We start from the raw sequence: 114,403 nt of genomic DNA, 5'->3' as shown, positions 1-114,403 counted from the left end.
ATGTCGTAGACGACGACGATTCGGTACGCGAAGCGCTAACGGGTCTGCTGCGCTCGATCGACCTGGAAGTCGACGCGTTCCGCTCCGCTGAAGAGTTCCTCGCGGCGCCCAAGGGCCCGGGACCAGCGTGCCTCGTGCTGGACGTGCGCTTGCGTGGCCAAAGCGGACTGGCGTTGCAGAAGTCGCTATTGACGCAGCAGCGCGCTCCGATGCCCGTTGTCTTCATGACGGGATATGGCGATATCGCCATGACGGTCGAGGCGATGAAAGCAGGGGCCCTGGACTTTCTCACCAAGCCGTTCCGCGATCAGGACATGATCGACGCGGTGGTCGCGGCATTGCAGCGCGACGCACGACGCCTCGAAGCGGATAGCTCGCTGTTCGAGGCTCGCGAACGGTGGGGCGCGCTGACGCCTCGCGAGCGGGAGGTGCTGGTCAACGTCGCGTCCGGTCTGATGAACAAGCAGATCGCTTCCAGAATGCGCATCGCGGAGGTGACGGTCAAGATTCATCGGGGCCAGGCAATGCGCAAAATGAATGTGCGCTCCGTTGCCGATCTCGTGCGTAAAACGGTTGCGCTCGGCGTAGGTCCATCCGGGCAGTAAAGGCGGGTGCGAACGAAGCCCGCAACGTGGCGATCAGCCAACTTCACCGTCTTCAATTCGACCTCAATGCGGCTTTAATCAGCCCGCCTTTCGCGCACCCATTGCATTGCGATGACTTTCGTCGCATGGGATAATCGCGCCACTTTCTGGTCGGCACCAAACTACGCACCTGAACGCAGGTTTCGGCGAACGTTTGAGAATCTCGCGCCTGCTCGCAAAATCAAAACAATGATGGGACTGGCAATTGATTCCGGCATCGTCCTCGATGCGCTGTCCGCGATGGCCTGGACCGCGCTGCCCGACGGTCGGGTCGACTTCGTGAACCGAAAGTGGTCCGAATACACAGGACGGGTGCTCGACACATCATCCGACTTGCAGTGGCGCGACGTGATTTGCGTCGACGACTTGCCGATGCTGCTCGACCGGCAAACCGCCATTCTGGCGTCCGGAGAGCCGGGTGAAATAGCGGCGCGTCTACGGCGCTTCGACGGCCAGTACCGTCGGTTCGTGCTTCAGATCAGTCCGCTGCGTGATGGCGAAGGGCGCATCGTTCGGTGGTGCGGAGTCTGCAATGATGTCGAGGACTTGCGGCGAGCGGAGGAGGCACTGAAGCGAAAGGAGCTCGACCTGCAGTTGATCGTCGAGAGCATTCCCGTGCCCGTCACGGTGATGTCGCCGACAGGCGAAGTCGAAGCTCAGAATCGGCTCACGCTGGAATACTTCGGAAAGTCGTTCGAGGAACTCAAAGCCTGGCGGAGCGGCGGATTCATTCATCCGGAAGACCTCGAGGCGGTGATCGCCGCGCAGGAAGCATCGCTCTCGAACGGCACCGCGCACAATGTAGAGAGCCGTTACCGGCGTGCCGACGGAACCTACCGCTGGTTCAACGTGCGCGGATTTCCGTTGCTCGGCCGGGACGGCAGCATTTTGCGCTGGTTCTTCCTGTCGATCGATATCGAGGACAGCAAGCGTGCGGAAATCACGCTCGCCGCGAGCGAGCGCCACCTCAACGAGACGATCAACGCACTGCCCGCGCTGATCTGGTCAGCGCGCCTGAACGGCACCGGCGAGTTTTACAACCAGCACTACCTCGATTATCTCGGCAGAACGCTGTCGCAGGTGCGAGATTACGGATGGATGGACTCGGTGCATCCGGACGACCGGGCTGGGCTGATGTCGGTGTGGAGCTCCGTGATGGCCAGTCAGTTGCCCGGCGCGGCGGAGGCGCGAATGCAGCGCTACGACGGCCAGTACCGATGGTTTCTGTTTCGCACCAGCCCATTGCGGGACCAGCACGGCAAGGTCGTCAAATGGTACGGCGTCAACATCGACATCGACGATCGCAAGCGCGCGGAGGAGGAGCTGCGGCGCAGCGAAGCATTTCTCGCCGAAGGTCAGGCGCTGGCGCGAATGGGCAACTTCTCGTGGCACGTCGATACGGGCGAGATTGCCTGGTCGGATCAGCTTTATCACATCTTCGAGTTCGAGCCGGGCACTACGGTGACGCTCGATCGTATCGTCGCGCGTTATCACCCGGATGACGTCGGTCTCGCGTTTCAATTGATCGAACAGGTGCAACGCGGCGATAGCGATGTCGAGAGCCAGTATCGCCTGCTGATGCCGGATCAGTCGGTCAAGCATGTGCATTTGCTGGGGCATCGCGCGACTGACCGTCCGGGTGGTCGCGAATACATCGGCACGGCCCTCGATATCAGCCAGCGCCGCCGCTCGGAAGAGGCGCTCGACAAGGCGCGCTCGGAGCTTTTGAATGTCGCGAGGATCACGAGCCTCGGCGCGTTGACGGCTTCGATCGCCCACGAAGTCAACCAGCCGCTGTCGGGAATCGTGACCAACGCCAGCACCTGTCTTCGCATGCTGGCGGCAGTGCCCGCCAACATCGAAGGGGCGCAGGAGACCGCGCGGCGCACGATCCGCGACGGCAACCGCGCGGCCGATGTCATTGCGCGCTTGCGTGCGCTCTTCAGCAAGCGCAGCGTGACGCTGGAGGCGGTCGATCTCAACCATACGGCGCGCGAGGTCGTTGCCCTGATGCAGACCGATCTGGACCGGGCCCGGGTCATCGTGCGCGCGGAGTTCGCGGACGGGCTGCCGTTGGTCGGCTGTGATCGGGTGCAGGTCCAACAGGTGATCATGAATTTGCTGCGCAATGCCGCCGATGCGATGAGCAGCGTCGACGATCGGCCGCGGCGCATATCGGTCAAGACCGAGGCCGACTCCGACGGGATGGTTCGTTTGACCGTGCTTGACTCGGGGGTCGGCTTCGATCCGCAACACGCGGAACGGCTTTTCGATGCCTTTTATACGACCAAGAATGACGGCATGGGCATTGGTCTCGCGATCAGCCGGTCGATCATCGAAAGCCAGAACGGGCGTCTGTGGGCGGCTTTGCCGGATGACGGGCCCGGCGCGAGCTTCGCATTCTGTCTACCCATTTACGGCGGGTAAAGGCGGATAACGGGCATATACATACCTCTGTATGATGGAAGCGCATCGGGGAATCCGGCATTGTCCGGTGTTCGGACCAGGATTCATTCGGAGCCTTTATACGAATCGGCGACCGATATTAGCGAGGTATGCGATGAAGAGACCTGGTGAAACCCAGGGCCGCGTGTCCACGAGCACCCCGCAGGCGGTCCCTGTCGTGTTCGTCGTGGATGACGACGTCTCCGTGCGCGAATCTCTGGAATTGCTGATTCGCAGCGCGGGATGGCAGCCGCAGGTATTCGGATCAGCCCGGCAATTTCTCGCGCACCCGCGTGTTTGCGGACCAAGCTGCCTGCTGCTCGACGTTTCTCTGCCGGATCTGCATGGTCTGGATCTGCAGCGGCAAATCGTGGCCGACCGCGCCGACATGCCGATTATTTTCATCACCGGCTACCCCGATGTGCCCGTTACCGTGCGGGCCATGAAAGCCGGCGCGATCGAATTCTTCACCAAGCCGTTCAACGGTGAAGCCTTGCTCGAGGCCGTTCGCGACGGCATTGAACATAGCCGTCACGCGATCCAAGCGGAGAGCGAACATGCCTCGCTGCGGGCCCGCTATGCCGCGCTGACTCGCCGCGAGCGGGAAGTGATGGCGTTGGTGGTTGCCGGGTTGCTCAACAAGCAGGTGGCGGCCGAACTCGGTATCAGCGAGATCACGGTCAAGGGTCACCGTGGCCGCCTGATGGAGAAAATGGCGGCGAACTCGCTGCCGGAACTCGTGATCATGGCCGCCCAGGTGGGCGGGCAGTTCAGCTCGCGTGTCGGCTCGCCGAAGAGTTTTTCAATCGATTGATACCAAGGTATCGTGGATCGGCCGCCCGGCTTCATGCATGCTTCGAGCCGAGTAGCGGATTCAACGGGACTTGATTGCGGGTAATCATGCTGGTAACGGTGGTCGATGATGACGAAGCGGTGCGGGAATCGCTTCCAGATCTGGTGAGAATGTTCGGTTATGCGGTCAGCGAGTTCCCGTCCGCGGAAGCTTTCCTCGCATCCGAGGTGGTCGATCAGACCGACTGTCTGGTCCTCGACGTCAACATGGCGGGGAAAGGCGGGCTCGGGCTTTTCTGCGAGTTGAAAAGTCTCGGCAAGAAGATTCCCGTCGTCTTCATCACTGCCCACAAGGACGAAGCCATTCGCGAGCGTCTGCTCATGCAGGGCGCGTCTGATTGTCTGTTCAAGCCCTTTAGCGATACCGCACTTCTCGCGGCACTCCAGCTTGCGCTAGGTGAAAACTGAAAGTAGCCCGGTACTTCGGCGCAATACCGAGGCCGTAGCTCCGCGTGCGGATATACCTGCGTATAGGGCGCTAAACCGATCGCCGTATAGTCCGATCCGTTGATCGGATGGTGCCATGTCACGTGTGCCCATAAGCTTGATCGAGTCGACTTTAAACTACTCGAGAGGAGATGGAGCGTGGCAAAACTGATTGACGAACGTCGCCGGCAAATCCTGCGAACCGGCCTTGCAGGCGTTGCGATAGCGGGATCGGGAGTTGCCGGATTGGCTCGCGCGCAGCCGGTGTCCGCGAGCACGAACGCCGCCTCCTTCGGTGAGATTCGCCGGGTTCACGCAAATGGCTTAAGCATCGGCTACGCCGATGTGGGCCCGAAAGAAGGTCCGGTCGTCATCCTGCTGCACGGCTGGCCCTACGATATCTACAGCTTCGCCGAGGTCACGCCGATACTCGTGGCGGCCGGACATCGGGTGCTCGTGCCGTATTTGCGCGGCTATGGTCCGACGCAATTTCTATCGGCGGACACCCCGCGCAATGGCCAGCAAGCCGTTGTCGCCGTCGATATCGTCGCGTTCATGGACGCGCTGAACGTCAGGCAGGCGGTGATCGGCGGATTCGATTGGGGCGCGCGCACCGCCAACATCGTCGCCGCGCTGTGGCCCGAGCGCTGCAAGGCGCTCGTCTCCGTCAGCGGTTATCTGATCGGCAGCCAGGCGGCCAACGAGAAGCCATTGCCGCCGCAGGCCGAGCTGGCCTGGTGGTATCAGTTCTATTTCTCCACGGCGCGCGGCCAGGCGGGCTATGCGCAGAACAGTCACGATTTCAACAAGCTGATCTGGCGTCTCGCGTCGCCGCAGTGGCGCTTCGATGACGCAACCTACGAACGCACGGCGGCCTCGTTCGACAACCCCGATCATGTGGCGGTGGTGATCGACAACTATCGCTGGCGTCTGGGGCTCGCGCATGGCGAGGCCAAGTACGACGACATCGAGAAAAAGCTTGCGCAATCGCCGGCGATCGCGGTGCCGACCATCACACTCGAAGGCGACGCCAACGGCGCGCCGCATCCGCAGCCGGCCGCGTACGCCGCGAAGTTCACCGGCAAGTACCAGCACCGCGACATCAGCGGCGGCATTGGCCACAATCTGCCGCAAGAGGCGCCCAAGGCGTTCGCGGACGCGCTGCTGCGAGTCCAGCGTCTTTAACGGAAGAGTGCGCGAAATGATGCTCGCTCGCTTCGGGGCGCCGCTTGCCGCAGCGGTGCTCGTGCTTGCGGCAGCGGCGAATCAGGGCGCCGCTGCCGCGGATGCAACGAGCGCCGAGTCGCCCATCTACGGCGTGACGATTCCCAAGGGCTACCGGCAATGGCAGATGGTCGCTCCGGCGGAGGAAGCCGCGCCGCTAGACGAACTGCGCGTGGTGCTGGGCAATCCGCTTGCGATCAAGGCAATCGAGAGCGCCACGCAGCCGTTTCCGGACGGAACCGTTCTGGTCAAGCTGGCGTACAGAAAGAAGCAGTCGGACGACTTTGCGCCGGCGACCGTGCCGGGCGAACCGACCACGCTGCAGGTCATGGTGAAAGACTCGCGCCGCTATGCATCGACGGGCGGTTGGGGCTTTGGACGTTTCATCAACGGTGTGCCCGCGGATGCCGCGCAGCATCAGACGTGCTTTGCGTGCCATGCCGCGCTCGTCAAGGATCGCGACTACGTTTTCACGCGATACGCGCGTTGACCTGAACGCCTTTGCGGCAGCTCGCTCGTGATCGTTCGGCTTCGCATGGAGTCATGGGCGCGCCGTCGAGTCCGCCGTTCCCGCTCGGTGAGCCCATAGAAATGCGCCGGCATAGCCGGCGCGATCTCCCACGATGAAACCGGCAGGATCAGGGCGCTGCGTAGAGCGTCAGCTTGCTCGACACCGACTGCACGCCCGGCACTTTCGACGCGACATCCTGAGCGAGCTGGTCCTGCGATTCGTCGAGAATGGTGCCCGCCAGCGTGACCTTGCCCGTGCGCGTATTCGCGAATACGGCGATGTCCGTGTCGTTCAGTTGTTTGGAGCTGAACAGAGCCTCGCGGACCTTCTTCGCCAGTGCGTGATTGGCGGCGCGATCGGCGCGCATCTCCGCGCGAAGCTGCTCTTTGGTCGGAGCGGCGTTGTCGGCGGGGGGCGTCGCGGCTTGTACGAGTGCGGCCGATGACAGCAAAACGGCTAGAGCACCCGTGAGTGCCTTGTGGCGTAACGTCATGGAATCACCTGTTGACGAGGGATTGAGGAGGAGTCTTGAATGTGGGTCTTGCCCGCTCGAAAGCATAGTCTGCTGTCCGTCTCTTCTCTATCAGACATTCGGTGCCGAACCCTATACGGATGTCAACACAGCGTTATACCTTTGGATATGGCTGCGAGCCTGCGCACATGCAATTGCGCGTCAATCACCAATGCGTATTTGTCGACCTGGAGAAACTCATAATGTCCCGTTACAAATAACGAAGTACCAGACAACATGCGGATACAAAGTGCGCGCTAAATGATGCCTGCGTGCATGACCGATCAATCCGACAAAGCGGCATAACCATCGTTCGGATTGGCGAAGACCAACGACGACTCCCGGGAGAATCCATGAAAGAACTTTGGCGCCTGAGTGCAAGCGAACTTGCGACGCGGATCAGGAACGGTGACGTATCGGCAAAAGAGGCCGCGCAATCCGCATTGGAGCGTCTCGAATCGGTGAATCCGGTGCTGAATGCGATCGTTGCGTACCGGCCAGAAGCGGTGATTCAGCAGGCCGAGGCGGTGGACCGCGCGCGCGCTCGTGGCGACAAGCTGGGGCCGCTCGCCGGCGTTCCGGTGACGGTGAAGATCAACATCGACCAGCGCGGCTTTGCGACGACGAACGGAGCGCGCAGTCACGAGAACCTCGTCGCGCAAGTGAACAGCCCGCTCGTCGACAACCTGGAAAAGGCGGGCGCAGTGTTGCTGGGCCGCAGTAACTCGCCGACCTTTGCGTTGCGCTGGTTCACATCGAACCAGGTGCACGGCAAAACCTTCAATCCTCGAGACCGCTCGCGCACACCGGGTGGGTCGTCGGGCGGCGGCGCTGCCGCCGTTGCGGCGGGCATTGGACAACTCGCGATCGGCACCGATATCGGCGGTTCGATCCGCTATCCCGCGTATGCCTGCGGTGTTCATGGAATTCGCCCGAGCCTGGGACGCGTGCCAGCGTATAACGCGACGTGGCCGGAACGCCCGATCGGTCCTCAACTGATGTCGGCGGCGGGCCCGATGGGTCGAACGATCGCGGACCTGCAACTGGGTCTGCTGGCGCTGTCGGCACCGGACGTTCGCGACCCCTGGTATGTGCCGATGCCGCTGGTCGGCGCCGACGCGCCGAAGCGCGCGGCGTTGTGCCTGCGTCCCGGCGGTTTGCGGATCGCTCCGGAAGTCGAAACGGCGCTGCGCGAAGCCGCGCGCAAGCTCGTCGATGCCGGTTGGACGGTCGATGAAATCGATGACACGCCGCCGATTCGCGACGCGGCGCAGGTTCAGGAGCGGCTGTGGCTTGGAGATGGATTCGATGCGCTGGCAAATTCGGTCGAGAGCGATGGCGACCCGGGCGCGGCCGCGGTGGTCGCGGCGGCGCGGCTGAAGGTAGTCGACCTGCCGGTCGATGTCATCAAGGATTCGCTCGTCAAACGTACCACCTTGATGCGGCAGTGGCGGACGTTCTTCGATCGCTATCCGGTTCTGATCCTGCCCGTATCGGCGGAGCTGCCGTTTCCTGACGATCTGGATCGCGAGGGGATCGAAGGGTTCGAGCGCGTGTGGGAGTCGCAACTCACGATGCGAGCGCTACCCGCGATGGGCTTGCCGGGTCTCACGGTCACGACTGATCTGGTGAATGGAGTTCCGGTAGGCGTTCAGATCGTTGCCGCGCATTTCAGGGAGGACCTGTGCCTGCAGGCCGGTCTTGCAATCGAAGAGCGCAGTGCGCCGGTGTCGGTAGTCGATCCGGTAGCGGACTGACCATCCATACACGAAGCCGCGAAACAGAATCGAGCAATGAATGGAAGAAAGGACCATGCGTGAAATCAATGGAGGCTATATCAATGGCGAGTTCGCGCGCTTGCATGGCGCCGAGACCATCGAGTCTCTAAACCCCGCCACTGAGCAACCGATTGCGACGGCCCGGCTCGCCGATCGCGACGACGCCCGAAATGCAATCGCCGCGGCATGTGCCGTTCAGCCATTCTTGCGCGATACGTCGAAAGCCGAGCGCATCGGCATGCTGCACAGCCTGCAGTCAGCGATCCTCGCTCGTACCGACGACATTCGTGAGGCCACCATCGAGGAATACGGCGGCCCATTGGCGCGGGCGCAGTGGGTCAGTCAATACGCGTCCGATTGCCTGTCGAGAACGGCCGACCTGTTGAAGGATTTTCCGTTCGAACGACAGATAGGCGACGCAAGCGTACGTCTCGAACCAGTGGGCGTCTCCGCGCTGATCGTTCCATGGAACAGCATCGCGGGGACGATTTGCAGCAAGCTGGCGTCCGCGCTCGCGGCGGGCTGCGCAACCGTGATCAAGCCGAGCGAGCTGGCTCCTCTGCAGACGCAGGTGGTGACGGAAGCCTTGCACGCAGCGAAGCTCCCTGCCGGCGTCGTGAACGTTGTGCTGGGACGCGGCAGTGACGTCGGCGACGAACTGAGCATCAACCCAGGCGTCAGGAAAATCTCGTTCACGGGTTCGACTTCAACGGGCAAGCACATCGCCCGCGCCGCTGTCGATACGATGAAGCGGGTGAGCCTGTCATTGTCGGGAAAATCGGCGTCGATCGTGTTACCCGATGCCGATCTCGACAGTGCAATTCCTCTCGCGCTGAACGCGGCCTTCATGAACAACGGCCAGGCTTGCGTGAACGGTACGCGTCTGCTGGTTCCGCGGATCAGGTTGAAAGAGGTGCTGTCTCTGGTCGAACGTACGGTTTCGGCCATGCGGGTTGGCGATCCACGCGACCCGGCGACGGCAATTGGGCCGCTGTCGACGCGCAGTCAGTACGAGCGCATCCAGCGGTACATTCATGTCGGCCTTGCGCAAGGGGCTACGCTGGTAGCCGGCGGCGAAGGCCGCCCAGACGGTTTGACCCAAGGCTTCTTCGTCAAGCCGACGGTTTTCGCTGACGTGCATCCGGAGATGGATATCGCGAAAGAGGAAATCTTCGGCCCGGTACTTTGCGTTCTCGCGTACGACTCAGAAGAAGAAGCCATCAGCATAGCCAACGACTCGAGCTACGGCCTGCAGGCCTATGTCTTTTCCGGACGGCAAGAACATGGCGTCGCGATTGCGTCGGCGCTGGAGGCGGGCAGTGTGCTGGTCAATCGCATCGTCCCGGAAACGATGGCGCCTTTTGGCGGCGTAAAGCAGTCCGGGATCGGCCGCGAATTCGGCGTGTATGGCCTCGAGGCATTCCTCGAGCCGAAGTCGATCGTGTCTCCGAAGCACTGATCACGCGCACGCAACAGCTATATCACCACAGAACCTGATCCATTGAGGAGGTCTTGATGAGTCGTATCGATATCTATGAAAAACTGAGCCAGCTCGGCATCAGTCTGCCGACTGCCGGCGCGCCGGCGGCCGCTTACGTGATGTGTCGTCAGACGGGAAGCAGCGTCTATCTATCCGGTCACATTGCGAAGCGCGATGGCAACGTCTGGGTGGGGAAACTCGGCGAAACATTGGCGACGGAGGAAGGCAAACAGGCCGCCCGATTGACCGCGATCGATGTACTGGCCTCGCTGCACACCTTTCTGGGCGATCTGAATCGGGTACAGGGGATCATCAAGCTCATGTGCCTCGTCAATTCGGCGCCCGACTACACCGAGCAGCATCTGGTGACCAACGGCGCGTCCGAACTGCTGGCTGAAATCTTTGGAGAGGACGGCAAGCATGCGCGTTCCGCTTTCGGCGTCGCTCAGATTCCGCTGGGTGCGTGCCTTGAACTGGAAATGACGGTACAAGTGGCCTAGGTTCGCGCGGCAGGCGCGCGCCTCAGCGCGCCAGCAGCGAAACCGTCGCGATGCCGAGAATCGTCATGATCAGCGACGTGCTCACGTGAATCGCCACTTCGCCAGCCGCCCAGCCGAGCCGGCCGTCCTGCAGGCGCTGCACGACTTCCGCGGAGAACGTCGAGAACGTCGACAGCCCGCCCATCAGACCGGTGATGACGAACAGCCGCCATTCCGGCGAGAGCTGGGGCACCCGCGCGAAGCCCGCGACCGCCACGCCGATGATGTAGCCGGCGATCACGTTGGCGGCGAGCGTGCCAAGCGGCAGGTCAGTAAAGAGTGGGTTCAGTCGAAAGCCGAGGAACCAGCGAAACAGCGAGCCGAGTGCGCCGCCAATCGCGACAGCGAGAAAAGACCAATACATGGAAGAGGATCGAACCGGGAATGTCGACAAACCGGTTGATGCGAGCGAGATGATGCCGCGTCCGCATAGCCGGGCGTAGCAGGCATCATCAGCCCCATGGGCGGTTAATGGAGAATGCCATCTCCAGCCGCGAAGTCTAACATCGGCGCGCGGATTTTGGGGACAGGCGTGTGGTCCGTGCCTTTCCCCGCGAGCGCCGCCTTTTCACTCCGGCGTCGCCGAAATCTTGTGAATCGACAGATCGGCGCCGTTGTATTCCTCTTCCTGATCGAGCCGCAGACCGACCGTCATGCGGATCACGCCATACACGACCGTGCCGCCGATCCCCGACACGACGATCCCGCCGAGCGTGCCGATGATCTGCGAGGCGAACGACACACCGCCCAGCCCGCCGAGCGCGTGGGTGCCGAAGATGCCGGCCGCGATGCCGCCCCATGCGCCGCACAGGCCGTGCAGCGGCCACACGCCAAGCACGTCGTCGATGCGCCAGCGGTTCTGCACGCAGGTGAACATATAGACGAACAGCACGCCGGCGATGCCGCCCGTGATCAGCGCGCCGAGCGGATGCATGATGTCCGAGCCCGCGCACACCGCGACGAGCCCCGCGAGCGGGCCGTTGTACGTGAAGCCCGGGTCGTTGCGGCCCGCGAACCACGCGCTCAGCGTGCCGCCGACCATCGCCATCAGCGAGTTGACCGCGACGAGGCCGCTGATCTTGTCGAGCGTCTGCGAGCTCATCACGTTAAAGCCGAACCAGCCGACCGTCAGCACCCATGCGCCGAGCGCGAGAAACGGAATGTTCGACGGCGGATGCGCGGCGATGCCGCCGTCGCGGTGATAGCGGCCGTGGCGCGCGCCGAGCAGCAGCACGGCCGGCAGCGCGACCCAGCCGCCGAACGCGTGCACCACCACCGAACCCGCGAAGTCATGGAACGGCGCGCCGAACGCCTGCGTGAGCCAGTCCTGAATGCCGAAACGGTCGTTCCACGCGATGCCTTCGAAGAACGGATAGACGAAGCCGACCAGTACGAACGTCGCGAACAGCTGCGGATTGAACTTGGAGCGCTCGGCGATGCCGCCGGACACGATCGCGGGGATCGCGGCGGCGAACGTCAGCAGGAAGAAAAAGCGCACGAGCGCATAGCCGTTGTGCTGGGCGAGCGTCGCGGCGCCGTCGAAAAACTGCACGCCGTATGCGATCGTGTAGCCGATGAAGAAGTACGCGATCGTCGACACCGCGAAGTCCACCAGAATCTTGACCAGTGCATTGACCTGGTTCTTCTTGCGCACGGTGCCGAGCTCCAGGAAGGCGAATCCTGCGTGCATCGCCAGCACCATGGCGGCGCCGATCAGAAGAAACTCGGTATCGGCGCCGTATTTCAGACTTTCCATCGATATGTCCCGCTTGTGCCAAAAAAGTGCGCTATGTGAGCAAGAAGCGGGCCAAAGTTGTGCCGGCCGCGTCGACCCGGTGCAATCGGACACCGGGCTGGGAATCCGATGGTTTCGAACGATGCGCCGTCTGAACTCGTCATGCACCTCAAAAGAGAGGCGAAGCACAACAAAAGTGCATAAATCGCCGAGGCTGCGAAGGATGACCCACACAAGGGCGAAATATTCGATTTAAATTACATCTTTATTCGGAATCCTGACGCAATAAGATGCTGACGGGGCGCGCCGATGCCCAATCCTGGCGCGCAGTGGACCAACGGGAACCGCGCCTATCGACGGGTTCGTGCCCCTCTTTCTTTTCCCGCGCAAACGCCCACATAATGTGCCGACTCCATAAAAGATCCGTCGGCCAACCCTCCCATGGGCACGCATGAGACTGACCACTAAAGGCCTGCTGCTGATCGCGATCCCGGCCGTCTTCGAACTCGCGCTGCTCACTGGCGTGGTGAAGGCGCAGGCCGATGCGACGATGGCCGAGCCGCGGGCGATGCATAGCGAGGAGGTGCTGCGCCAGAGCACGGCGATTCTCGATCCGGTGCTGTCCGAATCGGTCGCGCTGCGCGGCGCGGTACTTGCCAACGACGCGCGCTTCACGACCCCGATCGCGGTATGGATGGACGTCGACCGGCGCATCGACGAGCTCGTCGATCTCGTCGGCGACAATCCCGCGCAGGTCGAGCGCGTGGTCGAGGTGCGCCAGGCGGTGCAGGCGTACCGCCAGTGGTCCGATCGCATCTAGGACATGCTGCACGCCGGGCGGCGCGCCGAGATTCTCGCGCGCTTCGACGATCTCGCCCAGGCCGACGTGCTCGATCATTTCCGTTTGCAGGTGAGCGCGTTCCAGGCCGAGGAGCGCCGTCTCGACATGTCGCGCTCGAATGCCGTCGCCGCCGTGCGCGAGCGGGAGCAGACGCTGATCGTCGCGGCCGCGTTGGGCTCGCTGCTGTTCGTCGCGCTCGCCATCTGGATGTTCACGCGCGGCGTGCGCGGCCGGCTCGCGCTGCTGTCCGACAACGCGGGGCGGCTTGCCGGCAACGAGCCGCTCGCGCCGCTCGGCGCGGGTCGCGATGAGATCGCGCGACTCGATCTGACCTTGCACGAGACGAGCCGCCGTCTGCTCGAAGCCGAGCGCATCGAGGCGCGTTTTCACGCGGACCTCGAGCGCCGCGCCGCCGAGCTCGCGCGCATCAACGAGACGCTGCGCCAGCAGACTCAGGAAAACGAAATGTTCATCTACAGCGTGTCGCACGATCTGCGTGCGCCGCTCGTGAACCTGCAGGGATTTTCGAAGGAGCTGATTCGCGCCTGCGACGAATTGCGCGACACGGTGCGCGGCTCGTCCCTCGCGCTCAGCACGCGCGAGCGGATCGAGCGGATCGTCGACGAGGACATCGGCGAGGCGCTGCACTATCTGCAGACCGCGGTGCTGCGCGCGTCGCACATCATCGACGCGCTGCTGCGGCTGTCGCGTGTCGGACGTGTCGAGTACCGCCGCCAGAAGGTCGATGTGGGCGACATCGTGCAACGCGTCGTCGATGCGATGCAGGGCTCGATCCGCGCGCGGCGCGCGCGTGTGACGGTCGGCGAATTGCCCGCGGTATGGGGCGATCCGACCGCGCTCGAACAGATCTTCGCGAACCTGATCGGCAACGCGGTCAATTATCTGGACCCGGCGCGCGAGGGCCGCGTCGAAATCGGCACGACGCCCGCACCGCCGGGCGTGCATTCGCTGCGAATCTTCTATGTGCGTGACAACGGCCTCGGCATTCCGTCGATCGCGCTGCCGCGGCTGTTCACCGCGTTCCAGCGCCTGCACGGCAACCCGACGGCCGGCGACGGCGAGGGCATCGGCCTCGCGCTCGTGCGGCGGATGGTCGAGCGGCATGGCGGGCGAGTGTGGGCGGAATCGAAGGAGGGGGCGGGCACGACCTTCTATCTGTCGCTGCCAGAGGCGGCGGGTGCCGCGCGCGCGGAACCGGCCGCGGCTGGCGCGCCAGCGCTCGCCGCGGCAAGTCTGGCGGCGGCTCCGGCTCCGGCTCCGGCGGCGCGCGGTGTGCGCGAGAGCATGCTGGGCGCCACGGGGTCGGGCTTCAGCGCCGGAAGCGGGTTGCCCGCGCCTTCGATAGACGCGGTGCGAGGCATCACTACGCGGTAGGGGCGCTCGATCGCGCGATGCGGATGGCGTCCTGCCGTCGCTTAACCGGCGAAAATCCGCCGCGGCTTCAGCAGTCTTCGGCCGCGCACCGACCAGTAGCAACTGCATGCCAGCAGCACGGCGATGCCGGCGGACGACTCGGCCGGCGTTGTCCGAACGCCGGCAATCCCCTCGACGGCAAACAGGCCGTTCGTCACAGCCAGCAGCGCCGCCCACAGCGCGCACGCGGCCTGCATCAGCAAACGCGTTCCCTTCATATGCCGGGCGCGGGTGTCGTGCGACCAGGTGGGCGGTCGGCGCCCGCAGAAGAAGACGATCATCATCAGCATGACGACGAGGGTGACGATCCAGTCGATCAGTTTCATCGAAACAGCACTCCCTAAAAGCAGCCGCGACTATAGGGAGGTGTTTCGTCTACAACCGTCGGAAGTTTCTGAAATGTGGGAGGCCGCTGAACGATATCGAGGCGAGCGCCGCTGCATGTCGACGCCCTTTGCGGGATGCATCAATCCTCGCGGGGTTCAGGATCGAATCCAGCCTTTGCCAAGCCTTCAGTGAAGACGGCAAGGTTTTCGTCGCGCTGGATCGGCATCCAGTCGGACAAGTTGCCGAGGCGCAAGTCGGGAATCAGTTCGCGTAAGCGAATCGCGGCTTGTCGAGCTTCCGCTGCTTTCCCGAGCCAGGCCTCGCTCGCGGCGAGCGTTGCGTAGGCCATGCCGAAACCCGGCAAATCCCGGATGGCTTTCTCGGCCCACGCGGCGGCTTCGACGAAGTTGCCCATGAACAAATGCGCGGCCGACAAGCCGAACTGCATTCGGTAGCGTTCTGGATCCAGCGGGCTCAACTGCATCGCATGGGCAAATTGCCCGATCGCCTGTTCAGTCTCGCCATGCCACAAGCGGAGAAATGCGCTGAGAAACCACGCGGCGGCAAGATTGGGATTCAACTCGAGCGCCCGATCCAGCAAGGCGATACCTTCGGGCAGGTTGCCGGCCAGATGCGATAGCGCATGACCGCTGCGCGCGAGAGCTACGGCGTCGTACTTGCCCAACTCCACGGCACGACGCGCCCACCGGGCGCCTTCGGCCATTTCCGTTGGGCGATCGTGCATCCAGCCATTGATCTTGCGCCAGCAGTGACACCAGGCCGCCATCGCATACGCCGATGCAAGCTCAGGGTCGCACGCAAACGCGCGCTGAAATAACGGCAACGCTTCATCGATCGCTTCGCGGCTGCCTTGATGAAGCTGCGCCATGCCGCGCAGGTAGTAGTCGTAGGCACGCAGACTTTCGGTCGGTTTGAACCGCGCGCGAGCGATCTCCGCCTGTTCGACCTGCGGCGCAATCGCACCGACCACGCTGTCGGCGATCTGGTCCTGGAACTCGAAAATATTGTCGAGCACGCCCTCGAAGCGGCCAGCCCAATGGGTCGCGCCGGTGCCCGCGTCGACGAGCTGGCCGGTGATGCGAACGCGCCCCTGTGCCTGCCGCCAACTGCCTTCGAGCACGTAGCGCACGCCGAGCTCACGGCCGATCTGCTTCACGTCCACGTTGCGATGCTTGTAAGTGAAGCTCGAATTGCGCGCGACGACGAACAACCAGCGGTATCGCGACAGCGCGGTGATGACGTCCTCGATCACGCCGTCGGCCAGATAGTCCTGCTCCGGGTCGCCGCTGAGATTGACGAAAGGAAGGATGGCGATGGAAGGCTTGCTGGCCTGCGCCGCATCCGGCGATGACGTCTCGGTCGCCGTCGCTGTCTTCTCGCTGGCCTGATCAGATGCCGGATGTTCGGTGACGTCGGCGACAAACCGGAATCCCTTGCGCGCCACGGTTTTGATCACGCGCTGCTGCTGACCGTCATCGCCGACCGCGCTGCGTGCGGCGTTGACGTGACTGGCCATGGTGGATTCGGAAATCACGCGGCCGTCCCACACCGCATTGATCAACTCATCACGACCCACGACCCGGTTGCGATGGCTCGCCAGATAAACCAGCAGATCGAACACTTTCGGCGTCGTGGCGACCGCTTGTGAAGCGCGGCGCAAGTCGCGACGCTCCAGGTCCAGCGTGCAGTCAGCGAAAACCCATTGCATTGGGGACTCCAGAGCGAGAAAGCCGCCAGCTACGCGCTACCCGGCGCGCTGATGAAGCGGATCAAGGAATTTTGGACGGAAATACAAGGCGCAGGCAAAGCGGCGCCGGCGGCTGGAAATGATACTGCACCCATCGGATCAACCAGCAAGCGCTTCGTCAACCGAACCGGAGGAGTGGAACATGAAAGTGGTCGTCATGGGTGGCAGCGGACTGATCGGCTCCAACGTGGTGCGGCGGCTTCGCCGCGATGGTCACGACGTGGTGGCCGCATCCCCGTCGACCGGAGTGGACTTGATGACCGGCGAGGGCTTGGCGAAAGCGCTCGAAGGCGCGCAGGTCGTCGTCGATGTCGCCAACGCACCGTCCTTCGAGGACGAGGCCGTGATGACTTTCTTCCAGACGGCGGGCCGCAACCTGTTGGCCGCCGAACACGCGGCGGGCGTCGAGCACCATCTCGCTCTGTCGGTCGTAGGCACGGAACGCCTGCAGCAAAGCGGGTATTTTCGCGCCAAGGCCGCGCAGGAGACGCTGATCCAGGCGTCGACCGTTCCGTACACGCTGCTGCGTGCGACGCAGTTCTTCGAATTCGTCGGCGGCATCATCGAGGCCAGCTCCCAGCGAGGCGAGGTGCGTCTTTCGCCCGCGCTGATCCAGCCGGTCGCCGCCGACGACGTCTCCGCAGTCCTCGCCGATCTCGCAGCGGGGGTGCCGCTGAACGACACGACTGAAGTCGCCGGTCCGGACCGCTTCCCACTCGACGAGCTCGCCCGCAAGTTCCTCGCCGCGCACAAGGATCCACGCACGGTGATCGCCGATATCCACGCCCGCTATTTCGGCAGCGGACTGGACGACCGCACGTTGGTCGCCGGCAGCGGTCATCGCGTCGGCCCGACACGCTTCCACACCTGGCTCAGCCGCTCCGTCGCGAAAGACTGAACCGCATTCCCGCAACGATTTTTCCTTTCTTCAACCGCCCAAAGGACATGCCATGACCCAGCGCATCGACTACCAGCAGCAATCCCCGGAACTGTTCAAGAAGTTCGTCGAGTTCAGCCTCGTGCTCAAGAAGTCGGCCATCGAGGAAACCATCCGCCATCTCGTCGACATCCGCGCGTCGCAGCTCAACGGCTGCTCGTTCTGCGTCGACATGCACGTGAAGGAAGCCACGATCCATGACGAGCGTCCGTTGCGCCTTCATCACGTGGCCGTGTGGCGCGAGTCCAACCTGTTCACGCCGCGCGAGCGTGCGGCGCTCGCCTGGACCGAGGCGCTGACCCATATTTCGCCGCTCGGTGTGAGCGATGAAATCTACGATCGCGTGCGGACCCAGTTCTCGGAGAAGGAGTTGTCCGACCTGACCTTCCAGGTGATGTCGATCAACGCGTGGAATCGGGTCAACATCGGCTTCCGCATCCCGCCGGGCATCTACGACAAGGCTTTTGGCGTGGACAAGTCCGGTCTGGCCTGATCGATCAGCATAGGAGCACCGTCATGCATATTTCCAGATGGGTGATCGCATCGCTGCTGCTGGCAGCGGGCGCCGCACACGCGCACGAGCCGCCGCAGGCGCAAGTTTCGCCGCTGACGACCAAGGCGCTGGCAGACTATCCGGGCAAGGAAGTCACGGTGCTCTCGGTCGAGTATCCGCCCGGCAGTGCGGACCCGGTGCATCGGCATGATGCGCACGGCTTCATCTACGTGCTGGAAGGCTCGATCGTGATGGGTGTGCGCGGCGGCAAGACCGTCACGCTGAAGCCGGGCCAGACCTTTTACGAAGGTCCGAACGACGTGCACACGGTCGGGCGCAATGCCAGCAAGACCAGGCCGGCTAAATTCCTGGTTTTTCTGCTGAAGGATGCCGGTGCGCCGATTCTGACGCCGGCGAATTGACTGGCCCGTTGATATTCGCGCAACCGCGATTCAGGCGAGCAGCGGCTCGGCGAATACCGAACCGCTGCTTTTCTTCGCCTACGCAGCGAAGTCGGTGGATGACGACAGGTCCTTCCAGGCTTCCGTTTCCTGCGTCACATAAGCGTTTTTCGCGGCGATCGCGGCCAGCGTGTCCGTCCCGAGCGGCAGGCGCAACGGCGGGGACGCCGCGTCGACCAGCGCGATCATCGCGGCGGCAAGCCTGGCCGGGTCGCCGGGCTGGTTGTGATTCAGTTGCATGGCCTTGCGGCGAACCGCACCCGAGGTTTCGTCGTAATCGTCGATCACGTCCGGCGCAACGACCAGCGACGAAGCATCGAGAAAGTCCGTGCGGAAATACCCCGGCTCGACGACTGTCGCGTGAATGCCGAGCGGTTTCAACTCGGCATGCAGCGCTTCGGTGATGCCTTCGACGGCAAACTTCGTCGACGAATAGACGCCAAAGCCCGCCGCGGCACGATAGCCGCCGATCGACGAAATATTGATCACGTGGCCCGAGCGGTTCGCGCGCATCGCCGGCAATACGGCGCGGGTGACGTTGAGCAAGCCGAAGACGTTGGTGTCGTACATGCGACGCACGTCCTTGTCGGCGGATTCTTCCACCGCGCCGAGCAGACCGAACCCGGCGTTGTTGACCAGCACGTCGATGCGGCCGAATTTTTCGACTGCGGCCTGCACCGCCGCCTTTGCCTGCGCTTCGTTGGTCACGTCCAGCTCCACCGGCAGCAACGCAGCCGACTCGCCAAGCCGCTCGGTGATCGCCGCGACTTTGCGTCCGGCGGCCACCACCGCGTTGCCGTCTGCAAGCGCGGCTTCGGCAATCAATGCGCCGATGCCTCGCGACGCGCCGGTGATGAACCATACCCGCTTGAAACCGCCCTGTTGAATGTTTGCCATGATGTGTCTCCTACGTGTGAGTGATGAAGTGATGCCATCGTAGGCTCAGCGATTGACACAAACTAGCCGTACTTCGCTGGAGACATAATCAACTTATATTTGCGAATCGACGGCTCCGGCAGGATTGGCAGGCGGAACCACGGTCTGCCTCGCCGCGGTGACTCGAAGCGGCCGCGCGGCGCAACGGCGGTATCATGAGCACGTCTTAGCATCTGCGAGCCGCTCGGCGCGGCTTCTTTCTGATCATGATTTCATTTGTTTCCTCATCCTTATTGCGCCGCGCGGCGGTCGTCATCTTCGTGTTCGGCGCGCTGGCCGCGTGCCAGAAAAACGATGCTTCGGCCGGCCAGGTCGCGGGCAAGCTCAACGACGCCGCGCAGCTTGCCGGTCAGAAGCTCGATCAGGCAGCGAGCTACGTCGGCCAACAGGTCACGGCGACCAAGGACGCCGCACAGCAGAACCTCGACTCGGCCTCTGCGCCGTCGATCAGGATCGACCCGGCCGCGCTCGCGTCGAGCGCGCAGGCCAACCTGCAGAACGCGGCGAGCGCGGCCAACGCTCAGCTCGGCAGGGCCGCGTCGATCACGGGCCAAGGCCTCGAAACGGCGGGGCGCAAGCTGCAGGCGTGGTCGGCGCAGAATGCGACCTCGTCGGCTTCGGCGAGCGCATCGACCGAGTCTGCCGACGCGCAGAAGCAGATGGACAAATGACCCGCGCTCGGTTCGATCCGGCTTTCGCCGTTTGACTTTAGAGGTATATGTAATTACGATGGTTACACATTGTCGTTGCGGGACGGATCTGCTGTGAACACGAGTAGCCGGTTTGCCTTTGCCGTGCATGTGCTCGCACTGCTGTCGTTACAGGGCGGCGTGCCGTTGTCGTCGGAGATAATTGCGGGCAGCGTGAACACGAATCCCGCGCTGATCCGCCGGCTGCTGGCGATGCTCTCGGAGGCCGGCCTCACCACGTCGCAGATGGGCGCCGGTGGCGGCGCGTTGCTCGCGCGGCGGCCGGAACAGATCACGCTGCTCGACGTCTATCGCGCCGTAGAGGACGCGCAGTTGTTCGCGTTGCATCGCGAGGAGCCGAATCCCGAGTGCATGGTGGGGCGCAATATCCAGAGCGTGCTGAGCGGAATCATCGACGAAGCGCAGCAGGCGATGGAAGCGGCGCTCGCCGCACGCACGCTCGCCGATGCGACCGCCGACGTGGTCCGCTCGGAGAAGCATCGCGAGCGCAAGCGCCGGGCTTGACGGTGCCTAAGCAATGAACGGGGTGAGAGCCCCGCTTTTTTTCTCGCTATATGTAACTGTGACAGTTACATATAAAACAACCTGAGGAGTACGCTGATATGAGCAAGCAATTGAAGATCGCCTTGTTTGGCGCGACCGGCACGATCGGATCGCGGATTGCCGCGGAAGCCGCGCGTCGCGGGCATCAGGTGACGGCGCTGGTGCGCGATCCGGCGCGCGTGCCGGCCGGCGTCGCGAATCTGCATGCGGCGCAGGCCGATCTGCTCGACGCCGCGAGCGTCGGCGCGGCGGTGCGCGGTCAGGACGTCGTGGCAAGCGCGTATGCGCCGCCGCAAGGCGATCTCGCCACGCTGACGCAAGCCACGCGCGCGCTGGTCGAAGGGGTGCGCGCGGCGGGGCTGAAACGCGTCGTCGTGGTAGGCGGCGCGGGCTCGCTCGAAGTCGCGCCGGGCAAGCAGCTGGTCGATACCGACAGTTTTCCGCCCGCGTACAAGGGCATCGCGCTCGCGCACCGCGACGCGTTCGACTACTACCGCGGCGTGACCGATCTCGACTGGACGTTCTTCGCGCCGGCCGCGCTGATCGCGCCGGGCGAGCGCACCGGCAAGTTCCGCACGGGCGCGAACACGCTGATCGCGGACGCGGACGGCAACAGCCGCATTTCGGCCGAAGACTACGCGATCGCGTTCGTCGACGAACTGGAGCAGGGCCGCTTCGTCCGCCAGATCGCGACGGTCGCGTACTGACGACCGGCGCATCGAATCCGCCGGCCGCGCAAGCGTACTAACATTCGGTTACGCATGTTCGGGCGCGCCGGGCGTAACTGCGGCTACACTGGCGTCTGCCGTTTTCTCACGGATTGCCATGCAGTCATGCCCGTCGCGGCGTGAGTCCGAGGCTGCGCCGTCTGGCGGCGGGCAGCAGCCGGCGATTCTCACCGCCACTCATCTCTCCTCCGATCACACCGCTCGCGACACTGCCAGCGGCGACGTCCGTCCGCGCGTGAGCGCATATGCGCTGCTGGGTTGGTTTACCGCGCTGCTGTGCGCCACGCTGATTCTGTGCCTCGGCGCGCTGCCGCGCATCGCGCAGGCCGCCGGCCCCGCGGTCGGCGGCGGCACGCCGGTGATCCCGGCACTACAGAGCCTGATCAACAGCGCGACGGTGAACGCGACGCCCGCGTCCGAGGCCTCGGGTGCGTCGGCGCCCGAGGCGGCGTCGGCGTCGGCCCCGTCGCCCGCGAGCCAGGCGGAGCTCGCACGCTCGCTCGACAGTGTGATCGCCACGCTCGACAACGACCGCCAGCGCAGCGCGCTCGTCGCCCAGCTGAAAAAGTTGCGCGACGTATCGGAAAGCGCCGCTCACACCGTCGGCCCGCCCGCGCCGGCGGCCGTGCAACCAAGTCCGGGCCTGCTCGGCGCGATCGCATCGGGTATCGCGTCGTTCGAATCCGACGTGCACCAGGGCCGCACGCCGGTGCGCTACTGGAGCGGGCGCGTGACCGCGGCCGGCAACGAGCTGTACACGATCGTCTCCGGCCAGGGCCGCGAGGGTGTCGGCACGATCCTGCTGGCGATGCTGGGGATGCTGGCCGGCTGGGGTGCCTGTGCCGGCGCGCTGATCTATCTGCAGCATCGGGTGCACAGACGCTTCGGCATCGAACTGGTGCTGCGGCCCAATCCCACCACGCGCGAGTTGCTGATCTTCGCGTTGCGCCGCGTCGGTCCGTGGATCATCGCGTTCATCGCGGCGCTGCTGTTCATGCGCGCGATGCCCGATGCGCTCGGCCGCACGCTCGGCATGGTGGTCGCGTATGCGATCGTCGCGGGCGCGGTGTTTTCCGCGATCTGCCTGATCATGTTTTCGCTGTTCGGCTCGGGCCACCGGCGCGTCGCGGTGCGATTGCTGATCGATCACGCGCGCCGCGTGCTGTTCGTGATCGGCGTGTGCGGCGCGCTCGGCGACGCAGCCGTCAATTACGACGTCGAGCATCAGATCGGCACCAATCTCGCCGCGCTGATTTCGACCGCGGCCAACATGACGGCTGCCGTGCTGACCGGCTATTTCGCGCTCGCGTTTCGCCGGCCGATCGCGCATCTGATCCGCAACCGGCCGTACGAACAGCGCAGCGACCACCGGGCCGCGACCGATGCGTTCGAGGTGCTTGCCGCGATGTGGCACGTGCCGGTGCTGGTGCTGGCGGCCGCGTCGGTGGTCGCGACGCTGGGCGGCTCCGGCTCCAGCGAAAATGTGCTGCAGATTTCGATCGTCACCGCGCTGCTGCTGGTGCTGGCGTTTTTCCTGTCGGCGATCGTGCTGCGCATGACGCGCCCGCGCAGCGCCCGCGCGCGGCGCCGCTCGCCGTATCTGACGCGGCTGCTGCGCTTTTGCGGCACCTTGCTGACCTTGTTCATCTGGCTGTTTTTCTTCGAATTGGCGGCGCGGCTGTGGGACGTGTCGCTGGCCGAGGTGATCGAGAGGAACGTGGCGGCGCGCGGCATCGCGCATGCGATGACGGCGATCGTCGCCACCGTGTTCATCGCGTGGCTGCTGTGGATTCTGGTCGACACCGCGATCACCGAAACGCTCAATCCGGGCAGCCCGCGCAACAAGGCGCGCAGCCCGAGCACGCGCGCCCGCACGATGCTGCCGCTGGTGCGCAACGTGTTGCTCGTGTCGATCATGACGATCGGCGGCATCGTCACCGCGGCGAACCTCGGCATCAACGTGACGCCGCTGCTCGCCGGCGCGGGCGTGATCGGTCTGGCGATCGGCTTCGGCGCGCAGTCGCTGGTGACCGACCTGATCACCGGGCTTTTCATCATCATCGAGGACACGATCTCGGTCGGCGACTGGATCGACGTCGATGGCGGCCATGCGGGCACGGTCGAGCATCTGTCGATCCGCACCGTGCGGCTGCGCGACGGGCAGGGCGCGATTCACGCGATTCCGTTCTCGCAGATCAAGATCGTGAAGAACCTGTCGCGCGATTTCGCGTACGCGGTGTTCGAGGTGCGCATGTCGTTCTCGACCGATGTCGACGAGATCACGCAGCTGATCCGCGAAGTCGGCGCGGAGCTGATGGCCGACTTCCGCTACCGGCGCGAGATGCTCGGGCCGATCGAGGTGTGGGGTCTCGACCGCTTCGATCCGAACTGGATGGTCGTCAAAGGGCAGATCAAGACGCGGCCGCTGCAGCAATGGAGCGTCGCGCGGGCGTTCAATTTGCGGCTCAAGCGCAAGATGGACGAGGCGGGCATCGAGATTCCGGTCGCGCAGATGCGGGTGTACACGTCGTCGAAGGATAGCGAGGGCGAGCCGTTGCGCGACGATGAGATGACCGGGTTCGTCGCGCCTGTGGATGCCGGTGCCGACGCGCACCAGCGGGCGCGCGACGGCGCGCACGGCAAAGCGCATCAAAGGACCCATGAACCCGCGCGCGAGCGAACCCGCGAAGCGGCGCACGAGTATCCGCGCGAAGCGGAGTATGAAGTGGGCGCTGTGGGCCCGTCGGCGCGCGCATCGACACATGTGCCGCTTGCGCCCGCGCGTGACGTGTCGCACGATCCGCGTCCGGCGCCGCCACCGACCGGACAGACCGCGCCGATTCCGCCGCAGATTCCGACGGCGGGCGATGTCGGAGGAAAGAGTTGAGGCGGGGGTTTGTTGGGCAACGCGCGAAGACGGTCGCGTGCTTGTGTGCTCGCATGACTGCGTAGTCGCGCGAACGCGTTACGTCACATCCCGTCACACGTCAGGTCACGTCACGTCCCGTCGTGACGTGCACCGTCGTCACACCATCTCCGCGGCATCGGCCGTGCGCACGATGTCGTTCACGTGCGTCCCGATCCGCGCGCCTTCGACGCCATAGATATGCAGCGACACCGCCGGCGCGTCACTGCTGTTGCCGAGCCGATGAATCGCTGCGCGGCCGCCGCGCACGTACGACACCGCGCCGCGGTTGCGCGTCAGGGCGCGCAGCGCGCTCGCGCATTGCTGCGCGTCGTTCCATTCGAAGACCGTTTCGCTCAGCTGGCCTTCGACCACCGTGTAACCGCACCACGTGTGATGTGCATGCACGGGGCTCGCCTGGCCGGGCTGCCAGACCAGCGCGGCGATCGCATAGCGGCCTTGCGGATCGGCGACGAGCAGATGGCGCCGATAAGTTTCGGCGGAACCTTCGCGTTGCACCGGTGCGAGCAGCGCCGGGTCGGCGGCCGCCTCGGCGAGCGCGAGCCGCATGGTGCGCGCGAAGAACGTCGAATGCGACGGTTCCGGAAATTTCGCGCAGGCTTCGAACATCGCGTCGAGCGTGTCGCACAGGCGCTCGAGCGGTGTGCGCTTCATATCGCGCAGCGTGTGCATAGGTAACGCGGTCGCTTCGAGGCGGGCCGGGTCCGGCAGCGACTTCAGGTAGTCGGGAAGGTGCTTGAAAGCGGTGGCGCGAAGGTCGTCGCTCATGATGGTGATGCAGCGCGGGCGCTGCTGGTCGGCAATTTTCGGTATGGATATTTATACCGGTTTGCCCGGAGAAAGAGTTTCCATATAATTCCCTCCGCTGTCAGAAAAGTAGAATAATTTCCTATGAGGGGTGGGGGTATGGGTATGGATATCATCGATCGGAAGCTGCTCGAATTGCTGCAGGCGGACGCGACGATGCCGATCGCCGAACTCGCGCAGCGCGTGAACCTGTCACAGACGCCATGCTGGAAGCGGCTGCAGCGCCTGAAGGACGCGGGCGTGATTCGCGCGCAGGTGGCGCTGTGCGACGCGCGCAAGCTGGGTGTCGGAACCACGGTGTTCGTGGCGGTGCGCACGAACCAGCACACGGACACATGGGCCGCCGCGTTCGCGCAGGCGGTGCGCGATATCCCCGAAGTGGTCGAGGTCTACCGGATGAGCGGCGAGACGGACTATCTGCTGCGCGTGGTGGTCTCCGATATCGATGACTACGACCGGATCTACAAGCAGTTGATCACGGCCGTGCCGCTGTACGACGTGAGTTCGAGCTTCGCGATGGAGCAGATCAAGTATTCGACGGCGTTGCCGGTGCGTTCGTCGGCGGTAACGTGATGCTCGTGGAGCATCCGTGAGCGCCAGGAGCGCCGCTTGCTGTTTCGATAGCAAATGCGCTCCGGCGCATCCATGCCGACCCCATCGGCTGCAAGCCGCGTGCAAGCTCGCTGGGCGTAGAATGCCGCCTTCTCCGACCCATCCGCGACTGCTACGCGAACCGAGCCCGCTTCATGACCAGACCGCCGCGCAAGAAGAACCCGACCTTTGGCATCGCCGTCTTTATCGTGGTGGCGATTCTGCTCGTGACCGCAACGCTGATCTACAACGCGATCCGTCAAAAGCACGAGTTCGAGAGCCAGCCCACGCAGGTGCCGCCGGTGGCCTCGGAGGCAGCGGCGGCGGTCAACGCGCTGAGACCGGCGAGCGGCGCCGCGCAATAACGCCCGCGCGCGTCGCAGCTCACTCCTCCGGCAACCGGATGATGCTCGCGTCCTTGCGAATCTGCGCGGACGCCGCGAGCATCTGCTTGCATTGATGCGCAAGCAGTTTCGTGTCGTGCACCGCATCGGCCGAATAGTCGGGTGATTTCTCCGTTTTGACGACCATCGCATCGAGCTCGCGACTCATCAGTTTGATCTGCTCGCTCTGCTCTGCGGGCAACGCGGTGCCGGCTTCGGCAGCGCTCAGGTTGTCGCGCACGAGGCTCAATGCGCGCTGCAGCGGCTGTAGCGAGACGTCCTCGACCTGTTGCTGCTGTTGCGCGGAGGTGCGCAGCAGCGGCGCGGCAGCCGTGATCTGCGACGCGAGCACGTGGCTGCGCACCAGCAGACCGTTCAACTCCGGCACGAACTTCTGCGCGGACTTCGGTTCGAGCATCATGCGCTGGAATGCCTGACCGAGATTCGCGAACGCAACGTGAACGTTCTTGCGCGCGAGCCGATAGCGGTAATCGCGGTCGAGCGCGGTCGCAGCCGCGGCGGCGGCAGCCGATGCGCCGCTTGCCGGGCGCGCGGTCGGATTGCGGATCGTGGTGGTGCCATGGGCGGCGTCGCCAGCGTTCGCCTCGGCACCAGCGTCGCCGAGCGGCTGTGCACGGCTTGCGCGCTCCGCGCGGCGCGCACCGGCGCCACTCTTTACGTCGGCTTCGGCTCCAGCGACAGCGAGCGCCGGCCCGCCAAAGCCGAGCGCCGGGTCCGCCATCGCGGCCGCCGGCGCACGCGCGCCCGCTTCGGTCACGGCCGCGACCACCGCAGCGGCCGGCTTGCCGCTCCACCACCAGCTCGCTTCGAGATACTGCCGCGTCGCGCTGATCATGTTGTTGACGAGCTTGCCCATCAAGCGGTACTCCCAGTACGGGAACAGGTGGCTCGCCGCGATCGCGATCGCGCAGCCGACCACGGTGTCGATCGCGCGCTCGCCGATGATGCGCAGGCTGCCCGGCGCAAGCAGATGGAACAGCAGCAGCACATACGACGACGTGAACACGACGCTCGCCGTGTAGTTGAACAGCAGCAGGCTGTAGCTCATCACCATCGACGCGAACATCACGACCATCAGGATGTGCGGCTCCTTCACGAAGATGATCAGCGCGATGCTCGCCGCGCAGCCGATCAGCGTGCCGATGATCCGCTGCCCGTTGCGCTGCTTGGTCAGCGAGTAGCCGGGCTTCAGAATGATGACGGTGGTCATCACGATCCAGTACGCGTTGGTCAGCGGCAGCAGGCGGCCGAGCCAGAAGCCCACGGCGACCGCGATCGTCACGCGCAACGCATGGCGAAAGCTCGGCGAGGCCATCGTCAGATTCGAGAAGATCTGCCCGAACGGCACGCGCCGGCTCGTCACGAAGCGGCTCAGCGCCTGGTCGATGCGCAGTTCGGTTTCGGTCGGGCTCGGCTCGGTGGTGAGGCTGCGGCGCATCTTGTCGATCAGCCGCGTGGCGCTCCAGATGCGGCGGAAATTCGACGACACCGCCGAATACGCCTCCGGGTTCTGCGTCGGCAGTTCCTGCTTGCGCATCAGCTCGATTTCATACTCGATCGCGCGCAACTCTGCCTTCACATTCACGCGCTTGCGCGGCGCCTGATTCTGCAGCACCGCGAGGCCGATCTCCTCGAGATCTTCGGCCGCCTTGCGGATCAGATCGCGATAGAACACCAGCAGGTCGGAGCCGCCGAACGTGCTGCGCACGAGCGTGTAATCGGTTTGCGCGCCGACGAACAGCTCGTGCAGATCGACGGTATTGATGAACAGGTTGTACAGCATCGCGCGGCGTGGTTCGAGCTTGCCGCGTTTGAGCCTGGGCAGATTGCGCAGCACGATGTCGCGCGCGGCCTCCTGGCGATCGACCGCGGAGATCTGCTTGTCGACGAGGTTGCGATAGCACTCGTCGAGATCGTTGTCGAGATCGTAGAACGCGGCGCGCGCGAGCAGATAGTCCGCGCACGCGAACACGCTTTCGGCGAGCGCCTGCTGCTCGATCCGATGCACCATCCATTGGCTCACGAAGGTCGACCAGTATGTGTACCAGAGGCCGCCGAGCAGGATCCACGACGCGTTGACGAGCGCCTGCTGTGGCGTGAAGTGCTCCTCCAGCGTCAGGATCATCATGAACAGCGTCGCGAAGCTGATTTGCGGCCAGCGGTTGCCGTACACGACGATCAGCGACAGCACGAACGTGAGCGGCACGACCGTGCACCACAGCGCGATCGGATTGACGGTGGCGAGGCCGGTGGCGAGCGCGGACAGAAAGCCGATCACCGAGCAGGCCAGCATCTCGTTGTGCTTGTACTTGAGCGGGCCCGGCATGTCGACGACGCAGGCGCCGAGCGCGCCGGTCGCGATCGTGAAGCCGAGTTCACGATTGTCAAACACGAGCAGGCACAGGATGGCCGGTAACGACACGCCGACCGCGATGCGCAGGCCGCCATAAAAGTACTGGCTATAGAGGAATTTTCTTATTTCGACCGAATAGCGCATCGACTAACTGAATCCATTCACCGAGAAAACCGCAGTTGGAAAGACAGCGCGAAACTGCCGTCGAGTCTAACTGATTTTGCGCGCGATCTGACCTCGTCCATTCGGCCAGGTTATGCCGTGGGGATCGGTTTGTTATGCTGTCGCTTCAATGTCCGCCGCGGTTCGCGAGCATCACTCGCGGGCCGTCGGCGTGCCAAATGTGATCTGGAATCCATGCTTCAGCTCTTCTACTCGAACCGCTACGAAACGCTGGTGGGCGCGCTGCTCGACGACCTCGCGCAGGCGCCGTCCGACCCATGGACCGCGCGTCCCGTGATCGTGCCGAGCGCGGCCGTGCGCCGGCGGCTCGAACTCGATATCGCCGCGCGCCAGGGCATCTGCGCGAACGTGAACTTTGGTTATCTCGCGCAATGGTTGTGGGCGCAGATCGGCGGCGTGATCGAGGTGCCGAAGCATTCGCCGTTCGCGCCGGACCGGCTCGTGTGGCGCTGCTACCGGCTGCTCGACGACACCGACGAAGCGCTGCCGTGGAATGCGTCGCCGCGTTTGCGCGCCTATCTCGATGCGGCCGACGCGTCGATGCGCTACGAACTCGCGCGGCGCGTCGCGACCGTGCTCGATCACTATCTGACCTATCGCCCCGAATGGCTGCTGCAGTGGCAGAAGGGCGGCTCGATCTTCGCGAGTGGCGCGGCAGACGACACCGGTCCGCGTCTGACCGGCGCGAGCGATGCGGCGCGCGAAGACGAGCGCTGGCAGGCGGCGCTGTGGCGCGCGGTGCTCGCCGAACTCGCGCAAGCCGGCGGCCATGCGCAAACATCCGCGGCCGCGTTGCCACCCGCGTATCGGTTCCTCGATGAAATCGCCGGGCTCGATCTCGAGGCGATCTCGAACGCGCAATGGCCCGAGGCGGTCAGCGTGTTCGCGCTGCCGACCATGCCGCCGCTGCACATTGCGTTGCTGCGCGCGCTGTCGCGCTGGATCGACGTGCGTCTCTATGTGATGAACCCATGCCGCGAGTTCTGGTTCGACGTGGTCAGCGAAGGGCGCGTGCAGGCGCTCGACGCGGCGGGGCAGCTCGACTATCAGGAAGTCGGTCATCCGCTGCTCGCCGAATGGGGACGGCAGACTCAGGCGCAGCTGCATATGCTGCACGAGCTGACCGAAAGCGCGGCATCGGCCGAGACCGGCGACTTCACCGAGAACCCCGAACCGAGCTGGCTTGCCGCCGTGCAGAACGGCATCCTCGATCTGCGCAACGAAGCCGATGCCGACGAGTTGCCTGTCGAGCGCGGTATCGAGGTCCACGTTTGCCATAGCCTGTCCCGGCAGCTCGAAGTGCTGCACGATCGCCTGCTTGGCTGGTTCGACGAGTTCGACGATTTGCAGCCGTCCGACGTGCTGGTCGCGGTGTCCGATCTGGCGGCGGCCGGTCCGCTGATCGATGCGGTGTTCGGCACCACGCCCGCCGGCGACACGCGCCGCATTCCGTACCGGATCACCGGCTTGCCGCCGTCGCAGGCCAATCCGGTCGCGCGTCTGTTGCTCGACTGGCTCGCGCTGCCCGAGCGCAGTGTGGGTGCGCCAGATCTGATCGAATGGCTGCGCGTCGACGCGGTCGCGGTGCGTTACGGCATCGATGCGAATTCGCTCGAAGCCGCGCAGGAATGGCTCGCGGCCGCCGGCGCGCGGCGCGGGCTCGCGCCGCTCGAACCGGTCGGCGAGCACGTGCCGGTCGCGCGTCATACGTTCGCCGATGCGCTCACGCGCCTGTACCTCGGCTATGCGATGCCGGCCGGCGGCGAGCCGGTCGATGCATGGCTGCCGGTCGAAGGCGCGGGCGGTTCGGATGCCGAATTGCTCGGCCGTCTGTCGCGCTTCGTCGACGATATCGACAGCTTCGCGGCGAGCTGTGCGATCGAGCGCACGCCCGCCGACTGGTCGCAGCTGCTGCTCGAAACGCTCGGGCAGTGCTTCGACGGCGGCGTCGAGTTCGCCGATTCGCTCGCGGCCGTGCGCGACGCGCTCGATGCGATGACTGCCGCGATGCAGGCCGGCGCGCACGACGTGTTGCTGCCGGCGTCGGTGGTGCGCACCGCGCTCACCGAAGCGCTCGACGACCCCGCGCGCGGCGGCGTGCCGTGGGGCAGCGTGACATTTTCTTCGCTGACGAGCTTGCGCGGTTTGCCGTTCCGGGTGGTCTGCCTGCTCGGCATGGACGACGGCGTGCTGCCGTCGCTCGCGCGTGCCGACGAGTTCGATCTGATGGCCGCGTTCGGCAAGGCCGGCGACCGTCAGCGCCGCGACGACGAGCGCAATCTGTTCCTCGATCTGCTGCTCGCCGCGCGCGAGCGGCTCTTCATCGCGTACACGGGCCGCAGCATTCGCGATAACGCGCCACTGCCGCCGGCCGCGCTCGTCGACGAATTGCTCGATCATCTCGCGCAGGTGTCGGCGGGCGAGGACGCGAGTCCGGCCGACGTCGACCGCGCCCGGCGCGAGTTCATCGTCGAGCATCTGCTGCAGGCGTTCGCGTCGGACTATTTTGCGGCGAAGGCGGACCTGTTCACCTACGACGCCGATCGCGCCGAGCTGGCCACGCTGCTCGCCGAACCGCAGCATGCGGACGCCGCGCCGTTCTTCGATCAACCGCTGCCGCCGGAAGATTTGCGCGAGGTGCAGTTCGACGATTTCGTGCGCTTCTGGCGTCATCCGGCGCGCGCGTTGTTGCGCGACCGGCTCGGCATCGCGTTGTCGGACGCGCAAGGCGAACTGCTCGATACGGAGCCGTTCGATCTCGACTATGCGGGCCGCGACGCGCTCGCCGAGCGCCTGCTGCCGGTGCTGCTCGACGCCGACACCGCAGACGACGTGGTGTATAGCCGCGTGCAGCGCGTCGCCGAGGCGAGCCCCGAGTTGCCGGGCGGCGCGACCGGCGCGGTGTGGCGCGCTCGCGAACTGTCCGCGCTGCGGCAGTTGGCGCAAAGCGTGCGGCGCGAAGTCGCCGCCGGTGTCGAGCGCTTGCCGTTCGTGCTCGACATCAGGCCGCGCTGGCCGCAGGGCGGCGATGGCATCGATAGCGCCGATTCCCTGTTCGGCGACTACGACGCGCTGCTGCGCGAGGCCGCCGAAACGCCGCTGCAATTGCGCGGCACGTTGAACCTGCTGACCGGAACGGGACAAGTGATCTTTCGTTATGCCAAAGCCAGCGCGCGCGATTATCTATCCGCGTGGCTCGCGCATCTGGTCTATTGCGCGGCGCAGCCGGACGGTCCGCGCCGCACCGTGTGGCACGGCAGCGGCGAGAGCTTCGAGCTCGCGCCCGTCGCGGCGCCGCTCGACGAACTCGCGCCGTTGGCGGCGCTCTTCAATGCCGGCCGTCGGCTGCCGCTGCGCTTCTTCCCTAAGAGCGCATGGGCGAGAGTCAGCGAAAGCGAATCGGCGGCACAGGGCGTATGGATCAACGACCGCGTGCGCGGCGAGTCCGACGACCCCGCGTTGCGCATCGCGCTGCGCGGCACGCCGCTCACGCTCGCGGAGCCGTTCGGCAGCCTCGCCGCGATCGTCTTCAAGCCACTGATCCAGCATGTGCGGAGCGCCTCATGAGCGAAGCGCTGCGCCATCAAAACCTCGTCGCCGACGAACTCGACGTGTTCGCGTGCCCGCTCGACGGCGTGAACCAGATCGAAGCGTCGGCGGGCACCGGCAAGACGTGGAACATCTGCGCGCTGTACGTGCGGCTGCTGCTCGAAAAGAACCTGAACGCGGATCAGATTCTCGTCGTCACGTTCACGAAGGCGGCGACCGCGGAGCTGCACGAGCGCATTCGCGGCCGTCTCGCGGAACTGCATCGCGCGATCGAGATGGACGACGACGGCGACGATCCGTTCATCCGCCGGCTGTTCGAAACGACGCTCGCGCCGGAGAACGGTATCGAGCGCGAGGCGGCGTTGAAGGTCGTGCGCCGCGCGCTGCGCACCTTCGATCAGGCCGCGATCCACACGATCCACGCGTTCTGTCAGCGTGCGTTGCAGGAAGCGCCGTTCGCCGCCGCGATGCCGTTCGCATTCGAGATGGAAGCCGACGACGCGGCGCTGCGCTTCGAACTCGCCGCCGATTTCTGGCGCGAGCAGGTCGAGCCGGTCGCGCATGCGCATCCGGCGTTCGCTGCGTGGCTGGTGGCGAGGCGCGCCGGTCCGGCGTCGCTCGACGAGCAGTTGGCGCGCCGGCTGAAAAAGCCGCTCGCGCAATTGCGCTGGGGCAGCGTCGACGCGCACGGCGCTAGCGCCGATCCGCAGGCCGGCTTCGATGTCGCGTGCGCGATCTGGCAGGCCGAGCGCGACACGATCGTCTCGCTGCTCGCCGAGGCCCAGGAGCGCCTGAGCAAGACCACGCACAAGCCCGATCACGTCAGCGCCGCGATCGCCGCGTGGACCGACTACTTCGCGCGGGGCGACTGCCATGCGCCGCCGCCGCGCGCGGCGTTGAAGCTGACGGCGTCGGCGTTGAAGAAGGCGACCAAGGCCAGCTTCGAGCCGCCCGCGCATCCTTTCTTTGAGCATGCCGACGCGCTGGCCGCGGCCGTGGTCGCCGCCGAGGCCGCGCAGCGCGCGCGCTGGCTCGGGCTCGTGCAGACCTGGCTCGACTTCGCGCCGGCCGAGCTGGTGACGCGCAAGCGCACGCGCCGCGTCGTGTCGTTCGACGATCTGCTCGCGAATCTGTATCGCGCGCTGGCCGCGCATCCGTGGCTCGCCGATGCGTTGCGCAGCCGCTATCCGGCCGCGCTGATCGACGAGTTCCAGGACACCGATCCGCTGCAATTCACGATCTTCAGCCGCATCTTCGCGCCGGCCGGGCCGCTGTTCCTCGTCGGCGATCCGAAGCAGGCGATCTACAGTTTCCGTGCGGCGGATCTGCATACGTATCTCGCGGCGCGCGAGTCGGCGTCCGCGTGCTACACGCTCGCGGTCAACCAGCGCTCGACCGCACCGATCGTCGACGCGTGCAACCGGATCTTCGAAGCGAACCCTCGAGCTTTCGTGCTCGACGGGCTCGACTATCAGCCGGTGCGTGCGGGCGAGCGGCGGCGTGCACCGTTCGCCGATCCCGACGCGAGCGGCGGCGATTTCCGCATCTGGACGTTGCCGCGAGGCGAGAGCGCGCTGAGCAAACGCGACGCGCAGCGCGCGGCGAGCGAAGCGTGCGCGGCCGAGATCGTGCGGCTGCTGCGAGGGGCGCGTGAAGGCGTCGTGACGATCGGCGACAAGCCGCTCGCGCCCGGCGATATCGCCGTGCTCGTGCAGACGCACAAGCAGGGCAGCCTCGTCAAACGCGTGCTCGCGTCATGGGGCGTCGGCAGCGTGGAGCTTGCGCAGGCGTCGGTGTTCGCGACGCTGGATGCCGAGCAGATCGAGCGCGTGCTGGCCGCCATCGACACGCCCGGCGATTTGCGGCGTCTGCGCGCCGCGCTCGCGACCGACTGGCTTGGGCTCGACGCCGCCGCGCTGTGGCGTCTTACGCAGGTCGCCGATGCACCCGCGGCCGAGGCCTTTGACGAACCCACGCCAGCACTCGATCCCGCCGACGCAATGGGCTGGGTCGAGCGTTTTTCGCGCTACCGGATGCTGTGGCACGAACGCGGCTTCGCCGTGATGTGGCGCACGCTGATGCGCGAGCTGCGGGTTGCGCAGCGGCTCGTCGCGGGTGTCGACGGCGAGCGCCGGCTGACCAACGTGAACCATCTCGCCGAGCTCGTACAGGCGCGCGCGGCCACCCAGCCCGGCATCGCGCCGACCTTGCGCTGGCTCGCCGCGCAGCGCCAGCAGGGCGGCGGGGAAGAGGCGCAACTGCGGCTCGAGTCGGATCGCAATCTCGTGCAGATCGTCACGGTCCATAAATCGAAGGGACTCGAATACGCGGTCGTGTTCTGTCCGTTCCTGAACGATGGTGGCTTGCGCGAGCCGCCGTCGTCGGGCTTGCCCGATGCGCGCGAGTACCACGACGACAGCGGCGACGCGGTGCTGCACTATGGTTGCGACGAACAGGAAGCCGAGCGCGCGTCGCGTTATGCGGTGCGCGAGCAGGCGGCGGAACGCGCGCGGCTCGTCTATGTGGCGCTCACGCGCGCGGTGTATCGCTGCTACCTGGTCGCGGGCACCTATCTGTCGTCGCGCTCGACCAAAGAGTCGCGCCGCAGCGTGCTGAACTGGCTCGTCGGCGGCAGCGGCCACACTTTCGACGCATGGCTCGCCGAGCCGCCCGACGAAGCCGCGCTCGCGGCGAGCTGGCATGCGCTGGCGGGCGGACCGGTCACCTTGCGGGCGCTGCCCGAAGTGACGCGCCGCGTGCCGCTCGAAAGTCTGCAGGATCTGGGCGCGCATTTGCACGCGCGCGCGAATCGGCGGCCGTTGCGGGATCAGTGGCGCATGGCGAGTTTCAGCGGCCTGATCGCGGCCGGCACGAGGAACGGGGATGCCCACGCGCACGCGCCGCAGGAAGACGTGCGGCCCGATCACGATGAGATCGCCGATGCGCTACAGTCCGCGCCGTTGCTCGCGCCGGTTGCCGCGACCAACGCCCCGGCGCATGCCGACGACGACATCCTCGCGTTCCCGCGCGGTGCGGCGGCTGGCGATTGCCTGCATCGGATGTTCGAGCTCGCCGATTTCAGCGACGCGCGCAGCTGGCCCGACGCGATCCGCGGCGCGCTGCGCGAGCGACCGGCGCCGGCCGCGCCCGAGCTCGCCGCGCGTTTGCCCGCGATGATGCATCGGCTGATCGCCGACGTCGTCTCGACCGAACTCGTGCCCGGCATGACGCTCGCGCGGCTAGATCCGCGTCGGCGCCTGAACGAACTCGAGTTTCTGTTCGCGGCGCCGTCGCTCGATTTTCCGGCGCTGCGCGAGCTGCTGATCGAATACGGCTTTCCCGACGTCGCGCTGGAGCCCGGGGTGCTGCGTGGGTACATCAAAGGATTTATCGACATGATCGTCGAGCACGACGGCCGCTTCTGGATCGTCGACTGGAAATCGAACCATCTCGGCGACAGCGCGGCCGATTACGCGGCCGCGCCGCTCGAAGCGGCGATGGCGAGTCATGCGTATCACCTGCAGGCGCTGCTTTATACGGTCGCGTTGCATCGCTATCTGAAGACGCGCGTGCGCGATTACGCGTACGACACGCATATCGGCGGCTATCTGTATCTGTTCGTGCGCGGCGTGCGGCCGGACTGGCGCGATGTCGACGGCGCCGCCGGCGTGCACAGGCGGCGCGCGCCGTTCGAACTGGTGGCGCTGCTCGACGCGGCGATGATCGGAGGTGGCGCATGAGCACGTCCGGCACGCTTGACGAGCGCGCGGCCGCGCCGCTCGGTCTGGAAGACATCGGCGTCAACCTGCCCGCGCCCGCCGATTTCAGCATCGCGCTGGCCGAAGGGTTCGCGCGTCGGATCGGCATGCTGGCGCGGCGCGGTGGTGCATCGACCGAGGTGGTGAAATGGGCCGCGCGCGGCGCGTTCGCGGCGAGCCGCGCGACCGCCGAAGGGCACGTGTGCGTGCCGCTCGCGGCGCTCGCGCGCCGCTTCGACGCATCGAGCGCCGAAGTGCGCGCGGCGCTGCTCGCGAGCGGCATGGCAAGCGATGGCGCCGCGGACGCAGCGAGTGCGGCGGCGTTGCGGCCGCTCGTGATCGACGCGCAGGGGCGTCTCTATCTCGCGCGCTACTACGACTACGAGCGGCGCCTGGCCCACGCGCTGGTCGCACAGGCGACGGGCGACGCGAGCACTGCGAATGTCGACGCCGGCTCCGCGCCCGCCGCTTTGCGCGAACGCCTGCTGCGCTACTTCGGCCCCCCGAAAGACGACGAAATCGACTGGCAGCGCGTCGCGGCCGTGATGGCGCTGTCGGGGCGGCTGACGATCGTCAGCGGCGGTCCGGGCACCGGCAAGACCACGACCGTGGTCGGGGTGCTCGCGTGTCTGCTCGATGCGCGCGCCGATTTGCGTATTGCGCTCGCGGCGCCGACCGGCAAGGCGGCGCAACGGATGCAGGAAGCGTTGCTCGCACGCGCGGGCGACCTGCCGCCGGAGCTCGCCGAGCGTTTGCCGCAGACGTCGTACACGCTGCATCGATTGCTGGGCTCGGGACCGGGCGGACGCTTCCGGCATCATCGCGATAATCCGTTGCCGTATGACGTGGTCGTGATCGACGAGGCGTCGATGATCGACGTCGCGATGGCCACGCATCTGCTCGACGCGATCGGACCGCAAACGCGGCTCGTGATGCTCGGTGACAAGGACCAGCTCGCCGCGGTCGAAGCCGGCGCGGTGTTCGCCGAACTCAGCGCGCGGCCGGCGTTGAGCGCAAGCGGATTGCGACGGGTCGCGCAGGCGCTCGATATCGACGAGGCGCGGCTTGCGCGGGCTTTGCCGCGTGCGTCGCGTCAGGACGATGCAGCGCCGTTGGATGATTTTTTTGTGCCGCCCGAGGCGCTGCGCACGTTCGCGCCGGACGCATCGGGCGATCTGTTCGCCGATGTCGCGACAGCGGCGACTGACGAGCAGTCCGGTCGCGATATGCAATTGGCGAACGAACGCAATCCGCTCGCGGACTGCGTCGTCTGGCTCGAGCGCAACTACCGGTTCGGCCTCGAGTCGCCGATCGGCCGTTTGTCGGTTGCGATTCGCAACGGCTCGGCGAGCGCGGCGCTCGACGTATTACGGACCGATCCGACCGAGGACTGCGCCGCGGCGCTGCACGAGGACGCGCACACGACGCTGGCCGAGCGCACCGTCACGCGACTTGCCGCCGGCTTCGGGCCGTACGCCGACGCACTTGCCGCGGCGCTCGCCAGCGATACGCCCGATCCATTGCCGCTGTTCGACGCGCTCAACCGCTTCCGCATCCTCTGTGCGACGCGGCTCGGACCTCGTGGCGTCGATCAGGTCAATGCGGCGATGGCGGCCCAGGTGCGCCGCGCCGCGGGCGTCACACTCGCGGTCGGCGCGCAATGGTTTGCGGGACGTCCGGTGATGGTGACGCGCAACGACTACGCGCTGGGGCTGTTCAATGGCGACATCGGCATTGCGCTGCCGGGCGCGGGCGGCGCGCTGCGCGTGTACTTCCGCACCGGCGACGGCGGCGTGCGCGCCGTGTCGCCGGCCGCGCTGCCGCCGCACGACACCGCGTTCGCGCTGACGGTCCACAAGTCGCAAGGTTCGGAGTTCGAGCACGCGGTGCTGGTGCTGCCGTCGGCGTTCAGCCGGGTGTTGTCGCGCGAGCTCGTGTACACGGCGATTACTCGCGCACGCGAACGCGTCGAGGTGATCGGCGCGCGGGCCGTGCTCGCGCAGGCGATCGCGACGCCGACGCAGCGTGATTCGGGGCTGGCCGCGCGGATTGCGGAGGCGTCGCGTTGATTGCGCAAGCGCAGGCGGAACACGCGGAGTGGAGGGCGTAGAGTGCGAGCGGCGCTCAACCGGCCATGCCGCTCGCCCGCTCGATAGACTCGACGCGGCTGCGCATCGTCTTGCGATACCACAGGGTCCACAGCGCCAGTCCCGCGTAGATGCCGTAGCCAATAAAGGGCGACACGACGAGGAAGCGTTCGATCGGCCACGTCAGCGCCATCCACGCGCGTAGCGCGGTCTCGGCGGTCAGGCCGACGCCCCACACGAGCGTCATGGTTCGCAACGCGGGAGCGAGACCGGGGCGTTCGCGCCACAGCGCCTCGAAATGCGCGGCGCCGCCTTCCATTTCGCGCGCGAGAGTCGCGCGCGCGAGGTAGAAGATCAGCGGACGACGCATCGGCAGCGACAGCAGGAACACCACGCCGACCGCGCCGGACACCAGCGACTCGCGCAACAGCAGCATGCGCGGACTGCCGCCGAGCGCCATGGCCGCGACCGACAACACGATGCCCGCGACCACCATCACGCTGAGCGCATCGACGCGTCTGAAGCGTGCGAGCTCGATCGCGCTCCAGATGAGCGGCGGCACGGCGGACGCGATCAGCGCGCCGGTCTCGCCGACTCGCGGTATCGCGAGCCGGTAGGCAAGCCACGGCAGCAGAAAGTTGACCGCCAGTTCGAGCACGAAACCGGGACGGATTTTCATTTGAATTTACGCCGTAAGCGAAAGAGCCAGTATCGATGAACCGGTCGTGCCGACGCAAATGGTTTTTTTCGTAAGCGATCGCGTGCCGGTGCCGCCCAGCACTGCACCCGGCGCTGCGGCGCGCTGCGGCGACCTCGGGCATCTCGCGCCGAGCGCTTGTACACTGATGCATCTTTCTTCCCGACCGCCCATGACATCCCGCTACCCGATCCCGCCCAACGAAATCGAACTGACCGCCGTGCGCGCGCAAGGGGCGGGTGGGCAGAACGTCAACAAGGTATCGAGCGCGATCCATCTGCGTTTCGACGTGCGCGCCTCATCGCTGCCGGAAGTGCTGAAAATGCGTCTGCTCGCGCTGTCCGACCACCGGCTCACGCGCGACGGAGTCGTGGTCATCAAGGCGCAGGAACATCGGACCCAGGAGATGAACCGCGCGGCGGCGCTCGCGCGGCTCGATGAACTGATCGAAAGTGTCAGCGTCACCCGCAAGCATCGGGTCGCGACGCGGCCGACTCGCGCGTCGAACCTGCGACGGCTCGACAGCAAGGCAAAGCGCAGCGAGGTGAAGTCGGGGCGCGGCCGCGTGCACGAGTAGCGGCGCGGGTCGCTAACGCTTCGTGCCGCGTCGGCCGGTGCGCACATCCGGCGGCGATGCCTCCGGCACGAAGTCGACGCACAGCACGTTCGTGCCGTCGCGCTCGAACGCGATCGCCGCGGTGTAGCAGTCTTGACCATCGGCGAGCGAATAGTGCGGCCCCATCACCGCGACGCGGCCCGGCGCCGCGAGCGCGTGCCGGAAATACGCGCGACGCGACCAGTTGCTGCGCGTCTCCGTATAGAGCGGCGCGAGCCGCTTCGGAGGCGGCGGGACCGATGCCGCCGTCACCGAAGGCTGGGTCTGCTCGCCCTGGTCGTCGGTGAGGAATACGCGGCGTGCTTCGGGCAGATGCCAGACCCTTTGCGCAGCCTGTTCGAGGTCGCCGGTCGCCTTGTAAGTGTCGGCGGCGGCCAGCACCGCTTCCGCGAAGCCCTCGAAGCCGAGCCGCTGGTGGCCGGCGTGCGCGCGCTCGTAGTCGGCGAACTTGCTCCAGATCGATTCGACGAGCGCGGGCACCTTCGTGCAGGCGGCCCGCACGCTGCTCTTCGGCTGGCCGAACCAGAAGCCTTGCACGAAATCGACGTCGGCCTGCATCAGGATCATCAGCTCTTCATCGGTTTCGACGCCTTCGGCGAGCACCAGCGTGCCCGACTGATGCAACATTGCGATCAGATGGCTGATCATCGATTCGTCGCCCTCGCGCTTGCCTGCGCGCGCGACGAGCGAACGGTCGAGCTTGACGATGTCGGGGCGGAAGCGCCATACGCGGTCGAAGTTCGAGAAGCCGGTGCCGAAGTCGTCGATCGCGATCAGGAAATCGCGCGGCTGGGAGGCGGCGAGCATGCTGGCGACGGCGGATTCATCGTCGGCGGGCTGCTCGAGCACTTCGATCACGATGCGCTCCTGCGGCAGCCCGAAATGCGCGGACAACTCGTCGATGAACGCGCGCTGCGGCCAGCCGGTTTCGAACACCTGCGGGCGTGTGTTCAGAAACAGCCATCCGGTGCTGATGCCTTGCTCCATGAAGTTCGCCACGTGCAGGCAGCGCGCGATGCGGTCGAGTTCGCGCGCTTCGGCGGCCGAGCGCGTGCCGGAGAACAGCACTTCGGGCGAAACGGGCAGGCCGACCGGATCGAACGCGCGCAACAGCCCCTCGTAGCCAACCACGCACTGATGCGTGACCGACAGCACCGGCTGGAACACGCTGTGCAATGTCAACGCGCGCCACGTCGCGGTCCAGCCCGACTCGCCGCGGACCAGGTGCGGGAGCACGCCGCTCACGGTCAATTCGCTGACAGATGGCATAGAAGCGGGCATCAGAGCTGACATGGGATTGTTGCGGCAAGGGGTAAAGGGGCTCGCAAACCCATTCGGCGCGCAGCGCCCGCACACCCGAAGCGTCGCCGGGACGACACGAACGCGTCCCGCGAACACGGAGGGCAGTACCAGCTACGCTGGACTCCGGCGAATTGGTCAAAATGAGTCTAGCAGTTTGCAGCGTGCATCAATGTGCGGGTTATCACAAAGGCATAAGCGCGAGAATTGTCCGCAAAACGGCTGCCAACGGCCATGCGGCAACCCGTTGCGGTCATGCGCCGGAGCGTTTCGCGCGCTTGCCACGCGTGAAACCGATTCTCAATCGCAATGAGTTACCGTACCACGCCGAGGGTAGCAGGGCGCCCAGTGGTCGCCCGCCAAACTCCAGGCGCCGACGGTGCACACATCTTAGTGCCGGTGCGGAGGCTGATGTTGCGGTTCGGGCGGCGGGCTTGGCACTGCCTTGCCGGGCGGATTCCGTGTTGACGCGACGGTGGTCTGGCATGGCGGGCGGAGGCGAGATTCATGCGTCGCCAGGCTGGTGAGCGCCGTCGTCGGCAGGTTCAGCGACTGGCGGGTATGCTGCTGATTTTCGTAAAGAGGAGATCAGGCATGGCGGAAATCGCGGTGGTCGCAATTTCGGTGGCGAAACCGGGGCAAGAGGAGCTGTTGCGCGAGGCGCTCGAAGGCATCGTCGGGCCGACGCGCAAGGAAGCTGGTGTGCTGCAGTACGACTTGCACCGCGACGTGCAGGAGCCGCGCCGGTTCGTGTTCATCGAGCGATGGGAAAGCCAGGATGCGCTCGCGGCGCATGCGAAATCCGCGCATATCCAGGCTTATAAGAAAGCGGCCGCGGATTGGATCGAGCACGCGGAGATTCGCGTGGTGTCGAAGATCGCCTGAGCTCGGCGGGCGGGCGTCAGCGGCGCGCGGACGACACGCCGGCCAGGTGCGGCGGCACCGAGGCCGCCGGCGCGCCGTCAGCGATCAGTGAGTCGCTTGCGGGACATCGAGAATCAGGATGATGGTCCAGTCGGCGTCGCCGTCATGGTGATACTGACGCTCCGCGACGATGAACGGCTGCTGCTTGCCAGCCGGTCCGAGAAACAGCACGTCGCCTTCCATCGGCAGGCATTCGACGGGCGGCAGCGCGAGGTACGCTTCCTGACCGCCACGCGGCATCAGTTTTTCGATCTTGCGAGATGCTGCTTCGGTCCATTCGATATCAAGCTGGATGTTGCTCATGCTGTCCTCCGCACCAGGGTGCGCACGGGTTAGGGGATGCCGGCGGCTCGCCGGTCGGTGCGCGACTTTAGCATACAGAATGCTGTGCGCCGGAGGCTTTGCCAGACCGGTGCGCGTTCGAAGTGTGTCGTCGGCGGGGAGCGGATCGCGCAAATAAAAAAGCCGAATCCGGCGCTGCCGGCTTCGGCTTTTTCACCTTCACGACGAGGCCGCGAGGCGAGATCCGCGAAGTCGCTCAGGTACCCGACGCGTCCGCACCCTTCTTCGGATGATGCGGAGCCATCTTGTGATGTTTGGCCGGGGCGGCGGGTGCGGTTCCCATCGACTGCTCGCGGTTTTGCAAATCTTGCGCACGCTGCTCGACGTCGGCGGCTTTGGCCGGATCGGTGCTCGTCGTGATGCCCTGGTCCTGCGCGTAAGCTGCGCCGGCCGCGGCACACAGGGAAACCAGGATCGCCATGGACACTTTCTTCATCGTTACCTCCATAGAGTGGTGGTGGACCCGAGTATTGCTGTCCAGGGGAAAGACAATTCATTCTATCGAGCAAACTCTGCTCCAACGGATGGCTTTGTAACTGCGCTCGACATTTGTTACGTTTTGTAATGACTCCGTCGGCCCACATCGTTCGTCAGAACCAGCCGATCGCGCGATACAGGTGAAACTGCGCGAGGCCGATGAGCTCATGCAACGCTATCTCCGCGGCCACGAGATTACCGAAGCGCGGCAGCACGCCGAGCCGCACGCGCCGCGCGCTCGAAATCTGCGGCTGCGGCTCGACGCCGAAGCGGTGAAAGTCGAGCAGCGCACGCGGCATGTGATACGCGGAAGTGACGAGTATCAACGTGTCGTATTGTGATTGACCGACAATGGCCGAGACGTTGCGCGCGTTCTCGTAGGTCGTGCGGCTGCTTTTCTCGAGCACGATGTCCGAGCGCGGCACCTGCTGACGCAGTAGATAGGGCAGGTAGGTGTCGGCTTCCGTCGCGCTGTGCCGCTGAGGATTGCCACCACTCACGATCACCCGGCAGACGATCGCCGTGCGCTTGCAGGCCGCATAGTTCTGCGCGCTGACTTTGATGCGCGAAAGCACGTCGCGCGGTGGCACCAGCACGTGGTCGTGGTCGTAGATCGTGCCGCCGCCGAGCAGGATGATCCCGGTGCGTGGCGCGAAGGTGGCGGCCTCGGCGCTCTGTCGTTGCGGCTGCGCCAGATCGAGCAGTGGCGCGGTCAGCCAGCCGGCCGCCAGCAGCCAGAACAGCGCGATCAAGCAGACGATGAGCGGCCGTCGCGCACGTTTCCATAGCACGATTGCTGCAAAAAAAAGCGCTAATAAAGTGAATAGAATCAATTTAAATGGGGTAACGTATGTCTTTCGGGATAAATCCACGGGCCGGCCATCGCGCCGCGGCGGTTGCATCGTCGGTTCGGGGAGGGAACGCTAACATGCCGTTCTGACGGGGGTTCCGAAAACGAGACCAGGCAGCACCTGGCGGAAATCCGCCGTCAAACAGGCGGCGAGCTTCCGACCAGGAGCGGGTGCTACGCGCGTCGCCGGTGGCGCAGCGACGCGTGGGCATGAATGTGTCATAGCTGCACTTTAAGAAAGAAGTGAGATGACCACGTATTCCAACGAAGCGGTACTTGAAGCGCTGCGGCGAGCGCAATATCGCCAGGTGCCTTGGGCCAGAAGGCCGGGTGTCTTCCAATATCTTCGCGCGCTGGGACTGATGGACACCGTTCGTCAGCGAACCGTAGCCCCGGCGCCGGGCTTTCATGCCCCCGTCGACATCGCCGTGCTCACCGAACGCGGCAAAGCGGAGTTTGCGCGGCTCGAGCACGACGAGCGTCTGCTCACATGGACAGCGCAACGCATGAACGATTACGTTCTCGGCGCGGCTGAAACGCAGTCCGCAGCGACAGCCGAAGTCAGGCCTTAGTTCAAGGTTCATCGCTTATCTGAATCACTGTCCGCCCGGGCCTGTCACCCCCACGGCGGGCGGTCTCTACTGTCGGCCGGTCGCTATGCGCGTCCGCGGGCGACTCTCGGCTTCCCCATCGACCATGCGGCGACGCGTTCAGCGCCGGCCGTTGCCGTTGCGCGCCTTGCATGCCATCAACGCCACGGTGGCGAAAAAAAGCCCGTATCACGAAGATACGGGCATACCGGAATTACTACTGCCACGCTGTGCTAATGGCGTTGAGTCAGACCGGTGCCGCGTCCGGTGGTTCCCCGATCGTGCATACGCAATGCGAAAGACTCGTACCGCGTCGCACGACGCGCCACCCACGCGGCGACACATGACATCAACGCCGTCGCTGCTCCTCGCGCGGCGCATCAGGCCGTGCCCGGACATTGCTGGCGATATCGCCACGCAGATCGCCTCGCGGCGTCGGCGGCGTGAAGTCGCGATTGTGGGCCTCGCTTTGCTGCCACGCTTCCAGCGTAGCCTGACGGTCCGGGCGCCAGTTCCACCCTTGCGGGCGTTGTTGCGCAAATGCTGGCGCGGCCATCGATGAAATCACAATGCCGCACAACAGCAGTGACATTGGTTTCATTCCGAAATCCCCCTCAACCTCGAGCCCATCGTCTCAAGGCCTGTTTGCATAGGTATTAAGTTATGCCGGGGGAAGAAAGGGTGCTGTAATTAATAGTAAATGGATGTTTCACCCGGAGCTATCGGACAGTTTGCAAGTCTGAGGCCGCGCGCACGGAGCACTGTGGCGGCCGTGCGGATGGCGCTCCGAAAGCGGGCGCGAAACCGAGGGGCAGCGTCCCGCGGCGACCGTCAAATGCTCGCGGGTCGCGGCGTGCACACAATCGTGAATAAGGCGGCTGGATAAAAACCGGGCGCCCGCAGGCGCCCGGTGACAATGTAGTTTCGCGTCAGGCCATCTTGACCGGCGCGCGCCACGATTCCGGATTGGTCCAGAACGCGCCGCGCATACGGTCGCGGCTCGGCGGTGCCGGCGGTTTCGCGGCCGTTGCGCCGATCCTGCCGCGCAACGAGATTTCGCGGCCGCTGGTGCCAAGCCGCTTCACAATTTCAGCGAGCGTGCCATCGGCCTGCCACTCGTCGAAACGCCGGCGGCAAGTCGGCGGGGACGGATAGCGGCCCGGCAGCTTGGACCAGCCTTCGCCCGTCGACAACACCCAAAGTACGGCGTTGACCACCGCCCGAGCTTCCACGCGCGGTCGACCGCGCCGTTCGCTGCGCGTCGGCTCGGCACAGAACAAAGCCTCGACCAGCGCCCACTCGTTATCTCTCAAATCGTCGAACAGCATCATGTATCACCTCAGCGAAGCTAACTCCGGTGCGCTGCCCCGCGCCGCGCACTCTTCATACACTCGATAGGCGAGTGCCAAAGGGGACGGGCTTGCCACGGATTGCCGTTTCAGTCGGAAATCATGGCGCCGACCCTGCGCGTCTCACAACGCACGAAGTGTGCCAATTTGATATCGATTGCCTGAAAACCCCGTGGCGGCGGGCCAACGCGGGCGCCAACCAGGGCCGTATATGAATCCAAAAAACCCACCTCGCAAATCGGGACAATCACCAATCTTGTGCAGATGAGCCCGGCCAGCGGGCGTTCGCGCCTTTTTGCTGCATTGCGGCGGCCGGTGTGACGGGCGCTGTGCCGCATGGATTTAACCTACAATGCGCATTAAATTGCGTTATTGATGAGGTCAGCAAATGAATGTGACGCTGCGACAGCTCAGGGTTTTCATTGAGGTGGCGCGCTTGCAAAGCTTCAGCCGGGCCGGCGATGAAATCGGCCTCACACAGTCGGCGGTCAGTCGGTGCGTGCGCGAGCTCGAAGGCGAAATCGGCCTGAAGCTCATCGATCGGACGACGCGCGAAGTGCAACTAACCGACGTTGGCGGCAACCTTGTGTCGAGCGTGTCGCGGCTGCTGTCGGATCTCGACGACGCGTTGCGCGAGATCCGCGAAATCGGCGAGCAGCGCCGCGGACGCGTGGTGGTCGCGGCGAGCCCGACCGTCGCGTGCCGGCTGATGCCGCGCGTGGTCGCATCGTGCGGGCAGCAGTTTCCCTATGTGACGCTTGGTCTGCGCGACGACGTGCAAAGCGACGTGGTGCGCAAGGTGAAGTCGGGTGAAGTGGACTTCGGCGTGATCATCGGTCCGTTCTCCGACGACGATCTGCTCAGCGAGACGCTGATGACCGACTCGTTCTGCATCGTGTCGCGTGACGATCACCGGCTCGCCGCGCGCAAACAGGTGACGTGGAAGGACCTCGACGGCGAGCAACTCGTGATGCTCGACTATGCGTCCGGCAGCCGCCCGCTGATCGACGCCGTGATGCAGGCGCAGGGCGTGAACGCCACCGTGGTGCAGGAACTCGGCCATTCGGCGACAGTGTTCGGGCTCGTCGAGGCGGGCGTCGGGATCAGCGTGCTGCCGTGGCTCGCGCTGCCGCTGCCGGCGGGGGCGTCTCTGGTCGCGCGTCCGCTGGTGCCGCGCGCGGAGCGCCGCGTCGAGCTGGTGCGGCGGCGCGACCGGTCGCTGTCGCCCGCGGCCGAGGCGGTGTGGAATCTGATCAGGCAGCTGCCGGGGCGGGCCGAGGAGTTGAATTAACGGGCGGGATGGTGTGCGGTCTGTCCCACCAGGCGTGGCCCGCCGCCCACCCGGCACCTGCTTCGCCGCTGTCCGATTACCCGGCGCGCTAAACTACCGCCGTCATCGCGCACGCCTTCGCGTTGCGCCCAGAGCCTCTTATCTTTCACCCTCCCGGAACCCTCGATGAGCGAATTGGACCTGCCCGTGCCCTCCATCCCGAATGCGCGCGACGCCGTGCGCGCGCTGCGTCCATCACAAATCCGAGAGGTCGCGAACGCCGGTTTCGGCGTGGACGACGTGCTGCCGTTCTGGTTCGGCGAGTCCGACCGCGTCACTCCCGCATTCATCCGCGACGCCGCGAGTGCAGCGCTCGCCGCCGGCGCGACGTTTTACACGCACAACCTCGGCATCGCGCCGTTGCGCGCGGCGCTCGCGGGCTACGTCAGCGAGCTGCACGGCGCAACGTCGCCCGAGCACATCGCGATCACGAGCGCGGGCGTCAACGCGCTGATGCTCGCCGCGCAACTGGTGGTCGGCGCTGGTGACCGGGTCGTCGCGGTGACACCGCTATGGCCGAATCTGGTCGAGATTCCGAAGATTCTCGGCGCGCATGTCGAAACCGTCGCGCTTGGCTACGGCGGACACGGCTGGGAGCTCGACGTCGGGCAATTGCTTGCCGCGCTGACGCCTGCCACGAAGATGCTGATGATCAACTCGCCGAACAATCCGACCGGCTGGGTGATGAATCGCGACGACCAGCGTACCGTGCTCGAACACTGCCGGCGGCACGGTATCTGGATCGTCGCGGACGAGGTCTACGAGCGGCTCTACTATCCCGGCGACGACGCCGCGCAGGCGGCCGGCGCGCGCACCGCGCCTTCGTTTCTCGATCTCACGACGCGCGACGAACGCGTGATCTGCGTGAATTCGTTCTCGAAAGCCTGGCTGATGACCGGGTGGCGGCTCGGCTGGATCGTCGCGCCGACCGCGTTGATGGACGATCTCGCGAAGCTGGTCGAGTACAACACGTCGTGCGCGCCGTCGTTCGTGCAACAGGCGGGCATCGCGGCGCTCGAGCAGGGCGAGCGCTTTACGCAGGAACTGGTGCGCGACCTGAGGACGTCGCGTGATCATCTGGTGCGCACGCTGTCGGCAGTCCCGGGCGTCGATGTGAAGGCTCCGCTGGGCGCGATGTATCTGTTCTTCGCGATGCCGGGCTCGACGCGCAGTCTCGATTTGTGCAAGGCGATGGTGCGTGAGGTCGGGCTCGGCGTGGCGCCTGGCAGCGCGTTCGGGCCGCAAGGCGAGGGGTTCGTGCGCTGGTGCTATGCGTGCGATACGGCGCGGCTAGATGCGGGCGTAGAACGCTTGACGCGCTTTCTGGCGCGCCACGCCGGCGCGTGAGCGCATGGTGTCGCGTGTCCGCCGCGCAGCGTCCTGGCGCGCCGCAAGCGGCGAAAGGCCGCGAATCGTGGATATCTTCTCAGTGGCGACTCGGTCCCCGCGAGCACGGGTACACCGGTCGGCGCCGAAGCAGAAGATGCACGGCAGATCGCGGCTTTACGCCCCGGTCGTTTTTGCGTAATATGGCGCTCAGTTCACGCGAATCCTTTCAGGAATATCGCCGCTCCGTCCGGCTGGGTCTGGCTCGATAAGTCTGTTCGCCACCCCCCGGTGCGTGCTCCCATCAATATGACCGATCAGAATCGGGCGAGCGCGTCTTCAGTTCCACATCGTCTGTTTGATCCGGTTCTTTGACCACAGGGTCTGACCTAGCTGCATGAATACCCAAGAGGCGAAGATCGTCCTCGAGACTGCCTTGATCTGCGCGCAGGAGCCGTTAAAGCTCGGCGAATTGCGCAAGCTCTTTGCCGACGGCGTGTCGGCAGACACTGTTCGGACTTTGCTCGAAGACCTGAAGCGGGACTGGTCTGGGCGCGGTGTGGAGTTGGTCGGGCTGGCGTCGGGCTGGCGGTTTCAAAGCAAGCCCGCGATGCGTTCGTATCTGGATCGACTGCATCCGGAAAAACCGCCGAAATATTCGCGCGCGGTGCTCGAAACGCTCGCGATCATTGCCTACCGGCAACCGGTGACGCGGGGCGACATCGAAGAAATTCGCGGTGTGACGGTGAATACGCAGGTCGTCAAGCAACTTGAGGATCGCGGCTGGATCGAGGTGATCGGTCATCGCGACGTGCCGGGGCGTCCGGCGCTGTATGCGACCACGCGTCAGTTCCTCGACGACCTTGGCCTAACGGCGCTCGACGAATTGCCGCCGCTGGCCGATCCGTCCGCGCAACTGAACGCGGATCTGCTAGGTCAGCACGCAATCGAATTTGCCGAGGGCGATGCGCAAAGCGTGCAGCAGCCAGATCAGGATGCGGAGCGCGACACGGAGAGTGACGCGGACGAACCGGAAGCGGCGGAGCAGTCGGCGTCCGGATTTGCAGCAGCACCGCCCGAGACCATAGCCGAGTCGACGTCCAAGCCGGAGCCCCATGCGGAAGCGACCGGGCAGTCCGGCACGACGAATGCGTCAAGTGCATCAGACGCGTCGAGCGCGCCGCACGACACGCAACAACAGCCGGAACCGGCACCTACGGCAACGCAGACCAGCGTCGCCGGTTCGGCACAGAATCACGATCCGGTCACCCCGACCGATCCGGCAACACCCGCGCACGACTCGGGCGTAGCTCGCAATACGGAGCACGCCGCCGAGCCGAACCCGATCGAGGCGGCGCGCGACGATCCAGAGGATCGCCGCGATGCCGCGCAGGACGCAGGTTTTCTGACCGACGACGAAACCGAGTCGCGCAGCGCCTGACGTAACCGAACTTTTTTTGCCGCGCCCGCAACGGGCGCGCGCGACCTGACATTTTGAGGTTGTTTTGACACATACCCACGACACCGATTCGTCCGAATCCGAGCGCCCCGTGCCGTCGGCGCGGAGCGACGAACGCACTACGCAAGCGTCGGCAGGCGAGGGCGAGCGCCCGGCTCACGGCGCGGAAGCAGAGGGCGAAGAACGCCCCCGCCGCGGTCTGCGTCGCGGGCCGCGCAGCCTGATCGCGCGACGCCGCGCCGGCGCAAAGACTAAGGCGGCCGAGGGCGCGCCCGCGCAAGGCGCGCCGGTCGTCGCCGAAACGCCACCGGACGGCGAGGTCGTCGCCCAGGCGCGCGCACCGCGCAAGGACGCGGGCGCGAAACAGGGCGGGCGTCGCAATGCCGGCGGCGCGGCGAAGCGCGAGGGCGCGCCACGCGAAGGCCAGCGCGAACGTCAGCCGCGCGAAGGTCAACGTGAGGGCCAGCGCCAGAATCGACGCGGCGCCGATGCGGCCGTGGCCTCCGAATCGGCTCAGGACGATCTGTTCTCGTATGTGACATCGCCCGCATTCGACGCCGATAACACCACGACTGGCGGCGTACGCGCGCCGATGCTGCGCCGTGGCAAGGCAACGGGCCCGAAGCGCGTGCTGTCGCCCGATGACGACGCGCCGAAGCTGCATAAGGTGCTAGCCGAGGCGGGCATGGGCTCGCGCCGCGACATGGAAGAGCTGATCATCGCAGGCCGGGTGTCGGTGAACGGCGAGCCGGCGCACATCGGCCAGCGCATCATGCCGACCGACCAGGTTCGCATCAACGGCAAGCCGGTCAAGCGCAAGCTCGCCAGCAAGCCGCCGCGCGTGCTGCTGTACCACAAACCGACCGGCGAAATCGTCAGCCACGCGGACCCGGAAGGCCGCCCGTCGGTGTTCGACAAGCTGCCGCCGATGAAAACCGCCAAGTGGGTCGCGGTCGGCCGTCTCGACTTCAACACCGAAGGTCTGCTGATGCTGACCACCTCGGGCGATCTCGCGAACCGCTTCATGCATCCGCGTTACAGCGTCGAGCGCGAATATGCGGTGCGTGTCGTCGGCGAACTGGCCGAGGGTATGCGCCAGAAACTGCTGCATGGCGTCGAACTCGAGGACGGCCCGGCGAACTTCCTGCGCATCCGCGATGGCGGCGGCGAAGGCACTAATCACTGGTACCACGTCGCGCTCGCCGAAGGGCGGAATCGCGAAGTGCGCCGCATGTTCGAAGCGGCCGGCCTGATGGTCAGCCGGCTGATCCGCACTCGCCATGGCCCGATCTCGCTGCCGCGTGGTCTGAAGCGCGGCCGCTGGGAGGAGCTCGAGGATAATCAGGTGCGCGCGCTGATGGCCTCGGTCGGCCTGAAGGCGCCGGCCGAGGAACGCGGTAGCCGCAATGCGGCGCCGGAGCGTCGTCAGCCGGATCCGATGCAGACGTCGATGGGCTTCATCAACCGCGAGCCCGTGCTGATGTCGCATAGCCGCTTCGAGCAGCAGCCGCGCGGCCAGGGACGCCGCGGCGCGGCGGGCGGCGGCTTCGGCGCAGGCACGGGGAGCGGCGCTGGCTTTGGTGCCGGCGTAGGCAATCGTGGCCCCGGCGGGCAGCGCGGCCGCGATGTCGACGGCAATCGCGCGCCGTCGCCGAACGGCAATCGTGCACGCACGGGCGGCAAGCGTGCCGGCCCGGCCGGCAACAGCGCCGGCAATCGCGGGCCGGGTGGCAATCGTGGCGGCAACACCAACCGCGCCGGTGGGAACGCGGGTCCGGGCGGCGCAAATCGTGGTGGTGGCACGTCGCGCGGTCGCTCGCGGGGTCGTTAGGCGGCGCGCTGTACCGTTGAGCGGCCATAGCCTTCGGTGCGGTTCGTACGACCTGCAGGGCTAGGACCGCTTCAGACGGCTCGCTCAGCAAACGCGACGCACATCAATGCTGAACGCTTACCGGACGCGCCGTTTTTTGTTTTTGCCGATTCTATGCCGCCTCTCGTTTGCCTCGTTCGAGCGGCTTCCCGATGCGTCAAACCCCGCGCGAGACGGCATCGAATACCCAAAGGACGATTCACCGCAACGTGTTGGCGTGGCCCGTCCTGGCTCCCTTTCCGCACGGCTCGTGCGACCTTGCAAAAGCCCGGATTTGCCGCCACATGGTCGAAAGATTCCTATCAAATCAAGCGGAAATGCGGATCGCCCGTCGTTCTGCGGATTGCCTTTGGGCCGAAAAATGGCTACAATCGCGAAGTCGCTGGGCGTACGGTTTCATGTGCGGCTCAGGTGCGACCACCGGCAATAAGATGATGGGCGTTCAGCCCATTTTTTTTTGCCGCTCAGTTCATCGTGGTTCGGCATCTCGGGTTCGCACCAACGTGCGCCGGCTTGGCGCGCGGCCCGCATTGGTTGTTTGCAGAAGAGGCGAGGCTCGCTGCGCGAACATCTAAGAGGGCACTGTGCAACTGACGGAACTGATTGAAACCACGGTCGTGGGACTCGGCTACGAGCTCGTCGATCTCGAGCGCACCGGGCGCGGCATGTTGTGTATCTATATCGACCAGCCGGCCGGCATCGCAATCGAAGACTGCGAGAAAGTCACGCGTCAGCTCCAGCACGTTCTGACGGTCGAAAATATCGATTACGAGCGGCTCGAAGTTTCGTCGCCCGGTCTCGACCGCCCGCTGAAAAAACTGGCGGATTTTGAACGTTTCGCGGGCAGCGAAGCGGTTATCACACTGAAAAAGCCATTAGACGGTCGGAAATCGTACCGGGGTATTTTGCATGCCCCGCAGGGCGAGACGATCGGTCTCGAATTTGAAGGAAAAGAAGGCGCCGCGATGCTCGATTTCACGCTCGCGGACATGGACAAGGCGCGCCTTGTTCCGAAAGTTGACTTTAGGAGCCGCAAACAATGAGTCGCGAAGTGTTGATGCTGGTGGATGCGCTGGCACGCGAGAAGAATGTCGATAAGGACGTGGTATTTGCCGCGCTCGAAGCGGCTCTCGCTTCGGCCTCCAAGAAACTCTTCGAAGAAGATGCGGATATCCGCGTCCACATCGACCGTGAAAGCGGCGAGCACGAAACGTTTCGCCGCTGGAAAGTGGTGCCGGACGAAGCCGGTCTGCAGGAGCCGGATCAGGAAATCCTGCTGTTCGAGGCGCGCGAGCAGCAGCCCAACATCCAGCTCGACGAGTTCATCGAGGAGCCGGTGCCGTCGATCGAATTCGGCCGTATCGGCGCGCAGGCGGCCAAGCAGGTGATCCTGCAGAAGGTGCGCGATGCCGAGCGCGAGCAGATCCTGAACGACTTCCTCGAGCGCGGCGAACACATCATGACCGGCTCGGTGAAGCGCCTCGACAAGGGCAACTTCATCGTAGAGTCGGGCCGCGTCGAAGCGCTGCTGCGGCGTGACCAGCTGATCCCGAAGGAAAACCTCCGCGTGGGCGACCGCGTGCGCGCGTATATCGCAAAGGTCGACCGCACCGCGCGTGGTCCGCAGATCGAGCTGTCGCGTACGGCGCCGGAATTCCTGATGAAGCTGTTCGAGATGGAAGTGCCGGAAATCGAGCAGGGCTTGCTCGAGATCAAGGCGGCCGCACGCGATCCGGGCGTGCGCGCGAAGATCGGTGTAGTCGCTTATGACAAGCGCATCGATCCGATCGGCACCTGTGTCGGTATTCGCGGCTCGCGCGTGCAGGCCGTACGCAACGAGCTCGGTGGCGAAAACGTCGACATCGTGCTATGGTCGGAAGACCCCGCCCAGTTCGTGATCGGCGCGCTCGCGCCGGCAGCCGTGCAGTCGATCGTCGTCGATGAAGAAAAGCATTCGATGGACGTCGTCGTCGACGAGAACGAACTCGCGGTCGCGATCGGCCGCAGCGGCCAGAACGTGCGACTTGCCAGCGAGCTCACCGGCTGGCAGATCAACATCATGACGCCGGACGAATCTGCGCAGAAGCAGAATCAGGAGCGCGGCGTCCTGCGTGACCTGTTCATGGCGCGTCTCGATGTCGACGAGGAAGTCGCCGACATCCTGATCGACGAAGGCTTCACGAGCCTCGAAGAGATCGCCTACGTGCCGCTCAACGAAATGCTCGAAATCGAGGCATTCGACGAAGACACCGTTCACGAACTGCGCAACCGCTCGCGCGACGCGCTGTTGACGATGGCGATCGCGAACGAAGAAAAGGTCGAGAATGTAGCGCTCGACCTGAAGAGCCTGGACGGCATGGACGCCGACCTGCTCGCGAAACTGGCCGAACATCAGATCCAGACTCGCGACGAACTCGCCGAGCTGGCCGTGGATGAACTGGTCGAGATGACTGGGATGGGAGAGGATGCCGCTAAGGCGTTGATCATGAAAGCACGTGAACACTGGTTCCAGTGAGAAATGACCATGGCGCACTGAATTGAACGCGGCCGCGAGGCCGCATGACCCGATGCTAACCGCAAGGAATCGGTCCTTGCATTAAGAGGAATGAATGGCGAGTAACAACGTAGCCCAATTTGCCGCGGAACTGAAAATGCCTGCTGGCGTGCTGCTCGAGCAGCTGCAGGCAGCGGGCGTCCAGAAAGCGAGCGAAGACGACAACCTGTCCGAGGCGGACAAGGCGCGTCTGCTCGATCACTTGCGCAAGTCGCATGGCTCGAACGATGCCGACAAGCGCAAGATCACGCTGACGCGCCGGCATACGTCGGAGATCAAGCAGTCCGATGCGACGGGCAAAGCTCGCACCATTCAGGTCGAGGTGCGCAAGAAGCGCACGTTCGTCCGCCGCGACGAGACCGTCGCGGAAGGCGGGGATGCATCGAATCATGTGGCCGAAAACGCGGACGTCGAGGATCTCGAACTGCAGCGTCGTGAGGAAGAAGCACGTCACGAAGCGGAGCTGCTCGAAAAGCAGGCACAGGAGCTGAAGGCGCGTCAGGAACAGCTCGAGCGCGAAGAGGCCGAGCGTCAGGCGCGCGAGCAGGCTGCCGAAGCCGAACGTCAGCGCGCGGAAGAAGAAGCGAAGAAGCGGGCAGCGGCTGCGGCCGATGCGGCGGCTCGCGAGAAGGCTCAGCAGGCGGCAGCGCAAGCCGCTGCGCCGGTTGCCGCGAAGGCAAGCGAGCAGGACGACGAACGCGCGGCAGCGGAACGCGCCGCGCAACGTGAAGCTGCGAAGAAAGCGGAAGACGCTGCGCGCGTGGCTGCCGAAAAGGCGCGCGCCGAACAGGAAGAAATCGCCAAGCGCCGTGCGGCGGCCGAAGCCGAAGCGCGCGCGATTCGCGAAATGATGAACACACCGCGCAAGGCGCAGGTGAAGGCGCCGGAACCGGCACCGAAGCCCGTCGAGCCGGCCAAGGCTGCCGAAGCCAAAGGTACGCTGCACAAGCCGGCGCGTCCGGCTGGCGAAGCACCGGCTCGCCCCGCAGCCAGGAAGCCGGCGGCCGCGGCTCCGGCACCCGCAAGCGCACCGTCCGCGGGCGACAAGAAGAAGCCCGGCGCCGGCGGCAAGGGCGGCGGCAACTGGCAGGACGACGCAGCGAAGCGCCGCGGCATCAAGACGCGCGGCGATTCAAGCGGCGGCGTCGATCGCGGCTGGCGCGGCGGTCCGAAGGGTCGTGGCAAGCATCAGGAGCAGACCACCACGTTCCAGGCGCCGACCGAACCGATCGTGCGTGAAGTGCACGTGCCGGAGACCATCACGGTGGCGGATCTCGCACACAAGATGGCGGTGAAGGCTTCGGAAGTCATCAAGGTGATGATGAAGCTCGGCCAGATGGTCACGATTAACCAGATGCTGGACCAGGAAACGGCGATGATCATCGTCGAGGAACTGGGCCATCGTGCGCTCGCGGCGAAGCTGGACGATCCGGAAGCCATGCTGGTCGAAGGCGAAGCGAGCGATGCTGAAGCGCTGCCGCGTCCGCCGGTCGTTACCGTCATGGGTCACGTCGACCACGGCAAGACCTCGCTGCTCGACTACATCCGCCGCGCGAAGGTTGCGGCAGGCGAAGCGGGCGGCATTACGCAGCACATCGGCGCTTACCACGTCGAAACGCCGCGTGGCGTGATCACGTTCCTCGACACGCCGGGTCACGAAGCCTTTACGGCAATGCGTGCCCGCGGTGCGAAAGCAACGGACATCGTGATCCTGGTGGTGGCGGCCGACGACGGCGTGATGCCGCAGACGAAGGAAGCGATCTCCCACGCGAAGGCTGGCGGCGTGCCGCTCGTCGTCGCGATCAACAAGATCGACAAGCCGGAAGCGAATCCGGAGCGCGTGAAGCAGGAACTCGTCACGGAAGGCGTCGTGCCGGAAGAGTACGGCGGCGACTCGCCGTTCGTGCCGGTGTCGGCGAAGACTGGCGCGGGCATCGACGATCTGCTCGAAAACGTGCTGCTGCAGGCCGAAGTGCTGGAGTTGAAGGCACCGGTCGAATCGCCGGCCAAGGGGCTCGTGATCGAAGCGAAGCTCGATAAGGGTAAGGGTCCGGTCGCAACGATCCTCGTCCAGTCGGGTACGCTGAACCGCGGCGACGTCGTGCTGGCAGGCAGCGCCTACGGTCGCGTGCGCGCCATGCTCGACGAAACCGGCAAACCGACCAAGTCGGCTGGTCCGTCGATCCCGGTCGAAATTCAGGGTCTGTCGGAAGTGCCGCAGGCTGGCGAAGAAGTGATCGTGATGCCGGACGAGCGCAAGGCGCGTGAAGTTGCGCTGTTTCGTCAGGGCAAGTTCCGCGACGTCAAGCTCGCGAAGCAGCAGGCCGCGAAGCTCGAGACCATGCTCGAGCAGATGGGCGAAGGCGAAGTGCAGTACATGCCGCTCATCGTCAAGGCCGATGTGCAGGGTTCGCAGGAAGCACTGGTGCAGTCGCTGCAGAAGCTCTCCACCGACGAAGTGCGCGTGCAGATCGTGCATGGCGCGGTCGGCGGCATCAGCGAGTCGGACGTCAACCTCGCGACGGCGTCGAAGGCGGTCATCATCGGCTTCAACACCCGCGCGGATGCGCAAGCTCGCAAGCTCGCGGAAGCCAATGGCGTCGATATCCGCTACTACAACATCATCTACGACGCCGTGGATGACGTGAAGGCGGCGATGTCGGGCATGCTGGCGCCGGAGAAGCGCGAAGTCGTGACGGGCACGGTCGAAGTGCGCCAGGTCTTCAAGGTACCGAAGGTCGGCACGGTGGCCGGCTGTATGGTCACGGACGGTTTCGTCAAGCGCTCGTCGTCGGTGCGCGTGCTGCGCAACAACGTTGTCATCTTCACGGGCGAGCTCGATTCGCTCAAGCGCTTCAAGGACGATGTGAAGGAAGTCCGTCAGGGCTTCGAGTGCGGTATGTCGATCAGGAACTTCAACGATATCGTCGAAGGCGATCAGTTCGAAGTCTTCGAGGTCACCGAAGTCGCGCGTACGCTGTAATCCACGCGGCACGGCACAGCGGGCGGAACGGGCTTGACGCCCGCTCCGCCCGTTGTTTTTGAGCCCGCTGCGTCGGGTTTGTCGCTGGCTTCGTTGCCGCGTTCGTCGCAAACGGACTCTCACCGGTCGCGGCGATCGCGACGCCGTCGTATCGAATGGATAACGAACACGGCTCGCGCGAACCAATTTTTGCATCCGTTATAGCGGAGCACACAACACCATGCCTAAGAAACGTACTACTCCCAATCGCAACGTGCAGATCGCCGATCAGATCCAGCGCGACCTGGCCGAGCTGCTGCGCGAGGTCAAGGATCCGCGCATCGGTATCGTCACGTTTCAGAGCGTCGAGCTGACACCCGACTACGCGCACGCGAAGGTGTACTTCACGACGCTGACGGGCGACCCGCAGCAGACGCTGGAAGCGCTGACGCACGCGGCCGGCCATCTGCGCAACCTGCTGTTCAAGCGCCTGCATATCCATACGGTGCCGACTCTGCATTTCCACTACGACAAGACGATCGAGCGCGCCGTGGAGATGTCGCGGTTGATCGACGAGGCAAATTCCACGCGCGCGAAAGACGACTGAGCGTCTGCGATGCGTCGCGTTCCGCGCGGCGCCGTTTTTCGTGTTTCCCGAACGTTCTGCCTTCCTCGACATGACCGCACCTCAACGCCCCCGCGTGCCGCGTCGCGCGCTCGACGGCGTGCTGCTGCTCGACAAGCCGCTCGGCCTGTCGAGCAACGACGCGCTGATTCGTGCGAAACGTCTCTATCTGGCGAAAAAGGCGGGCCACACCGGCACGCTCGATCCGCTCGCCACCGGCTTGCTGCCGCTTTGTTTCGGCGAGGCCACCAAGTTTTCGCAAGACCTGCTCGAAGCCGACAAGACCTACGAGGCCACGATGCGCCTCGGCATCCGCACGACCACCGGCGACGCCGAGGGCGAGGCGCTCGACATCCGCGCCGTCGACTGCGACGAAGCGGCGGTGCGGGCGGCTTTGCGGGGATTCATCGGCGAGATCGTTCAGGTTCCGCCGATGTACTCGGCGCTCAAGCGCGACGGCAAGCCGCTGTATGAGTACGCGCGCGCCGGTCAAACGGTCGAGCGGGAAGGGCGGCCGGTGACGATTCACGCGCTAGAGCTGATTGCGTGCGCGCTGCCGGATGTCACGTTTCGCGTGACGTGCAGCAAGGGCACGTACGTGCGCACGCTTGCCGAGGATATCGGCGAGGCGCTCGGCTGCGGCGCGCATCTGGTTGCGCTGCGCCGCACCGGCGTCGGCGCGCTGACGCTGGATCATTCGGTCACGCTCGACGCGTTGTCCGCCGCGACCGAGCTCGAACGCGACGCATGGCTGCAGCCGGTCGACGCATTGCTGTCGACGTTCCCGCAGGTCACGCTGAACGACGACGACACGCGTCGCTTCTTGCACGGCCAGCGCCTGAAGCTGTCGTCGTTGACGATCGCCGCTGATGCCGCGAATGCCCCGCGTGTGAGGGTGTACTCGGCGCAGGGGCGGCTTCTGGGGGTCGCAAAACCGGGCGAAGGGGTGCTCGCGCCCGAACGTCTGGTCGTGACGACGGAGAGCTAGAGGCCGCCGTTTTGCCAGCACCGCGCCGACAATAAAAAAGCGGGATCGCCATCGTGCGATCCCGCTTTTTTCACGCCCTACAGTGGAGCGGTGTCGAACTCAAGCAACGCCCCGAATACGACTCAATGCGCCGCAGCCGCCGCCGCTCCCGAGTCGCCGCCCGCCCGTTCCGGCCGCGTGATCCAGATCAGCGCAATCAGCGCGACAAAAATACCGGCCGAAATGAAGAACAGATCGTTCACGCCGAGCTGCGCGGCCTGCTGCGTGACCATGGTGTTGAAGAGACCATAGGTCTGCTGCTGGTCCAGGCCCGCCGCGCCCATCTGATGAATCGACTGACCAAACACCGGGTTGTAGGCGTTCGCCTGCTCCGTCAGTTGCGCGTGGTGCATGATCGTGCGGTGATCCCACGCGGTCTGGAAAATCGACGTGCCGATACCGCCGCACATGATCCGCACGAAGTTCGACAGCCCCGAGGCCGCCGGAATCCGATGGCCCGGCAAGCCCGACAGCGTGATCGACACGAGCGGTATGAAGAAGCCAGCCATGCCGATTCCCTGAATCAGCGTGGGCAGCATCAGCGAGTACGTATCGACGCCCGTCGTATAGCGCGAGCGCATCCAGAAACACAGCGCGAAAATCAGGAACGACAGCGTCGCGATATAGCGCGGATCGGTGCGCGGCAGCACCTTGCCGGTGATCGGCGACAACAGGATCGCGAACACGCCGACGGGCGCCATCACGAGTCCCGCTTCGGTCGCGGTGTAGCCGATATCGGTCTGCAGCCACAGCGGCAACAGCACGAGATTGCCGAAGTAAAGCCCATAGCCGATCGACAACGCGATCGTGCCGCCAGTGAAATTACGTCGGCTGAACAGCGACAGGTCGACCACCGGATGCTCGGCCGTCAGCTCCCACACGATGAAAAACGCGAGCGCGATCACCGCGACGAGCGCGAGCACGACGATCGTCGTCGACGAGAACCAGTCGAGGTCCTTGCCCTTGTCGAGCATGACCTGCAGCGAGCCGACCCAGACGATCAGAAGACCGAGACCGACGCCGTCGATTGGCGCCTTCTTGATCACCGAGTCGCGGTTGCGGAAGATCATCCACGTGGCGGCGGCCGCGACCGCGCCGACCGGAATGTTGACGTAGAAGATCCACGGCCACGAGATGTTGTCGGAAATCCAGCCGCCGAGAATCGGACCGGCAACCGGCGCGATCAGCGTGGTCATCGCCCACATCGATAGCGCCATTGGCGCCTTCGCGCGCGGATAGCTCGCGAGCAGCAGCGTCTGCGACAGTGGGATCATCGGGCCGGCCACCGCGCCTTGCAGCACGCGCGACGCGAGCAGGAACGGCAGGTTCGGCGACAGCCCGCACATCCATGACGACAGCACGAATAGCACGATCGACGCCATGAACAGCCGCACCTGACCGATGCGGTCGGTGAGCCAGCCGGTCAGCGGCACCGAGATCGCGTTGGCCACCGCGAACGATGTGATCACCCACGTGCCCTGGTCGGACGACACGCCGAGGTCGCCGGAAATCGACGGGATCGACACGTTGGCGATCGACGTGTCCAGGACGTTCATGAACACGGCGAGCGACACCGCGATGGTGCCGATCACCAGTTGCGCGCCCTCGAGCGGCGGGTGAGGGACTTGCGCCTGAGCCTGAGCCATTAAAAGAGCCTTCTAGGAATCGTCGGGCGGAGCCTTAGCTCTTGTGGGCAGCCGGTTTCGTGGCGGCCGCGGCGCTCGCCGCGGTCGACTTCTGCGCGCCGCCGTTCGCGTTCTGGCCAGCGTTTTCCGCGATGATGCGCGCGATTTCCGCGTCGGCTTCGGCGCCGTACTTGTCGAAGACGTTGGTCTGGTAGGCCGTGGACGGCGCCTGACCGAGCTGGCCGCCGGTGTCGTCCTTGATGTTCACGTCAGCCTGCATCGACAGACCGATACGCAGCGGATGCTTCTCGAGTTCCTGCGGATCGAGCGAAATACGCACCGGCAGACGCTGCACGACCTTGATCCAGTTGCCGGTCGCGTTCTGCGCGGGTAGCAGCGAAAACGCCGAGCCAGTGCCGGCGGAGAAGCCGATCACCTTGCCGTGATACGGCACCGAAGAGCCGTAGACGTCGGCCGTCAGTTCGACCGGCTGGCCGATGCGCATGTGCTTCAGTTGCACTTCCTTGAAGTTCGCATCGACCCACACGTCATGCAGCGGCACGATCGCCATCAGCGGCGTGCCCGGCGACACGCGTTGGCCGACCTGCACCGAACGTTTCGCGACATAGCCGGTGACCGGCGCGGGCAGCGTATTGCGAGCGTGGTTCAGGTACGCGTCGCGCAGCTTCGCGGCGGCGGCCTGCACGTTCGGGTGATTCGCGATCGTGGTGTTCGCGGTCAGCGCGCGATTTGCCGCGAGTTGCTGTTTGGCGGCGTCGAGCGCGGCTTGCGCGCTCTTCACGGCGTCGCGTGCGTGCGAGATTTCTTCCTGCGATACCGCGCCGGTCTGCGCGACCGTCATACGGCGCTTCAGGTCGTCCTGGGCTCGCGACAGGTCCGCCTGGCTCGCCGCGACCCGCGCTTCGTACTGGCTGTCGTCGGCGAACAGACCCCGCACTTGACGCACCACCTGCGCAAGATTGGCCTCGGCCTGTTCGAGCGCGACGCGCGCGTCGGCGGGGTCGAGCACGACGAGCGGGTCGCCGGCCTTGACGACCTGGGTGTCGTCCGCATTGACTGCGATCACGGTGCCCGTGACCTGCGGCGTGATCTGCACGACGTTGCCGCTCACGTAGGCGTCGTCGGTGTCTTCATGGAAGCGTGCGTCGAGGAAGTAGTACAGGCCGTACGCGACCGCGGCAATCAGGATCACGATGACGAGCAGCGTCATCATGCGCTTGCGTTTGCCGTTGTTCGCCGCTTGCGGTGGAGTGGCGGGCTGCTGGGGAGTGCTCATTGATGTGCTCCGGGTTCTTTTGAACGTCGTCGTTTGTTCGGTGTTCGTGTGTATGCGTGTGTGTTGGCGCGGGCGGTCTCGCTCAGTTCGCGGCGGTGCTCGTGGCGTGGTTCGCGGAGTTGGCCGATGCGGGAGCATCGGTCGGCACGATGAGACCGGTCTGGGTCGCGTCGAAGCCGCCACCCAGTGCCTTGATCAGGCCGATCTGCAGACTGCGGCGGCGCATCTGCAGACCCGTGACCGTCTGCTCGGCGGCAAGGCGGTTGTCGTCGGCGGTTAGCACCTGCAACTGCGGCGACAGGCCGGCCTTGTAGCGGATCACGGCCAGCTGGTATGCCTTGCTCGACGCCTCGAGCGCGCGCTGGGCGTCGCCTTCCTGGCGGTCGATCGAGCGGATCGACGACACCTGCGTGGATACGTCCTGCAGAGCGTTGATCAACGTCTGGTTGTAGTTCGCAACGTCGCCCTCGAAGTCGGCGTAGCGGCCCTTCAGCTGCGCGCGCAACGCGCCGGCGTCGAAGAGCGGCAGATGGATCGCCGGGCCGAACTGGATCTGACGGCTCGACGAGGTCAGGAAACGGCCCCAGCCGAACGCGTCGAAGCCGAAGCCGGCCGCGAGATTCACGTCCGGGTAGAACTCGGCTTTCGCTTCCTTCACGTCGTGCATCGCGGCTTCGACCTGCCAGCGCGCGGCGACGATGTCCGCGCGACGCGCCACGAGGTCGGCCGGGATGTTGTCCGGCAGCGCGACCACGTTGCCGCCGGAGAGCACCGGCTTGTCGATCTGCAGGCCGCGGTCCGGGCCTTTGCCGAGCAGCGCGCCCAACTGGTAGCGCACGACGGTGATCTGGCCGTCGAGATCGGTGAGGTTCGACTGGCTCGTCGCGATGTTGCCGGCGGCGGTCTGCTTCTCGACGTTGGTGTCGAGACCGGCCTTCACGCGGTTGTCCGTGATACGGCCGACGTCCTGGCGGTTCGCGATTTCACGCGCGGCGATGTCGCGGAACGCGTACAGCTGCGCGAGCTGGTTGTAGGTGCTCGCAACCGACGCGGCGAGCGTCACGCGCGCCTGCTGCAAGTCGGCTTCGGCGGCTTTCTGCTGCGATACGGCCTGGCCGAGGCGCTGACGATTCTTGCCCCACAGGTCGAGATCCCACGATGCGCTCGCGAGCACGTTGTTCTCGCTAAACCAGGTGCCGCCGAACGGAGGTGGGAAGAGGGCGTTCGCCGAGTACAGTTCGCGGGTCCACGAATAGTTCAGTTCGGCCTTCGGGAATAGCGCCGAGCGCGAGCTTTCGATATACGACGAAGCCTTCGCGAGCCGCGCCTGCGCCTGGGCGATCGACGGGCTGCCCTCGAGCGCTTCCGCGATCAGCTTCGGCAGTTGCGGGTCTCCGAACTGGTTGGCCCAGTCGAGCGATGGCCACTGGCCGCCCTCGTTGGGCAGACTCTGCGTCGACTCGTACTGCGTCGGCGAGGCGATCTGCTTGTCGCTCTTGACGCCGAAGTAGTTCGCGCACCCCGTGAGGGCGAGCGCCGTCACCGCGGCGGCGACAGCGGCCCGGCTCGACAGCGCGGGCGCGGACAGGGAAAGGGATTTCATCGCTCGACTCTTCTTTGAGTGGAATGTAGTGATGGACGCAGCAAGCAAGCTATTACGATTTGCTATCGGGATGGCTCGAGGCATCGCGGGAAAGTCCCGTGTATTCGCCGGAATTGGCGAGCACGCGGCGCAGCATGCTCTTCAGGAAGCCCACTTCCTCCGGGGTGAACCCGTTCAGCAGGGTGTCGAGCACGCCGTTGAAAATTGCCGGCATGCGGGCCGCGATCGCATTGCCTTCCGGCGTCAACGCGAGGCGCACGACGCGCCGGTCTTCGTTACTGCGCACCCGCGTGAGCAGGCCGCGCTTTTCGAGTCGGTCGATCAGGCGCGTGACGGCGCTTGCGTCGATACCATATTCACGGGCCAACTCGGCCGCGAGCAGGCATTTGCCGCTCGCCACCATGAACAGGATGCTGCCTTGCTGGCTAGTGATGCCGAGCTCGGCCATGCTGCGCTGCGTAACCAGATTGTGCAGAGTCGATTTCACCCGCGAGATGAGATAACCGACGCTTTCGCCGAGTTGATACTCGCTGAGGTCCGGCGTGGGGTCGTGGGACGGCTCCGTCATGATTCTCGTGCGATTGCAATGGTTGACTAGGCATTAGTATAGCTGGCTGTTGATTGACACGACAAGCGTAAATACAGCTTAGGCAAGGATTATTTCCTGCTCTAGCGAGATGCCGTACGGATTGGCGTAGGGCGCGGATGACGCGGTATTCGCAAAGCTCAACGGGGACCCGCAGAGCTACGGTCTATCGGGGAATACCAGAAAGGATCATCAGCGCGTGCTATACTTTTGGGTTCCCAAAAGTGCGCTTTGGGCTTGTTGTCGTGGTTTGGCTCCTCAACCAGCAGCATAAGCAAGCGGCGCACTCAACCGTCTTCAGGTTTCCTATGACCCGCGCCCTACGCAACATTGCCATCATTGCTCACGTCGACCACGGCAAGACTACGCTCGTCGACCAGCTCCTCCGTCAGACCGCCACGTTCCGCGAGAACCAGCAGATCGCCGAGCGCGTGATGGACTCGAACGACATCGAAAAAGAGCGCGGCATCACGATCCTGTCGAAGAATTGCGCGGTGGAGTACGAAGGCACGCACATCAATATCGTCGACACGCCGGGGCACGCCGACTTCGGCGGCGAAGTTGAGCGCGTGCTGTCGATGGTCGACTCGGTGCTGCTGCTCGTCGACGCGGTGGAAGGCCCGATGCCGCAAACCCGCTTCGTCACGAAGAAGGCGCTCGCGCTCGGCCTGAAGCCGATCGTCGTGATCAATAAGGTCGACCGTCCGGGCGCGCGGGTCGACTGGGTGATCAACCAGACCTTCGACCTGTTCGACAAGCTCGGCGCAAGCGAAGAGCAGCTCGACTTCCCGATCGTCTACGCATCGGGGCTGAACGGCTATGCGGGTCTCACGCCTGACGTGCGCGACGGCGATATGCGTCCGCTGTTCGAGGCAATCCTTCAGCACGTGCCGGTGCGCCCGGCCGATCCGGAAGGTCCGCTGCAACTGCAGATCACGTCGCTCGACTACTCGTCGTACGTCGGCCGTATCGGCATTGGCCGTATCACCCGCGGGCGTATCAAGCCGGGCATGGCCGTCGCGGTGCGCTCGGGCCCGGAAGGCGAAATCCTCAATCGCAAGATCAACCAGGTGCTGTCGTTCAAGGGCCTCGATCGCGTGCAGGTCGACTCTGCCGAGGCGGGCGACATCGTGCTGATCAACGGCATCGAGGAAGTCGGCATCGGCGTGACGATCTGCTCGCCGGAACAGCCGGAAGCGCTGCCGATGATCACCGTCGACGAACCCACGCTGACGATGAACTTCCTCGTCAACTCGTCGCCGCTCGCGGGCCGCGAAGGCAAGTTCGTCACGAGCCGTCAGATCCGCGACCGCCTGATGAAGGAACTGAATCACAACGTCGCGCTGCGCGTGCGCGATACCGGGGACGAAACCACGTTCGAAGTGGCGGGCCGCGGTGAGCTGCACCTGACCATTCTGGTCGAAAACATGCGCCGCGAAGGCTACGAGCTGGCCGTGTCGCGTCCGCGTGTCGTGATGCAGGAAATCAACGGCGAGAAGCACGAGCCGTACGAAAACCTGACCGTCGACATGGAAGACACCCACCAGGGCGGCGTAATGGAAGAACTCGGCCGCCGCAAGGGCGAAATGCTCGACATGGCGTCGGACGGCCGTGGCCGCACGCGTCTCGAGTACCGTATTTCGGCACGTGGTCTGATCGGCTTCCAGTCGGAATTCCTCACGCTGACGCGCGGCACGGGTCTGATGAGCCACACCTTCGATTCGTACCAGCCGGTCAAGGAAGGCGCGGTCGGCGAGCGTCGCAACGGCGTGCTGATCTCGCAGGACGACGGCGCGGCAGTCGCGTACGCATTGTGGAAGCTGCAGGACCGCGGCCGCATGTTCGTGTCGCCGGGTGAAGCGCTGTATGAAGGCATGATCATTGGCATTCACAGCCGCGACAACGATCTCGTCGTGAACCCGATCAAGGGCAAGCAGCTCACCAACGTGCGCGCGTCGGGCACCGATGAAGCGGTGCGTCTCGTGCCGCCGGTTCAGCTGTCGCTCGAATACGCTGTCGAGTTCATCGACGACGACGAGCTGGTCGAAGTCACGCCGAAGTCGATCCGTCTGCGCAAGCGCTACCTGAAGGAACACGAGCGCCGCAGCGCCAGCCGCAACAAGGTTGCCGGCGAATAAGCGGGACTCGAATCCGTCTGGACAGCAGGCAACGGAAGCCACCTTCGGGTGGCTTTTTTGTTTTCGGCGCGTCGGCACTTGTGGCGTTGCATCATGCCTAGGCACTTTCCGGACGACACAGGTGTAGACACCTATTGCGCAATTCGCCTTCTCATTTTCTACAGAAGACTATTGCGCGCTTTGAAGAAGCACCCCGTCACCCGCGAAACGCCCGCCATCACAGGCTTTCCCGCGTGTGCTGTCCGCTATCTGGGCTATTCGTTCTGTGCTATGCTCCCGGGTGCAAAGTTTTAGGTCCTTCCAAGCAAGACTTGATTCGCGCAATCCGCTAAACGGTCAGGCCGTGTCGCGGAAGGTTCTGTAACCCGCTATTTCTCGAGAAGCTCGAAGAAAGGTGAGCGTAAAAATGATGAAGCAATTCCAGTCGAACTCTTATCTGTTCGGCGGCAATGCTCCGTACGTTGAAGAAATGTACGAAGCGTATCTCGATAATCCGGCGTCAGTGCCCGAGACCTGGCGCAGCTATTTCGATGCGTTGCAGAACGTGCCCGCATCGGACGGCAGCAACGCCAACGACGTGGCCCACGGCCCGATCGTCGAATCGTTTGCACAGCGCGCCAAGGCCAATGCCTTCCTGCCGCGCGCAACTACCGGCGGCGAAGATCTCGCAACTGCCCGCAAACAGGTTTACGTCCAGTCCCTCATCGGCGCATATCGCTTCCTCGGCTCGCAATGGGCCAATCTCGATCCTCTGAAGCGCCGCGAACGTCCCGCGATCCCCGAACTTGAACCCGCGTTCTACGACTTCACCGAAGCCGACATGGACCAGGAGTTCAGCGCAACGAATCTGTACTTCGGGTTCGAGCGCGCGACGCTGCGCGAGATCGTCAAAGCCCTGCGCGACACGTATTGCGGCACGATCGGCGCCGAGTACATGTACATCAGCGATCCGGAACAGAAGCGCTGGTGGAAGGAACGCCTCGAATCGATCCGTTCGACGCCGAACTTCAGCAACGACAAGAAGAAGCACATCCTGAACCGCCTGACGGCCGCCGAAGGCCTCGAGCGTTTCCTGCACACCAAGTACGTCGGTCAGAAGCGCTTCTCGCTCGAAGGCGGCGAGAGCTTCATCGCGGCGATGGACGAAGTCGTGCGTCACGGCGGTCTGCGCGGCGTTCAGGAAATCGTCATCGCGATGGCTCACCGTGGCCGTCTGAATGTGCTGGTCAACACGCTCGGCAAGATGCCGGCCGACCTGTTCGCTGAATTCGAAGGCAAGCACGTCGATGATCTGCCGGCTGGCGACGTGAAGTACCACAAGGGCTTCTCGTCGGACGTCGCGACCGAAGGCGGTCCGGTTCACCTGTCGCTCGCGTTCAACCCGTCGCACCTCGAAATCGTCAACCCGGTGGTCGAGGGCTCGGCGAAGGCGCGTATGGACCGCCGCGGCGACGAAAACGGCATCCAGGTGCTGCCGGTGCAGATCCACGGCGACGCGGCCTTCGCAGGCCAGGGCGTCGTGATGGAAACGCTGAACCTCGCGCAAACGCGCGGTTACGGCACGCACGGCACGCTGCACATCGTCATCAACAACCAGATCGGCTTCACGACGTCGGACCCGCGCGATTCGCGCTCCACGTTGTACTGCTCGGACGTCGTCAAGATGATCGAAGCGCCGGTGCTGCACGTGAACGGTGACGATCCCGAAGCTGTCGTGCTGGCCATCCAGATGGCGATCGACTTCCGCATGCAGTTCCACAAGGATGTCGTCGTCGACATCGTCTGCTTCCGCAAGCTGGGTCACAACGAGCAGGACACGCCGGCGGTCACGCAGCCGCTGATGTACAAGACGATCTCGAAGCACCCGGGCACGCGCGCACTGTACGCTGAAAAGCTCGTGCAGCAGGGCGTCATCAAGGCCGACGAAGGCGAAGAATTCGTCAAGGCCTACCGCAAGGCGATGGACGAAGGCCACCACACGGTCGACCCGGTGCTCTCGAACTACAAGAGCAAGTACGCGGTGGACTGGGTGCCGTTCCTGAACCGCAAGTGGACCGACGCGGCCGACACGGCCGTCCCGCTCGCGGAACTGAAGCGCCTCGCCGAGCGCATCACCACCATTCCGGAAAACTTCAAGGTTCACCCGCTCGTCGAGCGCGTGATCAACGACCGTCGCGCGATGGGCCGCGGCGAAGCGAAGCTCGACTGGGGCATGGGCGAGCACCTCGCGTTCGCATCGCTGGTCGCATCGGGCTACGCCGTTCGTCTGACCGGCCAGGATTCGGGCCGCGGCACGTTCACGCACCGTCACGCGGTGCTGCACGACCAGAACCGCGAGCGCTGGAACGACGGCACCTACGTGCCGCTGCAGAACATCGCCGAAGGTCAGGCGAAGTTCACGGTGATCGACTCGGTGCTGTCCGAAGAAGCGGTGCTCGGCTTCGAATACGGCTACTCGACCGCTGAACCGAACACGTTCGTCGCGTGGGAAGCGCAGTTCGGCGACTTCGTGAACGGCGCACAGGTCGTGATCGACCAGTTCATCTCGTCGGGCGAAGTGAAGTGGGGCCGCGTGTCGGGCCTGACGATGCTGCTGCCGCATGGCTACGAAGGCCAGGGTCCGGAGCACTCGTCGGCGCGTATCGAGCGTTTCCTGCAACTGTGCGCAGACCACAACATGCAGGTCGTTCAGCCGACCACGCCGGCGCAGATCTTCCACCTGCTGCGTCGCCAGATGATCCGTCTGTTCCGCAAGCCGCTGATCGTCGCAACGCCGAAGTCGTTGCTGCGTCACAAGGAAGCCGTGTCGGATCTGTCGGAACTCGCGAAGGGTTCGTTCCAGCCGGTGATCGGCGAAGTGGACGAAACCATCGACGCGAAGAAGGTCAAGCGCGTGCTGGTCTGCTCGGGCCGCGTGTACTACGACCTGGTCGCGCATCGCCGCGAAGCGAAGGTGAACGACGTCGCGATCGTCCGTATCGAGCAGCTGTATCCGTTCGCTCACAAGCAGTTCGAAGCGGAATTGAAGAAGTACGACAACGCAACCGAAGTGGTGTGGGTGCAGGACGAGCCACAGAATCAGGGCCCGTGGTTCTACATCGAGCACCATCTGAAGGAAGGCATGAAGGAAGGGCAGAAGCTGGCGTACAGCGGCCGTCCGGCTTCGGCTTCGCCTGCAGTCGGCTACTACGCGAAGCACTACGAGCAGCAGAAGGCGCTGGTCGAAGGCGCTTTCGGCCGCCTCAAGAGCGCGTCGATCGCCAAGTAAAGAAACAGACGAGCCGGGAGAGCGCAGTGCGCTTTCCCGCGCCGCGCCGAACGTTCCCATGTGGTTCAGGCGCAGTGCGCGCGGTTCGCAGGCGGTCGTGAAAATGCGCCGTCACCCGATACGTATTCAGGATACTCATAATGGCTATTGTTGAAGTCAAGGTTCCCCAGCTCTCCGAGTCGGTCTCGGAAGCGACCATGCTGCAGTGGAAGAAGAAGCCCGGCGAGGCTGTCGCTCAGGACGAAATCCTCATCGAAATCGAGACCGACAAGGTCGTGCTCGAAGTGCCGGCTCCGGCAGCAGGCGTGCTCGCGCAAGTCATCTCGAACGACGGCGACACGGTCACGGCGGACCAGGTGATCGCGAAGATCGACACGGAAGGCACCGCAGGCGCCGCCGCTGTCGAAGCGGAAGTGAAGCCGGCTCCGGTCGCCGCAGCGGCTCCCGCGCCTGCGGCTCAGGCTGCTGCCGCAACGGGCTCGAACACCGCTGCTTCGCCGGCTGCCGGCAAGCTGATGGCCGAGAAGGGTCTGGCTGCTGGCGACGTCGCCGGCACGGGCCGCGACGGCCGCATCACCAAGGGCGACGTGCTGACCGCAGGCGCTCCGGCTGCCAAGGCTGCACCGGCGCCGGCTGCCGCACCGAAGGCTGCCAAGCCGTCGCTGCCGGACGTCAAGGCTCCGGCATCGGCCGACCAGTGGCTGAAGGACCGTCCGGAACAGCGCGTGCCGATGTCGCGTCTGCGTGCGCGTATCGCCGAGCGTCTGCTCGAGTCGCAGCAAACCAACGCCATCCTCACGACGTTCAACGAAGTGAACATGGCGCCGGTCATGGATCTGCGCAACAAGTACAAGGACAAGTTCGAGAAGGAACACGGCGTGAAGCTCGGCTTCATGTCGTTCTTCGTGAAGGCGGCTGTTCATGCGCTGAAGAAGTTCCCGCTCGTGAACGCGTCGATCGACGGTAACGACATCGTCTATCACGGCTACTTCGACATCGGTATCGCGGTCGGTTCGCCGCGCGGTCTGGTGGTGCCGATCCTGCGCAACGCAGATCAGCTGAGCCTCGCCGACATCGAGAAGAAGATCGCCGAATTCGGCCAGAAGGCGAAGGACGGCAAGCTGTCGATCGAAGAAATGACCGGCGGTACCTTCTCGATCTCGAACGGCGGCGTGTTCGGCTCGATGCTGTCGACCCCGATCATCAACCCGCCGCAGTCCGCGATTCTCGGCGTGCACGCCACCAAGGAACGCGCTGTGGTCGAAAACGGCCAGATCGTGATCCGCCCGATGAACTACCTCGCGCTGTCGTACGATCACCGCATCATCGACGGCCGCGAAGCCGTGCTGTCGCTGGTCGCGATGAAGGACGCGCTGGAAGATCCGGCACGCCTGCTGCTCGACCTGTAAGCGCCCGCCCGGAGCGCGCCGGCTTGTGAAACCGCAAGCCGGCGTCATCTAGTCAGTACGTATCTAGCATTTCGCAGTACAGGAACGGCGCGCGCCACCTTGGGTGGTCCGGCGCCGTTCCGCTATCAAAGGGATTGTCATGTCCAAAGAATTTGACGTCGTCGTGATCGGCGCAGGCCCTGGCGGTTATATCGCCGCCATCCGCGCAGCGCAGCTCGGCAAGACCGTCGCATGTATCGAAAAATGGAAGAACCCGGCCGGCGCGCTGAAGCTTGGCGGCACCTGCCTGAACGTCGGCTGCATTCCGTCGAAGGCGCTGCTCGCGTCGTCGGAAGAGTTTGAAAACGCGTCGCATCACCTCGCCGACCACGGCATCTCGGTGGGCGACGTGTCGGTCGATATCTCGAAGATGATGGCCCGCAAGGACGGCATCGTCGAGAAGATGACCAAGGGCATCGAATTCCTGTTCCGCAAGAACAAGATCACGTGGCTCAAGGGCCACGGCAAGTTCACCGGCAAGACCAACGCCGGCGTGCAGATCGAAGTGAGCGGCGAAGGCGAAACCGAAGTCGTCACGGCGAAGAACGTGATCATCGCGACGGGTTCGAAGGCGCGTCATCTGCCGGGCATCCCGGTCGACAACAAGCTGATCGCCGACAACGAAGGCGCATTGAGCTTCGACACGGCACCGAAGAAGCTCGCCGTGATCGGCGCGGGCGTGATCGGTCTGGAGCTTGGCTCGGTGTGGCGCCGCCTCGGCGCTGACGTGACGGTGCTCGAAGCGCTGCCGGAGTTCCTCGGCGCGGCTGACCAGGCGCTGTCGAAGGAAGCGGCCAAGCAGTTCAAGAAGCAGGGTCTCGACATTCACGTCGGCGTGAAGGTCGGCGAAGTGAAGACGGGCGCGAACGGCGTGACGATCGCCTACACGGACAAGGACGGCAACGCGCAGACGCTCGAAGCCGACCGCCTTATCGTGTCGGTCGGCCGCGTGCCGAACACCGACAACCTCGGCCTCGAATCGATCGGCCTGAAGGCCAACGAGCGCGGCTTCATCGACGTCGACGACCACTGCGCGACGGCTGTGCCGAACGTGTACGCGATCGGCGACGTGGTGCGTGGCCCGATGCTCGCGCACAAGGCCGAAGACGAAGGCGTGATGGTCGCGGAAGTGATCGACGGCCAGAAGCCGCACATCGACTACAACTGCGTTCCGTGGGTGATCTACACCGAGCCGGAAATCGCATGGGTCGGCAAGACCGAGCAGCAGCTGAAGGCCGAAGGCCGCGAGATCAAGACGGGCCAGTTCCCGTTCATGGCGAACGGCCGCGCGCTCGGCATCAACAAGGCGGACGGTTTCGTCAAGATGATCGCCGACGCGAAGACCGACGAACTGCTCGGCGTGCACATCATCTCGGCGAACGCATCGGACCTGATCGCGGAAGCCGTGGTGGCGATGGAGTTCAAGGCGGCGTCGGAAGACATCGGCCGGATTTGCCATCCGCACCCGTCGCTCTCGGAAGTCATGCGCGAAGCGGCACTCGCCGTCGACAAGCGCGCGCTGAACATGTAAGCGCGCACGCCTGAGCTGAAACGCAACCTTGGCATCACCAAAGGCGGGCGGGGTTCACTCCCTCCCGCCTTTCTTTTTGCAGCAACACGATGAACGTCACCGAATACTACGAAAAAGAACTGCAGACGCGGGGTTATCAATCCGATCCGGCGCAGCGCGCGGCGGTCGACCGCCTGCAGCGGTGCTATGAAGAGTGGACCGCATACAAGTCGCGCCGCTCGAACGCGTTCAAGAAGCTGATCATTCACCCGGATCTGCCGCGCGGCGTGTACATGTGGGGCGGCGTGGGCCGCGGCAAGAGCTTCCTGATGGACAGCTTCTACATGATCGTGCCGTTGCATCGCAAAACCCGTCTGCACTTCCATGAGTTCATGCGCGAAGTGCATCGCGAGCTCGAAGAACTCAAGGGCCGGGCAGATCCGCTCGACGAACTCGCGCGCCGCATCGCGAAGCGCTATCGGCTGATCTGCTTCGACGAATTCCACGTGTCGGATATCGCCGACGCGATGATCCTGTATCGTCTGCTCGACAAGCTGTTCGAGAACGGCGTGCAGTTCGTGATGACGTCCAACTACGCGCCCGACACGCTGTATCCGGACGGCCTGCATCGCGACCGCATGCTGCCCGCGATCGAGCTGATCAAGCAGAAGCTCGACGTGATCAACGTCGACGCGGGGATCGACTACCGGCAGCGCACGCTCGCCCAGGTGGAGGTCTATCACACGCCGCTGGACGCCGCCGCCGGCAAGGCGCTGCGCGACGCCTTCGCGCGCCTCGCCGCGGTGCCTGACGAAAGTCCGCTGCTCCATATCGAGAAGCGCGAGCTGAAGGCGCTGCGCCGCGCGGATGGCGTCGTCTGGTTCGACTTCGCGACGCTGTGCGGCGGCCCGCGCTCGCAGAACGACTACCTTGAACTCGCGACCCGCTTTCACGCGGTGATCCTGTCGGACGTGCCGCAGATGTCGGCGCGCATGGCGTCGGAAGCGCGCCGCTTCACCTGGCTCATCGACGTGTTCTATGACCACAAGGTCAAGCTGCTGATGTCGGCCGCGGTGCCGCCGGAGGAGTTGTACGTCGACGGTCCGATGGCCAACGAATTCACGCGGACGGTATCGCGCATCGTCGAGATGCAGTCGAAGGAGTATCTCGATACACCTCGCCGGATCGTCGATACGTCTCTAACCTGAGCCTCGGCGTAGGACAGTCCTTAGGAATCGGAGTGGTCTTATATTCCGCGCGCGGGTGACTAGCTATCTTTTGTCGTTGTTCTGACAAAGGAGGAAGCATGAACTCGTACCGCGAAATCACCGATGAAGAATGGCAGCGCGTTGCGCCACTGCTGCCTGAACTCCGGCCGCGTGCCGAAATGCGTGGCCGTCCCCTGGCCAATACCCGCTCAGTGCTCAACGGCGTGCTTTGGGTCATGTATAGCGGCGCCACCTGGTCGACCATGCCGCGCCGCTACCCGTCGTATCAAACCTGTCATCGCCGCTTCAAGTCCTGGTACCAATCGGGCGTGCTCAAACACGTCACGGAGCAACTGCTCGGCACCGCAAGCGAAGATCTCTGCAGATTGATGGAAGCGCGTATGCGCATGCACGCGAGCGCGCCGCACAAGCGCGCCGGGGCCCGCCGCACAGCCGCGGCGTTCCGTGTTCCGCCCGCCGTGTACGACCAGGTATCCGCCACGGCAGTGTCGGCGACGCCGTCCGGTTACGCTGCACCGTTCAAGCAGGCAGCATGACCCACGCAAACAACTTGCCCCAATGAGAACGGCCGCGCGATTCTGGATCGCCGGCCGTTTTTTTATGCTGTACGTGCTGGTGCTGAGCGCGCCATCGTTGCAGCATGATGCGCTCATTCAGGCAACGTGCGAGGCCACACAAAGGCTCCACGTCGAACCTCACTGCTGCCGGATCCACGTCTGCGAGCGGCCGAGCAGCGCAACGCCAATATAGCCTCGCACCACGAGCTTGTTGCCGCCGTCTTCGAGATGCATCTTGCACTTGTAGACCTTGCCGTTTTCAGGATCGAGAATCTGGCCATGATCCCACGCGTCGCCATCCTTCTTCATGCTGTTGATGATGGTCATGCCGAGGATCGGTTGGTCCTTGCGCGCGTCGGTGCATGCGCTGCAGCGGCGATCCGGCTGGTCGTTCGCCCCGAGACCCTTGACGACTTTGCCGTTCAATTCGCCATTGCCGTCTTGCGTGATCTGCACGAGCGCTTTCGGTTGGCCCGTATGATCGTCGATGGTTTGCCACATGCCGATCGGTGTCTCGGTCTGCGCCATCGCGGTCACGGCGCTGGCGAGCAGGGCGCCGGCGAGCGCGGCATGACGGGCGGTGCGCAGCGCGAGCGCGCGCGCACGATGAGTGAATTGAGTCATTGCCTTCCTCCTTGATATGAGACGGCGCGATCGTGGTCGCGCGGCTTTATGGGCATAGTGGTGGGATGCGCGGCACCGGTCTTCGCGATGCGGGCCCATGCTAGCGGCGTGCCGTTTGCATCGCCAGCGCAGAATACGCGAAAGCGCATGCGCCGTTTGATAGAGAAGCTTCTAATCAGCACGCGTCGTTCGGAGGCGTGTCAATTCAGCTATGGGAAGAGCCTCGCGTTGAAGCGCTGTCCACCAGCGCATCAACGACCGCTTTCCAGACGAAAAGATCGAGGCTGTAATAGCGCGCCGCCAACGGAGCAAACGCGCAGGTGCCAAATTTTCGACGAAGAGCCCGGAACTCGCAAAATTGAGTAATAATTCCCCGTTTTCTACTAAAACAAGATCTGTTCAACAGGTGTCACATGGACCGAAAGTCAAAGCTACGAAAGATTGCTCTGGCCGCATGCATCGTATTGGGGGCCCTTCAGGGCGCGAATGCACAGGCTCTGCAGAACAGTGATGCGAGCGGTACGATCGTGTCCCAGCCGGTTCCCACGAGCGCGCCGACCGACACGTCGCAGGGCGGCCAGGCAGAGACCACCGCACTGACGCCGGATGAAAGCCGGCAATCCGCCACCGGGAATGTGGCTGAATTGCAGCAGATGATCCATGGCTCGGATCTGAGCGAACTGCGCACCACGTATAACGGCAGCTATGGCGCGAGCCTGCTGTTCTACGGGAAGGAGATGACCTACTACGTCGCGCTGTTCCAACAGAAAAACTTCTGGCGCGTGATCAAGACGCAGGACGCCGCGCGCGCCGAGCTGATCTACAAGGATTTCGCGCGGCAGACGATGCAGTTGTCGGACGTTGAGATCCGCCGTACGCAACTCGAAGCGCAGAAGGCGTTCACGCAGCGCCTGGTCGCGTTGTCGCAGGAACGCGCGAGCCGGCTGCAGGCCGACCTCGACGTCGCGCGTCAGCAGCAGAGCATCGTCGCGAGCCAGCAGGAGCAGAAGCGCGCCGAGGCGACCGAACTGGCGCAGCAGAAGGCCGCCGCGCAGGATCAGTTGCGCGTCGCGCAGCGTCAAGTCCGCAACCTGCAGCGTCAGCTCGAGAGCGGCTTGCCGCTGCGTTGAGCACGACGATGTGAGCCTCGGTGGACGGGCGGCACGGCGCGCAAATCGATACGCCGTGCCGCCCGTCCGCGGGCGTTACCGTCGTCAAGTTCGATTGGTGCTTTCCGCACCCCGCCAACCCGCGCATCGCACTCTCGCCGCCGGGCTTTTCGGCATTTCCACTCGACATTGTTCGCGAGCCACGATGGCTCGCTGCCGCGCCATGGTGCGACCCAAGACGGCGCGATTTCAATGCCGCTTGCGCGTATCCGCCTGAGTCTTGCGCATCCGCTCGCGAAACGGCTCCGTCACATCGACGGCGATCGGATCGCTGGCGGGAAAGCTTTCCATCAGCGCTTCATCGAGCCGCGTGTCGGCGGACGTCGACGGCGTCCGGCGCGTGCGCGCAGGCCGGGAGGCATGCTGGCTTTTGCTGGTCATGGCGCGCTCCATCGGTAGAGGATCAATGATTCAGCATAGCGCATTGCGGCTATCGACGAACGTCGGCCGAATCGCGCAAGGCGCGTCGTTTGAAACCGGCCCGCATCGATTCGTTCTCCGAGTGTCCCGGCCGCGCTTGAGCCGCACCTGAGCCGCGCTTTAGCCGCGAGCGACACCTCCATCGATCCATCACACAGCGAACCACATGAACGCGAAAAAGCCGGCGGGTACACGACGAGTGCTCGCAGCCCACGTCGTGGAAACTGAACTGGAACACCTGGATTGGGCGACGCGGCAACCGGCGCTGCACCTGTTCGACGCCGGCTACTGGCGCCGCCGCGTGCTGGCGGTCAAGGGGAGATTCGAGCTGACCGAGCGGCAGCTGACCCAACTGGAGAAAATTCTGCAGCGCCTCGGTCCGTGCGCGGATTAGCGAGGCGCGGCCGTCACCGCTCCTTCGTATTTATTCCTGATTGCCGCTGGGGTTGCCGCTGCCGTGGTTGCCGCCATGATTGCCGCCTTCGCCGCCGGTGCCGAATAGACGCCGCCGCCGCGTGACGACCACCGGGCCTTCGGGGTTGCCGCTGCGCTCGCTCGGCGCGCGTTCCGCGGCCGGCGCGCCATACGATTCACGCCCCTCGCGCGGCTCGCGATGTTCGCGCGACCCGTGCGGGCCGCGCGCGCCATGTTCGCCATGCGACGTTCGGCCCGTGCGCGGCGCCGGCCGCGTGCCGGTGTCGAGCTGGATCGTGGAGATCGCGCGCTTGTAGATGCCTTGCAGGCCAACCGGCGTGCGCAGCATCACCAGGTACTGATCGAACGACTCGATGCATCCGGTCAGGCGGATGCCGTTGACCAGATAGATCTCGACGCGCTTTCGTTCCTTGCGCGCGGCGTTCATGAAGTCGTTTTGCGGATGCGATTCTGCGGAAGCCATGGACAATTCAGGTTAGATAGACGGTGGTTCGCCGCGATTCTACCCTTTCTACTCCAGGCGGGGCAGTACGCGTCGACGGGGCGAACTTCGTCCACTATAACGGCTTGTGAGCCCATAAGCATCCGATACCGCGAGACTGTAACGTTGAGTTACGAATCTGCTGGTCAATGGCGTCTTCTTCCGGTCTCTCCAGGCATTGCCGGCAAGCGTGGCGGAAAAGGAAGAACATAGGGGTGTGCTGCGCGACCACCCGCTACGGCGTCAAAACGCCCCGAAAAAACCCAAAAAAATCCCGGAGAAAGCAGCGCAACAGCAGCGCAGCGACACGGCGCCACGGCCGCGATGGAATAAACCGCTCGGTCGCAGCGTTAAGCCCAGTATGGCAGCACCGCATTCGGCGGCTTGCCGCCCACCGCCCGCCGCGCCTGTCGGTCGATCGTGCGCCGGGCATCCGTGAGGAGATTCAACATGATGAAAGCATCCCGTATTCTGTCAGCGCTCTTCGTCCTGCTCGCGCTCGCGTGCGGCTCCCTTGCTCACGCGGCCGACACCGACAACGCCGCGTCGAGTTCGAGCGGCAACAGCAACAGCAGCGGCGGCTACTAGAGCCGCGACCGCGCCTGGCACACCGGGTGAGCTTCGAATCGGAAGTGATCGCGTGGCTGCCGCAGTTGCGCCGCTATGCGCGCGCACTGACGGGCGACCGCGCCTGGGCCGACGATCTCGTCCAGGATACGGCGGAGCGCGCGCTTGCGCGCTGGTCGGCATTCCGGCCGAACAGCAACCTGCGCGCGTGGTTGCTGACGATCCTGCGGCATCTGTACATAGACCAACTGCGCGGGCGGCGCGAGATCGCCGTCGACGAGGAAAGCGCGCCCTGGCGCAATCTCGAGGCGCCGCACGGCGAGGTCGACGGTCTGGTTCTGCGCGACGTGCAGCGCGCGCTGTACTGCCTGCCACTCGAGCAGCGTGAGGTGCTGCTGCTAGTGTGCGTGGAGGAGCTGTCGTACCAGGAGGCATCGAGTGCATTGGGGGTGCCGATCGGTACAGTGATGTCGCGGCTGTCGCGGGCACGCGAGCATATGCGCGCGTTGCTGTGCGAGGAGCCGCCGGGGCCAATGCACGGACCGCAGCCCCGTGCGCCGCGGGCGGCGCACAAAGTAGCGCCGCTGAAAGTGGTGAGAAACCGATAATGAACAACGATAACCCCGAATCCGGATTGCCCGACGAGCCCGATCTGCGCTCGCTGTCGGCCTATGTCGATGGCGAATTGACGGATGAGCAGCGCGCCGCGGTCGAAACGCAGCTTCGCCAGCATCCGCAGGCCGCCGCGCGCGTCGCGGCGTGGCGCGCGCAGAAGGCGGCGCTGCGGGCGCTGTGCGGCGTGCCGGGCAGCGATGTATGGCACGCGCAAGCGGGGCAGGAAGCCGACTACGAGCAGCAAGCCGCTGAACCGGGCGAGCGACATTACGCCGGCAGCCAGCCCACGGAGCAGGAGCCGGCTTTCATCGTCGTGCGGCGTGCGCGGCCGTGGTGGCAGCGCGCCGGTCTCGCCGCCTGCTGGCTCGCGGCCGGCGCCGGGCTCGCGCTGGTGCTCGGTCCGCTCGCGCCGCGGCTGAGCGGCGGCGCGTGGAGCGGCTTCGGCGGCCAGCCGGCCGGTTTTGCGCAGCGCGCGGATGTCGCGTACGCGGTGTACTCGCCGGAGCGGCGTCATCCGGTCGAAGTCGCGGCGAGCGAAGAGGAGCATCTGATCGCGTGGCTGTCGAAGCGGCTGAATCGGCCGCTGTCGGTGCCGTCGCTGCAGGAGTATGGTTATTCGCTGGTGGGCGGCCGGCTGCTGCCCGGCGAGTCCGGGCCGGCCGCGCAGTTCATGTACGAGAACCAGGCCGGCGCGCGCCTCACGCTGTACGTGACCGGCGTCACGCGCGACGAAACCGTGTTCCGCCTGTTTCGCGACGGCAACCGCCGCACCTTCTACTGGGTCAGCGACCGCATGGGCTACGCGCTGTCCGGCGCGATCACGGAAGGCAAGCTGCGCGAAATCGCGATCGACGTGTGCAGCGAGCTCGGTGGTAAGCCTGAGGCGTGGCAGCAGTAGGGGGCGGTAGCGTGTCGTAAAGGCCGTCGGCGGCCAGGCACGCATTGCTGCTGCCACGCGGGACCGCACCCTCGGCTTACCCGACCGACAAGGAGACGCCTTGCCCCCGACGCTGCCGCCCAACCTGTCCGCCGCGCAGTTCGACCGTGCGCTTGCCGGCTGGCGCGCGATCGTCGGTGACGCGCACGTGCTGAGTTCCGACGCCGGCCTCGCCGTCTATATCGATCCGTTCGCGCCCGGCGAGCCGGGTGCGTTCGCCGCGAGCGCCGCGGTGCTGCCCGCGTCGGTCGATGAAATCCGCGCGGTGCTGCGCATCGCCAATCAGTACCGGATTCCGCTATGGACCGTGTCGACCGGGCGCAACTTCGCGTACGGCGGCGCCGCGCCGCGTCTGACCGGCTCGGTCGTGCTCGACTTGCAGCGCATGAACCGCATCCTCGAAGTCAATGAAACGCTCGCCTATGCGCTCGTCGAGCCCGGCGTCAGCTATTTCGATCTGTACGCGCATCTGCGCGACAAGGGCTACAAGCTGTGGGTCGATCCACCGGCCGCCGGCTGGGGCAGCGTGGTCGGCAATACGCTCGAGCGCGGCTTCGGCTATACCGACTATGGCGACCACGCGGCCGCGCAATGCGGAATGGAGGTGATGCTCGCCAACGGCGACCTGCTGCGCACCGGCATGGGCGGCGTCGAAATCGGCACGGCGTGGCAGCTGTATCAGCCGGGCTACGGGCCGTCGTTCGATGCGCTGTTCATGCAGTCGAACTATGGCATCGTGACCAAGCTCGGCGTGTGGCTGATGCCCGCACCGCCCGCGTATCTGCTCGGCGAAATCCAGTTTCGCCGCGAGGCCGATCTGGAGGCGATCGTCGAGATTCTGCGGCCGTTGCGGCTCGACGGCACGATCCGCAATCACGCGGTGATCGAGGGCGGTTTGCGGCGCGCGGCGGGCCTTTCGCCACGCCGGCAGTGGTACCACGGCGCGGGCGCGATGCCCGAGAGCGCGGTGCAGGCGATGCTCGACAAGCTCGGCGTCGGCCGCTGGAACCTGCATTTCGCGCTATACGGCACGCCCGAGGTGATCGACGCGCGCTACGCGCTGATCGAGCGCGCGTTCGCGCGGGTGCCCGATGCGCGGCTCGCGGCGGCGCGTTATGCGGGCGATGCGCAGCCGAGCGGCGGCGGCGACCGCAACATGGCCGGCATCCCCGCGATGACCGCGTTTCGCATGCTCGACTGGCGCGGCGGCGCGGGCGCGCACGTCGACTTCGCGCCGATCTGTCCGGCGACCGGGCGCGACGCGATGCGCCAGTACACGATGGTGAAAGCGCGCGCCGCCGAATACGGCTTCGATTACTACGGCGGCTTCACGGCGGGCGCGCGGCATCTGCATCACATTTTCGCGGCGATCTTCGATCGGGACGACGCGAACCAGGTGGAGCAGGCCGGCGCGCTGCTGCGCTCGCTGATGAGCGACGCGCGCGCGGCAGGCTACGGCGAATATCGCGCGCATCTCGCGTATATGGATTTCGCGGCCGCGCAATACAGCTTCAACGACGGTGCGTCGCTGCGCTTCGCGGAAACGCTGAAGGATGCGCTCGACCCGAACGGCATTCTCGCGCCGGGCAAGCAGGGCATCTGGCCCGCGGCGTGGCGCGACCGGCGAGGCTATACATGAAAAAGCGCGTGAAAAAGCGCGGGATCAACGAGTGAATGGAACGTACACGCCAATGGATCGACGCACTTTCATGCTGACCGGTGCATGGCTCGCGACGGCCGCGGGCGGCGCATGGCCGTGGCTCGCGCAAGCCGCCGCGTGTGCCGACGATGCGCGCGCGTTCGCGATCGTCGACTCGACGCTCGAATGCGGCGCGTCGTTCGCGCGCTATGCCGCGCATCTGCGATTGCCGACCTTCGAAACCGGCGACGATGCCGGCGCGCTGTGGTTCACCACCCTCGCGCCGCTGCTAGACGACGGCCGGACCCCGCACCCGATGCCCGCGCTGATCGGCTTCACGCGCGCGTCCGATTACTTCGTGCTGCAACACCTCGCGCTGCGCACCGGACGCTTCGTCGAGCATCGTCACGAAGCGCGCGAGGGGCTGCATGCGCAACCCGTCCACGTGGCTTTCGCGCTGACGCCGCGCAGCGGGCGCGGCTAAAAAACTGGCAAAACCCGGCTAGAACTTATAGTCCTTGTTGGTCGGATCGAAGGTCGAATCGTCGAACGTCTTCGGCGTGATGCTCTCGAACACGATCTGCTCGAAGATCTTGCCGTCGTTGTCGTAAGACTCGATGGTGCGAAAGAACGGATGCCGCAGATCGAGCCCGAGCGTTTCCTTTTTCGCGTAGAACTGCGGCTGGCCGACCGGTGTTTCGAACGTGAACGCGACGACGCGCACATCGTCGATCGTCTTCACTTCGATCTGCACCGAACGCGGCAAGCCGGTCTGGCTGTATTTTTTCCCTTCACTCAGGTATTGATCGGCAACGTACTCGGTGCCGAGATCGCGCACGCTGTGATTCGATTGCGAGCGTGCGAGCGCGCCGGTCAGCGACGTCCACAACGGCATCACGTTCATGATGCCGCCGAGGTGGCCGAGCGTTTCGTCGCTGCGCTTCGATTCGTCGTAGATGATTTCCTGGCCCGCGTGCGCGCCGTCGGGCAGCCACTTCGCGTAGATGCGCAGCGGATCGTGCGCGACGCGCACGAGCATGTGATCGGGCTTGTCGGGCCAGATGCCGCGAATGCGTTCGGAGCGCGACATCGTGAACTCGTACGACGGGTAGCCGTTCGGCCCTTCCTTGATATAGCGCGGCAGCGTCAGCGGATCGAGCGACTTGAACAGCGCGACCAGTTGCGCGTCGTCGAGTTTTTCGAGCGTGCCGCTTTGCTGCGCGGCGCGCAGCCATTTGACCTGCTGGTCGAGCGTCAGCTTGCCGACCTGCGCGGGCGGCGTGGTGGGCGGCTTGACGGCGTTCGCGGTGTCGAGCGGGGGCGGGCGGTCGTCGTTCTGCGCGACCGCCGCCGGCCCCGATAGCAGGGCGAGCGTGACGAGCAGCGCACCCGGCAGCGAGCGGAATCGCAAGCGGGGTCGCAAGCGGGGTCGCAAGCGATGAGAGCGGGCGGACATGCGGTGCTTCATGAATTTCTCCAGAAAGTGGCGCGGCCGCTCATGCAACATGCAAGGCAATAACGCAAGGCAACAAAGCTATAACGCATTGAAGCAATGCTTATTCCCGTCAGGCAGACTTCTGTTTCGCGAGTTCCTCGTCGCGCAATGCACGGCGCAGAATTTTGCCGACATTGGTTTGCGGCAACTCGTCGCGGAACTCGACGAGCTTCGGCACCTTGTAGCCAGTCAGATTCTTGCGGCAGTACGCGATCACCTGCTCGGCGGTCAGTGTCGGCGTGCGCCGCACGATGAACACCTTCACGCGCTCGCCCTGCGCGGGATCGGGCACGCCGATCGCGGCCACTTCGCGCACGTCCGGATGCGCGGCGATCACATCCTCGATTTCGTTCGGATACACGTTGAAGCCCGACACGAGGATCATGTCCTTCTTGCGATCGATCAGACGGATAAAGCCGCGCGAGTCGATCACGCCGATGTCGCCGGTCGCGAGCCAGCCGTCGTCGTCGATCACCTTCGCGGTTTCGTCGGGGCGGTTCCAGTAGCCCTTCATCACCTGCGGGCCCTTCACGCACAGCTCGCCCGCCTCGCCGATATTGGCCCAGCTGCCGTCGTCTTTCCTGAAGCGCACCTGCGTGGACGGCGCGGGCAGTCCGACCGAGCCCTCGAAGTCGCGCAGATTGGTCAGATCGACCGGATTCATCGACACGATCGGCGAGCACTCTGTCAGCCCGTAGCCCTCGACGATCGGCTTGCCCGTCACCGCCTTGAAGCGCTCCGCGACGCTCTTCTGCGTCGCCATGCCGCCCGCCATCGCGAGCTTCAGGTCCGAGAAATCGCGCCGGCAGAATTCCTCGTTGTCGAGGAACGCGTTATAGAGCGTGTTGACCGCGGTCATGCCGGTGAATTTTTCGTGACGCAGGATCATCATCACCCGCTTCATGTCGCGCGGATTCGCGATCAGGATGTTGCGCCCGCCGAGCCCCATGAAAATCAGCGCGTTCACGGTCAGCGAGTAGATGTGATACAGCGGCAGCGGTGTGAGCACCGTTTCGCCTTCACCGGACAGTTGCCCCGCGGCCCATGCCTTCGCCTGCAACAGATTGGCGATGATGTTCCGGTGCGTGAGCATCGCGCCTTTCGCGACGCCTGTCGTGCCGCCCGTGTACTGCAGGAACGCGATGTCTTCGTGGCTCGCGCGCACCGGCGTGTGCGGCCGCGCGTAACCGATCGAAAGCGCTTTCAGCAGCGGCACCGCCTGCGGCAGCTGGTAGGCGGGCACCATCTTTTTCACGTGACGCAGCATGAAATTGAGCAGGTGGCCCTTCAGGTTCACGCCGTCGGCGAGCAGATCGCCGAGGCCGGTCACGATCACGTTGCGCACCCTGGTGCCGGGCAACGCGTCTTCGAGCGTCTTCGCGAAGTTTTCGAACACGACGATCGTCTGCGCGCCGCTGTCCTTTAGCTGGTGCGCGAGTTCGCGCACCGTATAGAGCGGATTCACGTTGACGACCACGGCGCCCGCCTTGATCGTGCCGAACAGCGCGACCGGATACTGGAACGTGTTCGGCAGCATGATCGCGACGCGCTCGCCGGGCTGCACGCCGATGCTTTGCAGGTAGGCCGCGAACGCGCTCGCCTTGCGGGCCAGCTCGCCGTACGTCAGGCTCGCGCCGACGCTGACGTACGCGACGCGCTCGCGGAACTGCGCGGTGCATTCGTCGAAGAACTGGTCGATCGATTCGTATTGCGTGACGTCGATGTCGCGCGGCACGTCGTCTGGATAGGACGCGTACCAGATGCCGTCGGTGTTCGGTGCGGGGTTTGGCGCCGCGTTTGGCGCCGGGTTTGACACCTGAGTGCTGCCTGCATCCGGCACTTGCTGCGGCGCTTGGGTGGGCTCGATCATCGGTTGCCTCCTGATATGTTGGTATCCGCTGCCGCGCTAGCGCTCCAGAATCGCGACGACCCCCTGGCCGCCCGCCGCGCAGATCGAGATCAGCCCGCGTGCGCCACCAGCCGGTTTGTCGAGTTGCGCGAGCATCTTCGCGAGCGCGGCGACGATGCGTCCGCCCGTCGCCGCAAACGGATGGCCGGTCGCGAGCGAACCGCCGTTCACGTTGAGCTTCGTGCGATCGATCGACCCCAGCGCGCCGGCGAGGCCAAGCTGCGTACGGCAATATTCGTCATCCTGCCATGCCGCGAGCGTGCACAACACCTGGGCCGCGAACGCTTCGTGAATCTCATAGAAATCGAAGTCCTGCAACGCGAGGCCGGCGCGCGTGAGCATGCGCGGCACGGCGTAGGCGGGCGCCATCAGCAGGCCTTCCTGCCTGTCGAAAAAGTCGACGGCCGCGGTTTCCGACCAGCTCAGATACGCGAGCACCGGCAAGCCGCGCTCGGCCGCCCATGCTTCGCTTGCGAGCAGTACCGCGGATGCGCCGTCGGTCAGCGGCGTCGAATTGCCCGCGGTCAGCGTTCCGGCGTCGCGGTCGAACACCGGCTTCAGATTCGACAGCTTTTCGAGCGACAGGTCGGCGCGCAGGTTGTTGTCGCGCGCGAGGCCTTTGTACGGCGTCATCAGATCGTTGACGAAGCCGCGCGCGTACGCATCGGCGAGCTTGCGATGGCTTTCGTAGGCGAGCACGTCCTGCGCCTCGCGCGAAATGTTCCAGCGCTTGGCCATCAGTTCGCAATGCTCGCCCATCGACAGCCCGGTGCGCGGCTCGACGTTGCGCGGCAACAGCGGCTTGAAGAACATGCCGGGCCGCAGCCTGCTGAGCGCGGCAACCCGTTGCCCGGTGCTCTTGCCGCGATTCGCTTCGAGCAGAATCTTGCGCATCCGCTCGTTGACGCCGATCGGCGCGTCGGAGGTGGTGTCGACGCCGCCCGCGATGCCCGCGTCGATCTGCCCGAGCGCGATCTTGTTGGCGACGAGGATCGCCGCTTCGAGGCCGGTGCCGCAGGCCTGCTGCACGTCGTAGGCGGGGGTTTCCTTCGCGAGCGTGGTGGACAGCACCGACTCGCGCGTCAGGTTGAAGTCGCGCGAATGCTTGATCACCGCGCCCGCCGCGACTTCGCCGAGACGCACGCCGTGCAGGTCGTAGCGATCGACGAGCCCTTGCAGCGTGAAGGTCAGCATGTCCTGATTCGATGCGCTCGCGTACGCGGTGTTCGAGCGCGCAAACGGAATCCGGTTGCCGCCGATGACGGCGACGCGGCGCACGGCGGGTTGCGGGTGGGACATGCTCGGCTCCTTTGGGTCGTGCCCGGATCATTGGTCGAAGCAATCGATGCAAACGATGCAAACGCTACGAACGGCGCGCTCGCGGCTCACAGCAGCCGCCACTGCATGCGCGCGCGCAAATGCGGCTTGACCCCGGCGATATCGCGCACCTCGAGATCGCGCTCGATCAGCGAAGGCGAGGCGCTCCACAGCGACGCTTCACCGGGCAGCAGCATCGGCAGCTTGAACTCGGCGGCGAGCGTCGCTTCGGCGAGCGGCTTCGGCGGCTGCAGCGACGAAGCAGCGCGCGCGAGCGTCCACATGCCATGCGCGATCGCGCGCGGAAAGCCGAACGCCTTCGCCGACAGCGCGCTCAGGTGGATCGGGTTGTAGTCGCCGGACACGCTCGCATAGTCGCGGCCCAGTTGCGGCGCGAGCTGCCAGCGCGCGATCCGTTGCAGCGCGTCGGGGCCGAGCGCGAGCGCTTCGAGCGGATGACCGAGCGCTGGCACCGCGCGCTTCAGATAGATGCTGTCGCCGTCCCACACCGCCTCGCCGCGTCGATAGATGCGCGTATGCACGACGAATGCCTGGCCCTTGTCGTGGCGCAGCATCGCGCCAAATTCGACCTCGATGCGCAACAGATCCTTGTAGGCGAGCGGCCGGCGCAGCCGCACGTGATTGGCCAGATGCACGAGACCGAGCGCGGGCCACGGAAACGCGGGGTCGGTCAGCATCAGCAGATGCAGCGGAAACGCGAGCAGGTGCGGGTAAGTGAGCGGCACGCCGTGCTCGGGAATGAAGCCGCACACGCGCGCATAGCGCCACGCGGGGCCGGGCTCGAGCACGACGGCGGGGCGCACGAGCCGCAACGGCGGCAGCCGCGATTCGCGGCCTCGCTTGACGAGGCCCGTCAGCGCGCGCCCGTAAAGTTTTGCCGGCGCAGGCAGCGTTTCGATGACGACGGTTTTCGGCCGCGCGCCGTCGCCGCCCGGCGCGGGCGCGAGCTGACGGCTGCCGAACGGATCGCGTGGTTCGTCCATAGCCATGCTCCGGTTCAGGCGCCGATCAGGCTTTGACCGCACACGCGCACGACCTGGCCCGTCACGCCGGCCGAGCCCGGATGCGCGAGCCACGCGATGGTCTGCGCGACGTCGACGGGCTCGCCGCCCTGGCTCATCGAGTTCATGCGGCGGCCGGCCTCGCGGAGCGCGAGCGGCATTTTCGCGGTCATCTGCGTTTCGATGAAGCCGGGCGCGACCGCGTTGATCGTGATGCCGCGCGCGCGCAGTTGCGGCGCCATGCTTTGCACCCGGCCGATCACGCCGGCCTTCGACGTCGCATAGTTGGTCTGGCCGGCATTGCCCGCGATGCCGCTGATCGACGACACCGCGACGATGCGCCCGCCATCGCGCAGGATGCCGCCCGCGAGCAGCGCGTCGTCGATGCGCTCCTGCGCGCCCAGGTTGATGTCGATCACGCTTTGCCACGCGGCGTCGGTCATCCTCGCGATGGTCTTGTCCTTCGTGATGCCGGCGTTGTGCACGACGATGTCGACGCCGAGCTCATCGAGCGCCGCTGCGATCTGCGCGGGCGCTTCGGGCGCGGCGATGTCGAACGCGAGCGCGCTGCCGTTCAGCTGACGCGTCGTCGCATCGAGCGCGTCGCGCGCGGACGGAATGTCGACGCCGATCACATGCGCGCCCTCGGCCGCAAGCACGCTCGCAATCGCGGCGCCGATGCCGCGCGCGGCGCCCGTGACGAGCGCACGCCGCCCGGCGAGCGGCTGGCGCCAGTCGAACGCGGGCGCGCCGGGCGGTAGCGCTTCGTTGCGGCTGGCAGCGATCCGCACCACCTGGCCCGACACATAGGCCGAACGCGGCGACAGGAAGAAACGCAGCGTCGCGTCGATGGCGCTTTCCGCGCCGTCCTCGACGTACACGAGATTCGCGGTGATGCCGCGCCGCGCTTCCTTGCCGAGCGAACGCACGAGCCCTTCGAGCGCGCGCTGCGCGGTCCACTGACGCGGGCTCGTGCAGGCCTCGGGCGGCCGCCCCAGCACGACGATGCGCCCGCACTTGCCGAGCGAGCGCAGCGTGTCGTGGAAAAAGCCGTGCAATGGTTCGAGATGGCTGCTGTCGTCGATACCACTGGCATCGAACAGCAGCGCGGCGAGCTTGCCGGGCGCACCGGCTTCGGCCGGCTCGAAGCGGCCGGTCATCAGGCCGTGTCGATTGGCGAGCGGCACCCACAGCCCGGCGCTTTCGTGCGCGACGCTCGTCATGCCGATGCTGGCGATCAGACTCGCGAGCGCGTCGAACAGGCGCGGCTCGCGGCCCGCGCCGATCGCGATCAGACCGTCGAATTCGGGCCGGTCCGCCCGGTAGCGCCGCAGCACCTCGGGCTTCGGCAGGCCGAGGGAGCGCGCGAGGCGGCCGCCGAACGGCGAGTTGACGAACTTCAGGTAGGAGTCGTTCATGTTATCGGTTGCTCCGCTGGACGCGCCGCGGGTAGCCCCAGCGATTTTTCAGGGCTGCCGGACGTGTGTCAGTGTGCCTTGAGTTGCGTGACTCGGGTACGGGTTGCCGCGCCGCATCGGTAGTTTTTTCTGCGTGAGCGCGCGCGTCAGGCCGCCAGATCCAGCGCCTTTTCGAGCGCCTGCTTGCGCTGTTGCAAGCTTGCGAGCAGGTCGAAGTCGGCCGGGAAATCGTCGACCTTGACGACCTGCGCGCCGTAGCGCGCGTAGTCGTCGAGCACCCGCCGCTCGTCGGCGTCGATGAGGCCCTGACGTTGCGCCGCATCGGTCCACGCGGCGAGCTGCGGCAGGCTTTGCGGCAGCGGTTCGAGCAGGCCCTGTTCGACCGCGTCGCGCAGCTTGTGCTCGATTTGCGTGAACCGTGGATTCAGCGCGAACACGAGCTCGCCATAGCCGAGCGCGTCGACGTCGGGACGCGGCACGTACGAGTCGGCGACGAGCCGCTCGCGCGCGGCGCCGGGCGTCTGCATCAGCTCGGCGATCTCGCTGCCGAGCCGGTCCGACGGCTCGCGATGCGGCAGGCCGAACGGGAACGCGAGCAGCTGCACGAGCGTCGCGGCGAGCCGGTTCGGATAGTTCGCGAGCACGCCGTCGAGCGCGTGCTGCGCCTTGTACAGCGCATCCTCGACGCCCCAGCGCACGAGCGGCAGGTCGTCCTGCTGACGGCCTTCGTCCTCGAAGCGCTTCAGCGTCGCCGAGATCAGGAACAGTTGCGACAGCACGTCGCCGAGGCGTGCCGAGATGCGTTCACGGCGCTTCAGATCGCCGCCGAGCACCAGCATCGACACGTCGGCGAGCAGCGCGAACACGGTCGACAGACGCGTCGCCGCGCGGTAGTACGGATGGAGCGGCGCGTACGCGCGGCGCGGCTTCGCGATCAGCGCGCCGCCGGTCAGCCCATACACGGTGCTGCGTAGCACGGTCGACAGCGTGAAATTCACGTGACCGAAGAAGGCCGCGTCGAATTCGCGCAAGGCCTTCGCGCGATCTGGCTCGCGCGTCGCGGTCATTTCCTTCAGCACGTACGGGTGGCAGCGGATCGCGCCCTGGCCGAAGATGATCAGGCAGCGCGTCAGAATGTTCGCGCCTTCGACGGTGATTGAGATCGGCATCTGCTGATACGCGCGCGCCAGAAAATTCGACGGCCCCATGCAAATACCCTTGCCGGCGACGACGTCCATGCCGTCGTTGATGACGCTGCGCGCGCGCTCGGTGATGTGATATTTGGCGATCGCCGAAATGACCGACGGCTTTTCGCCGAGATCGACCGCCTGCGCGGACAGGCGGCGCGCGGCGTCCATCACGTACAGGTTGCCGCCCATGCGGCCGAGCGCTTCCTGCACGCCCTCGAACTTGCCGACGGCGGTGCGGAACTGGCGGCGAATCGCGGCATACGCGCCGGTGCCGCGCACCGCGACCTTGGCCATCCCGACGTTCGACGACGGCAGCGAGATCGCGCGGCCCGCCGCCAGACACTCCATCAGCATGCGCCAGCCGTTGCCGACCTGCGCGCGTCCGCCGATCACCCAGTCGAGCGGAATGAACACGTCCTTGCCCGAGTTCGGGCCGTTCTGGAACACCGCGTTCAACGGCCAGTGACGACGGCCGATGTTCACGCCAGGATGGTTGGTCGGAATCAGCGCGCAGGTGATGCCGGGTTCGTCGTTCGCGCCGAGCAGATGGTCGGGATCGAGCGCGCGGAACGCGAGGCCGAGCACCGTCGCGATCGGCCCGAGCGTGATGTAGCGCTTGTCCCACGTGACGCGAAAGCCGAGCGTCTCGCGGCCTTCGTGCATGCCCTGGCAGACGATGCCGACATCGGGAATCGCGGCGGCGTCGGAACCGGCGTACGGGCTCGTCAGCGCGAAGCAGGGGATTTCCTCGCCGCGCGCGAGACGCGGCAGATAGTAGTTCTTCTGCGCGTCGGTGCCGTAGTGCATCAGCAGCTCGGCGGGGCCGAGCGAGTTCGGCACCATCACCGAGACGGCCGCGGCCGTGCAGCGCGTCGCGAGCTTCATGATCACCTGCGAATGCGCGTACGCGGAGAACTGTTTGCCGCCGTACTGCTTCGGAATGATCATGCCGAGAAAGCCGTGCTGCTTGATGAACTGCCACGTTTGCGGCGACAGGTCCTGCCAGACCATCGTGGTGTCCCAGTCGTTCGCGAGGTCGCACAACTGCTCGCATTCGACGTCGAGGAATGCCTGCTCTTCGGCGCTGAGCGCGGCCGGGCCGTAGCCGAGCAGCGTGTCCCAGTGCGGGCGGCCCGAGAACAGCTCGGCGTCCCACCACACCGTGCCGGCTTCGATCGCGTCGCGCTCGGTCGGCGACATCTCCGGCAGGATCTTGCGGAACGTGTCGAGCAGCGGTTTCGCGAGCCATGCGCGGCGCAGCGGCCTGATCGTCAGCACGAGGGCGGGGAGCACGAACACGATCGCGAGCAAGGCCGTCAGCAGCGGGCCAGCCGCGCCGCTCAGGTGCGCGGCCGCGACCCAGACGATCAGCGCCGCGAGCCACCACGAGGCGCGCGCCTGCACGTAGACGAGAGCGAAGGCGGCGATGACGAGCGCCAGGATGAACCACGGCATGATGTTTCCTCCTCTGTCGTTGCTGCGTGCGAATGCGGCCCACGGGCGCGCACCGCTCGCGCTCTGCTGATTTTTTGGGTTGCCCTTTCTCTGGTCATGCAATCGCCGGGCCACCTGTGCGCCGCGCTACGCGTCACATGGCGCGGCGCACGCAGCCGCTTCGCCGCTGGTGTCTCGATGCGCATTAGCGAACGTGCCGACCGCGCCATCGTCGTCGGTCGCATCGCCGAGTACCGCCGCGAATGCGGCCAGTTGCGTGCCGTCCGGCAGCGGCGCCTTCAGCGCGGCGACGATCAGCGACGCGAGGCGCGCGATCAGTTGCAGATCGTTCATCGGCTTGCCTTGCGAGAACTCGCCAATCAGGCCGCTGGTATCGGTGCCGGCGAGCACGCCCGACAGCGCGCCGATCGCGAAGTGCAGCCGCCAGCCGAGCTCCTCGCGCGGCAGATGCGGCAGCGCGCGCTGGAACGCGTCGAAGAAGCGCATCGCCACCGACTCGTAATGCGCGTTCAGAAAGTCGCGGATAAACGACGACGGATCGGTATACGCGCGCCCGAGCAGGCGCAGAAACGCTTTGCCGCCGACACGCGGATCGCGCGACAGACGCAGAGCCGGAATGAACATCGCGCCGAGCACGTGCTCGCAGCTCAGGCGCGCGCCGAGCATCGCGTCGAAGCGGTCGATGAGCTTCACGCGCTCCTCGTTCAGCGGATCGAGCCGGCGCGACAGCATCGAATGAATCAGCGATTCCTTGTGGCCGAAGTGATAGTTGACGGCCGCGAGATTGACATCGGCGCGCGACGTGATCTGGCGCAGCGACAGCGCTTCATAACCGCATTCGATGAACAGCGTCTCCGCGGCGTCGAGAATGCGTGACTTCGTATCGCCGACATGCCGGCCCGTGGTGCGAACTGCCATGCTGCGTCTCCCAGTTGCCGGTGCTGCCGGCTCGCAAACACGCGATTCAAATCGGTATTTGAAACAATCGTTTTTTGCAGGATAAAAAAGGAGGGACGGTGCGAGCAAGGAGCGGGCTCGACTAACTCCTCTAGAAGAGCTGACGAAAGTCGTGCTTGCGAAGCGCGGCTCGTGATACCGGCCGCGCCGGAAATGAAAAGGCCGTTCCGGGCGAACCGGAACGGCCTCGTATTGCGTTGCGACTTGATGCGCGCCAGGCGTTGATGCGAACGCCCGAAGCGGTTAAACGCGCTGTCCTCCTACCGCGCCGCCCGCCGATCCCGCGCCGACGATCTCACGCGCGGACTGCGTCATGTCGATGCCGCGGCGCTCGCGGCTGAACGGAATCAGCGCGCAGATCACGATCGCGACGATGCCGATTACGACCGCCATCACGAGCGCGTAGTTGTTGTCGTGCATCTCCGCGATCTTCGATTGCATCGGACCGTTGACGGAGGCGATCAGATTGCCCAGCTGGTACACGAGCCCGGGGAAGGTCGCGCGGATTTCATCGGGCGAGATTTCGTTCAGGTGCACCGGAATCACGCCCCACGCGCCTTGCACCGAGATCTGCATCAGGAACGCGCCGAGCGCAAGCAGAAACGGCGTGGTGGAGAACGCCCACAGCGGCAGCACCGGCAGCGCGATCAACGCGGCGATGAAGATCGCGCGCTTGCGGCCGATCTTCTCCGATGCCCAGCCGAAGAACAGGCCCCCGCAGATCGCGCCGATGTTCAGGACGATCGTGATCCACGACACCGTGTGCGGATCGAACTTGAGCTGGACGCGCAGGAAAGTCGGATACAGATCCTGCGAGCCGTGCGAGAAGAAGTTGAACGCGGTCATCAGGATGATCGCGTAGATCGACAGGCCGATGTTCTGCTTGAGCGTCGCGACGAGGCCCGGACGCACCTTCTTTTCGAGCGTCTGGAACGCGGGCGACTCCGGCACGTGCGCGCGAATGTACAGCACGAGCAGCGCCGGCAGCACGCCGACGAAGAACATACCGCGCCAGCCGATGTATTGAAAGAACACGCCGAACACGATCGACGCGAGCAGATAGCCGCTCGGATAGCCGGCCTGCAGCAGACCCGAGACGATGCCGCGCGATTTCGGCGGCACGGTTTCCATGGTCAGCGCGCCGCCGACACCCCATTCGCCGCCCATCGCGATACCGAACAGCGCGCGCAGCACGAGCAGCGTCATCAGGTTGGGCGACAGACCGGACAGCAGTTCGAGCAACGAGAAGCACCCGATGTTGATCATCAGCGTCGGACGGCGGCCGTATTTGTCGGCGAGCCAGCCGAAAATCAATGCGCCGAGCGGGCGCATCATCAGGGTCAGCATGATCGCGACCGCGACCGACGGAATGTCCGTATTGAATTCCTGCGCGATATCTTTCAACACGAACACCATCAGAAAGAAATCGAATGCGTCGAGCGTCCAGCCTAGATAGGCGGCGATCGTGACGTTTCTCTGTTCCCGAGTCCAGCTCATTGATTGTCCTCCTGAGTATTCGCAAATCCGCGTTTGATCGCGGCCGGAAACGCAGCCCTTGCGCCTCATGGCAAGCGCTTGCCGGCGAGTGTACGCCGGGCATTAAGCGTTTGCGTGGTTGAAGCCGTTTTTCTCCGTGTTAATGCGCACAGCAATTTTCGTGCTGAATTCGTCATGCTTGTTTAATGTCGGGTAAATGTAATTGTCGGTTTATCCGGGCGCGTTTTTGTAATATCTATCGAGAGTTTCCGGGCGCCGATTTTTTATCGAGTTTGTCTCCTGCTTGCCGAAGCCCGGGATGAGCGCGAGAGGCTGCAACCCGGCACAACGACGCGGCGACTTCCGCGCCGAACAGAAACACCGCCGCGCAGAAGTACAACCACATCATCAGCACCGCGAGCGAGCCGGCCGCGCCGAACACGCCTGCCGTGCCCGCATGCACGAGGTAGAAGCTGAACAGATGCCGGCCGGCCGTGAACAGCAGGCTCGCGACGGTGCCGCCCACGAGCGCGGGCCGCAACGGCACCGCCGCGTCGGGCAGCCACTTGATCAGCGCGCCGAGCCCGACGGCCAGAATGACGAAACCGAGTAACGATTGCAGCACATCGGCAACGATGCCGAGCGCCGAATTGCCGAACAGCGCACCGCCGAGGGTCTGAATCGCCGCGTCGACGACGAGCGACACGACCAGCAGAAAGCTGAGCCCGATCAGCAGACCGATCGACACGAGCCGCGCGCGCACCAGCAGCGCCAGCCCGGCGATGCCCTTGCGCGGGTGGGCGGCAAAGACGATGTCGAGCGCGGTATTCAACGATGAGAACGTGGCCGACGCGCCGACCAGCAGCAGCGCGATCGAAAACGCCGCGGCGACGCCGCTGCCGCCCGCATAGTGCGCATGGGCGACGATATCCTGCATCGCGTGCGCCGCGTCGTTGCCCACCAACTGCCGCGCCTGCTCGAAAAGCCGTCCCTGCGCGGCATCGCGGCCGAAGATCCAGCCGATGACCGCGAGCACGAGCAGCAGCGTGGGCGCCAGCGAGAACGCCGGATAGAACGCGATGCTCGCGCCGAGCATCGCGCATCGGTCCGACAGGAAACGGCCTGCGGCGTCGCTCGCGACGTTGAACGTGTGGCGCCAGCGAGCGGGTCGCGCTGCGGTTTTCGGTTGCGGTGCTGACATGCTGTCCTCGGCTTGCGGCAGCGCGCGAACGCTCGCCTCGCGCTGCCGCGACGATAAAGTGGCTGCGTCGAGCGCTGATGCAGCACGACGCGCGCCAGCCGCGAGCGGCCCGCGCGCCGCGCCGAACCTTCATGTAAAGTTATTTCGCCAACTTATCGACATATCGCTATGTCCGTGACGCCATCGCCTTCGTTGCTCGACGAGATGCTCGACGCCGTCGTGCGCCGCTATCGCCTGCCGGCGCTCGCGGCCGTCTGCGCGCCGACGCCGCAAGCGAGTCCCGCCACCGTGCTCGCGCTCGCGATCGAGCAGGCTCGCGAGGCGAGCGCGCGCGGCGAAGCGCCGGATGCGGCGAACCAGCGCTTCTTCGTCGAGGCGCTGGCGCGCATGATCCGCGAGGCGCTGCGCGAGGACGCCGGCGACCCGGTGTTCCAGGCGATGCTGCTACGGCATCGCAGCGCGGTGGTGCGCGAGTACGCGTCGCTGGCCGCGCACGCGAGCGTCGATCGCCGGCTGATCTACGCGGCCGTCAATGCGATCGCACATCCGGCCAAACAGCAGCGGCTGCTCCCCGGTCCGCAACGCGACGCGCTGGCGCGTCTGCACGCGCTCGCGGCGGCCGAAGCGTGGCCCGAACTGGCCGACGCCGTGCAAACTTGCATCGATACGCCGCAAATCGCGCACGACGCGGCGCTGCAACGCGGCCTCGCGCAATTGCTGCAGAGTGCCGCGTTGCAGCGCTTGCGGCGCCTTGACGCGCTGACGTCCGACGAGCGCGTGCGCCACTATCAGACGCTGTGGGATCGCCAGGGGCCGCGCCCGGGAAGCTCGACCGCGGTCGAGCGAGGCTTGAGTTCGAAGCAGCGCGGCGCCGCGGTCGAAGCGTTGGCCGCCGATGCACTCGACGCGCTCGCGCAGCGCCTCAATGACGCCCAGGGAGCGGTCGCCACCTACCGTGTCGTGAACTCGATGCGCGTGCCGGCCGCGATACCCGCGAGCCACGAGCGCGCCAAAACCGAATGGGATGTGGTGCTGCTGCGCCAGGCCCAGCCCGCGGCCGACGCCGCGGCGTGGGACGTATGCCTGCTCGTCGAAGCGAAGGCATCGGTCGACGCGGCCACCACCGATCTGCCGCGGCTCGTGCGCGGACTGACGCTGCTGGCGCACGCGGAACCGCACACCGTCTACTCGTTTCGCACGCAGCAGGGGACGGTGCATTTGAGCGGCGCGTCGCTTGCCGCGCTGACGGGCGACGCAACCGGTCTTCGCAGCACCGTGCTCTATTGCTGTGACGCTCCCGTCGAAGCGGCGCCGCGCGTGCTGAGTCCCGCGAGCCGGATGCAACTGCTGTCGGCCCAGGCCAGCCTCGATTTCGCGGGCGCGCTGGCGGACGGACGCGACGCCGACTGCGCGGATCTCGAACCGGTGTGGCATCAGTTGCTCGAATCGCCGCGATGGCGGACGGTGCTCGACCAGTACGCGACGCTGCGCGAGGTTCGGGAATTAATGGTTCATCCGGACGACTTGCGGGCCGCGGTCGGCATCGCGGACGCAAGACGGTTGAGCGCGGCGCGCTAGGCCTCTGATGAAGCGGTGGCGCGCGCGTTGCTCGTGGGATTAGCTCTTCGAGCAAAAAGGAGTGGTGATGGAAACACTGTCGAAGCGACTGTCGGACACGCAGGTGCAGGTTGCCAGCAAGATCTACGAATTTCGCTCGCCGCAGGAGGCGGACCGTTTCGTGGAATGTCTGCGAGGCGGCAATGCGAGCCGCTGCGTCGCGGACGTTCCGCCCGAGACCGCAACCGATGCCTATCCGCCGGGGACCCGCAAGGGGTCGGGCGCGGGCATCACGATCGGGCCGCCGCCAGGCGGGCTCGACAGCGACGAGTAACGCGGTTGCGACGTACGCGGTTGCGACGTGCGCTTTGCGGCTCACGCGTCAGCGCACCGGCTCCAGCATCACCGTGAGCGTTCCTCGCTCGCTTTGCACCCCCGCCGCGAGATCGATCTGGTGCGGCGTCAGCGTGGCGATCGCGCGCTGCAGCCTTGGCGCGAATGTCGTGGCGAAGCGGGCGAGCGCCGCTTCGCGTGCGGCGCCTTCATCGTTGGCGACGTCGCGCAGCTCGTCGAGCGGCAAGCCGACGAACAGATCGAGCGGGTAGGGCGGCACTTGCGGTTCCATCGCGATGTCCGGACCGGCCGGCACGCGAATGCGCAATCCGGGCTGCAGATGCTCGCGCAGTTCGGCGAGAACTTCGTAATCGGCGTCGGCGGGAAGAGCGCTTCTGGCTTCCTCCCGCAGAAACGGCTCGACGCCTTCCAGCCGCGCCAGTTCTTCATCGCTCAGTAGCATGTGAGTTTCCTCCGAATCGGGCCGTGCTTATCGCTCGTCGTCGAGGCGCCGCTGCGACGCCGACAGGGGGGTGGCGTGCTCGCCCAGGGTCCGGTCGATCAGATAGCGACCCTGTTCGATGCCGGCGCGCAACGCTTCCTCCTCGGTGAGCCATTCCGGCGTGACGGGTTCCACGTTGGCCAGATTGGCCGGTATTTCCATCGGCCGGCCGTCGCGGGAAATCGACACGTCGGCGATCCAGGCGCCTCGCGAGTTCCGATGCGCGGTCACCGTGATCAACGCGCCGCGGTGCGCGCCATGCATCGCGTGCTGGGAGCCGCGCTCGTCGCGCGCGGCCGGCATCGCGCGTCCGTCCTCGGTAGTCATATCGGAGCCGGTCTCGCCGATGCTGGCGCCGGCGGTCTTGTCAGTGGGATCGGTTGGGGGGAGCGGAGTCATGCTGTCCTCGACGAGCGAATGATCTGCCTGATTCGAGCAAGCTCTGTGCCGCCAGCGCGAACGCGTGCAGGCATCCATCCGGCTACGGGCACGCGGCGTGCGATCGGTCAGCGCGGGCCCGGCTCTTGCGCTGCGTTCAACGCTGGTGTCGCTTCCCTCTGTCGGCCGAGGAGCGAAGTCTTTGCTTACCGCGGCCGGCGCAAATGAATCGTGAGGAGGACGGAATGTCAATCCATGCGAAGGTCACGAGGTGGCGCAACGTCGGGCGATTCTGCGTCGAACGCGTCACCGACTATAGCGAACTGTTCGCGCTGGAAGTCGAAGAGACGCGAAAACGCCTGGTGCGCGAGTTGAGCGCACTCGTGGCGTTGGCGGTCGCGGGGCTGTTCACGCTGTCCTTCATTTGCATCGCGATCATCGCCACCGCGTGGCAGACGGCTTACTTTCTTGCGGTGGCCTGGGGCGTGGCCGCCGCATGGCTGATCGTGTGCATCGCGTCTTTTCTCGTCTGGCGGGCGCAGAAACCGGCGCAATCGATTCACGTGCTCAAGGCCGAAATTCACTCCGATCTCGACGCTCTCAGGGAGTCGCTCAAATGAGTCAGCTACGTCACGCAAACGAGCTTACCCGGCTCACCATTCTGGAACGCATGGAGGCATCGCGAACCGCCCTGGTGGTGGCGAACCAGACTGCCGCGTTGCCGGCGGCGCGGGCGGCGTCGCGCTCCCAGGTGAGCACTGTGCTCGCGTCGCTCACCGAGGCGCCGCATGTCGCGTTGCTGCTCGCTTTGGTGGTCGGCGGCATCGTGCTGGGGCCGCGCCGCACGCTGTCGATCGCGGGCCGCTCCGGTGCTGCGGCGTGGATTGCCCGCAATGTGCGGCGCTCCATCGCGCAGTGATCGTTCACGCGCCGACAGGCTTCGCCTGTTTCGCCGCGAAGTCCCAGTACAGCGCCTGCTTCGTCTCGACCGGTGCGGGCAGCAGTCCCGCGCGATAGAACGCGTCGGCGATCGTCTGCTGCTCGCTGAAATTCGGCGGCGCGAGCGCTCGCACCAGATAGCTGCGCCGGGTGTTGGCGCGTTCGATCGTCGGCGCGTCGAGTCCCCACACCGGCGCGAGCGTGTTGGCCGCGTCGAGCGGATTCGCGCGCAACCAGTCGCCGGCCGTCTGCAACTGCTCGAACACGGTCTCGATGATTTGCGGATGCGCGTCGGCGTACGTGCGCGACGCGAGGTAGTAGCGCTGATAGGACGCGAGGCCCGCGCCGTCGCTCAGTATGCGCACGTCGCCGTCGCGCTCGACCGACGCTACATACGGATCCCAGGTGATCCAGACGTCGACGCTGCCGCGCTCGAACGCGGCGCGGCCATCGGCCGGGCTCAGGTAGTTGACGCCGACGTCGGCGGGCTTGAGCCCCGCGCGCGCGAGCGCCGCAAGCAGCAGATAGTGGCTGCCCGCCGCCTTCGTCACCGCGATGCGGCGGCCCTTCAGATCGGCCAGCGTGCGCAGCGGGCCGTCCTTCTTCACGATGATCGCCTGCGCGCCCGGCGATGGCGCTTCCTGCGCGACGTAAACGAAGCGCGCATGCGCGGCCTGGGCGAAGATCGGCACGGTATCGGCGACATCGGCGCTGAAGTCGACGGCATCGACGTTGAGCGCTTCCGTCAGCGGCAGTCCGCTCGCGAACTCGTTCCAGGAGATGCGCACGTTGAGCGGCGCGAGCGCTTTTTCCAGCGATCCGCGCGCCTTCAGCAACGTAATGAGGGTAGAAGACTTCTGATAGCCGATGCGCAGCGCGACAGGCGCGCTCTGCGAGAAGCCGCGCGGAGCGCTGGCGGCCAGTAGTGATGCCACTGCGAAGCGGGTGAATGCGCGCCGTGTTATTTGCGTCATGACGTGGGCGTCCTGTCGAGCGGTGAAAACGGGAGAATCGAGCCATCGTAACAACCCGATCTCATCGCGCTAACCGACGGATTTAGCTATCGATCGCAGTGATCGTCATATGCGGCAAGCCACAACGCTTTTCGCGACTTCGCGATCCGTACCTGCCGTCCAGTTGACTGCGAGCGTGCTCGCGTCAACGCTGACGCAGCTGTCCGATGTCCACGAATTACGGACAGCTGCGGCATCGCACCGGGTTCCTATACTGCGTCGTCCGCTGTTCATGGGACGCCATGTCGACGGTGAGCGGAGCAGAACGTTGCGGACAAATAGAAGTAAAAAGCGCTGTGCAAATGAGAGAAGCCGAGACCGCGCGACCCAGCTGACCTACACTCGTCGGCAGCGGTATCGGCGCCGTATCGGCCCTTACGCCCGCCTTGCGCGCGGGTGCCAGTCAACGTCGGTGGAACATCATGGCTGCCAGTGCTGACGAATTAGCGAGCCGTCCAGCCAAAAAGGCTGATTACGCCCGAGAGAACCAGTCGCTGCTGCGGCTCGCGCGCGCGCAAACCGGCTCGCGTGAACACCTGTTGAACGCGATTGCCAGCGAGGCCATGGCGTTGTGCTGCGCGGGCAGCGCGGGCATCAGTCTGGTCGAGGGGCCACCGGACAGCCGGCGCTTTCGCTGGCTCGCGGTGGCGGGCCTGTGCGCCGGTCTGCAGGGACGCACGACGGCGTGGGACGAATGTCCTTGCGGCGTCACGCTCGAAGGGGGCGCGGCGCGCCTGTTCGTCGATCCGCAACAGCGGTTCCCCAGTCTGAACTTTCCGGGCGTCGAGGTGCCCGAGGGGATCGTCGTACCCATTCCGTGCGATAACGGCCACCTCGGCGCGATATGGGTGATGTCGCACCACACCGGGTGCCGCTTCGACAGCGAAGACGCACGGGTGCTGTCGGATCTCGCGATGGTCGCGGGCGCGGCCGTGACGATGGTCAACGTTCGCGACGACGGCGCGGACAACGACCGCCGCCACAACGAGTTCATCGCGATGCTCGCGCACGAGCTGCGCAACCCGATGGCGCCTATCGATGGCGCGATCGCCGCGGCCAAGCGTCTGGTGGTCGACAACGACAAGGCGGACGCGGTGCTGACCATCGCGCAACGGCAGATGAAGCATCTGCGCACCCTTGTCGACGATCTGCTCGACGCCGCGCGTCTGAAACACGGAAAGCTGACGATCCGGCGCAGCGATACGCTGCTGGCCGAGATCGTCTCCGACGCGGTCGCCGCGATCGACCACGACGTGCGCTCGCGCGGCCATACGCTGAAACTGACCGGTCTGGACAGCGCGATTCCGGTGCGCGCCGACCATGTGCGGCTCAGTCAGGTGCTCGGCAATCTGCTGTCGAACGCGGCGAAGTACACGCCGGCGGGCGGACTGATCGAGCTGACGGTTCGCGCTGGAGATCCGTCCGACGCGCGGATGCTCGTGATCGAAGTCAGCGATAACGGCATCGGCATCGATTCGTCGATCGCGCCGCATGTGTTCGACCTGTTCGCGCAGTGCTCGAGCGGCAGCGCGCGCTCGGAAGGCGGGCTCGGCATCGGTCTGGCCGTCGCCAAACGGCTGGTCGAGCTGCACGATGGCGAAATCGACATCCATAGCGATGGACCGGGCTGCGGCACCCGCGTCACACTGCGTTTGCCGATCCTGCGAACGCAGCCGCTAGCGCCGCCTGCCGACGCCTCGGACAAGGGCAGGGACTTCCGGGCGCTGCGCATCGTTCTGGTGGACGACAACGTCGACGCGTTGCATGTTTTGTGCGTGCTGCTCGACCTGGAGGGTTATCGCGTGTCCGCGGTCGACAACGGTCGCGCGGCCATCGACCTGATCACGCGAACCAGGCCGGAACTTGCCATCGTCGACGTCGCGATGCCCGTCATGGACGGCTTCGAGGTCGCACGCAGAATTCGCGCGAACCCCGAGTTGAACGGCACGATCCTCGTCGCGCTGACCGGCTATTCGTCGGACACGGACCGCAGCCAGACGCTTGCCGCGGGCTTCGATCATCATCTGAGCAAGCCGTTGTCGCTGGAAAAACTGCGGGACGTGCTGGCGAATTCGGAGTGGCTGGTTGGCGGCGGTCGGTGACCGGCGGAGCCTGCGCAACTCTTCCAGCCTGCTAGACTGGAAATTGCCCTGCAAGCCACGGAGGGAGATATGACGACCGTCTACGTCGTAAAGACCGGCGAGAAGTTCCTCTGCACCGCGGAGGACGGCGACATCGGCATGGCGCCGGAGATCAAGGAGGCCACGTCGTTTCGCTCGTACGAGGAAGCGAATAAAGTCGCGGCCGAGAACGCCGACCCCGGATACGAAATCCTGACCGTCGACGTGAACAAACGCTGATGATGTGTTAGCTGTTCGCGCTCAGGCGCTCAGCGAAAGAATCAGTAGTTCAGCAGGCGCCATGCAATATGGCGCGCGTGCGGGTGCGCGCGAAATTCGGCAACTACTCCAAAGGCTCGAGCGAGTTCGTGTTTTCGCATAGCACGACCCTCCATGCCGTCCCTGGCAGGGACGGCATGTTCTCCATCGTCGAGCCGGTCAGACGAGCACGCTTAAGATCCGCCAAAGAACACCGGCTTCATCCCAGTCGCGCCGGCCGGATGGCCCATCTGCTGCGTACCGCTGGTCGCAGGACCATAGCCGCTGCTCTGACCTGCGGCAGGGGCGGTGGTGGTCGGCATATAGGTAGGAAAGTCGACGGTATTCGCGTTGGCCGGATTGAAGCCGGCTTGCTCGAGTTGCGCGATCTCTGCCTGGACTTGCGCGTGCGTCAGCGTGCTTTCGGTCTGTGCCACCGATGCAATCGGCAAAGCCATGACAGCGACCGCGCAAACTGTGTGGACTAACGTCTTCATGATGGCCCACCTCCTTGTTAATTACTCCGGCTGACTCGCGCTTCGCTTTTCGCGGTCAGCTGATCAAAGATTAGGTGAGGAACCATACAGTGTTCGCTTATTTTTTATGGTATCGGCTCGTCGATCAGCCGACGCTGATCGACGTTCGCGCCCGAATGCGCAGATGCCGGCCGCGCATCCGACGCCAGCCTTCCAGGCTTGCGGACGCGAGCCGACATCAACGGATGCCGCCGTCGAACAGCTCAGGTGCGCGTAATCGAAGCCCCGCCGTCGACCAGCGAAGCCGTACCCGTCACGAAGGACGAATCGTCGGAAGCGAGGTAGAGCGCCGAGCGGGCAATCTCTTCCGGCTTCGCGACCCGCTTGAGCGCGTGCAGCCCGGTCACGAAGGTCTGCGATTCAGCGGTATCGTTCATGCCGCGATACATCTCCGTGTCCACCGCGCCCGGCAGGATCGCGTTGACGCGCACGCCTTGCGGGCCGTATTCGGCCGCGAGCGCTTGCGTGAGTCCGATCAGCCCGGCTTTGCTCGCGGCGTAGGCGGCCGTTCCCGGGAACGCGAACGAGTAGCCGACGAAGGTCGACGTGAAGATGATCGATCCGCCGCCGTGCTTGATCATTTCAGGAATCTGGTGCTTGGCGCCGATAAACGCGCTGGTCAGGTTGGTCGCCAGCGTCGCCGACCAGCCTGCTTCCGACACGCCGGTCGACGGTCCCATCTCACCGAGTGTCCCCGCATTGTTGTACGCGATGTCGAGACGGCCGAAACGGCTGACGGCGAGTGCGACCAGCGCTTTCGCGAATTCTTCGGATTGCACGTCCCCCGCCAGCGAGACAGCCGTACCGCCGTCGCGAGCAATCTCGCTGACCAGCGTCTCGAGTTCGGCTTCGCGGCGTGCGGCCACCACAACCTTCGCGTCTTCCGCGGCGAACAACTTTGCGGCGGCGCGACCAATGCCCGCGCTGGCGCCGGTGACGATAGCGACTTTTCCTGTCAAGCGTTGCATGTTGAATCTCCGGTTTGATCATCGGCCGACGCCCACTGCGTCGGCTCGTTGAGAGGCACTATAAGATTCCGTTCTTGAGACAGAAAGACCAAAAACATAGCGGTATCATTCAGCTTTTATGAATGATCGGAGCGCCACTATGGACCGGCTGCGCGCGTTTGAGGTTTTCGTAACGGTCGTCACCCGGGGCAGCTTTGCGCGCGCGGCCGATGCGCTCGAAACCTCGCCCGCGAACGTGACCCGCTATGTGAATGACCTTGAGGCGCACCTCGGCGCGCGGCTGCTGAATCGCACCTCACGCAGATTGTCTCTTACCGAGGCCGGTGAAACGCTTTATTCGCGCAGCCAGGCCATTCTCGAAGACGTTGCCGAAACGGAAGGACTCGTGTCGACGACGTCGATCGAACCGCGTGGACGGCTGCGTATCAATGCGCCGGTCAGCTTCGGCATCCAGCATCTCGCGCCGCTATGGCCACGGTTCATGCAGCAATATCCCGACGTCGAGCTCGACATCACGCTGATAGACCGTGTCGTCGATATCGTCGAGGAGGGCTACGATCTCGCCATCCGCATCTCGCGCGCCGGCACGGTCGATCACGCGGCCCGCAAACTGGCGACGTCGACCAACATCCTGTGTGCATCGCCCGCTTATCTGAAGCGTTCAGGACATCCGCAAACGCCGCTGGAGCTGCTCGGACATCGATGTATCGGCTATACGTATGCGGCCACGGCGGACGTGTGGCAACTGATCGACAAAGACGGCAAAACGCATGCTGTCGAGGTGAACTGCCAGATGCACACCAATAACGGCGACACCGCGCGCGCGGCGGCGCTCGCGGGGCACGGCGTGATCTGGCAGCCGACGTTTCTGATCGGCGAGGACCTCCGCGCGGGCCGGCTGCTGCGGGTATTGCCTGAATACCGCTTGCCGGATATCGATGTGCTCGCGCTGTATCCGAGCCGTCGCCACGTGAGCGCAAAAGTTCGTGCGGCGATCGATTTTCTGGTCGATGCGTTCTCGGGCGTGCCGCCGTGGGACAAGACGTGAAGGAATGTGTGCCGGCAACTCCCGAAACGGGATGCCTGCAATAGCGGCAGCGGCCGCCGGCCATGGCGCGTTCGATAGCATGATTCAACTGGAATTCGGCCAGGCACCGTTCTTTAATGTGCGATATGGCGCGTAATGCAGGAGAGCTGCACCCCGGATGAAAGCTGCACATTGAATCGCCGGCACGGTCGCCCTCCAACAAGCTCACGCACTGCAGGTCGGATCAGCGATGTCCCGGAACAAGAACCGACGGGAGACATTCGTGAGAACACTGGGCGCCATCGGCGCTGGTCTGATTTGCTGTTCATGCGCGGCCGCGGCCTACGCCGCCGACATCAAAGGAGCCGGCAGCACGTTCGCCGCTCCTCTCTACACCCGCTGGGCCGCCGACTACCAGAAGTCGGGTGGAAGCAGGGTGATCTATCAGGGCACGGGTTCGTCCGATGGGCTCAAGCAGGTGATCGCGCGGGAGGTCGACTTTGCGGGCTCGGACGCGCCGCTGACCGACGATCAACTGGCCCGCAACGGCTTGCGGCAATTTCCAACCGTGATCGGCGGCGTGGTGCCCGTCGTGAACCTTCCGGGGCTCAAAGCCGGCGAGGTGATGCTGACGGGGCCGGTCATCGCCGATATCTTTCTCGGCAAGATCCAGTTCTGGGACGACCCGGTAATCGTGCGGTTGAACCCGAAGCTCAAGATGCCGAATTACCCGATCGCCGTGGTGCGTCGCCAGGATGGTTCGGGCACGACGCTGATCTGGACTCACTACCTCGCGCAGGTCAGTCCCGAATGGAAGCGCAGGGTCGGCGAAGGCACTAGCGTGCGATGGCCGCTCGGCATCGGCGGCAAAGGCAACGAGGGCATTGCCACGTACGTCGGCTATCTGCCCGGCGCGATAGGCTATGTCGCCTGGGATTTCACCAAACAGAACCGCTTGAAGTACGTGGCCATGACCAATGCGGCGGGCAAGGTCGTGCAGCCCAGCGCCGCGACCTTCAACGCAGCGGCGGCGAGCGCCGACTGGTCGGGTTCCCTGTCGCAGTTGCTGACCAACCAGCCGGGCAGGGATGCGTGGCCGGTCATGGGCGCGACCTATGTGTTGCTGCCCACGACGCCGAACCAGCCGGGCCACGACGAAGCCACGCTGAGGTTTTTCGAATGGGCGTTGAGCCACGGCGGACCGACGGTCAGCGCACTGGACTACGTCCCGTTGCCTGACCTGGTCGTGACGAAGATCCGCTCACAATGGCCCGCCGAGCCGGGCGAAAAGCCGGTGCGCAAAGTGCTCGCGGTGCCGTGAGCCGAACTGCGCTTCGTGTTGCCGCGATGGCTAGCCTGAGCTGTCCCGCGCGGTCATGTCGCCGCAGGCGAGGCTTTTGCGAGTCGCTGCCGAGGCTGGCTTATGCGACGTGTACCCGGGGCGTGCATACAGGGACCGACGATGTACCCGAACTCGATGAAAGGGAGTCGTCAGGACGAGTGGGGCGAGCTCGTCCTGATCGTGATGAAGACCAGTCTCGCGGTGGCGCACGAGCTGGAATTGACGCCTGACGCCGTGCTCGACTGTGCTGCGAGGCATCTGCGCTTCGATGATTTCCGGTGTTTCGCGGCGGCGATGCTGGGTGCGGCGCGGGCGCAAGCGTGGTGTCGCCGGCGCGACGCCGGTCCATCGGTGGAGGCGTCACACATCAAGACCCTTGCTGCGCGCGTCGATATCGACAGGAACGTGCTCGCGTTCATGCCGGCGCTGTGCGCAGCCGAACCTCCGGATCACACGAGCGCTCCTGCTCACGCCTATGAACAGGTCGTCGCGGCCCTTCAGCAGTTGAAAGAAGACGTGCAACGCGTCTTTTCGCGCGGCGGCAGCGCTTTCAGCCGTGCGGACATCGAAGGCGCATCCGGCTTCGCAAAGGCGCTCGAGGCGATCATGCCGGCCGACGACGATTCCAACGCCTTCGAGCGCGCGTTCGCCGCGCTTTTGCAGGTGCGGTTTTCATCGCAACTCCAGCTCGTGCCTGGCGATGCGGAGCCGGTGCTGCGGGTTCAGGGCGCCGATGTCGATGCTCGAGGCAGCCGGACGCCTCTACCTTGATGCCGAAGCGTTTTGTAAATTCGTGCAGTCGTGTGTTGCGCATGTCGATTTCTCCCGTGATGATTCGTCGTAGTCACTCGAGGCAGCCTTGCCTTCAGATATTTTCGTCTTCAAAGGAAAAACCCAAATGCGCGTCATGGTCATCATCAAGGCAACCCCCGAATCCGAAGCGGGGCAAATGCCGACTACGGAACTCCTCACGGCGATGGGGCAGTACAACGAGCAATTGGTCAAGGCCGGCATCATGCAAGGCGGCGACGGGCTGAAGCCCAGTTCTGCCGGCGCTCGCGTGCGGTTCTCAGGGAAGGACCGCACCGTCATCGACGGCCCGTTTGCGGAAACCAAGGAATTGATTGCCGGCTACTGGGTGTGGCAGGTTCAATCGATGGACGAAGCGATCGAATGGGTCAAGCGCTGCCCGAATCCGATGCTGAGTGATTCGGAAATCGAGATTCGCCCGTTCTTTGAACCGGCGGACTTTGGCGAAGCCTTTACGCCCGAGCTTCAGGAAGAGGAAAACCGTCTGCGCAAGCAAATCGACGGGCAGATGCGTTGACGATTCTCACGCAATTAGCGTGTGGGCTTCCAGTCCGTTGTCCGGAAGCCCGATTCCATGGGTGACGATTGCCGTCAATGCGAAGGTATCTGCTCGATCTTGGCGGCGCTCAGGTCGCTCGGGAAGCAATGCGGATGTTCGAAGCCCGTCGGAGATCCGCTCGTCGAGTAGACGATGTTATCCGTGTTGTTCGGACCTTGACCGGCGGGCACACTGCCGAGCCCCGCGAGCTTGCGCATGCGATACGCGATCGCATGATCGGCGCAGGCGCTATCGCCGCTTACGCCTAATCCTCCAATGACTTTCCCTCCCGCATAAAGCGCGACGCCGCCACCGAAGGTAATCACGCCGCCAAGCGTGTGTCCGATGCCGCTGCCCTGTTCGAGGAAGCGCGCGTCAAAAGGATTCGAATTATTCAGTCCATAAAGGGAGCCGCCGGGTTGCGTGGCCGCGTAGAGGTTCGCCGTGGATAGCGCGAGCGCATCGTTGCTAAAGCCGTTCGCGGTATAAGCCTTTGCGATCGCGATGGCCCGACTGCCAGGCCAGGCGTCCCCGGTCACGATCACCGAACAGAGATGTCCCTGCCGATCGACGATGGCCGCCCACATCCGATTGGGTGTGAAGATCCCGCCGTTGCCATCTGGCAGGTTCACGACCGTACGCAACTGTCTTTCCACCAATGCGACCGTACCTTGCGGTAGCGTGCATCGGGCTTGTGGGACGTCATCATCGCCAGTCGCGCGACTTTCGTGCGAAAACGACGCAATGCAAAACGCTGCGACAGCGAGGGTAAGCATCTTACGCATGACGATTCTCCTGACGATCGATTTGACAGCAGGCACGCTGTAGGCGAGAGGGTGCGCAAACAGTAGGACAGCCAATGAAATAAACGACTCATTGCTGTTGAATGCGGGCGCGAGCTCATGAGAGCGAACTCGTGTAAATAGTGAAGACCATCATGCAAAGCTGAGTGGCCAAAACAAAGTCCACCTCGGCCACGCGGCACGTCAGTAACGTAATAAGTGATGGCGATGGTTTTGATCGATTTGATGGTGCGGCATATAGTTGGCGCGTGCGAAACACTTTTCCCGGAGATCGACGCGATGCCTTATCTGCAACTTGATGTAAACGATCACTACTCTGTCGAGAGTAAAAGACTGCTCGCGGCGAAAATGAGTGAGACCTATGCCCGGATGATGTCGGTCGATGTCAGGCGAATCAGCGTAGCCATACGAGAGCTCGGTCCGGGCGGCGTGTGGCGCATTGCCGAGGAGAGCGGGGAGCCGGTGCCCGTTGCCTTGATGATGCTCGATATCAGAAGAGGGCGGCCGCCGGAGTTGCGCATGGAGTTGGCCAAAGCCCTTTGCTCGCTCTGCATCGAGATTCTGGGCCTGCGCGAAGACCGACTCAACGTCGAATTCACGCAGCACTCGGGCGACGAGATGTATCACCCGGCGCTCGGAGGTTATAGTCCGGAATGGGAGCCGGGCCAGAGATGAGTGTTCGCAGGATCGGATCTACGCCGGTTGCGCCACAACCTGATTCGAAATAGGAGAAGGGCCATGAGCAGGCTTGCCACATCGCTGGCAAAGAATCGGCGGACGCGACCGTGGTGGATGGTCTTGATCGCCACGGTGTTCTGTTTCCTGTGCCACAGCGTCGTCGCGCAAGCGGACGACAGCGCGGCTCGCCTGCGCGAGAAATATCAAGGTCTGACGCAGCAACTCGCGCACAACCCGTTTCATCGGCCGCTGTACCTCGAATCGCAGGAGCTGCCGTCGGCGCTCAAGGGCGATATCTACGGTGTGCTCAACTATCCTTTCGCGGTGGTCAGCGGCGCGCTCAGCGACCCTGCTCAGGGCCCGGCCAACTGGTGCGACGTGCTGATCCTGCATCTGAACACCAAATACTGCCACGCGTCGATCAGCGATAGCGGTACGGTCCTCACCGTGAACATCGGCAAGAAGACCGAGGAAACTCTTTCGTCGTCGTACCGCGTGCAATTCAACTTTAGCCCGGTAGCGAGCACCGCTGATTATTTTCGCGTCGAGCTCTCCGCGGCCACGGGTCCGCTGAGCACGAAGGACTACCGTATCGTGCTTGAAGCGATCCCGGTCGGCGATAACCGTACCTTTATTCACCTGACCTACGCATACGGATACGGCACCGCGGGACGGATCGCGATGAAAACCTATCTGGCGACGATCGGCAGCGACAAGGTCGGCTTTTCGTTGACGCCCGATTCGTCGCCGAGCGAGCCGCAATACATCGGCGGCGTGCGCGGCCTGGTCGAACGCAATACGATGCGCTATTTCCTCGCTATCGATGCCTATCTTGGCGCGCTTTCCAGCCCGCCCAACGCCCGGCTCGACAAACGTCTGGCCGACTGGTTCGATGCGACCGAGCAGTTTCCGCGGCAATTGCACGAGGTCAGCCGCGCCGACTATATGCAGATGAAGCACAACGAGTATCAACGTCAGCAGACCGCCCAGTGACGAGCGCGGCGTCTGATCAATGCAACGCCATCACGCGTTGAAGATTTTTTTCGCCTGGATGTCGATCGGGTGGTGCGTCGATCGTCGTTAGCTGGTAAGGCAATCGGTCAGGAACCCCTCGTAATCCGACTCAGGAGCACACACTGTGAACAGGCTCGACAATCCAATCCTGCAAGTTCTGGAAGGCTACACAGCCGCGGTATGGGCCAAAGACGTGGACGCGTTCGTCGCGCTCTACGACCGCGATGCGGTGATCTTCGACATGTGGGGTACGTGGTCGTACAACGGCATCGCATCGTGGCGTGCGATGGCGGAGGGCTGGTTCGGTTCGCTGGGTGCGGATCGCGTGATCGTGGATTTCAGCGAGGCGCAAACGATGGTCGCCGCGGACCTTGCCGTCATTCACGCCTTCGCGACATACAAAGCCGTCGACGCCGGCGGCGCGGAACTGCGTGCGATGGACAATCGCCTGACCATGACGCTGAGGCAGCAGGCCGACGGATGGAAGATCGTCCACCAGCACACCTCTTCTCCGATCGAGGCCGGCACGGCGCAGGTGATTTTCAGGCGCTAGCGGTTTGGTGGTTCGACAGCGCGCTTCGACTCGCGAATAATCATGGCTGCGCGACTTTCCCATTAGCGACGTACCTTCTGTCTGAAAGCAGCCATGAAACCATTGCTTGCCGGCCAATGCCTTTGCGGTGCCGTCCATTACTCGGTAAAGGACGAATTCGTCTATGCGTTGAACTGCCACTGTTCAAACTGTCGGCGCGCAACCGGCTCGGCGTTCAAACCCTTCGCGGGAATCGAGCGCGGCAAGCTGCGTATCACTGAGGGCGAACACAGCCTGCTGATTTTCGGCGATCAGCGCGCGTCGCACGATGTGCGCTGCAAAATATGCGGAAGCCTGATGTTCTCGGTGGTTCGAAACGGTGAATACGTTCACGTCACACTGGGAACCCTCACGGACTCGCCTACCATCTCTCCCACTGCCCACATTTTCGTGGGTTCCAAGGCGCCGTGGTATTCGATCACTGATCAACTGCCCCAACACGACGAATTCGGGTAACTCCTCGGGTAACGCTCTACCTATCGCAGCATCGCCTCGAAAGACCGAACCACCTCGGCATTGAATCGTTGATGGAACGCCGCCCGGTCGAAGCCCGGCGCGCTGTCGCAAATCTGCGGGCGCAGCCGCGCAAGACGCGCATCGCAGGGCGGCAGAAAGTCGTAGTGGCCTGCGTTGGCCACCACGCGATAGTCGGCAGCGCGGGGCAGGTCGTCCCGCACCGGCTCGTCGTACCACGGATGCGGCTGATGACGATCGTCGGCGGCGCTCCACAGCTGGAGCGCAGCCCGCACGCCGCTCAAGCCCGTGCGGCCGAACGCGAAGCCGAACGAAGGCGCGGCGATCACGACTGCCTTGATGCGCGCATCGTGGACCCAGACACCGGCTGGAACATGCGCGGCGAAATCGACGTCGACGCCAGCATGCCGCAATGCTTCGCACAAGTCATGGTCCGCGTGGACTTCGCAAAACGGGGCGATCTTCGACAGATCCGGGATGCCGCCCGCGGCCACGAGCACGGTGAAGCCACCGTTCGAAAAGCCGAATGCGCCGATGCGATCCGCATCGAGCCGCTCGTGCCCCCGCCAGTCGTCCAGCATGTAGTCCACCAGCCGATGAACCTGCGCGGGGCGGCGCCAGAGTTGCAGCACGCGGCTCTGGTCATCGAAGGTATCGCCGGCGTGGCTGACCGCCGCTGCGACGAAGCCCGCGCGAGCCAGCGCGACAGCCGTGTCGTAATGAGCGCCGTACCAGCCGCCGCCGCCGTGCGACAACACCACCAGCGGCAGGTGATCGCCCGCGATCGGAGCGTCGGCGGCGACGGTCTGGGTAGCGCCGCCCGGCGCGTGCGGTGTGGCCGGCGCGTCGGTCGGATACCAGATTCCGGCAGTAAGCGGCGGCTCGGCGCCGTTCGGTATGTCGACCTTCTGAAAGCCGACCCCGGCGGCGCCGGCCGGCGCGCCGGGCATCAAGGCCAGCAGAACGGCGACGATCGCCAACCATTTCACGGCGTTCTCCTATGAGACCAAAGTCCAATTGAATCTTTGAGGTGCGGGTTCAATAGTAGTGAAACGCCGCGTTCTGTCGACGACAAGGCCGGCGCGATTCTCTTCCTGAAGATGCCGGAATTGCAGGCAGGCCTTGGTATTGGCGTCAAAAACGTTCCAGTGGGTTCGAGTTTTCGCGATTGCTGGCAAATCACGGTGTCGCCGCGCCACCGCGCCGCGACCTCGCCGGAGAGGAACCTATGCTGCTCACACCGCTTTCCCAACGCACGCCTGCGCGAGAGATGCTCGATGTGCTGATCCGCGCAGGACTCATTGCGATCCTGGCCGTGTTCTGCTTTCGGATCTTCGCGCCGTTTCTTAACCTGATGGCCTGGTCGGTGATTCTGGCGATCACGCTGTATCCGCTGCAGGTCCGTCTGCGCCATACACTCGGCGGCAAGGATGGTCTGATCGCCACGCTGATCATCCTCGTCGCGTTTGCCGTGATTCTGGTGCCCACGTATGCATTGGGTCTCGCGGTCGCCGATTCGATCGAGAAATCGATAGCCATTGCGAAGAGCGGCAGCTTCCAGATTCCGCCTCCGGCCGAGTCGGTGGCGAGTTGGCCGATAGTCGGCCAGCGCGTGTACGACTTCTGGCTCCAGGCATCGACGGACCTGACCGGCCTTGCGCATAAGTTCGCCCCGCAGCTGAAGGAGGCCGGTCTTGCCGTGCTGGCAACGGTGACGGGCCTCGGCGCCGGGCTGGTGATATTTTTTGTCGCGCTGATCATCGCTGGAATCCTGATGGCCCACGGTGAGAAGGGCTATCACAGCGCGGTGCAGATCGCCTCGCGCATCTCGGGACCCGAGAACGGGGTTCAGATCGCCGATCTGTGCACGGCGACGATTCGCGCGGTGGCTCAGGGCGTGGTGGGTATCGCGTTCATCCAGATGCTGCTGATCGGCATCGGCTTCATCGTGAAGGGCATACCCGGCGCGGGGCTGCTCGCGCTGGCCGTGCTGCTGCTCGGCATCATGCAACTGCCAGCCACGCTGATCACCATTCCGGTGATCGCCTTCGTGATCGTCACGGACGGTGTGAGCACCGCAAACATCATCTTCGCGGTCTACGTGTTCGTCGCGGGCCTCGCCGACAACGTGCTCAAACCCTTGATGCTGGGCCGCGGCGTTGCGGTGCCGATGCCCGTCGTGCTGATCGGAGCGCTCGGCGGCATGGTGACGGGCGGCGTGATCGGGCTATTCGTCGGGCCCGTGATGCTGGCCGTCGGTTATCAGCTGTTCTGGCGCTGGGTCCGTGACCAGCCGCAACCCGCGCAAGCCGCGCAGATCCACGAACAGAAGCAGACCTGAAGCGCGAGGATGGCTCCGTGTCACCGTTCACGCGTCCGTACGGGATCGCAGCGCTCTTGGGGGCGCTCGGCCTGAGCGGATGCATGCGGGTGGGTCCGGACTTCAAGCCGCAGCATGAAGCGTGGAGCGAGCACTGGAGTAGTGCGTCGATCACGCAGGTCACGCAGCAAAGCGCACAGCCCGACGTGCGCCAATGGTGGCTGATTTTCGGCGACCAGAATCTCGAACGTCTGATTGCGGAAGCCGACGCGAACAACGGCGACCTGAAGATCGCCGGACTGCGCGTGCTCGAGGCGCGCGCGCAGCTCGGCATCGCGCTCGCGGGACGCTATCCGCAGGTGCAGCAGGCGAGTGCCGATGTACTCGCGTCGGCGCGCAAGCGCTCGGGGGGCTCCAATCCGCGCTCGGGTCTCTTCGTGCAGTACGGCGCGGGTTTCGCGATCGGCTGGGAGCTGGATTTCTGGGGGCGTTTCAGCCGCGCGATCGAATCGGCCGACGCCGCGTTCTTCGCCGCGCAAGCGACCCGCGACGATGCGCTGGTTCTATTGCACGCCCAGGTCGCGGATACCTATTTCACGCTGCGGGTCGCACAGGCGCGGCTACGGATCGCGCGCGAGAACGCCCAGTTGCAAAAGCGCAGCTATGACATCGCTCAAAAGCTCTTCAAGGCCGGCGAATCCGATGAGCTCGACTTCCAGCAGGCAAAGACGCAGTACCTCGGGACACTGAGCAGCATCCCCGACCTCGAAAGCCAGATCGTGCTGGCGCGTCATGCGCTGTCGGTGCTGATCGGACGAGCGCCGGGTCCGCTGCCGGAACTCGACGTGCAGCCGGGCAAGGAAGGCGTAGTGCCGCTGGTGGATCATGCGGTGTTGCAGGACGTGCCGGCCGATCTGCTGTTGCGCCGCCCGGACGTTCGCGCGGCCGAGTATCAGATGGCTTCGCAGTCGGCGCTGATCGGCGTGGCCAAAGCGGATCTGTACCCGTCCATATCGTTGCTCGGCACGCTCACGTGGACCGCCAGTTCGCTCGCGGGCGCACCGAGCACACTGCTCTTTGCCGCGGGCCCGAGCGTCACGTGGAACGTGTTCGATTACGGCAGGATCACGAACAACGTGCGTGTCCAGGACGCGCGGCTGCAAGAGTTGACGGTCGCTTATCAGAACACGGTGCGCGAGGCGGCGCGCGAGGCCGACGATGCCGCGACCGCGCTGATCGCCGCGTTGCAGCGCGACACCATTCTGAATGACGCGCAACGCGCGGCGCGGCGCTCGCTGACCCTCGCCAATACGATCTATCGGGAAGGGTATTCGGACTTCCAGCGGGTGCTCGATGCGCAGCGCGCGCTGTTCGCGCAGCAGGACGCGTACGTGGTCAATCGCAGCAATGCGCTCGGCAGTGTGATCGCGCTTTACAAGGCGCTCGGAGGCGGCTGGGAGACCGAACAGCCGCTCGTCGATGCGGCGACGCGCGCGCAGATGCGGCAACGCACGGATTGGGGCGACCTGCTCGACGAAACGGCGCGGACTTCCGGTACGCCGGCGCAGGCCGAAGGGGCGTCACGATGAGCGATACCCAGGATACCCGCGAGCCGCAAACCGCCGCTTCGCCGAAGTCGCCGACGCCTGCCGCGGACCCTTCGCGTAGGGCGGTCAAGGTGGTCGTCTGTCTGATCGTGCTGAGCCTGATCTGGTATCTGCTCGCCGACCGTTTCACGCCGTATACGCAGCAGGCGCGGATTCAGGCCTATGTCGTGCCCGTCGCCGCAGAGGTGTCGGGGCGCGTGACCCGGGTGTTCGTCCACAACAACCAGGATGTCAACGCGGGGGACGTGCTGTTCGAAGTCGATAGCGAGCCCTACCGCATTGCCGCCGACCGCGCGCGCGCCGATCTGGAGTCCACGCGCCGTCAGGTCGGGGCCAGCACGGCCGGTATCGAGTCGGCTCTCGCGGCGTTGCGGGCCGCCATCGCGAACGAGGTCAAGGCGCGCCAGGACAGCGACCGTCTCGAGCGGCTCTATCGTGAAGACGAGGGCACCGTTTCGCTGCGACGTCTCGAAGTCGCGCGGGCGACGCATGCACAGGCGCTAAGCCAGGTCGACGGAGCGCGTGCCGAAGTCGAGCGCGCGCGGGAGCAGCAGGGCGGACACGAGGCGGAAAACGCTCAGTTGCGCAGCGCCGCCAGCGCATTGGAGAAGGCCGAACTCGATCTCGCGAATGCGCGGGTCAGGGCCCGTTCGAGCGGCGTCGTAACCGATCTGCGCACGGAAGTCGGTCAGTTCGCGGCGGCGGGCAATCCGGTGATGACGCTGATC

The 114,403-nt window shown here is 64.9% G+C and carries 101 protein-coding genes, 1 pseudogene and 1 riboswitch (2 of these 103 cut by a window edge); of the genes and pseudogenes, 64 read left to right on the top strand and 38 right to left on the bottom strand.

Translation table 11 applies throughout. The annotated features are described in order from the left end of the window. The 6 genes from VSR82_RS15710 to VSR82_RS15685 form a co-directional block, all read left to right on the top strand. On the top strand, positions 1-605 hold the 3' portion of the coding sequence (locus tag VSR82_RS15710; RefSeq protein ID WP_410848981.1) for a response regulator transcription factor. The gene continues 64 nt to the left of window position 1, outside the view; only the last 605 of its 669 coding nucleotides appear in the window; its start codon lies off the left edge, out of view; it ends in the stop codon at positions 603-605. Between the two features lie 231 nt (positions 606-836). Continuing rightward, the gene (locus VSR82_RS15705) at positions 837-3,071 is read left to right on the top strand and encodes a PAS domain-containing protein (RefSeq protein WP_429460116.1); all 2,235 of its coding nucleotides are present in this window, start codon (positions 837-839) and stop codon (positions 3,069-3,071) included. A gap of 133 nt (positions 3,072-3,204) precedes the next feature. Further along, positions 3,205-3,903: a response regulator transcription factor gene (locus VSR82_RS15700; RefSeq protein WP_410848979.1), complete on the top strand. Its 699-nt coding sequence runs from the start codon at positions 3,205-3,207 to the stop codon at positions 3,901-3,903. 86 nt (positions 3,904-3,989) lie between these two features. After that, a complete protein-coding gene (locus tag VSR82_RS15695; protein ID WP_368585586.1) occupies positions 3,990-4,349 on the top strand; it encodes a response regulator transcription factor in 360 nt (119 codons plus the stop codon). 177 nt (positions 4,350-4,526) lie between these two features. Next, positions 4,527-5,552 (top strand): alpha/beta fold hydrolase, encoded by a 1,026-nt coding sequence (locus VSR82_RS15690; RefSeq protein WP_429460113.1) that lies wholly within the window; start codon positions 4,527-4,529, stop codon positions 5,550-5,552. A gap of 16 nt (positions 5,553-5,568) precedes the next feature. Beyond that, positions 5,569-6,081: a cytochrome P460 family protein gene (locus VSR82_RS15685; RefSeq protein WP_429460111.1), complete on the top strand. Its 513-nt coding sequence runs from the start codon at positions 5,569-5,571 to the stop codon at positions 6,079-6,081. Between the two features lie 148 nt (positions 6,082-6,229). Here the strand turns inward: VSR82_RS15685 and VSR82_RS15680 are convergent, their stop codons facing one another. Further along, entirely contained in the window at positions 6,230-6,595 is a 366-nt protein-coding gene (locus tag VSR82_RS15680) for a BON domain-containing protein (RefSeq protein ID WP_368585589.1), read from the bottom strand. A gap of 371 nt (positions 6,596-6,966) precedes the next feature. Between VSR82_RS15680 and VSR82_RS15675 the strand changes: the two genes are divergently transcribed. From VSR82_RS15675 to VSR82_RS15665, 3 genes are read left to right on the top strand one after another with little or no spacing between them, the layout of a single operon-like run. Then, entirely contained in the window at positions 6,967-8,370 is a 1,404-nt protein-coding gene (locus VSR82_RS15675) for an amidase family protein (protein WP_429460109.1), read from the top strand. Positions 8,371-8,425: 55 nt separating this feature from the next. Beyond that, complete coding sequence (locus VSR82_RS15670) at positions 8,426-9,850, top strand: aldehyde dehydrogenase family protein (RefSeq protein ID WP_429460107.1); 1,425 nt, start codon at positions 8,426-8,428, stop codon at positions 9,848-9,850. Between the two features lie 56 nt (positions 9,851-9,906). Next, a complete protein-coding gene (locus VSR82_RS15665; protein WP_429460105.1) occupies positions 9,907-10,371 on the top strand; it encodes a RidA family protein in 465 nt (154 codons plus the stop codon). 22 nt (positions 10,372-10,393) lie between these two features. Here VSR82_RS15665 and crcB read toward each other — a convergent pair whose 3' ends face one another. Together crcB and VSR82_RS15655 are read right to left on the bottom strand one after the other, a co-directional pair. Beyond that, complete coding sequence (gene crcB / locus VSR82_RS15660; RefSeq protein ID WP_368585592.1) at positions 10,394-10,774, bottom strand: fluoride efflux transporter CrcB; 381 nt, start codon at positions 10,772-10,774, stop codon at positions 10,394-10,396. Between the two features lie 72 nt (positions 10,775-10,846). Continuing rightward, positions 10,847-10,908, bottom strand: a riboswitch (Fluoride riboswitch). A 70-nt stretch (positions 10,909-10,978) separates the two neighbouring features. Continuing rightward, the gene (locus tag VSR82_RS15655) at positions 10,979-12,166 is read right to left on the bottom strand and encodes an ammonium transporter (RefSeq protein WP_429460102.1); all 1,188 of its coding nucleotides are present in this window, start codon (positions 12,164-12,166) and stop codon (positions 10,979-10,981) included. Between the two features lie 430 nt (positions 12,167-12,596). Between VSR82_RS15655 and VSR82_RS15650 the strand changes: the two are divergent. Beyond that, positions 12,597-14,381 (top strand): annotated as a pseudogene (locus VSR82_RS15650) (sensor histidine kinase). Positions 14,382-14,422: 41 nt separating this feature from the next. Here VSR82_RS15650 and VSR82_RS15645 read toward each other — a convergent pair. Then, the gene (locus tag VSR82_RS15645) at positions 14,423-14,746 is read right to left on the bottom strand and encodes a hypothetical protein (RefSeq protein ID WP_410848971.1); all 324 of its coding nucleotides are present in this window, start codon (positions 14,744-14,746) and stop codon (positions 14,423-14,425) included. A 140-nt stretch (positions 14,747-14,886) separates the two neighbouring features. Continuing rightward, entirely contained in the window at positions 14,887-16,476 is a 1,590-nt protein-coding gene (locus VSR82_RS15640; protein ID WP_429460097.1) for a winged helix-turn-helix domain-containing tetratricopeptide repeat protein, read from the bottom strand. A 181-nt stretch (positions 16,477-16,657) separates the two neighbouring features. On the opposite strand from VSR82_RS15640, the gene VSR82_RS15635 reads away from it, so the two are divergent. The 3 genes from VSR82_RS15635 to VSR82_RS15625 are packed head-to-tail and all read left to right on the top strand — an operon-like array spanning position 16,658 to position 18,367. Beyond that, positions 16,658-17,413, top strand: a complete 756-nt coding sequence (locus VSR82_RS15635; protein ID WP_410848969.1) for an SDR family oxidoreductase — start codon at positions 16,658-16,660, stop codon at positions 17,411-17,413. Between the two features lie 52 nt (positions 17,414-17,465). Continuing rightward, entirely contained in the window at positions 17,466-17,945 is a 480-nt protein-coding gene (locus VSR82_RS15630; RefSeq protein WP_368585598.1) for a carboxymuconolactone decarboxylase family protein, read from the top strand. Positions 17,946-17,968: 23 nt separating this feature from the next. Next, the gene (locus VSR82_RS15625; protein WP_429460094.1) at positions 17,969-18,367 is read left to right on the top strand and encodes a cupin domain-containing protein; all 399 of its coding nucleotides are present in this window, start codon (positions 17,969-17,971) and stop codon (positions 18,365-18,367) included. 78 nt (positions 18,368-18,445) lie between these two features. On the opposite strand, the gene VSR82_RS15620 is transcribed toward VSR82_RS15625, so the two are convergent. Continuing rightward, the gene (locus tag VSR82_RS15620) at positions 18,446-19,303 is read right to left on the bottom strand and encodes an oxidoreductase (protein WP_429460092.1); all 858 of its coding nucleotides are present in this window, start codon (positions 19,301-19,303) and stop codon (positions 18,446-18,448) included. Positions 19,304-19,548: 245 nt separating this feature from the next. Here VSR82_RS15620 and VSR82_RS15615 point away from each other — a divergent pair, with 245 nt between their 5' ends. The 4 genes from VSR82_RS15615 to VSR82_RS15600 all read left to right on the top strand — a co-directional run bounded on the left by VSR82_RS15615 (position 19,549) and on the right by VSR82_RS15600 (position 24,210). Then, positions 19,549-20,013: a BCAL1086 family glycoprotein gene (locus VSR82_RS15615; RefSeq protein ID WP_429460090.1), complete on the top strand. Its 465-nt coding sequence runs from the start codon at positions 19,549-19,551 to the stop codon at positions 20,011-20,013. Positions 20,014-20,106: 93 nt separating this feature from the next. Then, positions 20,107-20,556, top strand: a complete 450-nt coding sequence (locus tag VSR82_RS15610) for an Rrf2 family transcriptional regulator (RefSeq protein WP_429460088.1) — start codon at positions 20,107-20,109, stop codon at positions 20,554-20,556. A 98-nt stretch (positions 20,557-20,654) separates the two neighbouring features. Continuing rightward, positions 20,655-21,302 (top strand): NAD(P)-dependent oxidoreductase, encoded by a 648-nt coding sequence (locus tag VSR82_RS15605; RefSeq protein ID WP_429460086.1) that lies wholly within the window; start codon positions 20,655-20,657, stop codon positions 21,300-21,302. A gap of 118 nt (positions 21,303-21,420) precedes the next feature. Then, on the top strand, positions 21,421-24,210 hold the full coding sequence (locus VSR82_RS15600; RefSeq protein ID WP_429460084.1) for a mechanosensitive ion channel family protein: 2,790 nt from the start codon (positions 21,421-21,423) through the stop codon (positions 24,208-24,210). A 138-nt stretch (positions 24,211-24,348) separates the two neighbouring features. On the opposite strand, the gene VSR82_RS15595 is transcribed toward VSR82_RS15600, so the two are convergent. Further along, positions 24,349-25,017: a cysteine dioxygenase family protein gene (locus tag VSR82_RS15595; RefSeq protein WP_429460082.1), complete on the bottom strand. Its 669-nt coding sequence runs from the start codon at positions 25,015-25,017 to the stop codon at positions 24,349-24,351. Positions 25,018-25,155: 138 nt separating this feature from the next. Here VSR82_RS15595 and VSR82_RS15590 point away from each other — a divergent pair, with 138 nt between their 5' ends. Next, positions 25,156-25,629 (top strand): Lrp/AsnC family transcriptional regulator, encoded by a 474-nt coding sequence (locus VSR82_RS15590; protein ID WP_368585605.1) that lies wholly within the window; start codon positions 25,156-25,158, stop codon positions 25,627-25,629. A 173-nt stretch (positions 25,630-25,802) separates the two neighbouring features. Further along, entirely contained in the window at positions 25,803-26,012 is a 210-nt protein-coding gene (locus tag VSR82_RS15585; RefSeq protein ID WP_410848962.1) for a hypothetical protein, read from the top strand. A gap of 19 nt (positions 26,013-26,031) precedes the next feature. Here the strand turns inward: VSR82_RS15585 and VSR82_RS15580 are convergent, their stop codons facing one another. Beyond that, positions 26,032-28,548 (bottom strand): FUSC family protein, encoded by a 2,517-nt coding sequence (locus VSR82_RS15580; protein WP_429459963.1) that lies wholly within the window; start codon positions 28,546-28,548, stop codon positions 26,032-26,034. Between the two features lie 213 nt (positions 28,549-28,761). Here VSR82_RS15580 and recC point away from each other — a divergent pair, with 213 nt between their 5' ends. From recC to VSR82_RS15565, 3 genes are read left to right on the top strand one after another with little or no spacing between them, the layout of a single operon-like run. Beyond that, a complete protein-coding gene (recC, locus tag VSR82_RS15575) occupies positions 28,762-32,154 on the top strand; it encodes an exodeoxyribonuclease V subunit gamma (protein ID WP_429459961.1) in 3,393 nt (1,130 codons plus the stop codon). Next, positions 32,151-35,876: an exodeoxyribonuclease V subunit beta gene (gene recB / locus VSR82_RS15570; protein ID WP_498857893.1), complete on the top strand. Its 3,726-nt coding sequence runs from the start codon at positions 32,151-32,153 to the stop codon at positions 35,874-35,876. The genes recC and recB overlap by 4 nt, the downstream gene beginning before the upstream one ends. Then, the gene (locus VSR82_RS15565; protein ID WP_429459957.1) at positions 35,873-37,963 is read left to right on the top strand and encodes an AAA family ATPase; all 2,091 of its coding nucleotides are present in this window, start codon (positions 35,873-35,875) and stop codon (positions 37,961-37,963) included. The genes recB and VSR82_RS15565 overlap by 4 nt, the downstream gene beginning before the upstream one ends. Before the next feature lie 55 nt (positions 37,964-38,018). Here VSR82_RS15565 and VSR82_RS15560 read toward each other — a convergent pair whose 3' ends face one another. Then, entirely contained in the window at positions 38,019-38,660 is a 642-nt protein-coding gene (locus VSR82_RS15560; RefSeq protein WP_368582695.1) for a VC0807 family protein, read from the bottom strand. A gap of 190 nt (positions 38,661-38,850) precedes the next feature. Here VSR82_RS15560 and arfB point away from each other — a divergent pair, with 190 nt between their 5' ends. Then, positions 38,851-39,255, top strand: a complete 405-nt coding sequence (gene arfB / locus VSR82_RS15555) for an alternative ribosome rescue aminoacyl-tRNA hydrolase ArfB (protein ID WP_013089140.1) — start codon at positions 38,851-38,853, stop codon at positions 39,253-39,255. A 12-nt stretch (positions 39,256-39,267) separates the two neighbouring features. Here arfB and VSR82_RS15550 read toward each other — a convergent pair whose 3' ends face one another. Then, a complete protein-coding gene (locus tag VSR82_RS15550) occupies positions 39,268-40,563 on the bottom strand; it encodes a sensor domain-containing phosphodiesterase (protein WP_429459955.1) in 1,296 nt (431 codons plus the stop codon). A 624-nt stretch (positions 40,564-41,187) separates the two neighbouring features. On the opposite strand from VSR82_RS15550, the gene VSR82_RS15545 reads away from it, so the two are divergent. After that, the gene (locus VSR82_RS15545; RefSeq protein ID WP_368582696.1) at positions 41,188-41,478 is read left to right on the top strand and encodes a putative quinol monooxygenase; all 291 of its coding nucleotides are present in this window, start codon (positions 41,188-41,190) and stop codon (positions 41,476-41,478) included. Positions 41,479-41,562: 84 nt separating this feature from the next. Here the strand turns inward: VSR82_RS15545 and VSR82_RS15540 are convergent, their stop codons facing one another. From VSR82_RS15540 to VSR82_RS15530, 3 genes are all read right to left on the bottom strand, one after another. Next, positions 41,563-41,820 carry a hypothetical protein gene (locus VSR82_RS15540; RefSeq protein WP_008923870.1) on the bottom strand — a complete coding sequence of 86 codons (258 nt, stop codon included), beginning with the start codon at positions 41,818-41,820 and terminating at the stop codon, positions 41,563-41,565. A gap of 235 nt (positions 41,821-42,055) precedes the next feature. Continuing rightward, on the bottom strand, positions 42,056-42,295 hold the full coding sequence (locus tag VSR82_RS15535) for a hypothetical protein (RefSeq protein ID WP_368582697.1): 240 nt from the start codon (positions 42,293-42,295) through the stop codon (positions 42,056-42,058). A gap of 154 nt (positions 42,296-42,449) precedes the next feature. Beyond that, positions 42,450-43,169 carry a YdcF family protein gene (locus VSR82_RS15530; protein WP_429459952.1) on the bottom strand — a complete coding sequence of 240 codons (720 nt, stop codon included), beginning with the start codon at positions 43,167-43,169 and terminating at the stop codon, positions 42,450-42,452. Positions 43,170-43,434: 265 nt separating this feature from the next. Between VSR82_RS15530 and VSR82_RS15525 the strand changes: the two genes are divergently transcribed. Continuing rightward, positions 43,435-43,758, top strand: a complete 324-nt coding sequence (locus tag VSR82_RS15525) for a hypothetical protein (RefSeq protein ID WP_176378009.1) — start codon at positions 43,435-43,437, stop codon at positions 43,756-43,758. Positions 43,759-44,125: 367 nt separating this feature from the next. On the opposite strand, the gene VSR82_RS15520 is transcribed toward VSR82_RS15525, so the two are convergent. Further along, entirely contained in the window at positions 44,126-44,377 is a 252-nt protein-coding gene (locus VSR82_RS15520; RefSeq protein ID WP_368582698.1) for a hypothetical protein, read from the bottom strand. Positions 44,378-44,705: 328 nt separating this feature from the next. Then, on the bottom strand, positions 44,706-45,107 hold the full coding sequence (locus VSR82_RS15515; RefSeq protein ID WP_368582699.1) for a transposase: 402 nt from the start codon (positions 45,105-45,107) through the stop codon (positions 44,706-44,708). A 406-nt stretch (positions 45,108-45,513) separates the two neighbouring features. Here VSR82_RS15515 and VSR82_RS15510 point away from each other — a divergent pair, with 406 nt between their 5' ends. The 9 genes from VSR82_RS15510 to truB all read left to right on the top strand — a co-directional run bounded on the left by VSR82_RS15510 (position 45,514) and on the right by truB (position 58,239). Continuing rightward, the gene (locus VSR82_RS15510) at positions 45,514-46,416 is read left to right on the top strand and encodes a LysR family transcriptional regulator (RefSeq protein ID WP_013089149.1); all 903 of its coding nucleotides are present in this window, start codon (positions 45,514-45,516) and stop codon (positions 46,414-46,416) included. Between the two features lie 165 nt (positions 46,417-46,581). Then, positions 46,582-47,802 carry a pyridoxal phosphate-dependent aminotransferase gene (locus tag VSR82_RS15505; RefSeq protein WP_429459949.1) on the top strand — a complete coding sequence of 407 codons (1,221 nt, stop codon included), beginning with the start codon at positions 46,582-46,584 and terminating at the stop codon, positions 47,800-47,802. A 376-nt stretch (positions 47,803-48,178) separates the two neighbouring features. Further along, positions 48,179-49,222 carry an SMC-Scp complex subunit ScpB gene (gene scpB, locus VSR82_RS15500; protein WP_410848954.1) on the top strand — a complete coding sequence of 348 codons (1,044 nt, stop codon included), beginning with the start codon at positions 48,179-48,181 and terminating at the stop codon, positions 49,220-49,222. Between the two features lie 64 nt (positions 49,223-49,286). Continuing rightward, positions 49,287-51,071 (top strand): 23S rRNA pseudouridine(2605) synthase RluB, encoded by a 1,785-nt coding sequence (gene rluB, locus VSR82_RS15495; RefSeq protein ID WP_429459946.1) that lies wholly within the window; start codon positions 49,287-49,289, stop codon positions 51,069-51,071. Between the two features lie 623 nt (positions 51,072-51,694). Continuing rightward, positions 51,695-52,153, top strand: coding sequence for a ribosome maturation factor RimP (gene rimP, locus VSR82_RS15490; protein ID WP_006052964.1), 459 nt, complete (start codon positions 51,695-51,697; stop codon positions 52,151-52,153). After that, positions 52,150-53,625, top strand: a complete 1,476-nt coding sequence (gene nusA, locus VSR82_RS15485; RefSeq protein WP_018432253.1) for a transcription termination factor NusA — start codon at positions 52,150-52,152, stop codon at positions 53,623-53,625. Before rimP ends, nusA begins: the two co-directional genes overlap by 4 nt. Positions 53,626-53,719: 94 nt before the next feature. Then, positions 53,720-56,647, top strand: a complete 2,928-nt coding sequence (infB, locus tag VSR82_RS15480; RefSeq protein ID WP_368582703.1) for a translation initiation factor IF-2 — start codon at positions 53,720-53,722, stop codon at positions 56,645-56,647. A 220-nt stretch (positions 56,648-56,867) separates the two neighbouring features. Further along, the gene (gene rbfA, locus VSR82_RS15475; protein ID WP_008922231.1) at positions 56,868-57,233 is read left to right on the top strand and encodes a 30S ribosome-binding factor RbfA; all 366 of its coding nucleotides are present in this window, start codon (positions 56,868-56,870) and stop codon (positions 57,231-57,233) included. A 70-nt stretch (positions 57,234-57,303) separates the two neighbouring features. Continuing rightward, a complete protein-coding gene (gene truB / locus VSR82_RS15470; protein ID WP_368582704.1) occupies positions 57,304-58,239 on the top strand; it encodes a tRNA pseudouridine(55) synthase TruB in 936 nt (311 codons plus the stop codon). A 122-nt stretch (positions 58,240-58,361) separates the two neighbouring features. On the opposite strand, the gene VSR82_RS15465 is transcribed toward truB, so the two are convergent. The 4 genes from VSR82_RS15465 to VSR82_RS15450 form a co-directional block, all read right to left on the bottom strand. Beyond that, positions 58,362-59,924, bottom strand: a complete 1,563-nt coding sequence (locus VSR82_RS15465) for a DHA2 family efflux MFS transporter permease subunit (protein ID WP_368582705.1) — start codon at positions 59,922-59,924, stop codon at positions 58,362-58,364. 34 nt (positions 59,925-59,958) lie between these two features. Continuing rightward, positions 59,959-61,200: an EmrA/EmrK family multidrug efflux transporter periplasmic adaptor subunit gene (locus VSR82_RS15460; protein ID WP_176108913.1), complete on the bottom strand. Its 1,242-nt coding sequence runs from the start codon at positions 61,198-61,200 to the stop codon at positions 59,959-59,961. An 82-nt stretch (positions 61,201-61,282) separates the two neighbouring features. Continuing rightward, positions 61,283-62,803 (bottom strand): efflux transporter outer membrane subunit, encoded by a 1,521-nt coding sequence (locus tag VSR82_RS15455; protein ID WP_429459943.1) that lies wholly within the window; start codon positions 62,801-62,803, stop codon positions 61,283-61,285. A 52-nt stretch (positions 62,804-62,855) separates the two neighbouring features. Then, the gene (locus VSR82_RS15450; RefSeq protein ID WP_410848951.1) at positions 62,856-63,371 is read right to left on the bottom strand and encodes a MarR family winged helix-turn-helix transcriptional regulator; all 516 of its coding nucleotides are present in this window, start codon (positions 63,369-63,371) and stop codon (positions 62,856-62,858) included. Between the two features lie 326 nt (positions 63,372-63,697). Here VSR82_RS15450 and typA point away from each other — a divergent pair, with 326 nt between their 5' ends. The 6 genes from typA to VSR82_RS15420 all read left to right on the top strand — a co-directional run bounded on the left by typA (position 63,698) and on the right by VSR82_RS15420 (position 73,518). Then, complete coding sequence (gene typA, locus VSR82_RS15445; RefSeq protein ID WP_176108910.1) at positions 63,698-65,527, top strand: translational GTPase TypA; 1,830 nt, start codon at positions 63,698-63,700, stop codon at positions 65,525-65,527. Between the two features lie 406 nt (positions 65,528-65,933). Next, a complete protein-coding gene (locus VSR82_RS15440) occupies positions 65,934-68,795 on the top strand; it encodes a 2-oxoglutarate dehydrogenase E1 component (RefSeq protein ID WP_368582708.1) in 2,862 nt (953 codons plus the stop codon). Between the two features lie 140 nt (positions 68,796-68,935). Then, a complete protein-coding gene (odhB, locus tag VSR82_RS15435) occupies positions 68,936-70,204 on the top strand; it encodes a 2-oxoglutarate dehydrogenase complex dihydrolipoyllysine-residue succinyltransferase (protein WP_176135844.1) in 1,269 nt (422 codons plus the stop codon). 139 nt (positions 70,205-70,343) lie between these two features. After that, positions 70,344-71,774, top strand: a complete 1,431-nt coding sequence (gene lpdA / locus VSR82_RS15430) for a dihydrolipoyl dehydrogenase (protein ID WP_429459938.1) — start codon at positions 70,344-70,346, stop codon at positions 71,772-71,774. Between the two features lie 89 nt (positions 71,775-71,863). Continuing rightward, a complete protein-coding gene (gene zapE, locus VSR82_RS15425) occupies positions 71,864-72,961 on the top strand; it encodes a cell division protein ZapE (protein ID WP_429459936.1) in 1,098 nt (365 codons plus the stop codon). Between the two features lie 98 nt (positions 72,962-73,059). Beyond that, the gene (locus VSR82_RS15420; RefSeq protein ID WP_410848948.1) at positions 73,060-73,518 is read left to right on the top strand and encodes a transposase; all 459 of its coding nucleotides are present in this window, start codon (positions 73,060-73,062) and stop codon (positions 73,516-73,518) included. Positions 73,519-73,677: 159 nt separating this feature from the next. Here the strand turns inward: VSR82_RS15420 and VSR82_RS15415 are convergent, their stop codons facing one another. Then, positions 73,678-74,163 carry a DUF2147 domain-containing protein gene (locus VSR82_RS15415; protein WP_410848947.1) on the bottom strand — a complete coding sequence of 162 codons (486 nt, stop codon included), beginning with the start codon at positions 74,161-74,163 and terminating at the stop codon, positions 73,678-73,680. 413 nt (positions 74,164-74,576) lie between these two features. On the opposite strand from VSR82_RS15415, the gene VSR82_RS15410 reads away from it, so the two are divergent. Then, positions 74,577-75,293, top strand: coding sequence for a DUF2968 domain-containing protein (locus VSR82_RS15410; RefSeq protein WP_410848946.1), 717 nt, complete (start codon positions 74,577-74,579; stop codon positions 75,291-75,293). Between the two features lie 228 nt (positions 75,294-75,521). Here the strand turns inward: VSR82_RS15410 and VSR82_RS15405 are convergent, their stop codons facing one another. Then, positions 75,522-75,713, bottom strand: a complete 192-nt coding sequence (locus tag VSR82_RS15405) for a hypothetical protein (protein ID WP_368582715.1) — start codon at positions 75,711-75,713, stop codon at positions 75,522-75,524. Between the two features lie 205 nt (positions 75,714-75,918). Between VSR82_RS15405 and VSR82_RS15400 the strand changes: the two genes are divergently transcribed. Further along, positions 75,919-76,146, top strand: coding sequence for a hypothetical protein (locus tag VSR82_RS15400; protein WP_429459933.1), 228 nt, complete (start codon positions 75,919-75,921; stop codon positions 76,144-76,146). 30 nt (positions 76,147-76,176) lie between these two features. Here VSR82_RS15400 and hfq read toward each other — a convergent pair whose 3' ends face one another. Further along, complete coding sequence (gene hfq, locus VSR82_RS15395; protein WP_368582716.1) at positions 76,177-76,650, bottom strand: RNA chaperone Hfq; 474 nt, start codon at positions 76,648-76,650, stop codon at positions 76,177-76,179. A gap of 468 nt (positions 76,651-77,118) precedes the next feature. Here hfq and VSR82_RS15390 point away from each other — a divergent pair, with 468 nt between their 5' ends. The 5 genes from VSR82_RS15390 to VSR82_RS15370 all read left to right on the top strand — a co-directional run bounded on the left by VSR82_RS15390 (position 77,119) and on the right by VSR82_RS15370 (position 80,910). Further along, positions 77,119-77,256, top strand: a complete 138-nt coding sequence (locus VSR82_RS15390) for a hypothetical protein (RefSeq protein ID WP_176108899.1) — start codon at positions 77,119-77,121, stop codon at positions 77,254-77,256. Between the two features lie 26 nt (positions 77,257-77,282). Further along, a complete protein-coding gene (locus VSR82_RS15385; protein ID WP_368582717.1) occupies positions 77,283-77,843 on the top strand; it encodes a sigma-70 family RNA polymerase sigma factor in 561 nt (186 codons plus the stop codon). After that, positions 77,843-78,748: a zf-HC2 domain-containing protein gene (locus VSR82_RS15380; protein WP_429459930.1), complete on the top strand. Its 906-nt coding sequence runs from the start codon at positions 77,843-77,845 to the stop codon at positions 78,746-78,748. The genes VSR82_RS15385 and VSR82_RS15380 overlap by 1 nt, the downstream gene beginning before the upstream one ends. 100 nt (positions 78,749-78,848) lie before the next feature. Beyond that, positions 78,849-80,426 carry an FAD-binding oxidoreductase gene (locus tag VSR82_RS15375; RefSeq protein ID WP_410848943.1) on the top strand — a complete coding sequence of 526 codons (1,578 nt, stop codon included), beginning with the start codon at positions 78,849-78,851 and terminating at the stop codon, positions 80,424-80,426. Positions 80,427-80,478: 52 nt separating this feature from the next. Further along, positions 80,479-80,910: a hypothetical protein gene (locus tag VSR82_RS15370; protein WP_368582720.1), complete on the top strand. Its 432-nt coding sequence runs from the start codon at positions 80,479-80,481 to the stop codon at positions 80,908-80,910. An 18-nt stretch (positions 80,911-80,928) separates the two neighbouring features. Here the strand turns inward: VSR82_RS15370 and VSR82_RS15365 are convergent, their stop codons facing one another. From VSR82_RS15365 to VSR82_RS15325, 9 genes are all read right to left on the bottom strand, one after another. Next, positions 80,929-81,894 (bottom strand): DUF1571 domain-containing protein, encoded by a 966-nt coding sequence (locus VSR82_RS15365; protein ID WP_429459927.1) that lies wholly within the window; start codon positions 81,892-81,894, stop codon positions 80,929-80,931. A gap of 97 nt (positions 81,895-81,991) precedes the next feature. Then, positions 81,992-83,791, bottom strand: coding sequence for an AMP-binding protein (locus VSR82_RS15360; RefSeq protein WP_429459925.1), 1,800 nt, complete (start codon positions 83,789-83,791; stop codon positions 81,992-81,994). 36 nt (positions 83,792-83,827) lie between these two features. Continuing rightward, positions 83,828-85,129 carry an acetyl-CoA C-acetyltransferase gene (locus VSR82_RS15355; protein ID WP_368582723.1) on the bottom strand — a complete coding sequence of 434 codons (1,302 nt, stop codon included), beginning with the start codon at positions 85,127-85,129 and terminating at the stop codon, positions 83,828-83,830. 86 nt (positions 85,130-85,215) lie between these two features. Then, positions 85,216-86,151, bottom strand: coding sequence for a MaoC family dehydratase (locus VSR82_RS15350; RefSeq protein WP_429459922.1), 936 nt, complete (start codon positions 86,149-86,151; stop codon positions 85,216-85,218). Positions 86,152-86,165: 14 nt separating this feature from the next. Then, positions 86,166-87,587 (bottom strand): 3-oxoacyl-ACP reductase, encoded by a 1,422-nt coding sequence (locus VSR82_RS15345; RefSeq protein ID WP_429459920.1) that lies wholly within the window; start codon positions 87,585-87,587, stop codon positions 86,166-86,168. A gap of 146 nt (positions 87,588-87,733) precedes the next feature. After that, positions 87,734-90,232, bottom strand: coding sequence for an acyl-CoA dehydrogenase (locus VSR82_RS15340; RefSeq protein WP_498857892.1), 2,499 nt, complete (start codon positions 90,230-90,232; stop codon positions 87,734-87,736). Positions 90,233-90,358: 126 nt separating this feature from the next. Next, positions 90,359-91,150: a TetR/AcrR family transcriptional regulator gene (locus VSR82_RS15335; protein ID WP_498857891.1), complete on the bottom strand. Its 792-nt coding sequence runs from the start codon at positions 91,148-91,150 to the stop codon at positions 90,359-90,361. 282 nt (positions 91,151-91,432) lie between these two features. Next, on the bottom strand, positions 91,433-92,686 hold the full coding sequence (locus VSR82_RS15330) for an MFS transporter (RefSeq protein ID WP_429459914.1): 1,254 nt from the start codon (positions 92,684-92,686) through the stop codon (positions 91,433-91,435). 235 nt (positions 92,687-92,921) lie between these two features. Further along, positions 92,922-93,866 carry a YihY/virulence factor BrkB family protein gene (locus VSR82_RS15325; RefSeq protein ID WP_498857890.1) on the bottom strand — a complete coding sequence of 315 codons (945 nt, stop codon included), beginning with the start codon at positions 93,864-93,866 and terminating at the stop codon, positions 92,922-92,924. Between the two features lie 168 nt (positions 93,867-94,034). On the opposite strand from VSR82_RS15325, the gene VSR82_RS15320 reads away from it, so the two are divergent. Next, complete coding sequence (locus VSR82_RS15320; RefSeq protein WP_429459910.1) at positions 94,035-95,444, top strand: 3-deoxy-D-arabino-heptulosonate 7-phosphate synthase; 1,410 nt, start codon at positions 94,035-94,037, stop codon at positions 95,442-95,444. Between the two features lie 67 nt (positions 95,445-95,511). Next, positions 95,512-95,757 (top strand): hypothetical protein, encoded by a 246-nt coding sequence (locus VSR82_RS15315; protein ID WP_368582731.1) that lies wholly within the window; start codon positions 95,512-95,514, stop codon positions 95,755-95,757. Between the two features lie 48 nt (positions 95,758-95,805). On the opposite strand, the gene VSR82_RS15310 is transcribed toward VSR82_RS15315, so the two are convergent. Continuing rightward, on the bottom strand, positions 95,806-96,219 hold the full coding sequence (locus tag VSR82_RS15310) for a hypothetical protein (RefSeq protein WP_410848934.1): 414 nt from the start codon (positions 96,217-96,219) through the stop codon (positions 95,806-95,808). Between the two features lie 27 nt (positions 96,220-96,246). Continuing rightward, positions 96,247-96,657: a DUF6566 family protein gene (locus VSR82_RS15305; RefSeq protein WP_429459907.1), complete on the bottom strand. Its 411-nt coding sequence runs from the start codon at positions 96,655-96,657 to the stop codon at positions 96,247-96,249. 224 nt (positions 96,658-96,881) lie between these two features. Between VSR82_RS15305 and VSR82_RS15300 the strand changes: the two genes are divergently transcribed. Further along, positions 96,882-97,256: a phage holin family protein gene (locus VSR82_RS15300; RefSeq protein ID WP_368582734.1), complete on the top strand. Its 375-nt coding sequence runs from the start codon at positions 96,882-96,884 to the stop codon at positions 97,254-97,256. Then, positions 97,253-97,555, top strand: a complete 303-nt coding sequence (locus VSR82_RS15295; RefSeq protein ID WP_429459905.1) for a hypothetical protein — start codon at positions 97,253-97,255, stop codon at positions 97,553-97,555. Before VSR82_RS15300 ends, VSR82_RS15295 begins: the two co-directional genes overlap by 4 nt. 4 nt (positions 97,556-97,559) lie before the next feature. Here the strand turns inward: VSR82_RS15295 and VSR82_RS15290 are convergent, their stop codons facing one another. Further along, a complete protein-coding gene (locus tag VSR82_RS15290; RefSeq protein ID WP_429459903.1) occupies positions 97,560-98,549 on the bottom strand; it encodes an aliphatic sulfonate ABC transporter substrate-binding protein in 990 nt (329 codons plus the stop codon). Positions 98,550-99,010: 461 nt separating this feature from the next. On the opposite strand from VSR82_RS15290, the gene VSR82_RS15285 reads away from it, so the two are divergent. Both VSR82_RS15285 and VSR82_RS15280 read left to right on the top strand, forming a co-directional pair. Further along, complete coding sequence (locus tag VSR82_RS15285; RefSeq protein ID WP_498857889.1) at positions 99,011-100,690, top strand: hybrid sensor histidine kinase/response regulator; 1,680 nt, start codon at positions 99,011-99,013, stop codon at positions 100,688-100,690. Positions 100,691-100,759: 69 nt separating this feature from the next. Next, entirely contained in the window at positions 100,760-100,948 is a 189-nt protein-coding gene (locus tag VSR82_RS15280) for a hypothetical protein (RefSeq protein ID WP_368582738.1), read from the top strand. Positions 100,949-101,160: 212 nt separating this feature from the next. Here the strand turns inward: VSR82_RS15280 and VSR82_RS15275 are convergent, their stop codons facing one another. After that, positions 101,161-101,463: a DUF4148 domain-containing protein gene (locus VSR82_RS15275; protein WP_152852133.1), complete on the bottom strand. Its 303-nt coding sequence runs from the start codon at positions 101,461-101,463 to the stop codon at positions 101,161-101,163. A gap of 242 nt (positions 101,464-101,705) precedes the next feature. After that, the gene (locus VSR82_RS15270; RefSeq protein ID WP_368582740.1) at positions 101,706-102,470 is read right to left on the bottom strand and encodes an SDR family oxidoreductase; all 765 of its coding nucleotides are present in this window, start codon (positions 102,468-102,470) and stop codon (positions 101,706-101,708) included. A gap of 139 nt (positions 102,471-102,609) precedes the next feature. Here VSR82_RS15270 and VSR82_RS15265 point away from each other — a divergent pair, with 139 nt between their 5' ends. The 4 genes from VSR82_RS15265 to VSR82_RS15250 all read left to right on the top strand — a co-directional run bounded on the left by VSR82_RS15265 (position 102,610) and on the right by VSR82_RS15250 (position 106,166). Continuing rightward, on the top strand, positions 102,610-103,518 hold the full coding sequence (locus VSR82_RS15265; RefSeq protein WP_410848928.1) for a LysR family transcriptional regulator: 909 nt from the start codon (positions 102,610-102,612) through the stop codon (positions 103,516-103,518). A 229-nt stretch (positions 103,519-103,747) separates the two neighbouring features. Continuing rightward, positions 103,748-104,818 carry a phosphate ABC transporter substrate-binding protein PstS gene (pstS, locus tag VSR82_RS15260; RefSeq protein ID WP_429459898.1) on the top strand — a complete coding sequence of 357 codons (1,071 nt, stop codon included), beginning with the start codon at positions 103,748-103,750 and terminating at the stop codon, positions 104,816-104,818. A 141-nt stretch (positions 104,819-104,959) separates the two neighbouring features. Further along, positions 104,960-105,610 (top strand): hypothetical protein, encoded by a 651-nt coding sequence (locus tag VSR82_RS15255; protein ID WP_429459896.1) that lies wholly within the window; start codon positions 104,960-104,962, stop codon positions 105,608-105,610. 127 nt (positions 105,611-105,737) lie between these two features. Next, positions 105,738-106,166 carry a YciI family protein gene (locus VSR82_RS15250; RefSeq protein ID WP_410849078.1) on the top strand — a complete coding sequence of 143 codons (429 nt, stop codon included), beginning with the start codon at positions 105,738-105,740 and terminating at the stop codon, positions 106,164-106,166. 74 nt (positions 106,167-106,240) lie between these two features. Here VSR82_RS15250 and VSR82_RS15245 read toward each other — a convergent pair whose 3' ends face one another. Continuing rightward, positions 106,241-106,831, bottom strand: coding sequence for a GlcG/HbpS family heme-binding protein (locus tag VSR82_RS15245; protein ID WP_368582743.1), 591 nt, complete (start codon positions 106,829-106,831; stop codon positions 106,241-106,243). A gap of 438 nt (positions 106,832-107,269) precedes the next feature. On the opposite strand from VSR82_RS15245, the gene VSR82_RS15240 reads away from it, so the two are divergent. From VSR82_RS15240 to VSR82_RS15225, 4 genes are all read left to right on the top strand, one after another. Beyond that, positions 107,270-107,665 carry a tautomerase family protein gene (locus VSR82_RS15240; RefSeq protein WP_368582908.1) on the top strand — a complete coding sequence of 132 codons (396 nt, stop codon included), beginning with the start codon at positions 107,270-107,272 and terminating at the stop codon, positions 107,663-107,665. Positions 107,666-107,728: 63 nt separating this feature from the next. Then, complete coding sequence (locus VSR82_RS15235) at positions 107,729-108,661, top strand: hypothetical protein (protein ID WP_429459894.1); 933 nt, start codon at positions 107,729-107,731, stop codon at positions 108,659-108,661. Between the two features lie 145 nt (positions 108,662-108,806). Then, a complete protein-coding gene (locus VSR82_RS15230) occupies positions 108,807-109,235 on the top strand; it encodes a YybH family protein (RefSeq protein WP_429459892.1) in 429 nt (142 codons plus the stop codon). 93 nt (positions 109,236-109,328) lie between these two features. Further along, the gene (locus VSR82_RS15225) at positions 109,329-109,730 is read left to right on the top strand and encodes a GFA family protein (RefSeq protein ID WP_152852128.1); all 402 of its coding nucleotides are present in this window, start codon (positions 109,329-109,331) and stop codon (positions 109,728-109,730) included. 20 nt (positions 109,731-109,750) lie between these two features. On the opposite strand, the gene VSR82_RS15220 is transcribed toward VSR82_RS15225, so the two are convergent. After that, a complete protein-coding gene (locus VSR82_RS15220; RefSeq protein WP_429459889.1) occupies positions 109,751-110,737 on the bottom strand; it encodes an alpha/beta hydrolase family protein in 987 nt (328 codons plus the stop codon). Between the two features lie 239 nt (positions 110,738-110,976). On the opposite strand from VSR82_RS15220, the gene VSR82_RS15215 reads away from it, so the two are divergent. The 3 genes in view from VSR82_RS15215 to VSR82_RS15205 are tightly spaced (at most 17 nt apart) and all read left to right on the top strand, a layout consistent with a single transcriptional unit that may run on beyond the window. Then, positions 110,977-112,089, top strand: coding sequence for an AI-2E family transporter (locus VSR82_RS15215; RefSeq protein WP_368582751.1), 1,113 nt, complete (start codon positions 110,977-110,979; stop codon positions 112,087-112,089). A gap of 17 nt (positions 112,090-112,106) precedes the next feature. After that, on the top strand, positions 112,107-113,657 hold the full coding sequence (locus VSR82_RS15210) for an efflux transporter outer membrane subunit (protein ID WP_429459887.1): 1,551 nt from the start codon (positions 112,107-112,109) through the stop codon (positions 113,655-113,657). Further along, positions 113,654-114,403, top strand: partial view of an HlyD family secretion protein gene (locus VSR82_RS15205; protein WP_429459885.1) — the 5' portion only. Its footprint extends 387 nt past the window's final position; 750 of the gene's 1,137 nt are visible here — the first part of the coding sequence; the start codon lies at positions 113,654-113,656; its stop codon lies beyond the right edge, outside the window. The genes VSR82_RS15210 and VSR82_RS15205 overlap by 4 nt, the downstream gene beginning before the upstream one ends.

It is taken from the genome of Burkholderia sp. JPY481, assembly GCF_038900515.1.
Lineage (GTDB): Bacteria > Pseudomonadota > Gammaproteobacteria > Burkholderiales > Burkholderiaceae > Paraburkholderia > Paraburkholderia youngii.
The sequence above is the reverse complement of the archived record's forward strand: the minus strand, read 5'-3'. Positions and strand labels throughout refer to the sequence as shown.

Excerpts from the sequence above, each read along its gene's own strand:
- VSR82_RS15365 (WP_429459927.1), bottom strand. The coding sequence starts at position 81,894 with ATGAAGCACCGCATGTCCGCCCGCTCTCATCGCTTGCGACCCCGCTTG.
- VSR82_RS15290 (WP_429459903.1), bottom strand. The coding sequence starts at position 98,549 with ATGACGCAAATAACACGGCGCGCATTCACCCGCTTCGCAGTGGCATCA.
- VSR82_RS15645 (WP_410848971.1), bottom strand. The coding sequence starts at position 14,746 with ATGAAACTGATCGACTGGATCGTCACCCTCGTCGTCATGCTGATGATG.
- VSR82_RS15630 (WP_368585598.1), top strand. The coding sequence starts at position 17,466 with ATGACCCAGCGCATCGACTACCAGCAGCAATCCCCGGAACTGTTCAAG.
- VSR82_RS15680 (WP_368585589.1), bottom strand. The coding sequence starts at position 6,595 with ATGACGTTACGCCACAAGGCACTCACGGGTGCTCTAGCCGTTTTGCTG.
- hfq (WP_368582716.1), bottom strand. The coding sequence starts at position 76,650 with ATGGCTTCCGCAGAATCGCATCCGCAAAACGACTTCATGAACGCCGCG.
- VSR82_RS15265 (WP_410848928.1), top strand. The coding sequence starts at position 102,610 with ATGGACCGGCTGCGCGCGTTTGAGGTTTTCGTAACGGTCGTCACCCGG.
- VSR82_RS15625 (WP_429460094.1), top strand. The coding sequence starts at position 17,969 with ATGCATATTTCCAGATGGGTGATCGCATCGCTGCTGCTGGCAGCGGGC.
- VSR82_RS15250 (WP_410849078.1), top strand. The coding sequence starts at position 105,738 with ATGCGCGTCATGGTCATCATCAAGGCAACCCCCGAATCCGAAGCGGGG.
- VSR82_RS15525 (WP_176378009.1), top strand. The coding sequence starts at position 43,435 with ATGACCACGTATTCCAACGAAGCGGTACTTGAAGCGCTGCGGCGAGCG.
- VSR82_RS15370 (WP_368582720.1), top strand. The coding sequence starts at position 80,479 with ATGGATCGACGCACTTTCATGCTGACCGGTGCATGGCTCGCGACGGCC.
- scpB (WP_410848954.1), top strand. The coding sequence starts at position 48,179 with ATGAATACCCAAGAGGCGAAGATCGTCCTCGAGACTGCCTTGATCTGC.
- VSR82_RS15255 (WP_429459896.1), top strand. The coding sequence starts at position 104,960 with ATGTACCCGAACTCGATGAAAGGGAGTCGTCAGGACGAGTGGGGCGAG.
- VSR82_RS15400 (WP_429459933.1), top strand. The coding sequence starts at position 75,919 with ATGAACGCGAAAAAGCCGGCGGGTACACGACGAGTGCTCGCAGCCCAC.
- VSR82_RS15280 (WP_368582738.1), top strand. The coding sequence starts at position 100,760 with ATGACGACCGTCTACGTCGTAAAGACCGGCGAGAAGTTCCTCTGCACC.
- VSR82_RS15675 (WP_429460109.1), top strand. The coding sequence starts at position 6,967 with ATGAAAGAACTTTGGCGCCTGAGTGCAAGCGAACTTGCGACGCGGATC.
- VSR82_RS15685 (WP_429460111.1), top strand. The coding sequence starts at position 5,569 with ATGATGCTCGCTCGCTTCGGGGCGCCGCTTGCCGCAGCGGTGCTCGTG.
- VSR82_RS15415 (WP_410848947.1), bottom strand. The coding sequence starts at position 74,163 with ATGACTCAATTCACTCATCGTGCGCGCGCGCTCGCGCTGCGCACCGCC.
- VSR82_RS15600 (WP_429460084.1), top strand. The coding sequence starts at position 21,421 with ATGCAGTCATGCCCGTCGCGGCGTGAGTCCGAGGCTGCGCCGTCTGGC.
- VSR82_RS15240 (WP_368582908.1), top strand. The coding sequence starts at position 107,270 with ATGCCTTATCTGCAACTTGATGTAAACGATCACTACTCTGTCGAGAGT.
- truB (WP_368582704.1), top strand. The coding sequence starts at position 57,304 with ATGACCGCACCTCAACGCCCCCGCGTGCCGCGTCGCGCGCTCGACGGC.
- VSR82_RS15510 (WP_013089149.1), top strand. The coding sequence starts at position 45,514 with ATGAATGTGACGCTGCGACAGCTCAGGGTTTTCATTGAGGTGGCGCGC.
- VSR82_RS15450 (WP_410848951.1), bottom strand. The coding sequence starts at position 63,371 with ATGACGGAGCCGTCCCACGACCCCACGCCGGACCTCAGCGAGTATCAA.
- VSR82_RS15590 (WP_368585605.1), top strand. The coding sequence starts at position 25,156 with ATGGGTATGGATATCATCGATCGGAAGCTGCTCGAATTGCTGCAGGCG.
- VSR82_RS15440 (WP_368582708.1), top strand. The coding sequence starts at position 65,934 with ATGATGAAGCAATTCCAGTCGAACTCTTATCTGTTCGGCGGCAATGCT.
- VSR82_RS15410 (WP_410848946.1), top strand. The coding sequence starts at position 74,577 with ATGGACCGAAAGTCAAAGCTACGAAAGATTGCTCTGGCCGCATGCATC.
- VSR82_RS15505 (WP_429459949.1), top strand. The coding sequence starts at position 46,582 with ATGAGCGAATTGGACCTGCCCGTGCCCTCCATCCCGAATGCGCGCGAC.
- VSR82_RS15515 (WP_368582699.1), bottom strand. The coding sequence starts at position 45,107 with ATGATGCTGTTCGACGATTTGAGAGATAACGAGTGGGCGCTGGTCGAG.
- VSR82_RS15300 (WP_368582734.1), top strand. The coding sequence starts at position 96,882 with ATGTCAATCCATGCGAAGGTCACGAGGTGGCGCAACGTCGGGCGATTC.
- VSR82_RS15340 (WP_498857892.1), bottom strand. The coding sequence starts at position 90,232 with ATGCCGTGGTTCATCCTGGCGCTCGTCATCGCCGCCTTCGCTCTCGTC.
- VSR82_RS15655 (WP_429460102.1), bottom strand. The coding sequence starts at position 12,166 with ATGGAAAGTCTGAAATACGGCGCCGATACCGAGTTTCTTCTGATCGGC.
- VSR82_RS15275 (WP_152852133.1), bottom strand. The coding sequence starts at position 101,463 with ATGAAGACGTTAGTCCACACAGTTTGCGCGGTCGCTGTCATGGCTTTG.
- VSR82_RS15215 (WP_368582751.1), top strand. The coding sequence starts at position 110,977 with ATGCTGCTCACACCGCTTTCCCAACGCACGCCTGCGCGAGAGATGCTC.
- VSR82_RS15420 (WP_410848948.1), top strand. The coding sequence starts at position 73,060 with ATGAACTCGTACCGCGAAATCACCGATGAAGAATGGCAGCGCGTTGCG.
- typA (WP_176108910.1), top strand. The coding sequence starts at position 63,698 with ATGACCCGCGCCCTACGCAACATTGCCATCATTGCTCACGTCGACCAC.
- VSR82_RS15360 (WP_429459925.1), bottom strand. The coding sequence starts at position 83,791 with ATGATCGAGCCCACCCAAGCGCCGCAGCAAGTGCCGGATGCAGGCAGC.
- VSR82_RS15325 (WP_498857890.1), bottom strand. The coding sequence starts at position 93,866 with ATGTCAGCACCGCAACCGAAAACCGCAGCGCGACCCGCTCGCTGGCGC.
- VSR82_RS15565 (WP_429459957.1), top strand. The coding sequence starts at position 35,873 with ATGAGCACGTCCGGCACGCTTGACGAGCGCGCGGCCGCGCCGCTCGGT.
- VSR82_RS15695 (WP_368585586.1), top strand. The coding sequence starts at position 3,990 with ATGCTGGTAACGGTGGTCGATGATGACGAAGCGGTGCGGGAATCGCTT.
- odhB (WP_176135844.1), top strand. The coding sequence starts at position 68,936 with ATGGCTATTGTTGAAGTCAAGGTTCCCCAGCTCTCCGAGTCGGTCTCG.
- VSR82_RS15640 (WP_429460097.1), bottom strand. The coding sequence starts at position 16,476 with ATGCAATGGGTTTTCGCTGACTGCACGCTGGACCTGGAGCGTCGCGAC.
- VSR82_RS15700 (WP_410848979.1), top strand. The coding sequence starts at position 3,205 with ATGAAGAGACCTGGTGAAACCCAGGGCCGCGTGTCCACGAGCACCCCG.
- zapE (WP_429459936.1), top strand. The coding sequence starts at position 71,864 with ATGAACGTCACCGAATACTACGAAAAAGAACTGCAGACGCGGGGTTAT.
- VSR82_RS15595 (WP_429460082.1), bottom strand. The coding sequence starts at position 25,017 with ATGAGCGACGACCTTCGCGCCACCGCTTTCAAGCACCTTCCCGACTAC.
- VSR82_RS15545 (WP_368582696.1), top strand. The coding sequence starts at position 41,188 with ATGGCGGAAATCGCGGTGGTCGCAATTTCGGTGGCGAAACCGGGGCAA.
- VSR82_RS15380 (WP_429459930.1), top strand. The coding sequence starts at position 77,843 with ATGAACAACGATAACCCCGAATCCGGATTGCCCGACGAGCCCGATCTG.
- VSR82_RS15670 (WP_429460107.1), top strand. The coding sequence starts at position 8,426 with ATGCGTGAAATCAATGGAGGCTATATCAATGGCGAGTTCGCGCGCTTG.
- VSR82_RS15560 (WP_368582695.1), bottom strand. The coding sequence starts at position 38,660 with ATGAAAATCCGTCCCGGTTTCGTGCTCGAACTGGCGGTCAACTTTCTG.
- VSR82_RS15550 (WP_429459955.1), bottom strand. The coding sequence starts at position 40,563 with ATGCCATCTGTCAGCGAATTGACCGTGAGCGGCGTGCTCCCGCACCTG.
- VSR82_RS15540 (WP_008923870.1), bottom strand. The coding sequence starts at position 41,820 with ATGAGCAACATCCAGCTTGATATCGAATGGACCGAAGCAGCATCTCGC.
- VSR82_RS15285 (WP_498857889.1), top strand. The coding sequence starts at position 99,011 with ATGGCTGCCAGTGCTGACGAATTAGCGAGCCGTCCAGCCAAAAAGGCT.
- VSR82_RS15615 (WP_429460090.1), top strand. The coding sequence starts at position 19,549 with ATGATTTCATTTGTTTCCTCATCCTTATTGCGCCGCGCGGCGGTCGTC.
- VSR82_RS15455 (WP_429459943.1), bottom strand. The coding sequence starts at position 62,803 with ATGAAATCCCTTTCCCTGTCCGCGCCCGCGCTGTCGAGCCGGGCCGCT.
- VSR82_RS15465 (WP_368582705.1), bottom strand. The coding sequence starts at position 59,924 with ATGGCTCAGGCTCAGGCGCAAGTCCCTCACCCGCCGCTCGAGGGCGCG.
- VSR82_RS15585 (WP_410848962.1), top strand. The coding sequence starts at position 25,803 with ATGACCAGACCGCCGCGCAAGAAGAACCCGACCTTTGGCATCGCCGTC.
- nusA (WP_018432253.1), top strand. The coding sequence starts at position 52,150 with ATGAGTCGCGAAGTGTTGATGCTGGTGGATGCGCTGGCACGCGAGAAG.
- VSR82_RS15405 (WP_368582715.1), bottom strand. The coding sequence starts at position 75,713 with ATGACCAGCAAAAGCCAGCATGCCTCCCGGCCTGCGCGCACGCGCCGG.
- recB (WP_498857893.1), top strand. The coding sequence starts at position 32,151 with ATGAGCGAAGCGCTGCGCCATCAAAACCTCGTCGCCGACGAACTCGAC.
- VSR82_RS15580 (WP_429459963.1), bottom strand. The coding sequence starts at position 28,548 with ATGCGCTATTCGGTCGAAATAAGAAAATTCCTCTATAGCCAGTACTTT.
- VSR82_RS15390 (WP_176108899.1), top strand. The coding sequence starts at position 77,119 with ATGATGAAAGCATCCCGTATTCTGTCAGCGCTCTTCGTCCTGCTCGCG.
- VSR82_RS15330 (WP_429459914.1), bottom strand. The coding sequence starts at position 92,686 with ATGAGCTGGACTCGGGAACAGAGAAACGTCACGATCGCCGCCTATCTA.
- arfB (WP_013089140.1), top strand. The coding sequence starts at position 38,851 with ATGACATCCCGCTACCCGATCCCGCCCAACGAAATCGAACTGACCGCC.
- VSR82_RS15235 (WP_429459894.1), top strand. The coding sequence starts at position 107,729 with ATGAGCAGGCTTGCCACATCGCTGGCAAAGAATCGGCGGACGCGACCG.
- VSR82_RS15635 (WP_410848969.1), top strand. The coding sequence starts at position 16,658 with ATGAAAGTGGTCGTCATGGGTGGCAGCGGACTGATCGGCTCCAACGTG.
- VSR82_RS15295 (WP_429459905.1), top strand. The coding sequence starts at position 97,253 with ATGAGTCAGCTACGTCACGCAAACGAGCTTACCCGGCTCACCATTCTG.
- rbfA (WP_008922231.1), top strand. The coding sequence starts at position 56,868 with ATGCCTAAGAAACGTACTACTCCCAATCGCAACGTGCAGATCGCCGAT.
- crcB (WP_368585592.1), bottom strand. The coding sequence starts at position 10,774 with ATGTATTGGTCTTTTCTCGCTGTCGCGATTGGCGGCGCACTCGGCTCG.
- VSR82_RS15320 (WP_429459910.1), top strand. The coding sequence starts at position 94,035 with ATGTCCGTGACGCCATCGCCTTCGTTGCTCGACGAGATGCTCGACGCC.
- pstS (WP_429459898.1), top strand. The coding sequence starts at position 103,748 with ATGTCCCGGAACAAGAACCGACGGGAGACATTCGTGAGAACACTGGGC.
- VSR82_RS15620 (WP_429460092.1), bottom strand. The coding sequence starts at position 19,303 with ATGGCAAACATTCAACAGGGCGGTTTCAAGCGGGTATGGTTCATCACC.
- VSR82_RS15315 (WP_368582731.1), top strand. The coding sequence starts at position 95,512 with ATGGAAACACTGTCGAAGCGACTGTCGGACACGCAGGTGCAGGTTGCC.
- VSR82_RS15305 (WP_429459907.1), bottom strand. The coding sequence starts at position 96,657 with ATGACTCCGCTCCCCCCAACCGATCCCACTGACAAGACCGCCGGCGCC.
- infB (WP_368582703.1), top strand. The coding sequence starts at position 53,720 with ATGGCGAGTAACAACGTAGCCCAATTTGCCGCGGAACTGAAAATGCCT.
- VSR82_RS15605 (WP_429460086.1), top strand. The coding sequence starts at position 20,655 with ATGAGCAAGCAATTGAAGATCGCCTTGTTTGGCGCGACCGGCACGATC.
- lpdA (WP_429459938.1), top strand. The coding sequence starts at position 70,344 with ATGTCCAAAGAATTTGACGTCGTCGTGATCGGCGCAGGCCCTGGCGGT.
- VSR82_RS15355 (WP_368582723.1), bottom strand. The coding sequence starts at position 85,129 with ATGTCCCACCCGCAACCCGCCGTGCGCCGCGTCGCCGTCATCGGCGGC.
- VSR82_RS15665 (WP_429460105.1), top strand. The coding sequence starts at position 9,907 with ATGAGTCGTATCGATATCTATGAAAAACTGAGCCAGCTCGGCATCAGT.
- VSR82_RS15335 (WP_498857891.1), bottom strand. The coding sequence starts at position 91,150 with ATGGCAGTTCGCACCACGGGCCGGCATGTCGGCGATACGAAGTCACGC.
- VSR82_RS15350 (WP_429459922.1), bottom strand. The coding sequence starts at position 86,151 with ATGGACGAACCACGCGATCCGTTCGGCAGCCGTCAGCTCGCGCCCGCG.
- recC (WP_429459961.1), top strand. The coding sequence starts at position 28,762 with ATGCTTCAGCTCTTCTACTCGAACCGCTACGAAACGCTGGTGGGCGCG.
- VSR82_RS15520 (WP_368582698.1), bottom strand. The coding sequence starts at position 44,377 with ATGAAACCAATGTCACTGCTGTTGTGCGGCATTGTGATTTCATCGATG.
- VSR82_RS15270 (WP_368582740.1), bottom strand. The coding sequence starts at position 102,470 with ATGCAACGCTTGACAGGAAAAGTCGCTATCGTCACCGGCGCCAGCGCG.
- VSR82_RS15310 (WP_410848934.1), bottom strand. The coding sequence starts at position 96,219 with ATGCTACTGAGCGATGAAGAACTGGCGCGGCTGGAAGGCGTCGAGCCG.
- VSR82_RS15345 (WP_429459920.1), bottom strand. The coding sequence starts at position 87,587 with ATGAACGACTCCTACCTGAAGTTCGTCAACTCGCCGTTCGGCGGCCGC.
- VSR82_RS15535 (WP_368582697.1), bottom strand. The coding sequence starts at position 42,295 with ATGAAGAAAGTGTCCATGGCGATCCTGGTTTCCCTGTGTGCCGCGGCC.
- VSR82_RS15460 (WP_176108913.1), bottom strand. The coding sequence starts at position 61,200 with ATGAGCACTCCCCAGCAGCCCGCCACTCCACCGCAAGCGGCGAACAAC.
- VSR82_RS15225 (WP_152852128.1), top strand. The coding sequence starts at position 109,329 with ATGAAACCATTGCTTGCCGGCCAATGCCTTTGCGGTGCCGTCCATTAC.
- VSR82_RS15705 (WP_429460116.1), top strand. The coding sequence starts at position 837 with ATGGGACTGGCAATTGATTCCGGCATCGTCCTCGATGCGCTGTCCGCG.